Annotated in this window: 97 protein-coding genes, 1 other RNA gene and 1 pseudogene (2 of these 99 running past the window's edge); 49 read left to right on the top strand and 50 right to left on the bottom strand. The window is 67.7% G+C overall.

The genetic code is table 11. The features are described from left to right. Both RD110_RS15385 and RD110_RS15380 read left to right on the top strand, forming a co-directional pair. Nucleotides 1-919 carry the 3' portion of a Bug family tripartite tricarboxylate transporter substrate binding protein gene (locus RD110_RS15385; RefSeq protein ID WP_076205082.1) on the top strand. Its footprint begins 74 nt before the window's first position, so only the last 919 of its 993 coding nucleotides appear in the window; its start codon lies off the left edge, out of view; it ends in the stop codon at nucleotides 917-919. A 34-nt stretch (nucleotides 920-953) separates the two neighbouring features. Then, nucleotides 954-2087, top strand: coding sequence for a CaiB/BaiF CoA transferase family protein (locus RD110_RS15380; protein ID WP_076200285.1), 1134 nt, complete (start codon nucleotides 954-956; stop codon nucleotides 2085-2087). A 15-nt stretch (nucleotides 2088-2102) separates the two neighbouring features. Here RD110_RS15380 and RD110_RS15375 read toward each other — a convergent pair whose 3' ends face one another. Further along, the gene (locus RD110_RS15375; RefSeq protein WP_076200284.1) at nucleotides 2103-2891 is read right to left on the bottom strand and encodes a PEP-CTERM/exosortase system-associated acyltransferase; all 789 of its coding nucleotides are present in this window, start codon (nucleotides 2889-2891) and stop codon (nucleotides 2103-2105) included. Between the two features lie 228 nt (nucleotides 2892-3119). Next, nucleotides 3120-4625 (bottom strand): Ppx/GppA phosphatase family protein, encoded by a 1506-nt coding sequence (locus RD110_RS15370; protein WP_076205080.1) that lies wholly within the window; start codon nucleotides 4623-4625, stop codon nucleotides 3120-3122. A 386-nt stretch (nucleotides 4626-5011) separates the two neighbouring features. Between RD110_RS15370 and pstS the strand changes: the two genes are divergently transcribed. The 7 genes from pstS to phoR all read left to right on the top strand — a co-directional run bounded on the left by pstS (nucleotide 5012) and on the right by phoR (nucleotide 11775). Continuing rightward, on the top strand, nucleotides 5012-6046 hold the full coding sequence (gene pstS / locus RD110_RS15365) for a phosphate ABC transporter substrate-binding protein PstS (protein WP_076200283.1): 1035 nt from the start codon (nucleotides 5012-5014) through the stop codon (nucleotides 6044-6046). Nucleotides 6047-6115: 69 nt separating this feature from the next. Beyond that, entirely contained in the window at nucleotides 6116-7126 is a 1011-nt protein-coding gene (pstC, locus tag RD110_RS15360; protein WP_076200282.1) for a phosphate ABC transporter permease PstC, read from the top strand. A gap of 61 nt (nucleotides 7127-7187) precedes the next feature. Next, the gene (gene pstA / locus RD110_RS15355; RefSeq protein WP_076200281.1) at nucleotides 7188-8072 is read left to right on the top strand and encodes a phosphate ABC transporter permease PstA; all 885 of its coding nucleotides are present in this window, start codon (nucleotides 7188-7190) and stop codon (nucleotides 8070-8072) included. A gap of 14 nt (nucleotides 8073-8086) precedes the next feature. Next, a complete protein-coding gene (gene pstB / locus RD110_RS15350; protein ID WP_076200280.1) occupies nucleotides 8087-8896 on the top strand; it encodes a phosphate ABC transporter ATP-binding protein PstB in 810 nt (269 codons plus the stop codon). A gap of 14 nt (nucleotides 8897-8910) precedes the next feature. Beyond that, the gene (phoU, locus tag RD110_RS15345; protein WP_076200279.1) at nucleotides 8911-9612 is read left to right on the top strand and encodes a phosphate signaling complex protein PhoU; all 702 of its coding nucleotides are present in this window, start codon (nucleotides 8911-8913) and stop codon (nucleotides 9610-9612) included. Then, nucleotides 9609-10355, top strand: a complete 747-nt coding sequence (gene phoB, locus RD110_RS15340; protein ID WP_076200278.1) for a phosphate regulon transcriptional regulator PhoB — start codon at nucleotides 9609-9611, stop codon at nucleotides 10353-10355. Before phoU ends, phoB begins: the two co-directional genes overlap by 4 nt. Nucleotides 10356-10422: 67 nt before the next feature. Beyond that, nucleotides 10423-11775, top strand: a complete 1353-nt coding sequence (gene phoR, locus RD110_RS15335) for a phosphate regulon sensor histidine kinase PhoR (protein WP_076200277.1) — start codon at nucleotides 10423-10425, stop codon at nucleotides 11773-11775. Nucleotides 11776-11777: 2 nt separating this feature from the next. On the opposite strand, the gene RD110_RS15330 is transcribed toward phoR, so the two are convergent. From RD110_RS15330 to trxA, 5 genes are all read right to left on the bottom strand, one after another. After that, nucleotides 11778-13148 carry an MATE family efflux transporter gene (locus RD110_RS15330; protein WP_076200276.1) on the bottom strand — a complete coding sequence of 457 codons (1371 nt, stop codon included), beginning with the start codon at nucleotides 13146-13148 and terminating at the stop codon, nucleotides 11778-11780. Continuing rightward, nucleotides 13145-14890, bottom strand: coding sequence for a hypothetical protein (locus tag RD110_RS28010; RefSeq protein WP_076200275.1), 1746 nt, complete (start codon nucleotides 14888-14890; stop codon nucleotides 13145-13147). Before RD110_RS28010 ends, RD110_RS15330 begins: the two co-directional genes overlap by 4 nt. Before the next feature lie 104 nt (nucleotides 14891-14994). Further along, nucleotides 14995-15270 carry a type B 50S ribosomal protein L31 gene (locus tag RD110_RS15320; RefSeq protein WP_076200274.1) on the bottom strand — a complete coding sequence of 92 codons (276 nt, stop codon included), beginning with the start codon at nucleotides 15268-15270 and terminating at the stop codon, nucleotides 14995-14997. A 92-nt stretch (nucleotides 15271-15362) separates the two neighbouring features. Continuing rightward, nucleotides 15363-16625 carry a transcription termination factor Rho gene (gene rho, locus RD110_RS15315; protein WP_076200273.1) on the bottom strand — a complete coding sequence of 421 codons (1263 nt, stop codon included), beginning with the start codon at nucleotides 16623-16625 and terminating at the stop codon, nucleotides 15363-15365. Nucleotides 16626-16823: 198 nt separating this feature from the next. After that, entirely contained in the window at nucleotides 16824-17156 is a 333-nt protein-coding gene (gene trxA / locus RD110_RS15310) for a thioredoxin TrxA (RefSeq protein WP_076200272.1), read from the bottom strand. Nucleotides 17157-17313: 157 nt separating this feature from the next. Between trxA and RD110_RS15305 the strand changes: the two genes are divergently transcribed. Genes RD110_RS15305 through RD110_RS15295 form a run of 3 tightly spaced genes read left to right on the top strand, consistent with a single transcriptional unit; the run spans nucleotide 17314 to nucleotide 23854 of the window. After that, the gene (locus RD110_RS15305) at nucleotides 17314-19896 is read left to right on the top strand and encodes a PD-(D/E)XK nuclease family protein (RefSeq protein ID WP_076200271.1); all 2583 of its coding nucleotides are present in this window, start codon (nucleotides 17314-17316) and stop codon (nucleotides 19894-19896) included. Between the two features lie 23 nt (nucleotides 19897-19919). Continuing rightward, complete coding sequence (locus RD110_RS15300; protein ID WP_076200270.1) at nucleotides 19920-20552, top strand: HAD family hydrolase; 633 nt, start codon at nucleotides 19920-19922, stop codon at nucleotides 20550-20552. 11 nt (nucleotides 20553-20563) lie between these two features. Then, a complete protein-coding gene (locus tag RD110_RS15295) occupies nucleotides 20564-23854 on the top strand; it encodes a UvrD-helicase domain-containing protein (RefSeq protein WP_076200269.1) in 3291 nt (1096 codons plus the stop codon). 24 nt (nucleotides 23855-23878) lie between these two features. Here RD110_RS15295 and RD110_RS15290 read toward each other — a convergent pair whose 3' ends face one another. Beyond that, nucleotides 23879-24124: a hypothetical protein gene (locus RD110_RS15290; RefSeq protein ID WP_076200268.1), complete on the bottom strand. Its 246-nt coding sequence runs from the start codon at nucleotides 24122-24124 to the stop codon at nucleotides 23879-23881. Nucleotides 24125-24345: 221 nt separating this feature from the next. Here RD110_RS15290 and RD110_RS15285 point away from each other — a divergent pair, with 221 nt between their 5' ends. From RD110_RS15285 to RD110_RS15275, 3 genes are all read left to right on the top strand, one after another. Beyond that, a complete protein-coding gene (locus tag RD110_RS15285; RefSeq protein ID WP_076200267.1) occupies nucleotides 24346-25632 on the top strand; it encodes a TIGR03862 family flavoprotein in 1287 nt (428 codons plus the stop codon). Between the two features lie 119 nt (nucleotides 25633-25751). Then, complete coding sequence (locus tag RD110_RS15280; protein ID WP_076200266.1) at nucleotides 25752-29543, top strand: hypothetical protein; 3792 nt, start codon at nucleotides 25752-25754, stop codon at nucleotides 29541-29543. Between the two features lie 98 nt (nucleotides 29544-29641). Then, on the top strand, nucleotides 29642-30085 hold the full coding sequence (locus tag RD110_RS15275) for a surface-adhesin E family protein (RefSeq protein ID WP_076200265.1): 444 nt from the start codon (nucleotides 29642-29644) through the stop codon (nucleotides 30083-30085). Nucleotides 30086-30115: 30 nt separating this feature from the next. On the opposite strand, the gene RD110_RS15270 is transcribed toward RD110_RS15275, so the two are convergent. From RD110_RS15270 to ffs, 6 genes are all read right to left on the bottom strand, one after another. After that, nucleotides 30116-31114, bottom strand: coding sequence for an SGNH/GDSL hydrolase family protein (locus RD110_RS15270; protein ID WP_083686293.1), 999 nt, complete (start codon nucleotides 31112-31114; stop codon nucleotides 30116-30118). 190 nt (nucleotides 31115-31304) lie between these two features. Continuing rightward, a complete protein-coding gene (locus RD110_RS15265) occupies nucleotides 31305-33620 on the bottom strand; it encodes an ATP-binding protein (protein ID WP_083686292.1) in 2316 nt (771 codons plus the stop codon). After that, nucleotides 33617-33928, bottom strand: coding sequence for a circadian clock KaiB family protein (locus tag RD110_RS15260; protein WP_076200262.1), 312 nt, complete (start codon nucleotides 33926-33928; stop codon nucleotides 33617-33619). The genes RD110_RS15265 and RD110_RS15260 overlap by 4 nt, the downstream gene beginning before the upstream one ends. Before the next feature lie 4 nt (nucleotides 33929-33932). After that, on the bottom strand, nucleotides 33933-34223 hold the full coding sequence (locus tag RD110_RS15255) for a circadian clock KaiB family protein (protein ID WP_076200261.1): 291 nt from the start codon (nucleotides 34221-34223) through the stop codon (nucleotides 33933-33935). Nucleotides 34224-34226: 3 nt separating this feature from the next. Further along, nucleotides 34227-35960: a circadian clock protein KaiC gene (gene kaiC / locus RD110_RS15250; protein ID WP_076200260.1), complete on the bottom strand. Its 1734-nt coding sequence runs from the start codon at nucleotides 35958-35960 to the stop codon at nucleotides 34227-34229. Nucleotides 35961-36457: 497 nt separating this feature from the next. Continuing rightward, nucleotides 36458-36554, bottom strand: an RNA gene (ffs, locus tag RD110_RS15245) — signal recognition particle sRNA small type. Nucleotides 36555-36661: 107 nt separating this feature from the next. Between ffs and dnaX the strand changes: the two genes are divergently transcribed. From dnaX to RD110_RS15210, 7 genes are all read left to right on the top strand, one after another. After that, nucleotides 36662-38566, top strand: a complete 1905-nt coding sequence (gene dnaX / locus RD110_RS15240; RefSeq protein WP_076200259.1) for a DNA polymerase III subunit gamma/tau — start codon at nucleotides 36662-36664, stop codon at nucleotides 38564-38566. A gap of 28 nt (nucleotides 38567-38594) precedes the next feature. Further along, nucleotides 38595-38927, top strand: a complete 333-nt coding sequence (locus tag RD110_RS15235) for a YbaB/EbfC family nucleoid-associated protein (RefSeq protein ID WP_076200258.1) — start codon at nucleotides 38595-38597, stop codon at nucleotides 38925-38927. A gap of 39 nt (nucleotides 38928-38966) precedes the next feature. Next, the gene (gene recR, locus RD110_RS15230; protein ID WP_076200257.1) at nucleotides 38967-39557 is read left to right on the top strand and encodes a recombination mediator RecR; all 591 of its coding nucleotides are present in this window, start codon (nucleotides 38967-38969) and stop codon (nucleotides 39555-39557) included. A gap of 118 nt (nucleotides 39558-39675) precedes the next feature. Further along, nucleotides 39676-40722: an ABC transporter substrate-binding protein gene (locus RD110_RS15225; protein ID WP_076200256.1), complete on the top strand. Its 1047-nt coding sequence runs from the start codon at nucleotides 39676-39678 to the stop codon at nucleotides 40720-40722. 38 nt (nucleotides 40723-40760) lie between these two features. After that, nucleotides 40761-41579, top strand: a complete 819-nt coding sequence (locus RD110_RS15220; RefSeq protein ID WP_076200255.1) for an ABC transporter ATP-binding protein — start codon at nucleotides 40761-40763, stop codon at nucleotides 41577-41579. Between the two features lie 2 nt (nucleotides 41580-41581). Beyond that, entirely contained in the window at nucleotides 41582-42412 is an 831-nt protein-coding gene (locus RD110_RS15215; RefSeq protein WP_076200254.1) for an ABC transporter permease, read from the top strand. Next, nucleotides 42409-43590: a low temperature requirement protein A gene (locus RD110_RS15210; RefSeq protein ID WP_076200253.1), complete on the top strand. Its 1182-nt coding sequence runs from the start codon at nucleotides 42409-42411 to the stop codon at nucleotides 43588-43590. Before RD110_RS15215 ends, RD110_RS15210 begins: the two co-directional genes overlap by 4 nt. A gap of 9 nt (nucleotides 43591-43599) precedes the next feature. On the opposite strand, the gene RD110_RS15205 is transcribed toward RD110_RS15210, so the two are convergent. Beyond that, entirely contained in the window at nucleotides 43600-45135 is a 1536-nt protein-coding gene (locus tag RD110_RS15205) for a transglycosylase SLT domain-containing protein (RefSeq protein WP_083686291.1), read from the bottom strand. Continuing rightward, nucleotides 45132-45908, bottom strand: coding sequence for a hydroxyacylglutathione hydrolase (gloB, locus tag RD110_RS15200; RefSeq protein WP_076200252.1), 777 nt, complete (start codon nucleotides 45906-45908; stop codon nucleotides 45132-45134). The genes RD110_RS15205 and gloB overlap by 4 nt, the downstream gene beginning before the upstream one ends. Between gloB and RD110_RS15195 the strand changes: the two genes are divergently transcribed. The 5 genes from RD110_RS15195 (at nucleotide 45907) to RD110_RS15175 (ending at nucleotide 50847) form a co-directional block, all read left to right on the top strand. After that, nucleotides 45907-46692, top strand: a complete 786-nt coding sequence (locus tag RD110_RS15195; protein ID WP_204249975.1) for a class I SAM-dependent methyltransferase — start codon at nucleotides 45907-45909, stop codon at nucleotides 46690-46692. The genes gloB and RD110_RS15195 overlap by 2 nt on opposite strands. A gap of 96 nt (nucleotides 46693-46788) precedes the next feature. Then, a complete protein-coding gene (gene rnhA / locus RD110_RS15190) occupies nucleotides 46789-47238 on the top strand; it encodes a ribonuclease HI (RefSeq protein WP_076200250.1) in 450 nt (149 codons plus the stop codon). Nucleotides 47239-47240: 2 nt separating this feature from the next. Further along, nucleotides 47241-48716: an exodeoxyribonuclease I gene (gene sbcB, locus RD110_RS15185; RefSeq protein WP_076200249.1), complete on the top strand. Its 1476-nt coding sequence runs from the start codon at nucleotides 47241-47243 to the stop codon at nucleotides 48714-48716. Between the two features lie 144 nt (nucleotides 48717-48860). Then, complete coding sequence (locus tag RD110_RS15180; RefSeq protein WP_239467046.1) at nucleotides 48861-50093, top strand: extracellular catalytic domain type 1 short-chain-length polyhydroxyalkanoate depolymerase; 1233 nt, start codon at nucleotides 48861-48863, stop codon at nucleotides 50091-50093. 109 nt (nucleotides 50094-50202) lie between these two features. Further along, entirely contained in the window at nucleotides 50203-50847 is a 645-nt protein-coding gene (locus tag RD110_RS15175; RefSeq protein WP_157900197.1) for a hypothetical protein, read from the top strand. A 2-nt stretch (nucleotides 50848-50849) separates the two neighbouring features. Here RD110_RS15175 and RD110_RS15170 read toward each other — a convergent pair whose 3' ends face one another. The 10 genes from RD110_RS15170 to RD110_RS28005 all read right to left on the bottom strand — a co-directional run bounded on the left by RD110_RS15170 (nucleotide 50850) and on the right by RD110_RS28005 (nucleotide 60960). Continuing rightward, nucleotides 50850-51914, bottom strand: a complete 1065-nt coding sequence (locus tag RD110_RS15170) for an NAD(P)/FAD-dependent oxidoreductase (RefSeq protein ID WP_076200247.1) — start codon at nucleotides 51912-51914, stop codon at nucleotides 50850-50852. 2 nt (nucleotides 51915-51916) lie between these two features. Further along, nucleotides 51917-52246: a ferredoxin FdxA gene (fdxA, locus tag RD110_RS15165; protein WP_076200246.1), complete on the bottom strand. Its 330-nt coding sequence runs from the start codon at nucleotides 52244-52246 to the stop codon at nucleotides 51917-51919. Between the two features lie 70 nt (nucleotides 52247-52316). After that, complete coding sequence (locus tag RD110_RS15160) at nucleotides 52317-53633, bottom strand: sulfate adenylyltransferase subunit 1 (RefSeq protein ID WP_076200245.1); 1317 nt, start codon at nucleotides 53631-53633, stop codon at nucleotides 52317-52319. A gap of 126 nt (nucleotides 53634-53759) precedes the next feature. Further along, on the bottom strand, nucleotides 53760-54704 hold the full coding sequence (cysD, locus tag RD110_RS15155) for a sulfate adenylyltransferase subunit CysD (protein ID WP_076200244.1): 945 nt from the start codon (nucleotides 54702-54704) through the stop codon (nucleotides 53760-53762). A 24-nt stretch (nucleotides 54705-54728) separates the two neighbouring features. Then, on the bottom strand, nucleotides 54729-55352 hold the full coding sequence (locus tag RD110_RS15150) for a phosphoadenosine phosphosulfate reductase domain-containing protein (protein ID WP_076200243.1): 624 nt from the start codon (nucleotides 55350-55352) through the stop codon (nucleotides 54729-54731). Nucleotides 55353-55370: 18 nt separating this feature from the next. Next, a complete protein-coding gene (locus tag RD110_RS15145; protein ID WP_076200242.1) occupies nucleotides 55371-55814 on the bottom strand; it encodes a DUF934 domain-containing protein in 444 nt (147 codons plus the stop codon). A gap of 10 nt (nucleotides 55815-55824) precedes the next feature. Next, nucleotides 55825-57621, bottom strand: a complete 1797-nt coding sequence (locus tag RD110_RS15140; protein WP_076200241.1) for a nitrite/sulfite reductase — start codon at nucleotides 57619-57621, stop codon at nucleotides 55825-55827. 64 nt (nucleotides 57622-57685) lie between these two features. Then, entirely contained in the window at nucleotides 57686-58471 is a 786-nt protein-coding gene (locus RD110_RS15135) for a sulfite exporter TauE/SafE family protein (protein ID WP_076200240.1), read from the bottom strand. An 88-nt stretch (nucleotides 58472-58559) separates the two neighbouring features. After that, complete coding sequence (locus RD110_RS15130; RefSeq protein WP_076200239.1) at nucleotides 58560-59609, bottom strand: Ldh family oxidoreductase; 1050 nt, start codon at nucleotides 59607-59609, stop codon at nucleotides 58560-58562. 46 nt (nucleotides 59610-59655) lie between these two features. Next, nucleotides 59656-60960 carry an HD-GYP domain-containing protein gene (locus tag RD110_RS28005; protein WP_076200238.1) on the bottom strand — a complete coding sequence of 435 codons (1305 nt, stop codon included), beginning with the start codon at nucleotides 60958-60960 and terminating at the stop codon, nucleotides 59656-59658. Nucleotides 60961-61065: 105 nt separating this feature from the next. Between RD110_RS28005 and RD110_RS28000 the strand changes: the two genes are divergently transcribed. Then, nucleotides 61066-62154 carry an oxidoreductase gene (locus RD110_RS28000; protein ID WP_076200237.1) on the top strand — a complete coding sequence of 363 codons (1089 nt, stop codon included), beginning with the start codon at nucleotides 61066-61068 and terminating at the stop codon, nucleotides 62152-62154. Between the two features lie 75 nt (nucleotides 62155-62229). After that, on the top strand, nucleotides 62230-64587 hold the full coding sequence (locus tag RD110_RS15115; RefSeq protein ID WP_076200236.1) for a YgiQ family radical SAM protein: 2358 nt from the start codon (nucleotides 62230-62232) through the stop codon (nucleotides 64585-64587). Nucleotides 64588-64593: 6 nt separating this feature from the next. Here RD110_RS15115 and RD110_RS15110 read toward each other — a convergent pair whose 3' ends face one another. Then, a complete protein-coding gene (locus RD110_RS15110; RefSeq protein ID WP_076200235.1) occupies nucleotides 64594-67068 on the bottom strand; it encodes an EAL domain-containing protein in 2475 nt (824 codons plus the stop codon). Nucleotides 67069-67251: 183 nt separating this feature from the next. After that, nucleotides 67252-68733, bottom strand: coding sequence for a sigma-54 interaction domain-containing protein (locus RD110_RS15105; RefSeq protein ID WP_076200234.1), 1482 nt, complete (start codon nucleotides 68731-68733; stop codon nucleotides 67252-67254). 327 nt (nucleotides 68734-69060) lie between these two features. On the opposite strand from RD110_RS15105, the gene RD110_RS15100 reads away from it, so the two are divergent. The 7 genes from RD110_RS15100 (at nucleotide 69061) to RD110_RS15070 (ending at nucleotide 75714) form a co-directional block, all read left to right on the top strand. Continuing rightward, entirely contained in the window at nucleotides 69061-70446 is a 1386-nt protein-coding gene (locus RD110_RS15100; protein ID WP_204249974.1) for a GntP family permease, read from the top strand. A 19-nt stretch (nucleotides 70447-70465) separates the two neighbouring features. Beyond that, entirely contained in the window at nucleotides 70466-72478 is a 2013-nt protein-coding gene (locus RD110_RS15095; protein ID WP_076200233.1) for an acyl CoA:acetate/3-ketoacid CoA transferase, read from the top strand. 152 nt (nucleotides 72479-72630) lie between these two features. After that, complete coding sequence (gene modB, locus RD110_RS15090) at nucleotides 72631-73314, top strand: molybdate ABC transporter permease subunit (RefSeq protein ID WP_076200232.1); 684 nt, start codon at nucleotides 72631-72633, stop codon at nucleotides 73312-73314. Nucleotides 73315-73328: 14 nt separating this feature from the next. Then, the gene (gene modA / locus RD110_RS15085) at nucleotides 73329-74078 is read left to right on the top strand and encodes a molybdate ABC transporter substrate-binding protein (RefSeq protein ID WP_076200231.1); all 750 of its coding nucleotides are present in this window, start codon (nucleotides 73329-73331) and stop codon (nucleotides 74076-74078) included. After that, entirely contained in the window at nucleotides 74075-74866 is a 792-nt protein-coding gene (locus RD110_RS15080) for an ABC transporter ATP-binding protein (RefSeq protein ID WP_076200230.1), read from the top strand. The genes modA and RD110_RS15080 overlap by 4 nt, the downstream gene beginning before the upstream one ends. Continuing rightward, on the top strand, nucleotides 74863-75210 hold the full coding sequence (locus RD110_RS15075; RefSeq protein ID WP_076200229.1) for a winged helix-turn-helix domain-containing protein: 348 nt from the start codon (nucleotides 74863-74865) through the stop codon (nucleotides 75208-75210). Before RD110_RS15080 ends, RD110_RS15075 begins: the two co-directional genes overlap by 4 nt. Nucleotides 75211-75240: 30 nt before the next feature. Continuing rightward, on the top strand, nucleotides 75241-75714 hold the full coding sequence (locus RD110_RS15070) for an SRPBCC domain-containing protein (RefSeq protein WP_076205073.1): 474 nt from the start codon (nucleotides 75241-75243) through the stop codon (nucleotides 75712-75714). On the opposite strand, the gene pobA is transcribed toward RD110_RS15070, so the two are convergent. Continuing rightward, on the bottom strand, nucleotides 75690-76865 hold the full coding sequence (pobA, locus tag RD110_RS15065) for a 4-hydroxybenzoate 3-monooxygenase (protein WP_076200228.1): 1176 nt from the start codon (nucleotides 76863-76865) through the stop codon (nucleotides 75690-75692). The genes RD110_RS15070 and pobA overlap by 25 nt on opposite strands. Before the next feature lie 153 nt (nucleotides 76866-77018). Between pobA and RD110_RS15060 the strand changes: the two genes are divergently transcribed. Together RD110_RS15060 and RD110_RS15055 are read left to right on the top strand one after the other, a co-directional pair. Then, complete coding sequence (locus RD110_RS15060; protein WP_076200227.1) at nucleotides 77019-77831, top strand: IclR family transcriptional regulator domain-containing protein; 813 nt, start codon at nucleotides 77019-77021, stop codon at nucleotides 77829-77831. A 42-nt stretch (nucleotides 77832-77873) separates the two neighbouring features. After that, nucleotides 77874-79172, top strand: a complete 1299-nt coding sequence (locus tag RD110_RS15055; RefSeq protein ID WP_076200226.1) for a leucine-rich repeat-containing protein kinase family protein — start codon at nucleotides 77874-77876, stop codon at nucleotides 79170-79172. A 24-nt stretch (nucleotides 79173-79196) separates the two neighbouring features. Here RD110_RS15055 and RD110_RS15050 read toward each other — a convergent pair whose 3' ends face one another. From RD110_RS15050 to RD110_RS15020, 7 genes are all read right to left on the bottom strand, one after another. After that, nucleotides 79197-80003, bottom strand: coding sequence for a hypothetical protein (locus RD110_RS15050; protein ID WP_076200225.1), 807 nt, complete (start codon nucleotides 80001-80003; stop codon nucleotides 79197-79199). A gap of 150 nt (nucleotides 80004-80153) precedes the next feature. After that, nucleotides 80154-83288 (bottom strand): error-prone DNA polymerase, encoded by a 3135-nt coding sequence (locus tag RD110_RS15045; RefSeq protein ID WP_157900387.1) that lies wholly within the window; start codon nucleotides 83286-83288, stop codon nucleotides 80154-80156. Next, nucleotides 83281-84678, bottom strand: coding sequence for a Y-family DNA polymerase (locus RD110_RS15040; RefSeq protein WP_239467045.1), 1398 nt, complete (start codon nucleotides 84676-84678; stop codon nucleotides 83281-83283). The genes RD110_RS15045 and RD110_RS15040 overlap by 8 nt, the downstream gene beginning before the upstream one ends. After that, nucleotides 84626-85495, bottom strand: a complete 870-nt coding sequence (imuA, locus tag RD110_RS15035; protein WP_076200222.1) for a translesion DNA synthesis-associated protein ImuA — start codon at nucleotides 85493-85495, stop codon at nucleotides 84626-84628. Before imuA ends, RD110_RS15040 begins: the two co-directional genes overlap by 53 nt. A gap of 142 nt (nucleotides 85496-85637) precedes the next feature. Further along, entirely contained in the window at nucleotides 85638-86192 is a 555-nt protein-coding gene (locus tag RD110_RS15030) for a hypothetical protein (RefSeq protein WP_157900196.1), read from the bottom strand. 16 nt (nucleotides 86193-86208) lie between these two features. Then, nucleotides 86209-86460 carry a GlsB/YeaQ/YmgE family stress response membrane protein gene (locus tag RD110_RS15025; protein WP_076200221.1) on the bottom strand — a complete coding sequence of 84 codons (252 nt, stop codon included), beginning with the start codon at nucleotides 86458-86460 and terminating at the stop codon, nucleotides 86209-86211. Nucleotides 86461-86549: 89 nt separating this feature from the next. Then, nucleotides 86550-88568, bottom strand: coding sequence for an ABC-F family ATP-binding cassette domain-containing protein (locus RD110_RS15020; protein ID WP_076200220.1), 2019 nt, complete (start codon nucleotides 88566-88568; stop codon nucleotides 86550-86552). A 197-nt stretch (nucleotides 88569-88765) separates the two neighbouring features. Here RD110_RS15020 and gnd point away from each other — a divergent pair, with 197 nt between their 5' ends. Continuing rightward, nucleotides 88766-90190, top strand: a complete 1425-nt coding sequence (gene gnd / locus RD110_RS15015; protein WP_076205070.1) for a decarboxylating NADP(+)-dependent phosphogluconate dehydrogenase — start codon at nucleotides 88766-88768, stop codon at nucleotides 90188-90190. Nucleotides 90191-90291: 101 nt separating this feature from the next. Here gnd and prmB read toward each other — a convergent pair whose 3' ends face one another. From prmB to RD110_RS14985, 6 genes are read right to left on the bottom strand one after another with little or no spacing between them, the layout of a single operon-like run. Further along, nucleotides 90292-91161, bottom strand: a complete 870-nt coding sequence (gene prmB / locus RD110_RS15010) for a 50S ribosomal protein L3 N(5)-glutamine methyltransferase (RefSeq protein ID WP_076200219.1) — start codon at nucleotides 91159-91161, stop codon at nucleotides 90292-90294. Beyond that, nucleotides 91158-92363, bottom strand: coding sequence for a succinyl-diaminopimelate desuccinylase (gene dapE, locus RD110_RS15005; protein WP_076200218.1), 1206 nt, complete (start codon nucleotides 92361-92363; stop codon nucleotides 91158-91160). The genes prmB and dapE overlap by 4 nt, the downstream gene beginning before the upstream one ends. An 8-nt stretch (nucleotides 92364-92371) precedes the next feature. Further along, on the bottom strand, nucleotides 92372-93514 hold the full coding sequence (locus RD110_RS15000) for a PilT/PilU family type 4a pilus ATPase (protein ID WP_076200217.1): 1143 nt from the start codon (nucleotides 93512-93514) through the stop codon (nucleotides 92372-92374). Nucleotides 93515-93574: 60 nt separating this feature from the next. Next, entirely contained in the window at nucleotides 93575-94408 is an 834-nt protein-coding gene (gene dapD / locus RD110_RS14995; protein WP_076200216.1) for a 2,3,4,5-tetrahydropyridine-2,6-dicarboxylate N-succinyltransferase, read from the bottom strand. A 40-nt stretch (nucleotides 94409-94448) separates the two neighbouring features. Next, nucleotides 94449-95723, bottom strand: a complete 1275-nt coding sequence (dapC, locus tag RD110_RS14990) for a succinyldiaminopimelate transaminase (RefSeq protein WP_076200215.1) — start codon at nucleotides 95721-95723, stop codon at nucleotides 94449-94451. 33 nt (nucleotides 95724-95756) lie between these two features. Further along, nucleotides 95757-96650, bottom strand: coding sequence for a LysR family transcriptional regulator (locus tag RD110_RS14985; RefSeq protein ID WP_076200214.1), 894 nt, complete (start codon nucleotides 96648-96650; stop codon nucleotides 95757-95759). A gap of 106 nt (nucleotides 96651-96756) precedes the next feature. On the opposite strand from RD110_RS14985, the gene RD110_RS14980 reads away from it, so the two are divergent. From RD110_RS14980 to RD110_RS14950, 7 genes and pseudogenes are all read left to right on the top strand, one after another. Beyond that, nucleotides 96757-97923: a mandelate racemase/muconate lactonizing enzyme family protein gene (locus RD110_RS14980; protein WP_076200213.1), complete on the top strand. Its 1167-nt coding sequence runs from the start codon at nucleotides 96757-96759 to the stop codon at nucleotides 97921-97923. A gap of 70 nt (nucleotides 97924-97993) precedes the next feature. Beyond that, on the top strand, nucleotides 97994-98968 hold the full coding sequence (locus RD110_RS14975) for a tripartite tricarboxylate transporter substrate-binding protein (RefSeq protein ID WP_076200212.1): 975 nt from the start codon (nucleotides 97994-97996) through the stop codon (nucleotides 98966-98968). 116 nt (nucleotides 98969-99084) lie between these two features. Further along, nucleotides 99085-100131, top strand: coding sequence for an alpha/beta fold hydrolase (locus tag RD110_RS14970; RefSeq protein WP_239467044.1), 1047 nt, complete (start codon nucleotides 99085-99087; stop codon nucleotides 100129-100131). A gap of 55 nt (nucleotides 100132-100186) precedes the next feature. After that, nucleotides 100187-101017 (top strand): helix-turn-helix transcriptional regulator, encoded by an 831-nt coding sequence (locus tag RD110_RS14965; RefSeq protein ID WP_076200210.1) that lies wholly within the window; start codon nucleotides 100187-100189, stop codon nucleotides 101015-101017. Between the two features lie 54 nt (nucleotides 101018-101071). Beyond that, nucleotides 101072-102062 (top strand): annotated as a pseudogene (locus RD110_RS14960) (DMT family transporter); the annotation flags it as partial. A 47-nt stretch (nucleotides 102063-102109) separates the two neighbouring features. After that, a complete protein-coding gene (locus tag RD110_RS14955; protein ID WP_076200208.1) occupies nucleotides 102110-102676 on the top strand; it encodes a hypothetical protein in 567 nt (188 codons plus the stop codon). Beyond that, entirely contained in the window at nucleotides 102673-103152 is a 480-nt protein-coding gene (locus RD110_RS14950) for a VOC family protein (RefSeq protein WP_076200207.1), read from the top strand. Before RD110_RS14955 ends, RD110_RS14950 begins: the two co-directional genes overlap by 4 nt. A 32-nt stretch (nucleotides 103153-103184) precedes the next feature. Here the strand turns inward: RD110_RS14950 and RD110_RS14945 are convergent, their stop codons facing one another. From RD110_RS14945 to adh, 3 genes are all read right to left on the bottom strand, one after another. Beyond that, nucleotides 103185-103565, bottom strand: a complete 381-nt coding sequence (locus RD110_RS14945; RefSeq protein ID WP_076200206.1) for a DUF779 domain-containing protein — start codon at nucleotides 103563-103565, stop codon at nucleotides 103185-103187. Nucleotides 103566-103567: 2 nt separating this feature from the next. Next, complete coding sequence (gene adhP / locus RD110_RS14940) at nucleotides 103568-104602, bottom strand: alcohol dehydrogenase AdhP (protein ID WP_076200205.1); 1035 nt, start codon at nucleotides 104600-104602, stop codon at nucleotides 103568-103570. A gap of 94 nt (nucleotides 104603-104696) precedes the next feature. Continuing rightward, nucleotides 104697-106217: an aldehyde dehydrogenase gene (gene adh / locus RD110_RS14935; protein WP_076200204.1), complete on the bottom strand. Its 1521-nt coding sequence runs from the start codon at nucleotides 106215-106217 to the stop codon at nucleotides 104697-104699. A 218-nt stretch (nucleotides 106218-106435) separates the two neighbouring features. Between adh and RD110_RS14930 the strand changes: the two genes are divergently transcribed. Beyond that, entirely contained in the window at nucleotides 106436-108388 is a 1953-nt protein-coding gene (locus RD110_RS14930; RefSeq protein WP_076205068.1) for a sigma-54-dependent Fis family transcriptional regulator, read from the top strand. A 15-nt stretch (nucleotides 108389-108403) separates the two neighbouring features. Here RD110_RS14930 and RD110_RS14925 read toward each other — a convergent pair whose 3' ends face one another. Then, nucleotides 108404-109027: a YitT family protein gene (locus RD110_RS14925; RefSeq protein WP_076200203.1), complete on the bottom strand. Its 624-nt coding sequence runs from the start codon at nucleotides 109025-109027 to the stop codon at nucleotides 108404-108406. Nucleotides 109028-109179: 152 nt separating this feature from the next. Between RD110_RS14925 and RD110_RS14920 the strand changes: the two genes are divergently transcribed. After that, complete coding sequence (locus tag RD110_RS14920) at nucleotides 109180-110361, top strand: mechanosensitive ion channel family protein (RefSeq protein ID WP_076200202.1); 1182 nt, start codon at nucleotides 109180-109182, stop codon at nucleotides 110359-110361. A gap of 74 nt (nucleotides 110362-110435) precedes the next feature. Here the strand turns inward: RD110_RS14920 and RD110_RS14915 are convergent, their stop codons facing one another. After that, entirely contained in the window at nucleotides 110436-110738 is a 303-nt protein-coding gene (locus RD110_RS14915) for a putative quinol monooxygenase (RefSeq protein WP_076200201.1), read from the bottom strand. Nucleotides 110739-110973: 235 nt separating this feature from the next. Here RD110_RS14915 and RD110_RS14910 point away from each other — a divergent pair, with 235 nt between their 5' ends. After that, nucleotides 110974-111555, top strand: coding sequence for a DNA-3-methyladenine glycosylase I (locus RD110_RS14910; protein ID WP_076200200.1), 582 nt, complete (start codon nucleotides 110974-110976; stop codon nucleotides 111553-111555). Nucleotides 111556-111602: 47 nt separating this feature from the next. Here the strand turns inward: RD110_RS14910 and RD110_RS14905 are convergent, their stop codons facing one another. The 3 genes from RD110_RS14905 to RD110_RS14895 form a co-directional block, all read right to left on the bottom strand. Further along, nucleotides 111603-112082 (bottom strand): carboxymuconolactone decarboxylase family protein, encoded by a 480-nt coding sequence (locus RD110_RS14905; protein ID WP_076200199.1) that lies wholly within the window; start codon nucleotides 112080-112082, stop codon nucleotides 111603-111605. Nucleotides 112083-112181: 99 nt separating this feature from the next. Further along, nucleotides 112182-113063 (bottom strand): RNA polymerase sigma-70 factor, encoded by an 882-nt coding sequence (locus RD110_RS14900; RefSeq protein WP_076205065.1) that lies wholly within the window; start codon nucleotides 113061-113063, stop codon nucleotides 112182-112184. Nucleotides 113064-113115: 52 nt separating this feature from the next. Next, nucleotides 113116-113280, bottom strand: partial view of a LysR family transcriptional regulator gene (locus RD110_RS14895; RefSeq protein WP_076200198.1) — the 3' end only. Its footprint extends 744 nt past the window's final position; the window shows 165 of its 909 coding nt (coding positions 745-909); its start codon lies beyond the right edge, outside the window — the gene reads right to left on this strand; the stop codon is at nucleotides 113116-113118.

Here is a 113280-nt window from a genome sequence, read left to right as displayed (position 1 = left end):
GGCGGAGAACACCGGCGCCTTCCCGTCGAAGACGCTGACCCTGGTGGTGCCGTTCGCCTCGGGCGGGCCGACCGACGCGATGGCCCGTACGTTGGCCAATGCGATCCGGCCCTTGCTCGGCCAGACGATGATCGTCGACAACAAGCCCGGTGCCGGCGGCAACATCGGCGCCGAGTGGGTGGCACGTGCGCCGACCGACGGTCTCACGCTGCTGTTCGGCACCTCCGGGCCCCTGGCGATCAACGTGAGTCTGTACAGGAAGATCGGCTACGACCCGATCAAGAGTTTCGCGCCCATCATCCAGATCGGCCACCTGCCCAATGTGCTGGTGGTGCATCCCAGCGTGCCGGCGGCCAACGTCAAGGAGCTGATCGCCTACGCCCGCGCCAACCCGGGCAAGCTGAGCTATGCCTCGTCGGGCAATGGCGCTTCCTCGCACCTGGCGGGCGTGCTGTTCAACATGCGTTCGGGCACCGACATCCAGCACATTCCGTACAAGGGCACCGGCCCGGCCCTGAACGACCTGCTCGGCGGCCAGGTGACGATGTCGTTCACCGATGTGTTGACCGCCTTGCCGCACATCAAGGCCGGCAAGCTCAAGGTGCTGGGCGTCACCACGGCCAGCCACTCGCGTGCGCTGCCCGAGGTGCCCACGCTGGAAGAGCAGGGTGTGAAGGACTTCGACGTGAGCGTGTTCTTCGGCATCGTGGCGCCGGCCGGCACGCCGCCGGAAGTGGTCGCCAAGTTGAACACCGCCTTCGCCACCGTGCTGCAGCAGCCCGAGGTGAAACAGGTGCTGGCGGCACAGGGCCTGGAGCCGGCGCCATCGACCACGCCCGCCCAACTGGCGGGCTTCATGAAGTCGGAGCTGGCCAAGTGGCACGACGTGGTGAAAGCCTCCGGCGCCACCGTCGACTGACCTCCATCGTCCATCCAACCTGGAAAGCCCTCGCATGCCAGAACCCACCTCGCCCGGCGCACTTGCCGGCATCCGCGTGATCGATTTGTCCCGTGTGCTCGGCGGGCCTTACTGCGGCCAGATCCTGGGCGACCACGGCGCCGACGTGCTCAAGGTCGAGCCGCCGCAGGGCGACGACACGCGCGCCTGGGGACCGCCGTTCCAGGACGGTGTGGCGTCCTACTACCTCGGGCTCAATCGCAACAAGCTCGGCACGCAGCTCGACCTGACGACCGCGTCCGGCCGCGAGGTCCTGCTCGGGCTGCTGGAAGGCGCCGACGTGCTTGTGGAGAATTTCAAGACCGGCACCATGGAGAAATGGGGCCTCGGCCATGAGGTGCTGGCCGAGCGCTTCCCCCGGCTGGTGCATTGCCGGGTGAGCGGCTTCGGCGCCGATGGCCCCCTGGGCGGACTGGCCGGCTACGACGCGGCGGTGCAGGCGCTCTCCGGCATCATGAGCGTGAACGGGGAAGCCGGCGGCCAGCCGCTGCGGGTCGGCCTGCCGGTGGTGGACCTGGTCACCGGCCTGAACGCCGCGCTCGGCGTGCTGATGGCCCTGCAGGAGCGCGGGCGCAGCGGCCGGGGCCAGTTCGTGGAGGCCAGCCTGTTCGATTGCGCCTTGTCGTTGCTACATCCGCACGCGGCCAACTGGTTCCTCGATGGCCGATCGCCCGGCCTGACCGGCAATGCGCATCCCAACATCTATCCGTACGACGCGTTTCCAACGGCTGGCGTGCCGGTGTTCCTGGCCGTGGGCAACGACCGGCAATTCCGCCTGTTGTGCCAGCATCTGGCCACCAGCTGGGCGCAGGATGCGCGTTATGCGACAGCGGGGGCGCGTTCGGTGAACCGGGCGGCGTTGCGGGAGGCCATCGAACCGGTTCTGTCCACGCAGGACGGCGCGGCGCTGGCCGAGGCCCTGATGGCCATCGGCGTGCCCTGCGCACCCATTCTCACCGTGGATGCTGCGCTGCAGCACCCGCATACCGCGCACCGGGAGATGGTGGTGCGCATCGGCAACTACACCGGGGTGGGCTCACCGATCAAGCTCAGCCGCACGCCGGCGTCCTACCGGCACGCGCCGCCGACGCGCCTGGGCAAACCGCCGGACGAGTCAACCGCGGGCTGAACGCCGCAGGGAAGTTCAGGCCAGGGGCGCCGCTGCGGACTGCGGGGCCTGCTGCTCGGCGTGGGCGGAATACACCCCGTCGATCTGTTCGTTGATGGTGTTCCACAGCGGCTTGACCAGGGCGCGCAGGCTGTCGTACATGCCTTCGACCCGCAGCATCGACGGGATGCGCTGGCCCCGGTGTTCCACCGGCCCGCCGATGGGCACGATGTGCACGCCGAGTTTGCCGAAATGCTCCGCCAGGCGCGGCTCGGTCAGGGTGAACAGGTATTCGACGCCCTGGCGCCGCGCCAGGGCCACCGCGCCGATGTACAGGCTCACCGGGATGAACGGAAAGCGCGGCTGCTGCTCGTTGCCGAAGTCGTTGTCGGAGATGACGGCGGCGCTGTGCTGTTCGCCCTTGCGTCGGCGGAACTCGGACAACACTGCCAGCCTGGACACCTCGGCGATCCGGTGGCGCGGCAGCTTGGCCGGATCGATGATGCTGCGGTCCAGCGTGTTGCGGCAGGTGAGCTCGAACGGCAGCGGCGCATCAGGATCGGCGTTGTCGGTCAACACCACGCGCGCACAACCCACCAGGCGGCTGGGCTCTTGCGCGGTGCGCACCAGGCAATGCACCGAGCGCGCATCGTATTGGTCGGTTTCCCGCTGGTTGTCGCGCACCGGCTCGAAGCCGAGTTCACGCGCATACACGTCGTGTCGGATGAAAAAGACATCGTCGATGCGTTCCGGCTCGAGCGCTGGGGCGATGGAGAAATAGGTCTTGTAACCGTCGCCGAGGTGGGCTCTTGTGGGTTCTGTCATGGGAAACCTCTTGGAATGCTGGTCTGCAAGAACTTTGCGCCTTGTTTCAATCTTCGACCATTATTCACGAAACTTCAATGCTTGCGCGCCGCAAGGTGGTCTGAATGCAAGGCAGTTCCAGGCTTGAACCCTTGGTCGTGCCGGCTTGGCCCGTTTTCGAACGAAAGAGGTGACAGGAGGTCTGCATCCGCGCAATTCGCGCGCAGATTGCTCGGCGCTTCGTAGAAGTCAGCAGCCGTTGAGTACCAGGGACCAAGGCGTCTTCTGCCAGGCCAGCACTTCTTCGCGCAGCAGATGGGCCGACTGGGGATAGGCATCGGCCCATCCGTTGCGGCACTGCAGCAGGAAGTTGGCGGGATGGGCCGCGCTGCGGGTCAGCTGCACGCCCTGCACGTCGGGGTCGCGGCGCGCATGGCACAGGATCACCGCCAGCCGCAGCGCCAGCAGCTGCTGGATGAAATCCGCGTCGCCGAGATCGACCTCGAGCTTCCTGAGCTTGCCGCGGTGGCCCAGCACGAGCTGGCTCAGCCGGTGCAGCTCCGACAGGGCGAAGCCCGGTGCGTCCGCATGGTCGATGATGTAGGCGCCGTGCTTGTGGTAATCGCTGTGCGAGATGTGACAGCCGATCTCATGCAGCTGGGCCGCCCAGTGCAGCTTGCGCTGTGCGCGGGCGATCTCCTCGGGTGGTACGCCGGCGAATTTCTGCATCTGCGCGAACAGCCGGCTGGCCAGGTCGCCGACGCGGCGCACCTGTTCGGCGTCGGCGCCGAAGTTGATGGCCAGCCGTTCGACCGAGGCGCTGCGAAGATCGGTGCGGTCCTGCTGGCGGTCCACGAGGTCGTACAGCACGCCGTGCCGCAGGGCGCCGTTGGCGGCATGCATGCGGTCGATGCCGAGCAGGTCGAACACCGCGCGCAGCACGCTGATGCCGCCGCCGATCACCAGCTTGCGGTCGTCCTTCATGCCTTCGAAACGCAGCCGGTCCACGGTCTGGGCCTTGAGCAGCTGTTCGGAGAGCCAGTCGAGCCCGCGCCGGTCGATCAGTCCCGGTGTCCAGCCGGCCGCGCCCAGGATGTCGGCGACCGCGCCGACCGTGCCGGACGCGCCGTAGGCCACGTCCCAGGTTTCACGGCGGTAGGCGTTCACGGCTTCGTCGAGCACGGCCTTGGCGGCGATCTCCGCGATGCGGAAGGCGTCCTGCGTGAATTGGCCGTTGGGGAAATACTTCATCGACCAGGCCACGCTGCCGACCCGGAAGGATTCCATGGTGCGGGCCTCGAAGCCTTCGCCCAGGATCATCTCGGTGGAACGCCCGCCGATGTCGAGCACCAGCCGGCGTTCGTCGGACTGCGGCAGCAGCCGGGCCACGCCCTGGTAGATCAGCCGGGCTTCCTCGCGCCCGGGGATCACGTCGATCGGGAAACCCAGCACGGTGTTGGCCCTGCTCAGGAACTCGTCGCGGTTGCGCGCTTCGCGCAGGGTCTGCGTCGCCACGGCGCGCACCTGACGGCGCTCGAAGCCGGCCAGCCGCTCGCCGAAACGCGCCAGGCAGTCCCAGCCGCGCTGCATGGCTTCCGGCGTGAGGTTGCGCGCTTCGTCGAGGCCATTGCCCTGGCGAACGGTCTCCTTGAGGTATTCGGTGCGCTGGATGTGACCGTGGTCGAGGCGGCCGATCTCCAGCCGAAAACTGTTGGAGCCCAGGTCGAGGGCGGCGAGGAGGGTACCGTTTTGCATCGTATGGCTGAATTTCGTGCGCAGCATAGCACCCGGCTCAGGGCGCACTGGCGCGGGCGGCCTGCCCGAGTGTTGGACAACGTAACACGCCAACAATGGCGGGTGCTATGGAATTTATAGCTGGGAACGCGCCTGTTGAAAGCGCTGGAGGGCTGTTCGACCACAAGGCCTGTCCAGTTGGCCAGTCTAGGCCGGTTTTGTGACTGTGGCATGACGGCCACTTGACGATCCGGCGAAGCGCCGGGGCGGTGTCCGGGCGCCGGGGACACGTGTTTTGTCACGGTGTTGTCACACAAGCTTCTTAAATTCTCCTCATTGCAGCGGTGGGTGCTGCGCCGAAAACTCCGTCCAACAGTCACTTTTCAACTCACTTCAAGGGTTTCCTGATGAAAACAAGTTTCAAATTCGCCATGACCGGCCTGGCCGCGCTGTCCTTCGCAGGCGTCGCCTTTGCCCAGGACGTGACCGGCGCCGGCGCCAGCTTCCCCGCGCCGCTGTATTCCAAGTGGGCTTCGGACTACAACAAGGCGACCGGCACCAAGATCAACTACCAATCCGTCGGCTCCGGTGCCGGCCTGAAGCAGATCGAGGCCAAGACCGTGGACTTCGGCGCCTCCGATGCGCCGCTGACCGACGACGAGCTCAAGGCCAAGGGCCTGATGCAGTTCCCCACCGTGATCGGCGGCGTGGTGCCCGTGGTCAACATCCAGGGCATCAAGCCCGGTGAACTCAAGCTCAGCGGCCCGGTCCTCGGCGACATCTACCTGGGCAAGATCACCAAGTGGAACGACCCGGCGATCAAAGCGCTGAACGGCTCCCTGGCGCTGCCCGACGCGGCCATCGCCCCCGTGCGCCGCGCCGATGGCTCCGGCACCAGCTTCGCCTTCACGAACTACCTGAGCCAGGTCAACCCCGAGTGGAAGAGCAAGGTCGGCGAAGGCACGGCCGTGAACTGGCCCACCGGCGCCGGTGGCAAGGGCAATGAAGGCGTGGCCGCTTTCGTGGGCCGCCTGCCGAACTCCATCGGCTATGTCGAATACGCCTACGTCAAGCAGAACAAGATGACGTATGCCCAGCTGCTGAACGCGTCCGGCGCCTTCGTGTCGCCCGACGACACTGCCTTCAAGGCGGCCGCAGCCGGCGCCGACTGGGCCAAGAGCTTCTACCAGATCCTGAACAACAAGCCTGGCAAGGACGCCTGGCCCATCACCACGGCCACCTTCATCCTGATGCACAAGGTGCAGGACAAACCCGAAAAGGCCGCGGCTTCCCTGAAGTTCTTCGAATGGGCCTACAAGGAAGGTGACAAGACGGCCGACGACCTCGACTACGTGCCGATGCCGGCCGCCGTCAAGACCATCGTCGAGAAGGCCTGGGGCGACATCAAGGACGCCTCCGGCAAGGCCGTGGCCTTCAAGTAAGCCGTCCAGCCACGCCATCACCGAAGAGCCGCACAAGTGTCTTCTACACTACCGGTCAACGGAGCTCCCATGGGAATGCCCGGCACATCCGCAGGGCAGGGGAGCGATCGCTCTATGACCAAACCACCTTCGCAGACGCCGGTGCGCATCGGGCCCATGGCCGACCGGCTGTTTGGCCTGGCCGCGAAAGGGGCGGCGCTGCTGACCCTGGCGCTGCTCGTCGGCATCCTGCTGTCCCTCATCGTCGGCGCCTGGCCGGCCATCGCCAAGTACGGCCTGAGCTTCCTGACCAGCACCACCTGGGACCCGGTCAAGGAAGAGTACGGCGGCCTGGTCATGATCTACGGCACGCTGACCACCTCGATCATCGCCCTGGTGATCGCCGTGCCGGTGAGCTTCGGCATTGCGCTGTTCCTCACCGAGCTCTCGCCGGCCTGGCTCAAGCGCCCGCTGGGCACCGCCATCGAACTGCTGGCGGCGGTGCCGTCCATCGTCTACGGCATGTGGGGCCTGCTGGTGTTCGGCCCGATCCTGTCGACCTACGTGCAGCAGCCGCTGCAAAGCCTGTTCAGCGGCGTGCCCTTTCTCGGTGCGCTGGTGTCCGGCCCGCCGGTGGGCATCGGCATCCTGTCGGCCGGCATCATCCTGGCGATCATGATCATTCCGTTCATCGCTTCGGTGATGCGCGACGTGTTCGAGGTCACGCCGCCGCTGCTCAAGGAGTCGGCCTACGGCCTGGGCTCCACCACCTGGGAAGTCATGTCGCGTGTGGTGCTGCCCTACACCAAGGCCGGCGTCATCGGCGGCATCATGCTCGGCCTGGGCCGTGCGCTGGGCGAGACCATGGCCGTCACCTTCGTGATCGGCAACATGAACCAGCTCGATTCGCTGAGCCTGTTCCAGGCCGCCAACAGCATCACCTCGGCCCTGGCCAACGAATTCGCCGAAGCCGGCGCGGGGCTGCACCAGGCGGCGCTGATGTACCTGGGCCTGGTGCTGTTCTTCATCACCTTCGTGGTGCTGTCGCTGTCCAAGCTGCTGCTGATCCGCCTGAAGAAAAATGAGGGGTCCAAGTCATGAGCGTCGCGATGAACCGCTTCGAGCTAGCTCGCACCGCAGTGCGCAGCACGGAGGTTTCCGAATGACCACGAGCGAGATGTTGCTGCAGAACGCAGCGCTCGAGCAGACGCGCAACGCCAAGTACGCGTCGCGCAAGCGCGTGAACCAGGTCGCGCTCGTGCTGTCGCTGGCGGCCATGGCCTTCGGCGTGTTCTGGCTGATCTGGATCCTGTGGGAGACGATCCGCCTCGGCGTGGGCGGCCTGGCGCTGTCCACCTTCACCGAGATGACACCGCCGCCGAACGAGGACGGCGGCATCGCCAACGCCCTGTACGGCTCCTTCCTGATGGTGCTGCTGGCGACCTTCGTCGGCACGCCGATCGGCATCATGGCCGGCATCTACCTGGCCGAGTACGACACCAAGGGCTGGCTGGCCTCGGTGACGCGTTTCGTCAACGACATCCTGCTGTCGGCACCGAGCATCGTCATCGGCCTGTTCGTCTACGCCGTGGTGGTTTCGCGCTTCAAGAGCTTTTCGGGCCTGGCCGGTGCGCTGGCACTGGCGTTGATCGTGATTCCGGTGGTGATCCGCACCACCGAGAACATGCTGCAACTGGTGCCCGCCGGCCTGCGCGAAGCCGCCTATGCGCTCGGCACCCCGAAGTGGAAGGTGATCATGCGCATCACGCTCAAGGCCGCCCGCTCCGGGGTGGTGACCGGCGTCCTGCTGGCCGTGGCGCGCATCGCCGGCGAGACCGCACCGCTGCTGTTCACCGCACTCAACAACCAGTTCTGGACCTCGAGCCTGACCGAGCCGATGGCCAGCCTGCCGGTGACGATCTTCAAGTTCGCCATGAGCCCGTATGAGAACTGGCAGAAGCTGGCCTGGGCCGGCGTGTTCCTGATCACCGTGGCTGTCCTTGGGCTCAACATCCTCGCCCGGGTTTTGACCCGCGAAAAACACTAAATCGAGAATTGCACATGGAAGCCACACTGTCACGTACCGCGCCCACCTCGGCGCGCTCCATCGCCCAGGAAACGCCCAAGATCTCGGTGAAAGACCTGAACTTCTACTACGGCAAGTTCCATGCCCTCAAGGGCATCAATCTGGAAATCCCCGAGAAAAAGGTCACCGCGTTCATCGGCCCTTCGGGCTGCGGCAAGTCCACGCTGCTGCGCACCTTCAACCGCATGTTCGAGCTGTATCCCGAACAGCGCGCCGAAGGGCAGATCATGCTCGACGGCGAGAACCTGCTCACCAGCAAGAAGGACGTGGCGCTGATCCGCGCCAAGGTCGGCATGGTGTTCCAGAAACCCACGCCGTTCCCGATGTCGATCTACGACAACATCACCTTCGGCGTGAAGCTGTTCGAGAATCTGAACGCCACCGACATGGAAGAACGCGTAGAGTGGGCCTTGCGCAAGGCGGCATTGTGGAACGAGGTCAAGGACAAGCTGAACCAGAGCGGCTCGGGCCTGTCCGGCGGCCAGCAGCAACGCCTGTGCATCGCGCGTGGCATCGCCATCAAGCCCGAGGTGCTGCTGCTCGACGAGCCTTGCTCGGCGCTGGATCCGATCTCCACTTCGAAGATCGAGGAGTTGATCACCGAGCTCAAGACGGACTACACGGTGGTGATCGTGACCCACAACATGCAGCAGGCCGCGCGCTGCAGCGACTACACCGCCTACATGTACCTGGGCGACCTGATGGAGTTCGGCGCGACGGAAGAGCTGTTCTTCAAGCCCAAGCGCAAGGAAACGGAAGACTACATCACCGGCCGGTTCGGTTGATTCAAGGAGACACCATGGCAGACAAACATCTCTCCACCCAGTTCGACAGCGAACTCAACGCCGTCTCCACCCGCGTGATGGAGCTCGGCGGCCTCGTCGAGTCGCAGATTCGCCAGGCGATCTATGCGCTGTCGCAGTTCAGCATCGAGGTCGCGCAGCAGGTGGTCGAAGTCGAGACCCGCGTGAACGCGATGGAGATCGACATCGACCGCGAGCTCTCCAGCATCATCGCGCGACGCCAGCCGACCGCGCGCGACCTGCGCCTGTTGATCGCCATCTCCAAGACCACCGCCAACCTGGAGCGCGTGGGCGACGAGGCCAACAAGATCGCACGCATGGCCATCTCCATCATCAACAGCGGCTCGGCGCGCTCGCTGCCCACGCTGGACCTGCGCGTGGCGGCGGACCTGGCTTCCGGCCTGCTGCGCAAGGCGCTCGACGCCTTTGCCCGGCTGGACACGGCCGCGGCCGTCAACATCCTCAAGGAAGACGACCTGATCGACCAGGAATTCGACGGCTTCGTGCGCAAGCTCATCACCTACATGATGGAAGACCCGCGCACCATCTCCAGCAGCCTCGATCTGCTGTTCATCGCCAAGGCCATCGAGCGCATCGGCGACCATGCGAAGAACGTGGCCGAATGCATCATCTACATCGTCAAGGGTGCGGACGTGCGCCACACAACGATGGCCGAAGTGGAGTCCGCGGTCCAATGAAGATGCCCCGAGTCCTGATCGTCGAGGACGAGCCGGCCATTGCCGAGCTCATCGCGGTCAACCTGCGCCACAGCGGCTTCCAGCCCACCTGGGCGATGGACAGCGTGACGGCGCAATGCGAACTCGACGCCGTGCTGCCCGACGTCATCCTGCTCGACTGGATGCTGCCCGGCGAAAGCGGCCTGTCCCTGGCGCGCAAGTGGCGGGCGGACGCGCGCACCAAGGCCGTGCCGATCATCATGCTGACCGCGCGCGGCGACGAACACGACCGCGTGGCCGGGCTGGATGCCGGCGCCGACGACTACATCACCAAGCCTTTTTCCACCAAGGAGATGCTGGCCCGCATCCGGGCGGTGCTGCGCCGGCGCGCGCCCGAGCAGGCCGGCGGCACGGTGGCCATCGGTGCACTGGTGCTCGATGCGTCCACCTACCGCGTGACCTTCCAGGAACAATTGCTGAAGATGGGCCCCACCGAGTTCAAGCTGCTGCACTACCTGATGCAGCACGCCGAGCGCGTGCACAGCCGTTCGCAGCTGCTCGACCGCGTCTGGGGCGACCACGTGTTCATCGAGGAACGCACGGTGGACGTGCACGTGAAGCGGCTGCGCGAGGCGCTGGGCGCGGGCGGCACCATGATCGAGACCGTGCGCGGCGCAGGCTATCGCATCACGGCGCAGCCGCAGGTTGCGGCGCCAGCGGCGGCCGCACCGGCATCGTTGTCGCCATCCTCGGCCGCGGCCTGACTGGTAAGCTGGGTTTCCATTTCCATGCCGTTGGCTTGCGCCAGCGGCTGTTTTGCCATTGCCGCCCATGTGGTTCCGCATCTTCTTTTTCCTGAGTTTCCAGCTGGCCGGTGCCGCGCTGGGCTGGCATCTCGCGGCCGAGCGCGGCGCGCTGGCCTGTTTGTTGGTCGCAGGTCTGCTGTGGCTGGGCATCGACCTGTTGCGCGGCGCGCGGGTGATCCGCTGGCTGCGCAAGGGCAGCAGCGCCGAAGCGCCGCAGATGCGCGGCCTCTGGGGCGAAGCCTGCGACCGCATGCGCCGGCTGCTGCGCCAGTCGGAGCAGAAGACGCGCGACAGCGAACACCGGCTGCAGGAGTTTCTGGCCGGCATCCAGGCTTCTCCGAACGGCGTGGTGCTGCTCGACCGCGAAGGCCGCATCGAATGGTGCAACCAGATGGCGGCCGAGCATTTCGGCTTCGATCCGCAGCGTGACGTCCAGCAACTGATCGGCAACCTGGTGCGCGAGCCCGCCTTCGCCGCCGGCTTCGCCCAGCCGGATGGCCTGCGCGGCATCCAGATGCCCGGCCGCAACAGCACCCTGTCGCGGCCGGTGCGGCTGGCCGTGCACCTGTACCCGTATGGCGAAGGCCGGCGTTTGCTGCTGTCGAGCGACGTGACGGCGCTGGAGCAGGCCGAAGCCATGCGCCGCGATTTCGTGGCCAACGTATCGCACGAGATCCGCACGCCGCTGACGGTGCTGTCGGGCTTCGTCGAAACCCTGCAGACCCTGCCGCTGGACGAGCCGGAGCGCGCCCGCTACCTCGACCACATGGCCCAGCAGGCCGAACGCATGCAGTCGCTGGTGCAGGACCTGCTGACACTGTCGCGCATCGAAGGCAGCCCGCTGCCGGGCGCGAGCGTTTGGATTCCGCTGAAGAAGCTCGTGGGCGAGTGTGCGCACGAGGCCGAGGCCCTGTCGGCGTTGCTCACCGCGGGCCATGCGCGGCCGCACCGGCTGCATTTCGGCCCGATGCCCGAAGCCGAGATCGCCGGCATCTCCAGCGAGTTGCTGAGCGCGATGTCGAACCTGGTCAGCAATGCGATCCGCTACACCCCGGCCGGCGGCCAGATCGACGTGAGCTGGCAGACCCTGGCCGACGGCCGCGCCGAATTCTCCGTCAAGGACACCGGTCCAGGCATCGCGGCCGAACACATTCCGCGCTTGACCGAGCGCTTCTACCGCGTGGACACCAGCCGCTCGCGCGAGACCGGCGGCACGGGGCTGGGCCTGGCCATCGTCAAACACGTGGCGCAGCGCCACGGCGCCGAATTGCGCATCGAAAGCAAACCCGGACAGGGCTCGCGTTTCGCGATCGTCTTCCCCGCCAGCCGGTTGCGCGACGGCACGGCCGCCGCCAGCGGCGCGCGCCACGCGGCCTGATTTCAGGGTCGGCGCGGTGTGCGGCTGCGCCGCATCGTCTGCCAGAGGATGGCCACGAACACCAGCGCGGTGACCGCCAGGGCGGCCGCGCTGGAGGCCCAGAATGCCGTCGGGTGGCGCAGCGCCGGCCAGGGACCCAGGCCGTCATACGCCAGATGCACGCCGCCCGAAAGGCCGAGGCCCCACAGCAGGGCGCCGTAGACCAGCAGCGGCAGTACGGTCACGCGGTAGGAACGCAGCACCGCCACGCACACCGCCTGCACGGCGTCGGCCAGGTGGTAGAGCGCCACCCAGGCCAGCAGGCCGGTGGCCATGGCGATGACGGCGGGACTGCTCGCGTAGGCCGCGGCGAGCCAGCCGCGCCCGAACCACAACAGCGCCGCGAGCAGCACCGCCGTGGCCAGCGCCATGCCGAAGCCTGCGCGGATCGCCGCGCGCGCCCGCCGTGCATCACCCGCGCCCAGCCAATAGCTGGCCCGGGCGCTGGTGGCGATGCCGAAGGACAGCGGCGACATGTACAGCACCGCCGCGAGGTTGGCTGCGATCTGGTGCGCCGCGGAGGCCACGCTGCCCAGCCGGGCGATGAACAGTGCCATCAGCGTGAACGACGTGACTTCGACCATGATCGCCAGCCCGCCCGGCAGGCCGAGCCGCAGGAAGGCCGCGATCTGCCGCGCGTCGGGCCGTTCCATGCGGCGCCACAGCCCATAGGGTTCGTAGAAGGGCCGCGTCCGCAGGGTCCCGAGCGCCACGGCGAGCATGGCGTAGTTGACCACCAGCGTGGCCCAGGCGCAGCCCACGGCACCCTGCGCCTCCAGCCCGAGGCCGCCGAAGGTGAACCATACCGACAGCGGGATCTTGAGCGCGAGCGAGCCCATCTGCACCCAGGTCACGAGCAACGGCTTGCCCAGGCTCTGGTTGAGCGTGCTGTAGACGCGGAACAGCAGGGCCGGCGGCAGGGCCATGGCCAGCACCGCGAGGTAACGCGTGACCTCGGCCTGCAGCGCCGGCGGCACCTCGGCCCAGCGCAGCAGCGGCGCGGGCAGCAGCAGTGCGGTGATGCCGAGCAGCATCAGCAGGCCGCAGAGGTACATCGACTGGCGCACGGAACGGCCCACGTCGCGCGGCCGGCCGGCGCCGAACAGCTCGGCCCAGATCGGCAGCAGGGCCTGCAGCACGCCCATCAGGGCCACGAAGATGCTGACGAACACCGCGGAGCCGACCGACAGCGCGGCCAGCGCATCTTCGGCGTAGCGGCCGGCGACCACCGTATCGGTCACGCCGAAGGCCATGACGGCGAGCTGGCCGACCAGCACCGTGCCGGCGTGGCGGGCGATGTAGCCGCGTTCGGACGGCTGGCTGGCGCCGGTCAAGGCTGGATGCGCCTGTAGAGCAGCACGTCGTCGTTGGTTTCGGCGCGGCGGCGCAGGCTCAGGCGCAGCGACCAGGCGTTCATGTCCACATCCTGCGGCAGCGTGTGCTGGTCGTCGGCGTCGACGATGAGCCACGGGCAGCTGGCCTCGCGCCTGGCCCATTGCAGCTGCATGTTGCCGTGGTACTTGAAGGCCGCGATCTGGCCGCGGTTGAGCCCGTAGACTTCGACACAGCCCGGCGAGCCCGGCTGACGGTCGGCTTCCATGGCGCTCTGCACGCTGCGCACCAGCGGCACGTAGCTACGGCCCCATTCGAGCAGCGGCAGCCACAGCGTCATCATCAGGAGCCAGCACAGCGCCACGCCGCCGGCCGGCAGCACCAGGCTTTTCCAGATCGCCGCGCGATGCCGGCCCGCGCGCCATTTGACGAGCCAGGCCCAGGTCAGCGTGGCCACCAGTGCCAGCGCCAGAGCGATCCACGAGAACACCGGCTCGTAGCCGGGTGCGAGCCGGGCCACGTTGGCGGCGGGCTGGCGCGGCACACCGGTTTGCGTGGCGATCCAGATGACCCAGATGCCGATCGCGCAGGCGGTGAAGAACAGCAGCGTGAACCAGTCGATGAGCGCGGCCACGGTGCGGCTCAGCGTGGGCAACGCGAACGCCGCGAGCGTGGCCAGCGCGGGCAGCGCCAGCAGCAGCGAACGGTCGGCCGAGTGGGTGGTGAGCGTGGTGCCGAGCGCCACGGCGACGAACCACAGGGCCAAGGCCAGATGCCGTCCGAAGTTGCCGCTGGTCAACTGGCGGCGCCAGCGCCACAGCGTCCACAGGGCCAGGGGCCAGACCGGCCAGGTGAACCACAGCAGGAGCCGCGTCAGGCTGCGCCAGTCGTGCCAGGTGGCTTGCGGCAGTTCGATGCGCCAGCGCCACAGGTCCAGGTGCTCGGCCAGGCCGGCCGCGAGCAGGGTGCAGGCCAGCACGAAGCCGGTCCAGGCCAGGCTGCGCGCGGGCGTGTGCTGCGCGGTTTCGCCGCCGGTCAGGCCGTGTTCCTCGTGGCGGTCGAGGAAACATACGAGCGCGCCGCCCAGGCCGAGCAGCACGGCCATCGTGGGTGCGCCCGACAGCGCGAGGGCGGGCAGGCCGATCGCCAGGCCGAGCGCCGGTCCGCGCGTGCGGTAGGGCATTGCAGCCAGCGCGTAGAAACTCACCGCGGTGAAACAAAGTTGTGCCAGCGCCGGCGTCGTTTCATGCGACAGCTGGGCCATGCCCAGGCAGGCCATCAACGCCAGCAGGCCGCCGTCGGCCATGGCGCGGGCGTAGTCGGCAGGCTGGGCCTCGCCGCCGAAGGCGAAGGCCACGGGCTGCGCGCGCGGGCTGCGGGCCAGGAAATACACCGCGTACCAGGTGGCCACCAAGGTCAACGCCAGCAGCAGGCTGAAGACGAAGCGCACGGCGAAATCCGGGGCCACGAACCCGGGCGTGATCTTCATGACCACCGCGCCGATCCAATAGGGCAGCAGGGCGTCGATGTCCGGCGCCAGGTTCAGCAGGCGAGGATGCAGCCAGCCGGCCGTGCCCGCCGCCAGCTCGGCCATGTAGCCGAAGGCCGTCATGTCGGCTGTCTTCCACGGCGCGCGGCCGATGAAGCCCGGCAGCACATAGGCCGCACAGAAAAGCCAGAGCGCCAGCCGCGGCAGGCGGCGCACGCCGGCCTGCGTGACGATGGCAGGGGTGGGTTTATTCACGGGTCAGGGGCAACGGGGGTTCGATGATAGATGCACACGAGGTCGCGGAAAGCAAAAAAGGCAGCACGGTAACCCGAGCTGCCTTTCGTGGCGAAGCGGAAGACTTATTCTGCGGCTTTGGGGGCTGCAGCGGTGGTCTTGCCGAAACGGTTGCGGAAACGCTCGACGCGGCCACCCATGTTGTCCACGGATTTTTGCGTGCCCGTGTAGAACGGATGCGATTCGCTGGAGGTGTCAAGCTTGTACAGCGGCAGCTCGCGGCCGTCTTCCATCTTGATGGTTTCCTTGGCGTTGACGCACGAACGCGTCACGAACTTGAAGTTGTTGGACAAGTCCATGAAGCAAACTTCGCGGTAGTTCGGGTGAATGCCTTCTTTCATGATTCTTCCTTGAGTTTCAGCTGCGGTAGCCGGGCCAGCCAATCTGACCTACTTTCCGCAAAAAGCCTTTGATTATATACCGATGGGCTGGATCAACCGCCCCGGCGCATCATGTCGAAGAATTCCACGTTGTTCTTCGTGGCCTTCATGTTCTTGAGCATCAGCTCCATCGACTCGATTTCGTCCATGTTGTACATGAACTGGCGCAGGATGCGGCTCTTCTGCAGGATCTCGGGGGCCAGCAGCAGTTCCTCGCGGCGGGTGCCGCTGCGGTTGAGCTGCAGCGACGGGAAGACGCGTTTTTCGTACAGGCGGCGATCCAGGTGGATTTCGCAGTTGCCCGTGCCCTTGAATTCTTCGAAGATCACTTCGTCCATGCGGCTGCCGGTGTCGATCAGCGCGGTGGCGATGATGGTCAGCGAGCCGCCTTCCTCCACGTTGCGCGCGGCGCCGAGGAAGCGCTTGGGCCGTTGCAGCGCGTTGGAGTCGACACCACCGGTCAGCACCTTGCCGGAGGACGGCACGACGTTGTTGTAGGCGCGGGCCAGGCGCGTGATCGAGTCCAGCAGGATAACCACGTCCTTCTTCAGTTCGACCAGGCGCTTGGCGCGCTCGATCACCATTTCGGCCACGTGCACGTGGCGCGCGGCGGGCTCGTCGAAGGTGGAGGCGATGACTTCGCCCTTCACCGAGCGCTGCATTTCCGTCACTTCCTCGGGCCGCTCGTCGACCAGCAGCACCATCATGTAGCTGTCGGGGTAGTTGGCGGCGATGGCGTGGGCGATGTGCTGCATCATGACCGTCTTGCCGCTCTTGGGCGGGGCGACGAGCAGGGCGCGCTGGCCCTTGCCGATCGGCGCCACGATGTCGATGATGCGGCCGGTGATGTTCTCGTCGCCCTTGATGTCGCGCTCGAGCTTCATCTGTTCCTTGGGGAACAGCGGCGTCAAGTTCTCGAACATCACCTTGTGCTTGTTTTCCTCGGGGCCGCCGCCGTTCACGCGGTCGAGCTTGTTCAGCGCGAAATAACGCTCGCCGTCCTTGGGCGTGCGCACTTCGCCTTCGATCATGTCGCCGGTGTGCAGGTTGAAGCGGCGCACCTGGCTCGGGCTGATGTAGATGTCGTCGGTGCTGGCGGTGTAGCTGGTGTCGGGGCTGCGCAGGAAGCCGAACCCGTCGGGCAGGATTTCCAGCACGCCGTCGGCAATGATCTGCTCGCCGGTGCGCGCGCGCTTCTTGATGATGGCGAACATCAGCTCCTGCTTGCGCATGCGGCCGGTGTTCTCGATTTCAAGTTCTTCGGCTTGCTTCAAGACTTCAGACACGTGCAGTGCCTTGAGTTCGTTTAAGTGCATGGATTGACTCCGGCTTGGAGTTCTTTGAGGGGAAGGGGGAGGTGGCTTCGAGGGGGCTTGAGGGGCCCCGCTCGTCGGTATCAACCGGGTTATCGAACCAGGTCGCCCTGACTGGCAACCTGGTGAACTGAGCGAATTATGACAGGAAAAAAGTGAGCGCCGAAGCCGCGCTGCTGGCGGCTTCGGTAAGGGGATGCATCAGGCCAGTTGCTGGTCGATGAAAGCGGTGAGTTGCGCCTTGCTCATGGCGCCGACCTTGGTGGCGGCGAGTTCGCCGTCCTTGAAGATCATCAGCGTCGGAATGCCGCGGATGCCGAACTTGGCGGGGATGTCGCGGTTCTCGTCCACGTTCATCTTGGTGATCTGCAGCTTGCCTTCGTAACCGGTGGCGACTTCGTCGAGAATTGGCGCGATCATCTTGCAAGGACCGCACCATTCGGCCCAGTAGTCCACCAGGACGGGGGTGCTGGACTTCAGGACGTCCGCGTCGAAGGTTGCATCGGAAATATGTTTGATGAGTTCGTTGGCCATGGGGATTCCTTGATGAGTGCCGGTACGACTAAAGTTGCGGCATTGTGACAGAAAGCAAGACCGGCCGTCGCCACGCATTACCCTATCGCCGGCATAGTGAAAAGCCATCGCCGCCGGGCCATCGCACCGCTTCGTCCACCCTTCATTTCAAGCCCTGATGCCCCTCTCAGCCTCCCATCCCGTCGACCGGCTCTGGCGCGAACCCGCCACCGGCTGGCTGGCGCGCATCGCCGCAGAGATCGACGCGCGCGGCGCGCATGCCGCCCGCAGCGTGGTCCTGCTGCCGTATGCGCAGCTCATGCCGCTGGCGCAAAGGCTGTGGGCCGAAGTCCATCCCGACGGTTTCGCTCCGCGCTTCGAGACGACGCAGAACTGGGCGCGCGGCCTGGGCGGCACGGCGCTCGGCGCCATCGACCTGCGCGGCGACGCCGCGCTCGACGGCCTGCAAGCCCCGGCGCTGCTCGATGCCGCGGGCCTGGGCGCGCAGCGCGACGCGCTCGCCGGCCGCCTGGTCGAAGCCGCGCACCAGCTCGCGCCGCTGGCCGCGGCCGTCGCGCCCGCGGACCGCGCGGCCTGGGCGGTCTCGGCGCGTGCGGCACTGGCCACCGGCATGGATTCGCCGGTGCTGGCCTGGGAGGCCGCGGTGGCCCGCATCGCCCTCGAATGGGCCGCCATCTCCGCCTACACCACCGACGTGTTGTGGTCGCCTGGCCTGGCCGCTTCACTCGAATGCGTGGTCGTGCTGCAGGGCTTTCAAGCCGACGGACTGGTCACGGCACTGGCGGCATCGTGGGGCGACAAGGCGGCCGTGCTGCCTTGGCAGCCCGAACTCGAAACAGCCGATGACTTGCCGCCCGCGATCCATGCCGCCATCCACGCGGCCCTGGACGCCGAGGACGAAGCCCAGCGCGCCGCGGCCTGCGTGCTGCGCCATGTCGAGGCCGGCCGCATCCCCGTGGGCCTGGCCGCCATTGACCGGCTGCTCACGCGCCGTGTGCGCGCCATGCTGGCCGCGCACCACGTGGCCATCCGCGACGAGACCGGCTGGAAGCTTTCCACCACGCGCGCGGCCGGCCATTTGATGTCGGCCCTGCGCGCGAGCCGTTGGGACGCCAGCAGCGACGCCGTGCTCAATTGGCTGAAGAACGCGCCTGCCTTCGCCCCGAGCGTGGTGCGCGTGCTGGAGAAGAAATTGCGCCAGGCCGCGGCCACCGACTGGAGCGGCTGGAGCGCCTCGGCCGTCTTCGATCGCGAGGCTCTGGCCGAGCGCGTTGCGGAATGTGTGAATCTGGCCAACACGCTGCGCGCCGGCCTGCAGCGCGCACGGCCGCTCGCCGCCTGGCTGGCGGCATTGCGCGACGTGCTGCAACAGAGCGGCCAGTGGACGCTGCTCGAAGCCGATGCCGCGGGCGAAAAACTGCTGGCGGCGCTGCGCCTGGTGCCTGGCGCCGAACACGAACTCGCCGGCCTGCCACAGGCCGCACGGCGGCTGTTGGCTTTCGAGTTCGGCGCCTGGGTCGACACCGCGCTCGAGTCGGCGAGTTTCGTGCCCGACTATCCGCTGCACGAACAGGTAGTGATCACGCCGCTGAGCCAGTTGCTTGCGCGGCCGTTCGCGGCCCTGGTCCTGCCCGGCTGCGACGAGATCCGCCTGGCCGCTTCACCCGAACCGCCCGGCGCGTGGACCGCCGCGCAACGCGCCGCGCTCGGCCTGCCTTCGCGCGACGCCATCGCCGCGAGCCAGCTCGCCGCCTGGCAGGACGCGCTGCGCATGCCCATGGTCGATGTGCTGTGGCGGCAGAGCGATGCGAGTGGCGAGACCCTGTTGCCGAGCCCGCTGGTGCAGGCGATCCAGCCCGGTGCGAATGCGGTCGCGGCCGTCGATCCACGGATGGCCCGAACCGTCGTGGCCACGCCGACGCTGCGCCCGCTGCCCGTGGGCCAGGCCTTGCCGGTCACGCACCTGTCGGCGAGTGCCTATGAAGACCTGCGGCGTTGCCCCTACCGGTTCTTCGCGCTGCGCCAGCTCGGGCTGAAGGAGCCCGAGGAGCTGGAAGGCGAGGTCGACAAGCGCGACTTCGGCAACTGGCTGCACGCCGTGCTCAAGACCTTCCATGAAGGCCTGAAGCAGGCGCCCGAGCCCGAACATGCGGCGCGCCTGGCCTTGATCGACGCGGCGGCCGCGGCCACCACGCGCGACATGCGTCTGTCCGAAGAAGAGTTCCTGCCGTTCGCCGCCGCCTGGCCGCGCGTGCGCGACGGCTACCTGGCCTGGCTGCTGCAGCACGAGGCGGCCGGCGGCCGTTTCGAGGAGGCCGAAAGCCAACGCGAGTTGCCACTCGGTGCGCTCACACTGATCGGCACCATCGACCGCGTGGACCAGTTGCCGGCCGGAGAAGACGGCGAAGCCGCGGTGATGGTCATCGACTACAAGACCGAGAACCAGACCCGCACGCAAAGCCGCATCAAGCAGCCGCTCGAAGACACGCAGCTCGCGTTCTACGCCGCCTTGCTGCCACACGACACGCTGCGCGCCGCCTACCTCAACGTGGGCGAAAAGGACGGCAGCAAGAGCTTCGAGCAGACCGCGGTGGTGGCCGCGCGCGACGCGCTGGTGCACGGCATCATCACCGACATGGAACGCATCGCCGAAGGCGCGGTGCTGGCCGCGCTGGGCGAGGGTGCGGCCTGCGAGTTCTGCGCGGCGCGAGGCCTTTGCCGTAAAGACTTCTGGTCTTGAAACTCACTCAAAGAAGAATCTCGATGAAACCCTCCACCGTCGTCTTCGATCTCGGCGCCGTGCTGTTGCACTGGCACCCCATCGAACTCGTGCAACGCGTGTTGCCCGCCCATGCCCACAACGAAACCGAGGCCCGGCGCATCTGCGCGGCGCTGTTCGGGGGCTTCGTGCCGGGATCGGCCTGGGCCGAATTCGACCGTGGCGCGGTCGAGCCTGAAGCCCTGGCGGCGCTGCTGTCGCCCGGCACCGGCATTCCCGTGCCGCAACTGCTCGACTTCATCCTCGCCGTGCCCGACCACCTGCACACCAAGCCCGACACGGCGGCCCTGCTGCCGCGGCTCCAGGACCAAGGGCATCGGCTGGTCTACCTGTCGAACATGCCGCAGTACTTCGCCGATCGCCTTTTCGCCGAACGTACCTTCTTCCACCATTTCGAAGACGGCATCTTCTCGGGCCGCGTGGGCCTGATCAAACCCGAGCACGGCATCTTCGAACTGGCCGAGCGCCAGTTCGGTCTCGAGCCGGCACGCACCATGTTCATCGACGACAGCGCGCACAACGTCGCCACGGCGCACGCGCGCGGCTGGGGAGCGATCCAGTTCCACGACGCCGCGCAATGCGAGGCCGACCTCCAGGCCCATTCCTGGCTGACCTGACCACGCCACCCATGTCCTCACCCGCCTACGAACACAACGGCCGGCCGGTCCGCCGGGAAGCCTTCTATGCCATCGCCTGCGACCCGCGGCGCAGCGTAGCGGTGGAAGCCTGCGCCGGCGCGGGCAAGACCTGGATGCTGGTCTCGCGCATCCTGCGCGCGCTGGTCGAGCCGCGCGAGGGCCGGGACGCCGCGGCGGCGCCACACGAGATCCTGGCCATCACCTTCACCAAGAAGGCGGCCGGCGAAATGCGCCAGCGGCTCAACGAGTGGCTGGTCGAATTCGCCGCGGCCGAGCCTGCCCACTTGGTGGCCGAACTCGTCGCGCGCGGCGTCTCGCCCGAGGCCGCGCCGGCCCGTGCGGCCGCGCTCCAGGGCCTGCATGCCGCGCTGCTCGCGCATGGCCGGCCGGTGCAGATCCGCACTTTCCACAGCTGGTTCGCCGCGCTGCTGCGCACCGCACCGCTGGCCGTGCTCGACGAACTCGGCCTGCCCGCCAACTACGAACTGCTGGAGGACGACAGCGAGGCCGTGCGCCTGGTCTGGCGGCGTTTTTACACGGCGCTCGTCGCCAAGCCGGATGCGCGGGCCGATTTCGACGCGCTGGTGGCCGAACACGGGCGTTTCCAGGCGCAGAAGGCGCTGGCGTCGGCGCTGCAGAAACGCGTGGAGTTCGCGCTCGCCGACGCGCAGGGCGTGGTCGATGCCTCGGTGCTGCCGTTCGATGTGCAGTTCCCCGAATTCGCGGGGCTCGAAGCGCCCGAACACGCCTGCTGGCGTGGCGCCGGGCGTGTTTTGCTGCTGGAAGCCGCATCCTGCCTGGGCAAGGCCAGTGCGAAGACTTTTGCCGCCAAGGGCGACGAACTGGTGATGGCCCTCACGGCGGGCGACATCGGCGGCGTGATGGCGGCCTTGCTCACCGCCACCGGCGGCGCACGCAAGTTCGGCGACAAGATCGTCGGCATCGAGAACATCCGCGCCGCGCAGGAACTGGTGCTGCGGGTCGCCGAGGCGCAGCTGCAGCAGGCGGCGTGGACGCACCAGCAGCGTATGGCCCGGCTCACGCGCCTGTTGGTGGCGGAATTCGCCGCGCTCAAGCGGGCCCAGGGCTGGATCGACATGAACGACGTGGAGCGCGCGGCCTCGCGCATGTTGTCCGACGAGGTGCTCAGCGGCTGGGTGCAGGAGCGGCTGGATGCGCGGGTGCAGCACCTGCTGATCGACGAGTTCCAGGACACCAGTCCGCTGCAATGGCAGTCGCTGCATGCCTGGCTCAGCGGCTATGTGGGCGCTGGCAGTGCGGCACCCAGCGTGTTCATCGTCGGCGACCCCAAGCAGAGCATCTACCGCTTCCGCCGCGCCGAGCCGCAGGTGTTCCGTGCGGCCCAGGCCTTCGTGCGCGAGGGGCTCGATGGCGACCTGCTGAGCTGCGACCACACGCGCCGCAACGCGCCGGCCGTGATCGACGCCGTGAACGCCGCCATGGGCGAAGCGCAGGCCGCCGGTGCCTACGACGGTTTTCGCCACCACACCACGGAATCCACCATGCAAGGCGCGGTGCTGCAGCTGCCGGCGATCGAGCGCGAGGCCGCTGCGACAGCCGCCTTGCCCGAAGACGCCGAGGGCGGATGGCGCGACAGCCTGACCACGCCGCGCGAGGAGCCCGAGGAAACGCTGCGCAGCCTCGAATGCCGGCAGGCCGCCGCCTGGCTCGCGCAGCAGATCGCCCACGGCGACAGTGATGGTGGCCTGCAGCCCAAGGACGTGATGGTGCTGGCGCGCAAACGCGACCGCCTGGCCGTGATGCAGGACGTACTGCGCAGCCTGTCGATTCCCACGCAGCAGCCCGAGAAGGCCGACCTGGCCGAAGCGCCCGAGGTACAGGACGTGGTGGCGCTGCTCGATGCCCTGGTCTCGCCCGCGCATGACCTGTCGCTGGCACGCGCGCTCAAGTCGCCGCTGTTCGGCGTGCCCGACGACGCCTTGGTCGAGCTGGCCCTGCTGCAGCGCGCGGCCCGGCACCTGAGCTGGTTCGATTTGCTGCAAATTCAGGAGCAGCTACCGCAGTCCCTGATTGCGCCAGGGCCTGTTTTGATGCGATGGAAGCGCTGGATCGACAGCCTGCCGCCGCACGACGCGCTCGACGCCATCTACGCCGATGGCGACGTGCTGGCCCGGTTCGCCGCGGCCGCCCCGCCCGCGTTGCGCGGGATGGTGCTGGCCAACCTGCGCGCCTTGCTGGGCACGGCGCTGCAGCTCGACGGCGCGCGTTATGCCACGCCGTATGGGCTGGTGCGCGCGCTCAAGGCCGGCGGCGTCAAGGCGCCGGTGAGCGCCGATGTCAATGCCGTGCGGCTGCTCACCGTGCACGGTGCCAAGGGCCTGGAAGCCAGGCTGGTGTTGCTGCTCGACACCGACGCCGCCGCGAGCAAGGCCGAGACCATGGGCGTGCTCGTCGAATGGCCGGGCGAGGCGGCGGCGCCCGAACGCCTGGTGTTCCTGGCCAGCGAAACCCGGCCGCCGGCCTGCACCGTGGCGGCCGTGCGCACCGAGCAGGCCGCGCGCCAGCGCGAGGAACTCAACGCCATGTATGTGGCCATGACGCGTGCACGCCAGATGCTCGCGATCTCCTCGGTGCAGCCGCGCCATGCGGTGGAGGGCAGCTGGTGGCAGCGCCTGGCGCCGCTGTCCGACGCGGTGCCCGTCTCTGAAGAGGCCATCGAGGTCGATGCCGTGGCGGAGCCTGCGTCTGACTTCGTGCTGCAGGTCCTGCCCGCCTTGTCACAGCAGCTGCAGCAGCCACCACTGACGGTGGCCTCGATCCCCGCCAAGGCCGAAAGCAGCCCTGGAGACGCCGCCAGTTCGGCCATTGGCCAGGCCATGCACCGGCTGCTCGAATGGGCGCGGCCCGGCGTGCCAGAGGTATCGCCCCACCACCTGAGCGCCGTGATGCGCGAGTTCGCCATCGACGCCCGGCAGGCCGAGCAGGCAGCGGCCATGGTCGCCGCCATCCGCGCGGGCGAAGGCGCCTGGGCCTGGGACGCGGCACTCATTGCCTGGCAGGGCAACGAAGTCGCGCTCAACCACCAGGGCCAGAGCCTGCGCCTGGATCGCCTGGTGCAGCGGCGTGACAGCGGCGAATGGTGGGTGCTCGACTACAAGTCCGCGCTGCAGCCGCAACGTCAGGTCGAACTGGTGGAGCAACTGCGCCGGTACAGGACGGCCGTGCTCGCGCTGACGGACGGCGCGCCGGTGCGGGCGGCGTTTTTGGCGGTGAATGGGGCGGTGGTGGAGGTGGTGTAGGGCGAATCCGATCGTTCCTTGCCGTCATGGGAAGGAGAAGGGCAAGTCCAAATGAAACACCCTGACCAGCACGAAGGTGAAGAGCGCCAGGCCCAGGAGCGCCAGCACGAAGGCTGCGACCGCCTTGGCTGTCGCGCGCAGCACCGCCGCGCGCTTCGCCTTCCCGTTCTCCTTCTTTCCTTGCTCGTAATGCCACTTGACCGCGAAGAACATGCCCGTGCCGAGCACGAGCAGCTTGAAGATCACGAAGACGATGGGGAACCAATCCATGATTTGAGTATTTCCAGGGGGAGATGAGAGAACCTCTGCGACGGCCATGCCGAGATGGTGGTGCTTGCACGTTCCAACGCATGTTAGTCAAAAGCAACTTCGATCCATCGGGACAAAACGTCCAGGGTCAAAGCCAGACAAGATGGAGGTAGGTATGCAGGCCGAAATCCGAGCCGCGCCAGGCGTGGTGAAATCGGCGCCCATCCATAGAGAAAGACGGCATGACGAATCGAACTGAGCCCACGGGCAAAACCGCGCTGGTCATCGGCGGCGGACCGGCGGGCTTGATGGCGGCCGAGACCTTGTCGGCCGCCGGCGTGCAGGTGCAGCTCTTCGACGCGATGCCTTCGGTGGGCCGCAAGTTCCTGCTGGCCGGCAAGGGCGGGCTGAACCTGACCCATTCCGAACCGGCGGACGTGTTCGCCACACGTTTCGGCGCGCGCCAGCAGCAGGTCGCGCCGTGGCTCGCCGCACTCGATGGTGCCGGGCTGCGCGAATGGGCGAAGGCCCTGGGCGTCGACACTTTCGTTGGCAGTTCGGGCCGGGTGTTTCCCACCGACATGAAGTCCGCACCGCTGCTGCGCGCCTGGCTGCACCGCTTGCGCGAAGCCGGCGTGGTGTTCCACATGCGGCACAAATGGACCGGCTGGGATGGCGATGCGCTCGTCTTCGACAGCCCCAAGGGCCCCTTGCGTGCGCAGGCCGACGCCGTGGTGCTGGCGCTCGGCGGCGCGAGTTGGGCGCGGCTCGGCTCGGACGGCGCCTGGGTGCCGCTGCTGGCCGCGCGCGGTGTCGATGTGGCACCGCTGCAGCCGGCCAATTGCGGCTTCGACGTCGGCGACCCCGAGGGCGCCGGTACGCGGCCCGCGCGCGGCTGGAGCGAACACTTTGCCAGCCGCTTCGCCGGCCAGCCGTTCAAGACGGTGGCCATCTCGGTCACCGGCATCCACGGCGAGCCCTTCCATCGCCAGGGTGAATTCGTGGCCACGGCCGGCGGCCTCGAGGGCAGCCTGGTCTATGCCGCCTCCGCGCTGCTGCGCGATGCCATCGCGGCCAACGGCCGAGCCACGCTGTGGCTGGACCTGCTGCCCGACAGAAGCGCCGAACGCGTGCTCGCCGACGTGCGTCATCCGCGCGGCTCGCGCTCGCTGTCGAGCCACCTGAAGAGCCGGCTCGGGCTGGACGGCATCAAGCTCGGCGTGCTGCACGAACGCCTGGGCAAGGAAGCGATGAACGATCCCGCCACGCTCGCCGCGGCCATCAAGGCGCTGCCGATCCACCTGGTGGCCACGCGACCGATCGACGAGGCCATCAGCACGGCGGGTGGCGTGCGTTTCGACGCCATGTCCGCCCAGGGCATGCTGCAAAACCTGCCGGGCGTGTTCTGTGCAGGCGAGATGGTGGATTGGGAAGCCCCGACCGGCGGCTACCTGCTCACGGCCAGCATGGCTAGCGGGCGTGTGGCGGGGCAGGGCGTGCTGGCCTATCTGGGGCTGCCGCAGCCGTAGCCGGCCCGCTGCGGGCGGGCTGGTCGGGCCTCGTCCGCAGCAAACGGTTTGCCGATGGCGGCCGGGCGGTGTAAAAGCGCAGGCATGGCGCCTCCCGGTGCCCATGGAGTTCAACCGCCATGCCGTTCGAGTCGACCACTCCCGCGCCAGCGCCACCTCGGCCCCCGCCGCCCGGCGACGCGATCGCCGAGCAATTCGCCCTGGCCGACAGCCTTGCGGCGCTGGCCGCGTCGGAGCAGGCCGCCGTCCATGCGCGCCGGGTGGCGGTGCTCAAGGGTGATGCCGATACGGCCGAGCTGAATCTGCCGCGCGTCGGGCTGGCGCTGTCGGGCGGCGGGGTGCGCAGCGCCACCTTCGCACTTGGCCTGCTGCGCGGCCTGGCGCAGGACCGCGCCCCGGCCGAGCCGGATTCTTCTGCGTCCACAGCCGATGACACGGACGGCGATGCGCGCACGGCCGCACCCGCCCGGCCGAGGTTGGCCGCCGAAGGCTTGCTCGGCCGCCTCGACTACCTCTCCACCGTTTCCGGCGGCGGCTACACCGGCGGCATGTTCGGCCGGCTGGTCGCGGCCTATGGCCTGGCCGAGGCGCAGAAGATGCTCTCCGACAGTGGCGCCTCGGTGCTGGAGTGGCTGCGCCGCAACGGCCGCTACCTCACGCCCGCGGGCTCGCGCGACACGGGCATCGCCGTCGTCACCTACCTGCGCGCCTGGCTGGCGATCCACACCGAGTTCATGTTCGCCTGTTGCCTGGTCGGCCTGGTGGTGGTGGCGCCGCATCTGCTGCAGCACAGCCAGCAATGGGTGGACCCGGCGGGCTGGGAGCGCTGGTACAGCCCCTGGTGGCCGCTGGCCGTCGGCCTGTGGGCCATCGCCTCGCCGGGGCTGATCGCCGGCTACTGGGCCGCGCGCGACGCGCCTGAGCGCGAGAGCGATGGCCACGGCGGTGGCCGCAGCGACGCCGTGCCCAACAGCGTGCGCCAGCGCCCCGGCGCACGCGATGGCGTCTTCATGCTGACCGCGGCGGCGTCGGCCTGGGTGCTGTGGCGGCTGCTGCAACCCGGCGGCACGGTGGACCCGCTGCGCTACGGCCTGAACTGGCCCACGGCGGGCCTGCTGGCCCTGGTGTCGCTGGCATCGGGCCAGGCCATCGTGCTGGGCTGGTTGTGGTTCACCCGTGAGACCTATGCGCTGAGCGTGGCGCGGCTACGCAACTGGCTCACACGGGCGCTGCGGGTGGTCCTGCTGGCTTCGCTGGCCCTGGCGGCGATGGGCGCGCTCGACCGCCTGAGCTGGTGGGTGCTGGAGGAGTTCCTCATCGGCAACCAGTGGCTGTGGGGCGGCGTGGGCGTGGGCAGCGTGGTGCTGGTGGTGCTGCGCGCGCTGATCCAGCCGCTGCAGCAGATTGCCGCCGAGACCAGCAAGCAGGCGCAGAACTGGTTGCCGCGCCTGCTCAGCGTGGGCAGCCTGGTGGGCGTGGCGGCGCTGGTCACGGCCTGGCTCACGGTGCTGCAGTGGTTCGTCTTCGCGCCCGAGACCTTCAGTGGCCTGCGCGACGTGCCGGCCGTGCTGCGCGCCGGCCTGCTGCTGCTCGGCTGGCTGGTGTGGATGCTGCTGACGGCGGGCAATGCGCAGATGGCCAACACCTCGTCGCTGCACAGCTTCTACCGCGGCCGGCTCACGCGGGCCTACCTGGCGGTGGGCAACCTGCGGCGCAGCATCGACAAGGACCATCCGCACCATGCCGATGTGACCACGGTGGTGGAGGGCGACGACACCCGGCTGGCCAACTACCGGCCCGAAGCCACGGGCGGGCCGATCCACTTGGTCAATACCTGCCTGAACCAGACGCGCGACGACCAGAGCGGCCTGTACAACGCCGACCGCAAGGGCACGGCGCTCACCGCCACCTGGCGTGGCTTCGAGATCGGCCCGGAGCAGTTCCTCGGCATGCGGCCGAGCTTCGACGCCGGCACGCTGGGGCGCTGGGTGGCGGTGTCGGGCGCAGCGGCTTCGCCCGGCGCGGGCGCCTACACCTCGCGCGGATTGGCCCTGCTGGTGTATTTCCTGGGCGTGCGGCTCGGCCACTGGATGCGGGCGCCGCGCGAACGCGTCACGCTGCGCTGGCTCAGCCGCCTGGCGTGGGACTGGTGGCCCAAGCCGCTGATGTTGACCAGCGAGGCCTCGGCCACGTTCTTCGGCGTGGAGCGGCCGTGGTGGTACCTGTCGGACGGCGGGCATTTCGAGAACACCGGGGTCTATGCGCTGCTCAAGCGCGAGCTCGATTTCATCATCCTGTCGGACGCGAGCTGCGACGCCGACTACGAGTTCGGCGACCTGGAAAACCTGGTGCGCAAGGCGCGCATCGACTTCGGGGCCGAGATCGATTTCTACAGCCAGGACGAGGCCTCGCGCCTGTTCAGCATGGACCCGGCGATGATCACCGTGCTCTCGCCCGAGGACATGGCCAACAACCATTCCTGCCGCGGCGTGCTGCTGGCGCGCATCCGCTACCGCGAGCGGCCCGGGCCGGACGGTGCGGCCTTTCGCCCGGAAGGCACGCTGCTGGTGGTCAAGCCCAACCTGCACGACGCGCTCGATGTGGACCTGCTGGCCTACGCCCAGAAGCACGAGAGCTTTCCGCACGAATCCACCGGCGACCAGTCGTTCGACGAAGCCCAGTGGGAGAGCTACCACCGACTGGGCGAGGACTTCGGCCGTGCGCTCAGCGACGACTGGCTGGCGCAACTGCCGGGCTGGCACAGCCCGGCGAAACACAACATCCGCATTTCCGCGCGGCTGAGCGGCAGCAAGGGCGAAGCAGCGCCGCGCGCCGAGCCGCTGTGGCGCCGCGGCGCGCGCGCCACGGCCATCGGTACCACGCTGGGCGTGGGGTTCTCGGGCACGCTGCTGCTGTCGATGTGGCAGGTGCAGGACCAGTTGCAGCGCAACCGCAGCGACGAGCAGACCGAGACGCGACAGCTCTTCACCGACGTCTCCAAGGGCCTGCAGGGTGTGGACGGCGCCTGCCCGCAGATCCCCGAGCACGTGGTGACCCAGGCCTCGCTGCTGTTCGAACTGCGCGGCAGCGCGGCGATGCGGCCGCTGGAACAGGCGGGTCTGGACCGTCTGGCCGGCCGCATTGCGGAGGAATGCCGCAAGGACGTGACCTCTGCGCCGGGTTGCCTGAGCGCCTACCAGCGCATGCAGAGCGACCTGTGTACCCTGGTGCGCAAGGCGCCGACCGAAGACACGGCGCTGAACTATTGGCACCCGGGCACGTCGCCGGAGGAACAGGCCCGGGCCGCGGGCCGGGTCTGGCGGGCCGTGGCGGGCTATTTCCCCAGCTTCCCCGGCCTGGGCCGCCTGCCGGTGGAGGTGGCCACCGCACCGCCGCCCGCTGCGCCGCCGGTGCAGATGCAGGTGCCGCAGACTGAGGCCGTGCCTCAGGCGGCGGCCGCCGCCGACGCCGCCGCCGAAGCCGCCCTGAACATCATGCCGCTCAGGGCCTGCGCACGGCCGGGCGGCGGCAGCAGCACGCTGTACCTGCAAATCTACGACGAGGCCTCGCGCCCGGCGGCCACGGCCTTGCGCGAAGCGCTGCAGGCCCAGCCCGGCAACCTGGTGCAGGTAGCGCCCATCGAAAACGTGGTGCGCAGCGCCGAGCTCAAGCAGCAACGCCGCGCCGTGCCCTGGCCCAAGCCGACTTTCGTGCTGCACGACCCGGCCAGTGACCGGTGCGCCGTCGCGCTGTCGCGTTTCATCGGGCCGCCCTGGAGCGCGGCCCAGGCCGGCGACACCGAGCCGGTGTGGATCCGTGGCCTGCCGCGGAGGCTGCAGGCCACGCCGGGGGTGATCGAACTCTGGCTGCCGCCGGTGGACCCGGCGAACTGCACGGTCTGCGACCGTTGACTTGTCCTGGAATGTTGAACCGGATGCAACCAAACCGGAGCCGGCCGGCCCTACACTAGGGGCCTGAGCATCATCTTCATGAGGGGGCCGCACCGACCATGTTCAACCCGCGTCACATCCGGTTCGCAGTGGGCGTCCTGCTTGCGGGCCAAGGCACGGCTTTCGCGGATTCCTGGTTTTCCATCACCGGTGATCCGCTGGATCCGGCGGTCGAAACAGTGCAGGTCGCGCCCGACACGGTGGTGGTGTTCGGCGACATGCGCGTCATGAAGATTCGCACCAACCGCGCGGCGGTGCGCAAGGGGTTCGACGGCCTGCCATTTCGCTCCTACGAGTCGAGCGTGCAGATCGACTGCACGACCCGCGAAGCGAACTTCCGCCGGCTGGAACTGTTCGACGATGCGCTGTGGCGCGGCGCGGGCCGGGTGCTCGACTTTGCCAACGCCGCAATGCCGAGGATGTTGTTCCAGGACATGCGTCCGAATCCGGTGGAGCGCATCGTCCAGGCGGCCTGCGATGTGGGCAAGGTACAGAATCGGTAACAGGGCCTCGGTCAGGCCCTGGGGTTTTCCTCAGCGCCGCTTCATCAGCGACAGGAACATCGCCGTGCCGATGGCGCCGTGCACCTGCGTCGTCGGATGCATCGCGTCCCAGAACAGGAAGGGCGGCAGGTAGCCGTTCTGGGTCACGTCCACGCAGGTCGCGGGGTTGCGGAACAGGCAGTCGACGGCGCCGGTGCCGGGTGACAGGTATTCCACTGCGGGCACGTCGGCCGACACGAGGCCGCTGGCCAGCAGCGCCTCACCCAGTGCGTAGACGTCCACGCGGGTGATGTTGGCCTTGGGCAACTGGTAGGACAGTCCGCGCAGCGAGACCTCGAGCAGCGCGTTGTGCTGCTTGGTCAGCTTGGTGAACAGGGCGCCTTTGCCCTGCGCCACGGCAAAAGGCGTGATGCCCATGTCGGGCAGGTTGGGCACCAGGAAGTCGCGTGCGCCTTGCGCGTAGAGCGCACGGATGGCCGTGGTCACGTTGCCCACCACCACGTCCGGGCTGTAGGTGATGTTCTGCAGGTAGTCGTTGGAGCCGCTCCACACCGTGAAGAGGGTATTGGGATGAGGCTTTTTGCCCGCCATGGCCTGGCTGTAGAGGTTGACCTGCCCCAGCAGACCGGGCACGGTGAAGCCCATGGGCGTCTGGGTGGAGACGCCCGACGAGGAGCCGCCGAAGGCAAAACTCACGCTGGTCTTGTTGCTCAGGTTCTGGTCGGCCAGAAACGGGAGCAATTCGGCATTGTTCTTTCGGGCCAGCAGCCGCCACAGGTATTCGACGGCCACCGGACCGTTCGTGAAGCGGCCTTTCCAGTAGGTGGCATACGGTGTAACGGACGGTGGAATGGCCGGTACCGTGGTCGGCGTGGTGGCGATGAAGTCGTTGCCCGTGTCGGACAGGCTGTCGCCGAAGGCATACATGGCGGAATAGTTCGGCAGCAGGCCCGCCCATGCGGCCGGCAAGCCGAGCAGAACCACTGGCAGGCAGAGCCCGCGCAACACAGACCGGATTGGAATAGCCATGGAATTTCCCTGTTTGGTAGAAGTGGATGCATCGCGTTCGCCAGTCGCCTCGCACGCGAGGGCTGGCGCGAAATCATCTTACGTAACAAACGTGCGAGAGAGTTACTTCTGTACAACGATTTGCAGGACTTGACAGGGTTGCGGCTACGAAACGAGGTGAGCCGCGCCGAGTGTGCGGTTCTCGGAAGCCTCAAGCGGAAGGCGGATCGGCCGCCTCGCTCATTTCCCGGACCTTGGCGGCCAGCGTGAAGATGTCGAAGGGCTTGGTCAGCACCTGCATGCCGTGGTCCAGCAGGCCATTGCCCACGGCCGCATTCTCGGCGTAGCCGGTGATGAACAGCACCTTGAGCCCGGCGCGCGTGACGCGGGCCGCATCGGCCACCTGGCGGCCGTTGAGCCCGCCGGGCAGTCCCACATCGGTGATCAGCATGTCGATGCGGCCGGGTGCCTGCAGGATGCGCAAACCCGATGGGCCGTCATCCGCGGTGAGCACCTCGTAGCCCGCTTCTCCGAGCACCTCGGCCATCAGCGTGCGGATCGTCGCTTCGTCCTCGATCACCAGCACGCGTCTGCCCGCGCCGCTATGAATCACCCCGGCATCGGGCGCCGGCTCGACCTCGTCGCTGGCGCCGACGTGGCGCGGCAGGTAGAGGCACATCGTCGTGCCCTTGCCGAGCTCCGAATACACGCGCACCTGGCCACCGGACTGGCGCACGAAGCCATAGACCATGGACAGGCCCAGGCCCGTGCCCTGGCCCATCGGCTTGGTGGTGAAGAATGGATCGAAGATGCGCTGGATCACTTCCGGCGGCATGCCGGAGCCGGTGTCGGTGACGCTCAGTGACACGTACTGGCCCGGGGCGAGGTCGCGCCCGGCCGCGGTGCGGTCGTCGAACCACTTGTTGGCGGTCTCGATCGTCAGCCGCCCGCCGTGCGGCGCCATCGCGTCGCGCGCGTTGATGCACAGGTTCAGCAGCGAATTCTCGAGCTGCGAGGGGTCGATCCGCGTCGCCCAGAGCCCGCCGGCGCCCACCACCTCGAGCACCACGTCGGGCCCGGTGGAGCGGCGGATCAGCTCCTCCATGCCGGCCACCAGCCGGTTCACGTCGATCGGCTTCGGATCGAGCGTCTGCCGCCGCGCGAAGGCGAGCAGCCGCTGGGTCAGCGCCGCTGCGCGCTTGATGGCGTCGGTGCTCATGCGCACGTAACGCTCGGTTTCGTCCAGCCGGCCCTGCTGGAGCCGCTTCTGCAGCACCTGCAGGCTGGCGCTCATGCCGCCGAGCAGGTTGTTGAAGTCGTGCGCGATGCCGCCGGTGAGCTGGCCGACGGCCTCCATCTTCTGCGCCTGGCGCAGCGCCTCCTGGGCATCGAGCAACTCGCGCGTGCGCGCCGATACGGCCGCTTCCAGGCCTTCGTTGGCGTCGCGCAGCCGGGCTTCGCTGTCGCGCAACGCCGCGGCGGTACGCACGCGTTCCGCGGCGGTGCGCGTGCGTTCGGCCACTTCCTGGATGAACTGCAGATCGTCGTCGGGCCAGGCGCGGACCTCGGTGTCGTTGACGAACAGGAAGGCGACGAGCACGCCATGTTCGAATACCGGCACGTTGACGAGCGAACGCACGGCCCTGGCTTGCATGGCGGCGCGTGCCGGCAGGGTGCGCGCATCGGTATGGACGTCGGGAATGCGGACGATCTCGTTGCGCTTGAGGTCGTCGATGAACGAGCCGTAGTCGCGCAGGCGCAGCATGCCGGCGACGGAGGGCACACCCGGCGCGGTCCAGTCGCGCTCGACCCACAGGGTTTCGGTGGACAGATCGACCAGGCCGAAGCCGACGCGGCTCGCGCCCAGTGTCTGGCCGAGAATCGCCGCGGCCTTGAAGCCGACTTCGGCGACATCGTCGAGGTCGCGCAGCGATTCGCTGAGCCGGGCCAGCGCATCGCGCCGGGCCATGGCGCGACGGCGCTGGCTCACGTCGCGCACCACCGCCAGCGAGCCGAAGCGTTCGCCCTGCGCGTCCACCAGCGTCGACAGGCTGATCTCCACGAAGAGCGATTCGCCGCTGATGAGCCGGTGGTGTGCCGCAATGCTGGTGCGCTGCGCCGGACGGCCTTCGGCATCCTTCGGGGGCGCCGGCTCTTCGTCGCCCTCGATGGTTTCGGTGAAAAGGCTGGCCTTGCTGCGGCCGAGCGCATCGGCCGCGGCCAGCCCGTATTTTTGCTCGGCCGCGGGATTGATGAAGATGAGGTGGCCGGCAGTGTCGAAGGCGAAAACCGCGTCCTGCATCTGCCCGAGCACGTCCTGGCGAAGGCGGTTGCTGGCCGCGCCTGCGCTCTCGAGCAGGAAGATGTCGTTGTTGACCACCAGGGCGTCGACATCGCCGCCGTAGATTGCCTGCAGCGTGTCCTCCATCTCGCGCAATCGCATCCGGAGCTCTTCGTTCTCCGCGGCAAGCGCGCCGTCCTGCGTTGCAGGTAGCGTGCCGTCACGCGAGGGCGCTGGCGCGTTCATGGTTCGCCCGACACAGGTTGCAGGCCCAGCGAGACACGCAACCGTTCGGTGTCCGACATGTCGCCCACGAAGCGTCGTTGCGGCAGCGGAGACAGGCGCACCAGCGTCGGCGAGGCGATGATCTGATCGAGCTTGGCCTGGGTCACGTTGGCGGCGATGTCGAGCACTGCGAGGCGGTGCAGGCCGGGCAGGTGCCGCTCGAGGAAGCTACGGGAGTTGACGATGGCGCGCGAGGAGAGGGGGGAAGCCGCGCTCACATACAGCCGGTAGAGCTGGGTGCGGTTGCGGCTGCTGGTTTCATGAACCATGGCGTCAGCCCAGCGGGCGCACGTCCAGGCCCACCAGCACCCGTTCCTGGTTGGACAGGTCGCCGATGATCTTGCGCATGGGTTCCGGAAACTTCCGCACCAGGGTCGGCACCGCGAGGATCTGGTCGCCGGCCGCGAGCTGGGGATTGACCAGCAGATCGATGACCTCGATGCTGTAGCGTCCGGCCAGATGGTCTTCGCACAGCCTTTTCAGATTCTCCAGCGCGGCCGCGGAGCGCGCCGTTTTGCCGGCGATGTAGAGGCGCAACTGCCACTCGGGCTTCTTGCTGGCCATGGCTTAGCCCCTCGACCTGGGATTGGATGTGGCGCTGCGGGCCGCGGACATGCTGCGGGCCCGCGTCTGCGCGCCTTCGGCTTCCATCTGTTCTCGGGCGATGGCGAATTCGACTTCCCCGGCGCGCTCCTCGGCCTCGAGCGTCAGCGCCGCGATCTGCGCGTCGAGCGCCTTGCGCCGGTTCGCCAGGTCGCGCAGGCGCCTGGCGTGGTCGCGCCCGCGCAACTCGGTGCTGGCCTGCAGCTGGGCCTCGTGCGACTGGCGCGCCGTGCCGGTCAGCACCTGGTCGCCGAACATGTAGACATCGATCAGGTCCACGCCGCGGTCGGAGAACACGAACTCGCGGACCTGGTTGGAGTGCGCCATGCCGCGCGATTTGAGCACCTGCAGGGTGCGCGTGCGCTCGCCGTTGAAGGCCACGTTGTTCAGCCAGAGCCAGCTGTCCATGAGCGAGGAGACGCCGACCTCGGAGCTGGCTGCGGCGGCGCTGTCGCTGGTGAGGCTGGTGAACAGCGCGGTCGTGCCCTTGGTCTTGAGGAAGTCGATCAGGCGCATCAGCGTGAGCTTCAGGCCCGCATCCTCGGTGTGTTCGGTGAGGTTGCTGATCGGGTCGACGGCCACCACACTCGGCGCGAATTCGCTCACCAGGTTGTACATGTGCACCAGGTGCTGTTCCAGCCCGTGCAGCGTCGGCCGCGTGGATTCGATCTTCAGCAGGCCTTTCCTGACCCAGCGCTCCAACCGGATGCCGATCGACTGCATGTTGCGCAGCAACTGGCTCTCGGACTCCTCGTAGGCGAACAGGATGGCCCGTTCGCCCCGGGCGCAGGCCGCGTCGACGAAGGAAGCGGCGATGCTGCTCTTGCCGGTGCCGGGCGAGCCGGAGACCAGCACGCTGCTGCCCTGGAACACACCCAGGCCACCGAGCATCTCATCCAGCCCCTGGATGCCGGTGGCCACGCGCTGCCTGGACGCCGCATGGTTGAGCGCCAGCGAGGTGATCGGCAGCACCGAGATGCCGCGCGCGCCGATCAGGAACGGATATTCGTTGGTGCCGTGGGCCGAGCCGCGGTACTTGACCACGCGCAGCCGGCGCGTGGACACCTGGTTCACGATGCGGTGGTCGAGCAGGATCACGCAATCGGCCACGTATTCCTCCAGGCCATAACGCGTGAACGAGCTTTCCCCGCGTTCGCCGGTGATGACGGCGGTGACGCCCCTGTCCTTGAGCCAGCGAAACAGCCGCCGCAGCTCGGCGCGGAGGATGGCGTGGTTCGTCACGCCGGCGAACAGCGCCTCGATGGTGTCGAGCGCCACCCGCTTGGCCTTGATGCTGTCGATGGCATAACCCAGCCGGATGAACAGGCCCTCGAGGTCGTATTCGCCGGTTTCCTCGATTTCGCTGCGTTCGACGCGAACGAAATCGAGTGCGATCTTCTTCTGGCGCTGCAGCTTTTCCAGATCGAAGCCGAGGGAAAGCATGTTTTCGGCCAACTCGGCTGCGGTCTCCTCGAACATCATGAAGACGCCGGGCTCGCCGAAATCCTGCGCGCCGCGCACCAGGAACTCCGCCGCCAGCATGGTCTTTCCGCAACCCGCCGCGCCGCAGACCAGGGTCGGCCGGCCGGCAGGAAGACCGCCATCGGTGATTTCATCCAGGCCGAGGATGCCGGTCGGGGACTTGCGGAGCTGGGCGCCCGACGTCGAGGGAGAAGCTTTGCGCTGTCTGAGAGCCATGGGCGAGAGCCGCCCGCAGCAGGGGCTACGAACGGGGGCTGAAAATGATCCAGTCGATTCTAGGGAGGCAACTTCTGCCGGGCTGTAGGTGAAGGCCGTGTATTCGTGGGTGCGCTGCACCTCGTACCGGGATCCCGGAAAAGCCGAAAAATCGCCATTTCCGTGATGGACTGCCTCGAACCTCTAGCGGATTGCATGCCGATGTCACAGGCCCGTCACGGCAGAGCGAAGCACCGTCTACCATGCGCGCCGGTAGGGCCGGACCAACTCGGCAGGCCCCCGGCATGAGGTTCCCCTGTGCATCCCGTCTGGTTGATTATTCTGGCGCCGCTGGCCTTGATCGCGTTCCCATTGAACGTGGGCATTCCCGTGGCCGTTCTGGCCATCTTGCTGCTCTTGTTCAAGGCGGGGGACGAATAGGCCGAGGCTGCTGCGCGTCACATCCGGCGCGGACCTGACTTCGCCTTTGTGGAGGCCACAAAGGGAAATGGAATGAGGTTGACGAGCCTTGACCCCGGCACTGGCTCCACAGTTAGGGCTGCTTGGTTCCCCACCTGACCCGGTTGGCCGCTTCACCATGCGGGAAGGCCCGTCAGGACATATTGTAGGCGACGATGGCATGTCCTTGCGCGCCGTGGGCCTGTCCGGACCACTTCTTCTGTAACGGCGTTTGACGTGCAGCGCCACCTTAGAATCCGGGCATGTCCTATCTCGTGCTCGCCCGCAAGTACCGTCCCCGCAATTTCACCGAGATGGTGGGGCAGGAGCACGTGGTGCAGGCGCTCGGCAATGCGCTGACGACGCAGCGGCTGCACCATGCCTATCTGTTCACCGGCACGCGTGGCGTGGGCAAGACCACGGTGTCGCGCATCCTGGCCAAGTCGCTCAACTGCCAGGGTGTGGATGGCACGGGCGGCATCACCGCCAGCCCCTGCGGTGTGTGTCAGGCCTGCACGGACATCGACAGCGGCCGCTTCGTCGACTACACCGAGCTCGACGCGGCCTCGAACCGCGGCGTGGACGAGGTGCAGGCGTTGCTCGAGCAGGCCGTCTACAAGCCGGTGCAGGGCCGCTTCAAGGTCTTCATGATCGACGAAGTGCACATGCTCACCAACACCGCGTTCAACGCGATGCTCAAGACGCTGGAGGAGCCGCCCGAGTACCTGAAGTTCGTGCTGGCCACGACCGATCCGCAGAAGGTGCCGGTGACCGTGCTCTCGCGTTGCCTGCAGTTCAACCTGCGGCCGATGGCGCCCGAGACGGTGCTCTCACACCTCACCCAGGTGCTGCAGACCGAGCAGGTGCCGGCCGAGCCGCTGGCCTTGCGGCTGCTCGCGCGGGCCGCGCGCGGCTCCATGCGCGACGCGCTGTCGCTCACCGACCAGGCCATCGCCTTTGGCAGCGGCCAGCTCACCGAGGCCACGGTGCGCCAGATGCTGGGCAGCGTGGACCGCAGCTATGTGTTCCGGCTCATCGAGGCGCTGGCCAACGGCGACGGCAGAAGCGTCGTCGAAACCACCGAAGCATTGCGCCTGAACGGCCTGAGTGCCGCCTCCACGCTGGAGGAGATGAGCGCGGTACTGCAACGCATGGCCGTGATCCAGGCCGTGCCCGGCTGGAGCGATGGCGCGCAGGATGCCGCCGACCCCGAAGCCGGCGACACGGCCCGGCTGGCCCAGGCCATGCCCGCCGACGAAACCCAGTTGCTGTACAGCCTGTGCCTGCATGGCCGTGCCGAACTGGGCTTGGCGCCCGACGAATACGCGGCGTTGACCATGGTGCTGTTGCGCCTGCTGGCCTTCAAGCCGGGCAGCGTGGTACGCGCCTCGGCGGAAAAAAAAACTCTGAATGATGGAGGGCGGCCGCCTGCGGCCCATCCATCGACCACCCCCCCAGTGCCGCCCCCGGCATCGGTGCCGGCACCGCGGCCTGCGCCCGTTGCCGCCACGGCCCCGGTCTCGATTGAACCGGCGGTACCCGCCGCGGCCCCAGCGCACACACCGCCATGGGAAGATGCACCTGCACCTGCACCTGCACCTGCACCTGCACCTGCACCTGCACCTGCACCGGTGGCAGCCGTCAATGACGTGGTCGGCATTCCTGTGCGCGTCCAGGCCGAACCCGGCGAGCGCCTGCAGCCAAGACCCGTGCAGCCCGGTGCCGTCCCCGCACCGGGTCGCCCCACGGCGAGCAGCTTCGTGCCGACAGAGGAGGGCGATCTCTGGCATGCGACGGTGCAGCAGCTGGTTGCCGCCGAGGCGATCACCGCGCTGGCGCGTGAGCTCGCGCTGCAGTCGCAACTGGTGGCCAGGGATGGTGCACACTGGATGCTGCGCGTGGAACGCGAATCGCTGAACCAGCCGGCCAGCCGCGAACGCCTGCGCGCCGCCCTGGGTGCGATGCCTGGTGTGGACGGTGCGGAGGGCGCGGCCACGCTGAGCGTCGAGGTGGGTGTGGTCAGCGACAGTCCCGCGCGTCGCAATGCCGCCGCAGCGGCCGAGAAACAACGGGTGGCCGAGGAGATCCTGCTCGAGGACCCCTTCGTCCAGTCGATGATGCGGGACTTTGGCGCGAAAATCGTGCCCGGCAGCATCAAGCCCCTTTAACTTTTTCATCTCTTCTCTAGGAAAACTCATGTTCAACAAAGGACAACTCGCCGGCCTGATGAAACAAGCCCAGGCGATGCAGGACAACCTCAAGAAGGCCCAGGACGAACTGGCCTTCGTCGAAGTCACCGGCGAATCCGGCGCGGGCCTGGTCAAGGTGCTGATGACCTGCAAGCACGACGTCAAGCGCATCACCATCGACCCGAGCCTGCTCGGCGAAGACAAGGACATGCTCGAAGACCTGGTGGCCGCCGCCTTCAACGCCGCCGTACGCAAGGCCGAGGAAACCAGCCAGGAAAAGCTGGGCAAATTGACGGCGGGCATGCCGGGACTGCCAGGCGGTATGAAATTCCCGTTCTGATGCGGCGCGAGGGCGGCCCCGCCGGTGATTGGCCGATCGATGTCTGATTCCAGTTCGCTCAACGCCCTGATCCAGGGCTTGCGGCGTTTGCCCGGGGTGGGGGTGAAGTCGGCCTCGCGCATGGCCTTTCACCTGTTGCAGCACGACCGCGAGGGCGCGCAGATCCTGGCGCAGGCCCTGGCGCAGGCCGCCAGCCATGTGCGGCATTGCGAGCGCTGCCATACCTTCACCGAAAACGCGGTGTGCGACACCTGCCTGGATGCGACGCGCGATGCGGGCAAGCTGTGCGTGGTGGAGACGCCGGCCGATCAGTCCGCGCTGGAGCGCACCGGCGCCTACAAGGGTTTCTATTTCGTGCTGATGGGCAGGCTGAGTCCGCTCGATGGCATCGGTCCCAAGGACATCGGGCTGCAGAAACTGTTCGACCGGGCCGGCGACGGCGCGGTGCAGGAGGTGATCCTGGCCACCAACTTCACCGCCGAAGGCGAGGCCACGGCCCATGTCATCGGCGAGACGCTGAAGGCCCGTGGCCTGCGCGTGACGCGGCTCGCACGCGGTGTACCGGTGGGCAGCGAACTCGAATACGTGGACCTGGGCACCATCGCGCACGCTTTGGTCGACAGGCGCTGAGGCCCGGCCTCGGCGGAGCTACGGTCGAGTTACGTGGAAACCCCCATGGGGATGTCCTGATGGCGCTTTGGGGTGGAGTTGTTAAGCTTTTCGACACCAAGGCCCGAAACAACGATCCATGCACCCATTCCCCATCCAACGCCGCCGCTTCGCGATTGGCGCGGCCGTGGCCGCGGCCGCCGTGGCCTGTCCGGCGCTGCGCGCGCAGGGCAAGCTCGAAAAATCCAGCATTTCCATGGCGGTGGGCGGCAAGGCCGCGTTCTACTACCTGCCGCTGACCATCTCCGAGCAACTGGGCTACTTCAAGGCCGAAGGCCTGGAAGTCGAGATCAGCGACTTCGCCGGTGGCGCGCGCGCGCTGCAGGCGGTACTCGGCGGCTCGGCCGACGTGTGCTCGGGCGCGTTCGAACACACCATCAACCTGCAGAGCAAGGGCCAGTTCTTCCAATCCTTCGTGCTGCAGGGCCGCGCACCGCAGATCGCGATCGGCATCTCCAACAAGACCCTGCCCGACTTCAAGTCGCTGGCCGACCTCAAGGGCCGCAGGATCGGCGTGTCCGCGCCGGGCTCTTCGACCAACATGGTGGCCAACCTGGTGTTGTCGCGCGCGGGGATCCAGCCCGGCGACGTGAGCTTCATCGGCGTGGGCACCTCGGCCGGTGCGCTGACCGCCTTGCGTTCAGGCCAGATCGATGCGATGAGCAACACCGACCCGGTCATGACCATGCTGGAGCAAAAGGGCGACGTGCGCATCATCGCCGACACCCGCACGCTCAAGGGCACGCAGGACGTGTTCGGCGGCGCGATGCCGGCGGCCTGCCTGTACGCGCCCTTGGAATTCATCCGCAAGAACCCCAACACCACGCAGGCGCTGGCCAACGCCATCGTGCACGGACTCAAGTGGCTGCAGACCGCCGGCCCGGGCGACATCATCAAGACCGTGCCCGAGAGCTATCTGCTTGGCGACCGCGCCCTGTATCTCGCATCGTTCAGCAAGATCCGCGAAGCCATCTCGCCCAATGGCCTGGTGCCCGAGGAGGGCCCGAAGACCGCACTCAAGGCGCTGTCCAGTTTCGATGCCACGGTGAAGGCCGACAGGATCGATCTCGCCAAGCTCTACACCAACGAATTCGCCCTGCGCGCAGGCGAGAAGTTCAAGGCCTGAGCCGGTGTGAGAGAACCGACCGCGCACGCCGATTCCGCATGACCGACCCGGCGCTCGAATTCCTGCATGTGTCGTGTGCCTTCAGGTCTCGCAAGGACACCGGCCCGGCCGCGTACGAGGCGGTGGCGGACACCACCCTGCGCGTGGGGGCGGGCGAGTTCGTCTCGTTGGTCGGACCCACGGGCTGCGGCAAGTCCACGCTGCTGAATGTGGCCGCCGGGCTGTTGGGGCCGACGGCCGGCGAAATCCGCGTGTTCGGCCATCCACTGGCCGGCATCAACCGGCGCGCGGGCTACATGTTCCAGGCCGAGGCGCTGATGCCGTGGCGCAGCGCGCTGGGCAACGTGATGGCCGGCCTGGAGTACCGCGGTGTGTCCGCCGACCAAGCGCGCCAGCAGGCGCTGGACTGGCTGGGACGCGTCGGCCTCGAAGCCTTCGCCGACCATTATCCGCACCAGTTGTCCGGCGGCATGCGCAAGCGCGCGGCACTGGCCCAGGTGCTGGCGCTCGACCCCGACATCATCCTGATGGACGAACCCTTCAGCGCGCTCGACATCCAGACCCGCCAGCTCATGGAAAACGAGTTGCTGGACCTCTGGGCCGCACGAAAGAAGGCAGTCTTGTTCATCACCCACGACCTTGACGAAGCCATTGCCCTGAGCGACCGGGTGGTGGTGCTGTCGGCCGGGCCCGGCACGCATCCGATCGGCGAATTCCGCGTTGACCTGCCGCGCCCGCGCGACGTGGCCGAGGTGCGCATGCATCCGCGGTTCGTCGAACTGCACGCTCAGATCTGGGCGGTGTTGCGCGACGAGGTGCTCAAAGGCTATGCGCAGCAACTGCGCAGAGTGGCCTGACGATGAGAGAGCACAAGTTGCGCGGTTTGCGTGCGTGGCAGACAGGCTTGCTGGTGTTGCTGCTGGCCGTGTGGCAACTGGCCTCGCGCGACCAGCGGCTTGCGTTTTTCCTGGGCGAACCGGTGCAGGTCGCGGGCCGGGTGTGGTCCTGGTTCATGCCCTTCGCTCTCGGCCCGGGGAGCGTCTTTCCCGAGGGCCTGCCGGGGCGGGCCGACATCTACCGCCACCTGGGCACGACGCTGCTCGAGACGGGGCTGGCCTTCGCTATCGGCACGCTGTCGGGCCTGGTCGGCGGCCTGTGGCTGGCGCTGGCGCCGCTGGCGAGTGCGCTGCTCGACCCGTACATCAAGGCCGCCAATGCCATGCCTCGGGTGATCCTGGCGCCGATCTTCGCGCTGTGGTTCGGCCTGGGCATCTGGAGCAAGGTGGCGCTGGCGGTCACGCTGGTGTTTTTCGTCGTGTTCTTCAACGTCTACCAGGGCGTGAAGGAGGTCAGTCCCGTCGTGCTGGCCAACGCGCGCATGCTCGGCGCCAACCGCAAGCAACTGCTGCGCACGGTCTATCTGCCGAGTGCCACGAGCTGGGTGTTCTCCAGCCTGCATACTTCGGTCGGCCTGGCCTTCGTCGGTGCGGTGGTGGGTGAATACCTGGGTTCGGCGCGCGGCGTGGGCTACCTCATCCTGCAGGCCGAAGGTACATTCGACGTGAACACCGTGTTCGCGGGGATCGTGGTCCTCACCGTGTTCGCATTGCTGCTCGATGGCGCGGTAGGCCGCGTCGAGCGCAGGCTCATGAAGTGGCAGCCTCGCGGCTTGGACATGGAGAAACTTTGAATACGGTCGCTCATCCCTTTCTGCGCCCGCGCGGCAGTGCCGCCCGGGTCCTGAACGAAGAACTGTTCTTCGACCTGGTCTACGTCTTCGCGGTCACCCAGCTCTCGCATTACCTGCTGGACCATCTCACGCCGCTGGGCGCCGTGCAGACCCTGCTGATGTGGTTCGCCGTCTGGCTGGGCTGGCAATACACGGCCTGGGTCACCAACTGGTTCAACCCCGGGGCCTTGCCTATCCGCTGTGTGCTGTTCGCCATCATGCTGGTGGCGCTGGTGATGGCGGCAGCATTGCCGCAGGCCTTCGGTGAACGCGGCCTGGTGTTTGCTGGCTGTTATGCGGCGATCCAGGTCGGACGCACGCTGTGGGTGCTGCTGGCGCTGGGGCGTGGTCATGCGCTGCAGGCCAACTTCCGTCGCATCCTGGCCTGGCTGCTGGTCTCGGCGGCGCTGTGGATCGCCGGCGGCCTGGCTGGCGACATGCAGCAGCGTCTGCTGTTGTGGATGGCAGCGGTGTTGTGCGAATACGTGGCGCCGATGTTCGGCTTTGCGTTTCCGGGCCTGGGGCGTTCGGCCACCAGCGAATGGACCATCGACGGCGGGCATCTTGCCGAGCGCTGCCAGCTGTTCGTCATCGTGGCACTGGGCGAATCGATCCTGGCCAGCGGTGTGGCCCTGGCGCAAGAGGCGCAGTGGCATGCAGGCGACCTGATGAATTTCCTCGTCGCCTTCGCAGGCAGCCTGGCCATGTGGTGGATGTATTTCGACACGAGCAGCCAGCAGGCTGCGCACAAGATCGAGCATTCCGATGACCCCGGCCGCATCGGCGCCTACTTCCACTACACCCACGTGATCCTGGTGGCGGGCGTCATCGTCTGCGCCGTGGCCGACGAACTGGTGATCGGCCATGGGCCCCACCACGTGGAGGCCAAGTACCTGGCGGTGCTGCTCGGCGGCCCGGCCATCTACCTGCTGGGTAATGCCCTGTTCAAGCGCGTGGTGTTCGGGCGGGTGCCACTGTCGCACCTGGCCGGGCTTGCCGCCTTGGTGCTGTTGGTGGGGATCGCCGCGCACGCCACGGTGGCGGTCATCGGCGCGGCCACCACGGCGGTGCTGGCCGCAGTGGCGGGCTGGGAAGCCGTGGCGCGGCGGCGCCCCGGCATGGCGACCCGCACGCACTGAAACCGACGCCTACTTCTTGCGCGCCTTGCGCACCACGGTGTTCGACGGTTTGCGGGAAATCTTCTGAATGTGGGCCGGCGTGGTGCGGCCGGTGGTCGTGGTCGCCGTGTTGGTCGTACGCTGGGCCGCGCTGCGCACCGTCACCGGCAGGTACACCGTGACGGCCTGGCCGGCCTTGAAGGCGGCACCGGGCTTGACGTTGTTCCAGTCGGCCACGCTGGCCACGCTGAGCTTGTAGCGCGCCGCGATGCTGGCCACGGTCTCCTTGCGGCCGGCCTTGACCACGGCCTTGCGGTTCACGATCTCCGGCGACAGGCTCAGTTGCGCATGGTCGGCGACCTGGCCGGTCACGTCGTCCATCTTCGCCGAACGCGGCACCACCAGCGCCGAGCCGGCCTTGACCAGCATGCGCGGCGGAATGTTGTTGATGTTGCGCAGGTCGGCCTCGCTCATGCCCACCTGCTGGGCGATGGCGCTGACGCTCATCGTGGTCGGCGCGGTCCAGGCCGTCCAGCTGGCGTACTGGCCCTGGCTATAGGCTTCCAGGTTGCGGCGGAACACGTTGGCGTTGTCCCAGGGCAGCAGGATCTGCGGCGTGCCCGCGGCCAGGATCACCAGGCGATGGGCCGACGGGTTCAGCGCCTTGAAGTCTTCCAGGCTCACGTCGGCCAGCTTGGCGGCGAGCGCCACGTCGATGTCGCGCGAGATGTCCACCGACTGGAAGTAGGGATGGTTTTCGATCAGCGGCAGATCGGCGTTGAACAGTTCGGGATGGGCCACGATGTTCTTCACCGCCTGCAGCTTGGGCACGTACATGCGGGTTTCGGCCGGCATGTTGAGGTCGGCATAGCCGGTGGGCAGGCCCAGCTTCTGGTTGCGCGCAATGGCGCGGCCCACGCTGCCTTCGCCCCAGTTGTAGGCGGCCAGCGCGAGTTGCCAGTCGCCGAACATGTCGTGCAGCTTCTGCAGGTAGTCGAGCGCGGCGCGGGTCGAGGCCAGCACGTCGCGCCGGTCGTCGCGGAACACGTTCTGTCGCAGCTCGAAATAGTTGCCCGTCGCCGGCATGAACTGCCACATGCCGGCGGCCTTGGCGCTCGAGACGGCCTGGGGATTGAAGGCGCTCTCGATGTAGGGCAGCAGCGCGAGTTCGGTCGGCATGTCGCGGCGCTCGAGTTCCTCGACGATGTGGAACAGGTATTTCTTGGAGCGTTCCGTCATGCGCAGGATGTAGTCGGGCCGGGTGGCGTACCACTGTTCGCGGTCGACCACCAGGTCGCTCTCGAGGTCGGGCATGGCGAAGCCGCGGCGGATGCGCTCCCACAGGTCGGCCGGCGGCGAGAGCTGAGCCACGCCGCGCGAACTGGCCTCGGCCGCCGTGATCGGGCGCAGCCGGCCCATCGGGTATTCGGCGGTGTGGGCCTGGCCGGCCGAGGAGGTGGAGGAGGTGGAAAGGGGATCGGCCGTCTTGTCGGTCTTGTTGGCCATGTTGGCGCAGCCGGTGAGCCAAAGCAGGGCGGCCAGGCCGATGAACTGGTGAAGTTTCATGTGAATTGATTTTTCCATGTCCGCAGTGCGCCGAGCACGCCTGCTTCGTCATGGCTGGTGTTGTGGTGGTCGAACGCCCTCGCGGCCTGTTGAACGGCGGCTTCGCGGGTGCGCAGGAAAGGATTGATCTGTCGCTCCAGCCCGATGCTCGATGGCAGGGTGGGCTGGTGGCCGGCCCGCAACGCCTCGCAGCGGGCTGTGTAGTGGAGCAGTTCGGCGTTGCCGGGTTCCACTGCCCGCGCAAATTTGAGATTGCTCAGGGTGTATTCGTGGGCGCAGCATACGCGAGTGGCCGCAGGCAGGGCCGCCAGGGCACTCAACGAGGCCAGCATTTGCATGGGTGTGCCCTCGAACAGCCGGCCGCAGCCGCCGGAGAACAAGGTGTCGCCACAGAACACGGCCGGCGCGCCGCCAAGGTCGGCGCAGTAGAAGGCGATATGGCCGGCGGTATGGCCGGGCACGTCGATGACCTGGAAGTCCAGTCCCAGTGCGCTGCAGTGGTCGCCGCCCTGCAGCCGCACCAGCGGCTGCGGAATCTGCTCGCGCGCCGGGCCGTACACTTGGGCGCCGGTGGCGTCGCGCAGCGCATCCACGCCGCCCGTGTGATCGGCATGGTGGTGCGTGACTAGAATCGTGTCGAGCTGCAGGCCCCATCGTTGCAGCGCATCGAACACCGGCTGCGCGTCACCCGGGTCCACCACCAGGGCACGGCGACCGTCGTGTACCAGCCAGATGTAGTTATCCGCGAAGGCGGGCAGCGGAAGTAAGTTCATGAGCGGTCAAATTATAGGTTTGCAGGAGTGGTTTGAAACACCCCCTGGCCGCTACCTGCTGGGCTGGGAGCAGGCGCGCTTCGACGAAGCGGTGGCCGACATCTTCGGCTACCACGCGCTGCAACTCGGTCTGCCCGCGCTCGCCGGCCTGCAGAATAACCGCATGCCGCACCGCTGGCTGGCCAGCGATGCATCTTTACCCGGCCCCGCCGCGGCGCGCACCGCCCTGGTGACGGACTTCGCAGCCCTGCCTTTCGCCGAGGGCAGCCTCGACCTGGTGCTGCTGCCGCATGCACTGGAGCTCAGCCCCGACCCGCATGCCACGCTGCGCGAGGTCGAGCGCGTGCTCGTGCCCGAGGGCCGGGTGGTGGTCTGCGGCTTCAACCCGGCGAGCCTGTGGGGCATGCGCCAACGCCGCGCACGGCTGTATCGCCGGCTGGGCTTCGGCGAGCTGTATCTGCCCGACGCAGGCGAATTCATCGGCTTCTGGCGTCTGCGCGACTGGCTGAAGCTGCTCAGCTTCGAGGTTGAATCGGTGCGTTTCGGTTGCTACCGCCCTTCGGTGGCCAGCGAGGCCTGGCTCAATCGTTTCGAATGGATGGACCGCGCGGGCGAACGCTGGTGGTCGATCTTCGGCGGCGTTTATTTCATGGTGGCGGTGAAGCGGGTGCGTGGCATGCGCCTGCTCGGCGCCAATTGGAAGCCAGTCAAGGCCCGGGCCAGCGCGCCGGTGCCGGTGGCCAACCGCCAGCATCGCGCCGGTCACGGCCATGATGCGGGCTGACCATCCGGTCCTAGTGGCCGATATGGCCGATATGGCCGATATGGCCGGTATGGCCCGTGTGGCCTTGGTTTTTTTCAACAGGAAGCAGGAGTTCGTTTGACGCAAGTAGAGATTTACACCGACGGTGCGTGCAAGGGCAACCCGGGACCGGGCGGCTGGGGCGTGTGGCTGAAGTCGGGCGCGTTCGAAAAGGAGTTGTTCGGTGGCGAACTTGGCACCACCAACAACCGCATGGAGATGATGGCCGTGATCCAGGGCCTGGCGGCGCTGAAGCAGCCGTGCCAGGTCACGCTCTACCTCGACAGCCAGTACGTGCTCAAGGGCATCACGGAATGGCTGCCGGGCTGGAAGGCGCGGGGCTGGCGCACCGCGTCGAAGGAGCCCGTGAAGAACGTGGAGCTGTGGCAGCGGCTCGATGCGCTGGTCAGCGGCGGCGGCCACAAGATCGACTGGCGCTGGGTGCGTGGCCACAACGGCAACCCCGGCAACGAGCGCGCGGACATGCTGGCCAATCGCGGCGTGGACATGGCCCTGGGCCGGAGTTGAACATGGACGACACCGGTGACGCGCCGACCGCGCCCGCGCAGACCTTTCTCTGGCACGACTACGAGACCTTCGGCACCAAGGTCCGGCGTGACCGGCCCGCGCAGTTCGCAGCCATCCGTACCGATGCCGATCTCAACGAGGTCGGCGAGCCGATCATGCTGTATTGCCGGCCCGCGCCCGATTACCTGCCCGACCCGGCGTCGTGTCTGCTCACCGGCATCACGCCGCAGACCTGCCTGGAAAAAGGCATTCCCGAGCACGAGTTCGCCGCGCGCATCAACCAGGCGCTGGGCGCGCCCGGCACCATCGGCGTGGGTTACAACACCATCCGCTTCGACGACGAGATCACCCGCTTCATGTTGTGGCGCAACCTCATCGACCCGTATGCGCGCGAATGGCAGAACCACTGCGGCCGCTGGGACCTGCTCGACGTGGTGCGTACCGCCCATGCCCTGCGGCCCCAGGGCATCCAATGGCCGAAGAACGCCGAAGGCGTCACGAGTTTCCGGCTCGAACACCTGAGCGCGGCGAACGGCCTTTCGCACGAGGCGGCACACGACGCCTTGTCCGACGTGCGCGCCACAATCGCGCTGGCCCGCCTGATCCGCGACAAGCAGCCGCGGCTGTTCGAATTCTGTTTCGGCCTGCACAGGAAGGAGCGCGTGGCCGCCGAACTCGGCCTGCCGACCACGCTGCAGAACGCACGGCCTTTCCTGCACGTCTCGGGCATGTTCGGCGTCGAACGCGGCTGCCTGGCGCTGATGTGGCCGCTGGCCATGCATCCGACCAACCGCAACGAGCTCATCGCGTGGGATCTGGCCTTCGACCCGGGTGAATTGGGCCGCTTGCGTGCCGAGGACATCCGGCTGCGGCTGTTCAGCAAGGCCGAGGACCTGCCCGAAGGCGTGACGCGCCTGCCGGTGAAGACCGTGCACCTGAACAAGTCGCCGATGGTGGTGGGCAACCTGAAGACGCTGTCGGCCGAAATGGCGGCGCGCTGGGGGATCGACGTCGCCAGGCAACTGCGGCATGGCGAGATCGCTGCGGCGCTGCCCGACATGAGTGCCATCTGGCCCGAGGTGTTCCAGAGGCCGGCCGAGGCGCACCGCGCGGACATCGACGAAGACCTGTATGGCGGTTTCCCCACGCCCGACGACCGGCGGCGGCTCGACCGCCTGCGCAGCCTGTCGCCCGAACAGTTGGCCGCCGCGCGCAGCAGTTTCGACGACACGCGGCTCGAGGAGTTGGTTTTCCGCTACCGGGCGCGCAATTTCCCCGCGAGCCTGTCGGAGCAGGAGCGGGGGCGGTGGCTTGAGCACTGTGCCATTCGGCTTTTCGACGGAGCCGACGGCGCGCGCACCCTCGAGGCTTTCTTCGCGCAGATCGATGCGCTTTCGGAGGAGGCCGACGAACGTGGTGAAGAAGTGCTGGGCGCGTTGTACGACTACGCGGATGCGATCGCGCCCGAGCGGGATTGACCCATTTCGTATACGTGTGAACGAAGGTAACTCCGTGATTGCGGACTTTTATCGCACGCCCATTCTTAATTAAGACCTTGGACGGCACGAGTTATCGGTTAGCCCGACAATTGCTGCACTGCAGCAAATCGGGTTAATTAATTAATGCGCAAAAATCTAGGCAGCTTGTGGCTGAAAAGTTTCAAGCGCATCAGCAAGGTCCAGCAGCGGCAAGGCACGGCGCTGCTGCGCAGCCTGCTCGGCGCGCCCGCACCGGCCAAGCGCAAAAGCGAAGGCACGGTGAAAAAGGTGCTCAAATCGATCGGCCTGCTGCAGGCGCCGACGGCGTCACGCGCCGCCGTGCGCAGCACCCCTGCGTCCAAGCGCCGCGCCGTCACGGGCGAAAAGGCCGCGAAGGCGATCAAGAGCCCGGCTGCCCGCGGCGCGGTCAAGCCCGCGGCCGGCCACGGCCAATGGCTGCGCTCCTACCATCTCGAGCCGTCTGGCGGCCTGGCAACGCCGCCGCGACGCATGGACTACTGGATGTTCGTGCCCACGCGCGCGCTGGCGGACCGGCACAAGCCGATGCCGCTGGTGGTGATGCTGCACGGCTGCACCCAGACGGCAGCGGAGTTCGCCCAGGGCACCCGCATGAACGCGCTGGCGCAGCGCAAGGGCTTTGCCGTGTTGTACCCGCAGCAACTGGCCTCGGTGGACAACAACCGCTGCTGGCACTGGCATCTGCGCGCGACTCAGCAGGGCGGCGGCGAGGTGCGCTGGGTGGTGGGCGCGATCCACAAGGTGATGCGTACGCTGCCCATCGACGCCAGCCGCGTCTACATCGCCGGGCTGTCGGCGGGCGCCGCGCTGGCGCAGATCGTGGCCTTGCGCCATCCGCAGCTGATTGCGGCCGTGGGCCTGCACTCGGCGCCGGTCTTCGGTACGGTGGATTCGCGCATGGGTGCGTTTTCAGCGATGCAGCACGGCTCGAGCCACAGCCTGGCGCACGCCGTGCACGACATGGCGCTGTCCCCCGAATTCCCCCGCATGCCCGCAATCCTGCTGCAGGGCGATGCCGACAAGGTGGTGCGTTCGGTCAACCTGATGCAGCTCGCGCAGCAGTTTCGGCTGGTGAATCACATCGACGATGCAGCGCAAGAGCCGGTGCCGCACGAATTCGCAGAGCGCCTGACGGGCCGCAGTCCCCGCCATGCGTACCAGGTCCTCGACTACAGCCTGGGCCGTTCCACCCTGGTCCGCGTGTGCCGCATCAAGGGACTCGACCACGCCTGGAGCGGCGGCGATGCACAGTTCCGTTTCAATGCCGCGCCAGGGCCGGATGCGAGTCTCATGATGTGGAACTTCTTTCAGATGCACCGCCGGGTCGATAGCAAGTAGCGTTCCACGCGGACAATGTCGGTCGAATCCGACAAGGCTTCGGGTTGAAACAGAGCTTGTGCTGAATGGCCGTCCCTCCATAATGGGCTCCGTCCAAGGAGGGGTCGCGATGCACAGCATGGATGGTCCGGCACAAGGTCTCGAATCGGCTCTCAGGCCTTCCGGCGGCCGGCGGCTGCATGTCTGGCCGGTGGCGGTCTGCGCCGCCATGTGCGGGGCTTCGGCGCTTGCCGACGGCGATGGTGGCGGCAGCGCGACCGTGACCGCTGCCAGCGGCCTGCCCCCGCCCGCTTTCGAAATCGCCTCCAGCACGGCGACGGGCAGTGCGAATCTCGGCAATTCCAACACCACGCGTCTCGAGATCAATACCTGGAGCCGCCCGGCCGCGCAGCCGGCGCTGGGCCTGGCTGTCGGTGTCGATACACCCCCCGCCAATTGGACCGGCAACCGCGCCCAGTCATCGATCGACGTCGGCGTGCGTTGGCGCTCGGCACCGGTGAACCAGCGGCGCATCGACGTCGTGGCCTTTCGCCGCATCAGCCAACCGAACCAGCCGCAGGACGCCTACACCCTGATCCAGAACGCGGATCAGCCGATCTATTCGGCCCGGGTCGAAATGCAGTTCAAGAGTGCGAAGTTCGGCGGTCTCACGCCCGAATTCGGCGCGATCGGGATGCAGCTGGATGGCGGCGGCAAGGTGGTGCTGCGCAGCAAACGCGGCGGGCCGATGGTGTACTACCGCTCCAGCTTCTGAAGCTACGCCTTGCCCGGCGTGGCCACGCCCAGCAACTGGTGCAGCCGGGGCGAGGTGGTGGTGTATTGCAGCAGCGTGCGCCGCTCCGGGAACACGATGGCCACGGCGCCGAAGGCCGCCAGCACACATTCATGGAAACCGCAGACGATGAGCTTCTTCTTGCCGGGATAGGTGTTGATGTCGCCCACGGCGAAGATGCCCGGCTCGCTGGTGGCGAAACGCTCGGTGTCCACCTCGAGTTGCTTGCGCGCCATGGCCAGGCCCCAGTCGGCCACCGGCCCGAGCCGGGGCGACAAGCCCTGGAACACCAGCAGGCGGTCGGCCGGCAGAACGTGCAATTGCGCGTCCACGTCGGAGACGTGCACGGCCGAGAGGCGGCTTTCGCCGGCTTCCACACGCGTGTCGAACCCGATGATCTGCCCGACGCGGAAAGCCATCTGGCCGGCCTCGCACAGCGCCTGCATCTCGGCCAGGGCCGCGGCACCGGCCTGCAACACGTCGCGGCGGTGCAGCAGCGTGACGCTGCCCAGGCCACGCGAGGCGAGGTCGAGGGCGCACTGCAGCGCGGCTTCGTCACCGCCCACGACCACCACGTCCCGGCCCGTCAGGTCTTCCGCCGGTGACCCATGGTAGAAAAGGTCGCGGCCTTCGAGGGTCGCGATGCCGTCGACCCTGAGCCGCCGCGGCTGGAAGGCGCCGACGCCGGCCGCGATGAACACCGTCTTGCTGAGAAACGTCTTGCCGCGCGAGGTGCCGAGCAGGAAACGGCCGTCGGCCTGGCGCGCCAGGCTCGCGACTTCTTCACCCAGATGGAACACCGGCTCGAACGGCGCGGCCTGCCGCATCAGGGACGCGACCAGTTCGCGCCCGGTCGTGGCCGGCACGGCAGGAATGTCGTAGATGGGTTTGTCGGGGTACAGCTCGATACATTGGCCGCCCGCATAGGGCAGCGCATCGATCACGTGGGCCTTGATCTCCAGCAGGCCGAGCTGGAAGACCTGGAACAGGCCGACCGGGCCGGCGCCGATGACGACGGCATCGGTTTCGATCGGAGCCGGCGCGCTCATTTTCAGCGGATCAGCGCGGCGAGCTTGCCCGTCTTGTCCTTGAAGTCATCCGCGTCCGGCAGGGCCGGCTTGCGCTTGGTGATGCTCTTCCAGCCATCGGCGCGCGCGAGTTCGGCGTTGAGCTGGATGAAGGCGAGTTGGTCCGGCGGCAGGTCTTCCTCGGCGAAGATGGCATTCGCCGGGCATTCGGGGATGCAGACCGCGCAGTCGATGCATTCGTCCGGGTCGATCACCAGCATGTTCGGGCCTTCGCGGAAGCAGTCCACGGGGCAGACATCCACACAGTCGGTGTATTTGCACTGGATGCAGGATTCGGAGACGACGTGGGTCATGGTATTTGCAAAGGTAAGAACAGGGGAAACCCGTGATTTTAAAGCCTGTCGCCGAGGATGCGGCCGGCGCTCAACGCACCAGCACCGCGCCCGCGGTCTTGTTGCTCGCCGTATCGACGAGCACGAGCGCGCCAAGCGAGCGCGATTGCAGGTAGGGCAGGGTGGCGATCGGTTCCTGCAGCGCGAGCTCGACGTGGCCGATGGCGTTCGGCGGCAGCTCGGTGGCGTCTTCCTCGGCCAGGGTGTTGATGTTGAGCCGGTGCACGATGCGTTTCACCTTGGCCTTGACCCAGCGGTGGCCGTGCAGCGCCCAGTAGACGCGGCCGGCGACCAGCGGCTCGTCGTCGAGCCAGGCGACCGTGGCAGAGAGTTCGCGCTGCGCCTCGAAATTCCCGCTCGCCAGCAGCCAGTCGCCGCGCGACACATCGACCTCGCGGTCGAGCACGATGCCGGCGCTGTGACTGGCCGACACGTTGCCCGGGCGCCGCGCGTGGTCCAGCACCTGGGCCACTGTGGCCGTCTGGCCGCTCGGCAGAATGCGGATTTCCTGGCCTGGCTGCACGGCGCCTGTGGCGACGCGGCCCCAGAACACGCGGCGGCCCTGCGAGGTGTCCGCGCTCGACGAAAACTTCTCCACCCACTGCACCGGGAAGGCGAACGGCTGGTCCACTTCGGCCGGGGTGCCGGGCAATTGTTCGAGGATCTGCAGCAGCGTCGGGCCGCTGTAGCCGCACCAGTCGGGCAGGTCCGCATGGCCGGCCTCGACCACGTTCCAGCCCTTCAGCGCCGAGACCGGCACGATGGCTTCGACGGGGATGCCGGCGGCCGTGGCGAACTTTCTCAGCGCGCCCGAGATGTTGGCAAAGGCCAGCGTGGAATCTTCCACCGCGTCGAGCTTGTTCACCGCGAAGACGATGCTCGGCACGCGCAGCAGGTTGCACAGCAGCGAATGGCGGCGCGTCTGCGGCAGCAGTTCGAGCGCGGCGTTCTTCCAGTCGAGCTTGGTCGCATCGACCAGCACCACGGCGGCGTCGGCGCTGCTTGCGGCGGTGACCATGTTGCGCGTGTACTGCTCATGGCCCGGCGCATCGCCGATGATGAACTTGCGATCTTCGGTGTTGAAGTAGCGGTAGGCGACGTCGATGGTGATGCCTTGCTCGCGCTCGGCGGAGAGGCCGTCGGTCAGCAGCGCCAGATCGGTTTCGCCCTGGCGTTGTACGCCGGCCAGATGGTCCTGCAGCACGGCCTTGGTGTCCACCAGCAGGCGGCCAATCAGCGTGCTCTTGCCGTCGTCCACCGATCCGCAGGTGATGAATTTCAAGGCAGAAAGTGCCGTAGCGCCCGTGATATCTGCGGGAGTAGCTATGGAAATGGTAGCGTTTGTCATATTCTCAATCGTCAAAGGACAAGCGTGTCTGATTCCAGGGACACCGCGGAACCGGCTTTGCCGGGCCGCTGGTGTCGCCCCATGCAAGGGGGTGGGCGCGACACGCAGTGCGCAACCTGGGGGTGTTCAAAAATATCCGTCTTTTTTACGTTTTTCCATGGACGCCTCTGAGGTCTTGTCGTCCATGCGCGTCGCACCGCGTTCGCTCACGTCGGCGGCGAGCGTCTCGATCACCACGTCGCCGGGCGTCGCGGCAAAGCTTTCCACCGGACAGGTGCAGGTGATGTCGCCCACGGTGCGGAAGCGCACGTCGCGTTGCTCCGCGGTTTCGCCGGCCTTGAGCGGCGTGAGTTCGGTCACCGGCACGAGCAGGCCCTTGCGTTCCACCACTTCGCGCTTGTGGGTGTAGTACAGCGAGGGCAGGGCGATGTTCTCGCGCTCGATGTATTGCCACACGTCGAGTTCGGTCCAGTTGCTGATCGGGAACACGCGGAAGTGTTCGCCGGGCTGCAGCCGGGTGTTGAACAGCGTCCACAGTTCGGGCCGCTGGGCCTTGGGCTGCCATTGGCCGAAGCTGTCGCGGTGGCTGAAGATGCGCTCCTTGGCGCGGGCCTTTTCCTCGTCGCGGCGCGCGCCGCCGATGAGCGCGTCGAAGCGGAATTCCTCGATGGCTTCGAGCAGCGTCACCGACTGGTGCACGTTGCGCGATTCGCCCGGATGCGCCAGGCGCACCGTGCCGCGCTTCATCGAATCCTCGACGTTGCGCACGATGAGTTCGGCGCCGAGCTCCTTGGCGCGGAAGTCGCGGAAGTCGGTCACCTCATGGAAGTTGTGGCCGGTGTCGATCATCAGCAGCGGATAGGGGATGCGGCCGACGCCGAAGGCCTTCTCGGCGCACTTGAGCAGCACCAGCGAATCCTTGCCGCCGGAGAACAGCAGCGTGGGCCGTTCGAACACGGCGGCCACCTCGCGCAGGATGAAGATGGTTTCCTCCTCGAGCGCGTCGAGGTGGGCGTTGCTCAGGTGGTGTTCGGCGGATTGCAGCACGGCGTGGTCGGTCAGGGCGTTCATGGGTGGGGTCAAGGTCAGTGGACCTCAGTGGGCAAGATGCAGGCCGCACTCGCGGTTGTCTTCGCCCTTGGTGGGGTCCACGTAGTCGAAGTTGTTGGGCAGGCCGTGGGTTTCGCAGTATTCGTGCAGTTCCTTGGACGACCAGTGCAGCAGCGGCGCGACCTTGATCAACCCGTCGGGGTTGATGCTCACCGGGTCCATCTGGGCGCGCACGGCGGTGTCGGTGGCGCGCAGTGCGGTGAACCAGACCTTGGGTGCCATCTCGCGCAGTGCGCGCGCAAAAGGCTCCAGCTTCACTTCTTCGGTGAAGGCGGCATGGCGCGGATCGTCCAGCGCCGGCGTCGGGCCGTCCACGGCCTCGCGGTGCGCACGCGAGCGGCGCGGCAAGTACACCTTGAGGTTCAGCTTGAGCCGTTCGGTCACTTCATCCACGAAGCGGTAGGTGGCCTCGGTGTTGTAGCCGTTGTCCATCCAGACCACCGGCACGTCGGGCTTCACTTGCGTGACCAGGTGCAGGATGACCGCCTCGAACGGGCGGAAGTTGGTGGTGACGATGGCAGGCTGGCGCAAACCCAGCGCCCAGTCCACCAGTGCGGGGGCGTTGCGGCCGAGTTCGGCGTTGATGCGGGCGAGGTCGAAGGATGACATGGTTCTCTCTCGGGATGTTCAGGCCGAATGCTGGCGTTCGAGCTCGCCGGCGTAGGCGGCCGCGTCCGGGCCGAGCGTGCTGGCGGGTTCGGCGAAATGCGGCACCACATGCACGGCGTCGCCCTGGTAGAAGCCCTTGTAGCGGTCGAACTGGCGCTGCGCGGCGCTCGCGTCCACGCCTTCGCGCAGCACGGCCACGTCGAAGCCGCTGCGCTGCATCTGCACCAGCTGGTCGATCAGCACGTCGCCGGTGGCGCGGATCTCGCCCTGGAAACCCAGGCGGCGGCGCAGCAGGAAAGCCTGGCTGAAGGCGCGGCCGTCGGTGAACTTGGGGAAGTTCAGGTCGATGCGCGACACGCCTTCCAGCGGCACCGTGCGGGGATCCACGTCGTTGGCCAGGGAAATGGCATCTTTTTGGCCTTCCGCAGGGGCGGTATGGGCGGCGAATGCTATCAATTTCATATCGTTTTCCTCAGGCGGCCGTGGCGGCTTGCGGCGCGGCGCGGCCGGTGCTGGTGCGGGCGGCGTTCGCGGCCTGCTTGAAGGGGTCGTGGCCGACGCGGCGCAACGTGTCGATGAAGGTCTCGGCCTTGTCACCGGCGCTCTGGCGCACGCTGCGGTAGGTGTCGAGCACGGCTTCGATGACTTCGGGCACTTCGGCCGCCGCGAACGACGGGCCGACCACCTTGCCGGCACCGGCGGCGCCGCTGAGGTCGGAGCCATCCGAGCCGCCGAGCGTCACCTGGTACCACTCCTGGCCGTCCTTGTCGACGCCGAGGATGCCGATGTGGGCGCTATGGTGGTGGCCGCAGGAATTGATGCAGCCGCTCATGTGCACGTCGATCTCGCCGAGGTCGTGCAATTCGTCCAGGTCCTGGTAACGCTGGCTGATGGCCTCCGAGATGGGCAGCGAACGCGCATTGGCCAGCGCGCAGAAATCGCCGCCGGGGCAGACGATCATGTCGGTCAGCAGGCGCACGTTGGCCTTGGCCAGGCCGGCCGCGTGGGCTTCGGCGTACAGCGCGGGCAATTCGTCGGCGCGCACCCAGGGCAGCACCAGGTTCTGGTCGTGCGTGACGCGGGCCTCGCCGGCGCTGTAGCGGTCGGCCAGATCGGCGGCGATGTCGAGCTGTTCGCCGGTCGCGTCGCCGGGCGAATAACCCAGCCGCTTGAACGACAGCGTGACGCAGCGCAGCGCCGGGTTCTTGTGCGGCGCCACGTTGCGGGCGAGCCAGCGCGGGTAGTTGGTGTCAGCCGGGTCGATGGTCGGGATCGGCATGGCCGACAGGGGCAGGGTACCGACGCGGCTGGCCGGCACCACGAAGCTGGCCGAGACGCGGTCGAGTTCCTGCTGGCTGATGGTGTGCGGCGCGCCGTCGTGCGTCAGGATCTGCTGGTATTCGGCTTCCACCTCGTCGATGTAGCGCTGGCCCTCGGCCTTCACCAGGATCTTGATGCGGGCCTTGTAGATGTTGTCTCGGCGGCCCCAACGGTTGTACACGCGGACCACGGCTTCCAGGTAGTTGAGGATCTGGTTCCAGGGCAGGAACTCGCGGATCACCGTGCCGACCACCGGCGTGCGGCCCATGCCGCCGCCCACCATGACGCGAAAGCCGATCTCGCCGGCTTCATTTTTGAGCACATGCAGGCCGACGTCGTGCCAGGCCGTGGCGGCGCGGTCGTCGGTGGCGCCGGTGATGGCAATCTTGAACTTGCGCGGCAGGAACGCGAATTCGGGGTGCAGCGTGCTCCATTGCCGGATGATCTCGGCCAGCGGCCGCGGATCGGCCACTTCGTCGATGGCCACGCCAGCGCGTTCGTCGCTGGTGGTGTTGCGGATGCAGTTGCCGCTGGTCTGGATGCCGTGCATGTTGACGCTGGCCAAGAGGTCCATCACGTCGGCGCTCTTGTCCAGTGGAATCCAGTTGAACTGCACGTTCTGGCGCGTGGTGAAGTGGGCGCAGCGGCTGGGCAGGCTCTTCAGGTCGGAGAGGCCGGGGTTGGCCTTGGACAGGTCGTTGTCTTCCTTGTGGTCGTAGTCGCGCGCGATGGTGGCCAGGACACGCAGTTGCGCGCTGTTCAGTTCGCCATACGGCACGGCGATGCGCAGCATCGGGGCGAAGCGTTGCACGTACCAGCCGTTTTGCAGGCGCAGGGGGCGGAATTCCTCCTCGGCCAGCTTGCCGGCCTGCCAGCGCTCCAGCTGGTCGCGGAACTGGCTGGCGCGCGAACGCACGAACTGCTTGTCGAACTCGGTGTATTGGTACATCTTGTGGTCAGGTTTTCATCGATGGGATGCGGTGCGCGCCTGGCTGGCGCCGCCGCCCCGATTTTTACAAAGCAATCAATTTCGTGCCGGCATAGGCCAGCAGCAGGGACAGGATCGAGCGGATCAGGCGCTCCGGCGTCTTGCGCATGAGTTGGGAGCCGATCCAGATGCCGGGCAGCGAGCCCAGCAACAGCTTGGCCAGCAACGCCCATTCGACCGAGCCGATCGACGCATGGCCCAGGCCGGCGACCAGGGTCAGCGGCACGGCATGGGCAATGTCGGCGGCCACGATGCGCGGCAGCGGAAGCGCCGGATACAGCAGCATCAGCACCAGCACGCCAATCGCGCCCGCACCGACGGAAGTGAGTGTAACCAGCGCACCGATGACCGCGCCGAACAACACCGGCAAGGCCTTGTGGCGGGGCTTCGCGTCGGCCGCGCGGTTCAGGGTCTGGCGCGGGCCCGCCTTGCCGAGCACGGCCTTGTACAAGGTGGCGACGGCGGTCAGCAGCAGGGCCACGCCCAGCGTGGTGGTCATCGCCATCTGCACGGCTGGGTCGGCCGGGCCGACGCGGTTGAGGATGTACAGGGTGATCAGCGAAGCCGGAATGCTGCCGCAGGCCATCAGCAGCATGACGGGCCAGTCGATGACGCGGGCGCGGGCGAGCGCCACCGAGCCGCCCATCTTGGTGAAGGCGGCGAACAGCAGGTCGGTGCCGATGGCCAGGTGCGGCTTCACGCCGAAGAAGAAGATCAGCAACGGGGTCATCAGCGAACCACCGCCGACGCCCGTGAGGCCGACCACGAAGCCCACAAAAAAGCCGGCCAGAACAAACGCGATATCGTGCATGGCCGCGACTATAAAAGCCGCGCTTATAAAACCAAACTACTTATTCGTTACACCAATATGCGCATATGCATATTTGGAATTTGTTGGTTCACGCCTTTTCCAGCGGTGGCGCCACGCCGTATTTCTCGGCCCAGGGCGCGAGCGACGGCATGATCGACGGATACAGGTCCACGCCTCCACGCAGCTGCGTGTCTGACAGCTTCAGGCCACCTTCACCGGGCGTGCGCACCGGTTTCTCGGGGTTGGCGGGCCTGGATGCGCGGCAGCGGTCGGTCACGGTGTCCATCTGGCGCGTGAAGGCATCCAGGCCGGCGAAGGCGCGCGGATCGATGATCTGCAGGAACACCGTGGCGCCCCAGCCTTCCTTGGCATCGGCACGTCCATGGCCGGCCAGGCCGCCGGTCAGAGCCTCGACCAGCAGGGTCAGGCCGTAGCCCTTGTGGCCGGAATCCATGCCGCCCAGCGGCAGGATCGTGCCCTTGGGTTCCTGGAACAACACGGCCGGGTCGGTGCTGGGCTGGCCATGGCCGTCCATCACCCAAGCCGCAGGCAGTTGCCGGCCTTCCTTGTGCAGCCGGTTGGTCAGGCCGTTGGTGGTGGCCGATGTCGATACGTCCATCAGCACCGGCAGCGTGGAGGTGGGAATGCCTGCCGAGATCGGGTTCGGCGTGAACACCGCGTCGAGGCCGCCGAACGGCGCCACGCTTTCGCCGTTCGGGTCGGAGCAGGTCAGCACCATCAGCAGACCCTGGTCGGTGGCGCGCTTCAGGAAGGCCGCCAGGCAGGCGATATGGTGGCTGCGCCGGATCACCACGGTGCAGGTGCCCAGCCGCGCGGCGCGCTCGGAGGCCAGGGCCATGGCCTTCAGCACCAGCCAGGGGCCGGGCAGGCGGCGGCCATCCCAGGTGATGGCGGCGTCATGGTCGGCGAGCACGGTCGGCTCGCCGTCCTTGGTCATCGCGCCGGACTGCAATTCGGCCAGATAAGGCGCGAGCAGCCCCAGGCCATGCGTGTTGTGGCCGAGCAGATCGCCTTCGAGCAGGATTTCGGCCACGGCGCCCGCCTTGTCGGCATCGAGGCCGGCGCCGGCTAACAAGGCATTGGCATAGCGCAGCAGTTCTTGGGATGGATAGGGCATGGTTGTCTCTTCGTTGTGAAATGGATGGGCCGTGCCGCCGGCCGGTTCAGGCCTCGAGCAGGCCGGCGCAGGCTTCTTCGACGGCCTTGATCCAGGCCTGCAGCGCCGCAGGGTAACCTTCTTCGGGCCCGAGCGCCCAGCGCCGCAGTGCCTGGCGCTCCATGGCGCGCACCTGCCAGGCGAGTTCGCGGCAGATGAGCGAGAGTTCCATCGCCAGCAGGCCGCCGCTCAGACTATCTTCGTCCAGGCTGGCGAGTTGCTCTGCCGAGGCGCCGGCTTCCATCAGGGTGCGGCGGATGTCGGCGCAGCGTTCGCCGATGAAGGCCAGACTGGCACGGCGCGCGGGCGAAAGGGTTGGCGCCTGCGCCAGCGCACTCGGCCAGACGGCGAGGGCCTGTTCGATCGTGCCCAGCCGCGCCACGGGCTCGGCCACCAGCATCATGCCTGCAGGATCGGCTTGTGCCTCCTCCTCCGCGGTGTGCTGCAGCAGTGGCAGGAGGCGGTTGACCAGGCTGGCGTCGTAGCGTTGGCGGCTGGTGCGCAGCAGCACCGAAAGCCGCAGTTCGGCGTGCCGGCGGGTGGGCTTGGCCAACGCGGCGACCACCTGGGCCAGCGAGAGGATCCGTCCCCAGGGACTGATGGCGGCGCCGGCCAGTCCGCTCGGGTAGCCGGAACCATCCAGCACTTCATGGTGCTCGCGCACCGCGCGGATCAGCTCCTTCGGATACTCGTGATGACGCTCCAGAAGCAGGGCCGAAACCAGCGGATGGGAATAGAGCTGGCGGCGCTGCTGACGGCTGATGCTCTGCTTCGGATCAAGCAGCACCCGGTCGATGTGCAGCATGCCCAGGTCGTGCAGCAGCCCCGCAGCGGCCAGCATCGACAGGTCGTAACGCGCCGCCATGTCGCGCTGGCCGAGCCAGGCGGCCGTCAGCGCGGTGGCCACGAAATAACGGAACTGCTCGGGATGCACGTCGCGTGCGACGGTGAGCTGGAAGGCCACGGGCGCAGGCAACGGCACGGTTTCGATGAGATCGAGCAGCAAGGTGCGGTCCGCCGGTCTGGCGGCCATGCGCGCAAACAGGGGCTGCTCGGCGATCAGCGCCTCGGCGGTGGCGCGCAAGGCCTTGCCGTTGACCGCGGATTCGACCTGCATCGACTGCTCCAGCGGCGTGTTGGTCTTGTGCTGCATCAGCCGCTCGTAGAGCTTGGCGGTGACCGGGACGCCCTGGTCGATGATCTTCACGCCCTGCGCGCTGTAGATCGCGGTGGCGGTGATGAGTTGGTTCTTTTCGCCGAGTTGAGCGACCGCGCTGGAGAAGTGCCGGGGGTCCGTGGCTGTTTCTGGCATGACCCTGTTTGTAACACAAGGAAAGCATGGTCGAGCGGCTGCGGCGTGCCTTATCGATGCTTCACCGGTACCTTCCAACTCGCCCTTTTGCGGGATGATGGCGGCATGTCCCATTCCTCCCCATCGCCGCTCCGCGTGGCCCTCGTCGGTTACGGCAATGCCGGCCGCATCTTCCATGCGCCCCTGGTCTCCGGCGTGCCCGGCCTGGTGCTGGCCTGCATCGTCAGCAGCAAACCCGAGGCCGTGGCCGCTGACTGGCCCGGCGTGCGCACCGTGGCCACGCCGCAGCAGGCTTTTGCCGATGCCGACATCGACCTGGTCGTCATCGCCACCGGCAACGGCAGCCACCATCCGCTGGCCAAGGCCGCGCTGCTGGCCGGCAAGCATGTGGTGGTCGACAAGCCTTTCACCGTGTCGCTGGCCGAGGCCGAGGACCTGCTGGCGGTGGCGCGCGCGCAGCAGCGCGTGGTGACGGTGTTCCAGAACCGGCGCTGGGACGCCGATTTCCTCGCGTTGCGCCAGGTGCTGGCCAGCGGCCAGCTCGGACGCGTCGTGTTTTTCGAGTCGCATTTCGACCGCTACCGGCCCGAGGTGCCCAACCGCTGGCGCGACGACGACCTGCCGGGCTCGGGCCTGTGGTTCGACCTGGGTGCGCACTTGGTCGACCAGGCATTGCAGCTGTTCGGTTGCCCCGACGATCTGCAACTCGACCTGGCCCGGCAGCGCGACGGCGCGCGCACCAACGACTACTTCCATGCCCAGCTGCGCTACGGCAGCCGCGACCCGGCGTTGCGCGTCGTGCTGCACGCCAGCGCACTGGTGCCCGCGCTCGGTCCGCGCTTCGTGGTGCACGGCACGCTGGGCTCCTTCGTCAAATATGGGCTGGATCCGCAGGAGGATGCACTCAAGGCCGGCGGGCGGCCGCACTGGGGCGCGCTCGAGGGCTGGGGCCGCGATCTGCAGGTCGGGCAGGTCGTGCGGCATGTGGATGGGCAGGCCCGGGCCGAGGCCGCGCCCGACGTGGCAGGCAACTACCTGGCTTTCTACGCCCAGCTGTTGGCGCATCTGCGCGGGCAGGGCCCGGTGCCGGTCAGCGCCGCCGAGGCGCACCGGGTGATGGCCTTGCTGAGCCGGGGCGAGCTCAGTGCGCGCCAGGGGCGTCGGATTGACACGACGGATCTGAGCCCGGGCTAAGGTCATCCAAGGGTAATAGGGGCGCAAGAAGGGGCAAACCTTTAGAATCGAGGGTTACCCCCAGCCAAAGACCCGATGAACGCCCCCGTTGACGTTTCCTTTTTCGCGCGCGCCGCCAAGCCGCTGACCAGCTACCGCAAGTACTGGGCGGCCCGTTTCGGCACGGCCAAATTCCTGCCCACCTCGCGCGAGGAAATGGCGGCGCTGGGCTGGGACAGCTGCGACATCGTCATCGTCACCGGCGACGCCTATGTGGACCACCCGAGCTTCGGCATGGCCGTGATCGGCCGCATGCTGGAGGCGCAGGGCTTTCGCGTCGGCATCATCGCCCAGCCCGACTGGCAGAGTGCCGAGCCCTTCAAGGCGCTGGGCAAGCCGAACCTGTTCTTCGGCGTGACCGCCGGCAACATGGATTCGATGATCAACCGCTACACGGCCGACCGCAAGATCCGCAGCGACGACGCGTACACGCCGGGCGACGTGGGCGGCGCGCGGCCCGACCGCGCGGCCATCGTCTATTCGCAGCGCTGCAAGGAGGCCTGGAACGACGTGCCCATCGTGCTCGGCGGCATCGAGGGCAGCCTGCGCCGCATCGCGCATTACGACTACTGGAGCGACAAGGTGCGCCGCTCCATCGTCGTGGACGCCAAGTGCGACCTGCTGCTGTACGGCAATGCCGAACGCGCCATCGTCGAGATCGCGCACCGCCTGGCCGCCCGCGAGCCGGTGCACGAGGTCACCGACGTGCGCGGCACGGCCTTCGTGCGGCGCAGCACGCCCGAGGGCTGGTTCGAGATCGACTCGACCACCGTCGACGAGCCGGGCCGCGTGGAAGCCCATGTGAACCCATACCTCATGGTGTCCGACCAGGCCAAGGCCAACGGCGCCACTTGTGCGCGCGAGGACGAGGCGGAGCAGGTGGCCAAGGCGGCCGAGTCCGGCGCCGTGGCCAACCCGTCCATCCAGCCGCTGACCTTCATGCCCAATCCGGCGCTGCGCGCCAAGCTCAAGGTGCCGCCGCGCGACCGCTCCGTGATCCGACTGCCGGCCTACGAGCAGGTGCGCGCCGATCCGGTGCTCTACGCCCATGCGAACCGCGTGCTGCACCTGGAGACCAATCCCGGCAACGCGCGCGCGCTCGTCCAGGCCCATGGCGAAGGCAACACGGCGCGTGACGTCTGGATCAATCCGCCGCCGATCCCGCTGACCACGGCCGAGATGGACCACGTGTTCGATCTGCCCTATGCGCGCAGCCCGCATCCGCGTTACGCGGACGAGCACGGCGGCCACGACGGCGCCACCAAGATCCCGGCCTGGGAGATGATCCGCTTCAGCGTGAACATCATGCGCGGCTGCTTCGGCGGCTGCACCTTCTGCTCGATCACCGAGCACGAAGGCCGCATCATCCAGAGCCGCTCCGAGGAATCGATCATCAAGGAGGTCGAGGCCATCCGCGACAGCGTCGCCGGCTTCACCGGCACGATTTCCGACCTCGGCGGCCCGACGGCCAACATGTACCGCCTGGGCTGCAAGTCGCCCGAGATCGAGGCGGCGTGCCGCAAGCCGAGCTGCGTGTATCCGGGCATCTGCCAGAACCTGGGCACCAACCACGATCCGCTGATCAAGATCTATCGCCGGGCGCGTGCGCTGCGTGGCATCAAGAAGATCCTGATCGGCTCCGGCCTGCGCTACGACCTGGCGGTGCAGAGCCCTGAGTACGTGAAGGAACTGGTGCAGCACCATGTGGGCGGCTACCTGAAGATTGCCCCGGAGCACACCGAGCAGGGCCCGCTCACCAAGATGATGAAGCCCGGCATCGGCAGCTACGACAAGTTCAAGCAGATGTTCGAGAAGTTCAGCGCCGAGGCGGGCAAGAAGCAGTACCTGATCCCTTACTTCATCGCCGCGCACCCGGGCACGAGCGACGAGGACATGATGAACCTGGCCATCTGGCTCAAGAAGAACGGCTTCCGCGCCGACCAGGTGCAGACCTTCTACCCGAGCCCGATGGCCACGGCCACGACGATGTACCACACCAACCGCAATCCGCTGCGCAAGATCACGCGCACCAGCGAGACGGTGGACATCGTGCGCGGCGACCGGCGCCGGCGCCTGCACAAGGCCTTCCTGCGCTATCACGACGCCAACAACTGGCCGCTGCTGCGCGAGGCGCTCAAGGCCATGGGCCGCGCCGACCTGATCGGCAATGGCAAGCACCACCTGATCCCGACCTATCAGCCGATCACCGACGGCAGCTACACCAGCGCCAGGCGCAAGAACTCAAGCGCCGCACCCGGCAAGGTGGCCGACAAGGTGAAGGCCACGTCGCCGAACTCGCCGGTGAAGGGCCGGCTGCTCACGCAGCACACCGGGCTGCCGCCGCGCGCCGGCGTCACCGCGGCCAAGCCGCGCAAGCCGATCCGCAAGGCCTGATCCGGCTCAGCCGGCGGGCGTTGCCGCCTGCTTCAGGCTGTCCAGGTAAGGCAGTTCGAACGGCCGCGGCCGGGCCAGCGCATAGCCCTGCGCATAGTCCACACCCATGGCCCGCAGCGCGTCGACGATGGCCATGGTCTCGGCGAATTCCGCGATGGTGATCTTGCCCATCACGTGGCCGATGTGGTTGATCATCTCCACCATGGCCCGGTTGGCCGGGTCGGCCAGCATCTCGCGCACGAAGCCGCCGTCGATCTTCAGATAGTCGACCGGCAGGTGCTTCAGATAGGTGAAGGAAGACATGCCCGAGCCGAAATCGTCCAGCGAGAAGCGGCAGCCCAGTTGCTTCAGCGCCTTGATCAACCGGATCGCGCTCGGCAGATGGGCGATGGCGCTGGTCTCGGTGATCTCGAAGCACACGGTCTGTGGCGCGATGCCGTGTTCCACGAAATAGCCACGGATGTCCTCGAGCAGCCGTTCGTCGCCCAGGCTGGTGCCCGAAAGGTTGATGGCGCAGGTGGCGATCGGCGGCATGTCCGGGTGTTCGCGCTGGCGGGCCAGCGTGGCGAAGGCATGCTGCACCACCCAGCGGTCGATGCTCGGCATCAGGCCGTAACGCTCGGCCGCCGGGATGAACAGCCCGGGCGCGACCATGGCGCCGTGTTCGTCGCGCAGGCGCAGCAGCACTTCGACATGCACGCCGGCCGGCCCGCCGGGCTGCAATGGCGCGATCTCCTGCGCGTAGAGGCAGAACCGGTCTTCCTCGAGCGCCAGGCGCAGCCGCTGCAACCAGTCCATCTCGCGGGCCTGGCGCGACAGCGCGGCATCCTCGGGTTGGTAGACATAGACCTTGTTGCGCCCGGTCTCCTTGGCGCGGTAGCAGGCCATGTCGGCCACGCGCAGGACTTCCTGCAGCGTGTCCAGGCCCGGCGACAAGGGCACCAGGCCGATGCTCAGGCCGGTGCGCAGGATGCGACTGCCCCAGGCCATCTGCAATTCCTCGGCGGCCTGGCGCAGGTTTTCCGCCACGCGGGCCGCGGGGGCGGGCGGGCAGTCGGCGAGCAGGATGCCGAATTCGTCCCCGCCCAGGCGCGCCAGCGTGTCGCCTTCCCGCAGCCCGCCCTGGAGCATGCGGCACACCCGGCGCAACATTTCGTCGCCGGCTTGGTGGCCGCAGGTGTCGTTGACGATCTTGAACTGGTCCAGGTCCACATACAGCAGCGCGCCTTCGCGCTGCACCGGTCGCGGCGTGGCCAGCACCAGTTCGAGCCGGCGTTCGAACTCGCGCCGGTTCACCAGGCCGGTAAGCGCGTCGTGGCTGGCCTGCCACGACAGCTGCGCCACGTAGTGCTGTTCGCGCGTCACGTCGTGCAGCACCAGCACCGCGCCGGTGAGCCGGCCCTGGTCGTGGATCGCCGAGCCGACGAGCTTCACCGGCACCACGGTCTGGTCGGGCCGGACCAGGCGCTGCAGCTGTTCCTCGCGCAGCAGCGGCCCGCCCTCGAGCAGGCGCCGCACCAGGTTCGCATCGGCCTTCGGGGCACCGCCAGGGGCGGACTCGTCCACGCCATCGGGCGCATGGAGCGTGTCGAGCACCAGCATGTCCTGCAGCGGTCGCCCGCGGCTCAGCGCTGCGGACTGCGCCAGCAGCGCCTCGGCGGCGGGGTTCATGTAGATCACGCGGCCCTGTTCGTCGGTCGTGACCACGCCGTCGGCGATCGCCGTGAGGGTGGTGTGGGCCCGTTCGCGTTCGGCGCCGAGCGCGTTCTCCGCCCGCCGGCGCTGCGCCAGCAGCTTGCGGGTGTGCAGCAGCGACAGCAGGATCAGCAGCGCCGCCGCGCCCAGGTTCAGCGCCAGCAGCAGCCGCACGATGAGGCGCGAACTTTCGCCCAGGGCCTGGCTGAAGGCGGTGGCCACCGGGGTCACGCCGACGTTGATGTCGCGGATCTGACGGCGCCATTGCTGCACCGTGTCCGCGTCCACCGGGCCGGCGCTGCTGCGCACCTGGATCTCGTAGGAAAGCTCCTCCAGCTGGCGCATGTAGTCGTCGCCGATGGCCCACCATTTCACCGGCTCCTGCACCATGCGGAACGAACGGAAATTGCTGAAGAGCCAGATCAGGCTGTCGATGTCGTTCGGATGGTTGTGGCCCTGGCGGAAGCCGCTGCGTGCGGCGGCGACGTCCCGCGGCGACTGGTCCAGCGCCAGCCGGCTGAGGTGATCGCCCATGGGCACGTCGAGCGCCTCGCGGAACAGGCCGTGCTTGTCGGGGTCGCCGGTGGCGGCGTAGAGGTCGAGGTAGTAGATCGCGTCCTTCTGACCCTTGCTCCATTCGCTTTCTCCGGCCACGAAGGCACGCACGGCCGACAGCGTGTGGATGCTGCCGACGGCCAGCAGCGCCTGCAGCACGACCATGACGATGAACGGCCAGGTCAGCCGCAGCGTGGGCGGCAGCTGCAGGCGGCGCGGCGGGGCGTTCATGTTCCGGCCTCGCGCAGGCCGTCTCCGGCACGGCGGTGCCTGGCTGGGTCCGAGCGGGCTCTTTCACAGGGCATGCGCCGAACTATAGGCTCTTCGACACATTTTGTGACACTCCGCCGGCGGATTGTTTCTTTTTCTCGCGACGGACGCCGGCCCCGGGGGGCGTGGAAGCCTGGGCGCGGATCAGCCCCGCGCCGCGCCCAGCTTCTGGTAGAGCGCGGCCCTGGAGATGCCGAGCGCGGCCGCCGCGGCGGCTTTGTTGCCCTTGGTCCGCTGCAAGGCCTCGGCGATGGCGCGGCGTTCGGCCGCCTCGACCACGCGGCTCAGCGGCTCGATCTGCGCCGTGGCCGGCGCCGGTGTCGCCGGCGCGATGGCACCGGCATCGGACGTCGGGCTGGGCAGGACGCTGGCCAGGTGGGCGGCATCCAGCCGCTGGGTTTCATGCATCAAAAGCGCGCGCTCGACCACGTTGCGCAGTTCCCGCACGTTGCCGGGCCAGTCATGGCGCGCCAGCACGGCGAAGGCTTCAGGGGCGATTTCCAGCGGCTGGCCGATGCGCAGGGAGATGTCTTCGAGCAGGCGCTCGACCAGCAGCGGCAGGTCCTGCAGTCGCTCGCGCAGCGGCGGCAGCGACATCGACAACACGTTGAGCCGGTAGAACAGGTCGCTGCGAAAGCGCCCGTCGGCCACGCGCGCGGCCAGGTCCAGGCTGGTCGCGGCGATCACGCGCACGTCGACCCGCACCAGCCGATTCGCACCCAGCGGCTCGATCTCTTGCTCCTGCAGCACGCGCAGCAGCTTGGCCTGCAGCGCAGGCGGCATGTCGCCGATCTCGTCGAGGAACAGCGTGCCGCCATCGGCCAGCTTGAACTTGCCGTCGCGTCCGCGCCGGTCGGCGCCGGTATAGGCGCCGGGCGCGGCCCCGAACAGCTCGGCTTCGAGCAGCGACTCGGGAATGGCAGCGGCGTTCACGCTCACGAAGGGCAGATGCGCCCGGCCCGACACGTTGTGGATCGCGTGCGCCAGCAATTCCTTGCCGGTACCGGTCTCGCCCGTCAGCAGCACCGTGGTATCGAGTTGCGCCGCGCGGCGCGCCTGGCGCTTGGTCTCCACGGCCGCCGGCGAAATGCCGAGGAAGGAGGCCAGGCTGTATTTGGCCCGTCGGCTGTCGGCCAACTCTTTTTCGGCGGCCTTCAGGCGGTGCTGCAGCTGGGCCATCTTGTGCATCACCGGTTTCAGGCCTTCGAGGTGGTTGTACAGCACGAAGCCCACGGCGCCGATCAACTGGCCGGCGTCGTCGCGGATCGGCATGCGCGTGACCACCAGGTGCTCGTCTCCGAAGGGCATGATGTCCAGCACGATGGGCCGGCCGGTGCGCGCCACTTCGCGCATCTGGCTGTTGGGGATGATGTTCTCCACCGGCTGGCCGATGGCCGCCGCCGCGCTGGGCTGGCCGAGCTTGCGCGCGTATTTCTCGTTGATCCAGACGACTTCGGCGTCGAGGTTGACGGCCAGCGCGCCTTCGCACAGGCTCTCGAGGCGCTCGAACATCGACTTCATGGCCATGGCGCGCACGGCGTCCGCGTCGTGGGCGAGGGCGCCAGGCCAGCGGCCGACTTCGCCATCGAGATGGCCTGCGGCCTGGGGCTTGGTGGGATGACCCATGGATTGTCTCTTGTCTGTTCTGGGCAGCTGCCGGTGGCGCCGCACTGTTGGCATGCTGCACCGGCGGGGCCGTCGTGCAGGGCGCCAGTCTAAAGGCCTGGACGCGGCGGTGTCCGGCCGGCATGTCTTGCAGGCGTAACAAACTGTCCACGCTGCTTGACACTTCGGCGGGGCGCCCAGCGTGGGCTAGCGCAGGCCGGGGAACCTGCGCAGGGCGTGTTTCTCCTCGGACACCGGGCATGGCGATGGCTTCGGCCAGGGCGCGGCGGCGCGGCTGGCACGCGTCGTGCCTATGCCATGCGGTACAACAACATCGGAGACGACTGCATGCTGGGTATTTTCGGGATTTTTGCGTCCTTGGCGCTGCTGATTTTCTTGGCCCACCGCGGCTGGAACGTGATCTTCGTGGCGCCGCTGTGCGCCGCCGTGGCCATCGCCTGCAACTACGGCGACCTGCCCTTGATGGCCAGCTACACGCAGATCTTCATGCCCGCGCTGGGCAGCTATTTCGCCACCTATTTCCCGCTGTTTTTGCTGGGCGCGGTGTTCGGCAAGCTGATGGACGAGTCGGGTGCGGCGCGCGCCATCGCCCAGCGCATCGTGGCCTGGGTGGGCGGCGAGCGCGCCATCCTGGCGGTGGTGCTGGCCTGTGCGCTGCTGACCTACGGCGGGGTGTCGCTGTTCGTGGTGGCGTTCTCGGTGTACCCGATCGCGGCCTCGCTGTTCCGGGCGGCGGCCATCCCCAAGCGGCTGATTCCGGCGGCCATCGGCCTGGGCAGCTTCACCTTCACCATGGTGGCGGTGCCGGGCACACCGGCGATCCAGAATGCCATCCCCACTCCGTTCTTCAAGACCACGGTGTACGCGGCGCCGGGACTGTCCTCCATCGCGGCCGTGTTCATGTTTGCGGCGGGCATGCTGTGGCTGTCGCGGCGCAGCGCCGCGGCCCGCAGGAACGGCGAGGGCTACGGCGAGCACAAGGAAGAGCTGGCCGCGGTGGACAACGCCAACCTGCCCTCGTTCTTCATGGCGCTGCTGCCGATCCTGGTGGTGATCGGCATGAACTTCGTGCTGTCGCAGTACGTGATTCCGGCCTTCGACCACAGCTACCTCGACACCGACAAGTTCAAGCACATCGACCTGAAGAAGGTGCTGGCCATCTGGGCCATCATCGGGGCCATGGCTGCGGCCATCCTGGTGGTGGCGCTGACCAACCTGGGCCGCATCAAGGACCTGCGCGATGCCATCGGCAAGGGCACGCTGGGCTCGCTGCTGCCCATGGCCAACACCGCCTCCGAAGTAGGCTACGGCGCGGTGATCGCCGCACTGGCCGCGTTTGCCGTGGTGCGCGAGGGGCTGAAGTCGGTGGCTTCCGATCCCGTCGTTTCGTTGTGGCTGGTGGTCACGGTGCTGGCGGGCATGACCGGCTCGGCCTCGGGCGGCATGAGCCTGGCCCTGGGCGCGATGGGCGACTACTACGCCCAGGCCGCGCAGGCCGCGCACATCAACCCCGAAATCATGCACCGCATCGCCTCCATGGGCTCGGCGGCCATGGACATCCTGCCGCATAACGGCGCGGTGATCACCTTGCTGGCGATCTGCGGGCTGAACCACAAGCAGTCGTATTTCGACCTGTTCGTGGTGGGCAGCCTCACGGCGTTCACCGCCAGCTTGCTGGTGCTCGGCCTTTACCTCACAGTGGGTGTGTTCTAGACACCACCGGAGGCCCGCCATGCACACCCCGCTTTCGCAACCCACGCGCCTTGGCACCGGGCGCAGCAAGATCGTCTCGGCCCAGGAGGCGGTGCGACTGATCCACGACGGCGACACCGTGGCCACTGGCGGCTTCGTCGGCATCGGTTTTGCCGAAGAGATCGCCATCGCCCTGGAGGCGCTGCACCTGGCCCATGTGGCCGCACCCGGCCAGGCGCCCCGCGCACCGCGCGACCTCACCCTGGTGTACGCCGCGGGCCAGGGCGACGGGCAAAACAAGGGCCTGAACCGCCTGGGCCATGCGGGCCTGCTGAAGCGGGTGATCGGCGGGCACTGGGGCCTGGTGCCCAAGCTGCAGCAGCTGGCCATGGACGGCCAGATCGAGGCCTACAACCTGCCGCAGGGCGTGATCAGCCACCTGTACCGCGACATCGCCGCGCACCGGCCCGGCCACCTGTCGCGGGTGGGCCTGGGCACCTTCGTGGACCCGCGCTTCGGCGGCGGCAAGCTCAACAGCCGCACCGTGGACGAACTGGTGGAGCTGACCACCCTGGGCGGCGAGGAAGCCCTGTTCTACAAGGCCTTTCCGATCCACGTGGCCATCCTGCGCGGCACCACCGCCGACACGGCGGGCAACATCACCATGGAGAAGGAGGCGCTGACGCTGGACGGCCTCTCGATGGCCATGGCGGCGCGCAACGCGGGCGGCATCGTGATCGTGCAGGTGGAGCGCATTGCCGAGGCGCATTCGCTGAACCCGCGCGAGGTCAAGATCCCCGGCGTGCTGGTCGACTGCGTGGTGCTGGCCCGGCCCGAGAACCACTGGCAGACCTATGCCGAGCCCTACAGCGCGGCCTTCAGCGGCAGCCTGCGCGTACCGGCGGGCCAGGCCGAAGTGCTGGCCCTGGGCGCACGCAAGATCATCGCCCGCCGCGCCGCGCTGGAACTGCGCGCCAACAGCGTGGTGAACCTGGGCATCGGCATGCCCGAGGGCATTGCCAGCGTGGCCGCCGAGGAAAAGATCACCGACCTGATCACCCTGACCGCCGAGCCCGGCGTGGTCGGCGGGGTACCGGCGGGCGGCCTGAACTTCGGTGCCGCCATCAACACCGATGCCGTCATCGACCAGGGCTACCAGTTCGACTTCTACGACGGCGGCGGGTTGGACATCGCCTTCCTCGGGCTGGCCCAGGCCGACCGCGAAGGCAACCTCAACGTCAGCCAGTTCGGCCCCAAGCTGGCGGGCGCGGGCGGCTTCATCAACATCAGCCAGAACGCCAAGAAAGTGGTGTTCGTGGGCACCTTCACCGCCGGTCGGCTGCAGCTGCAGGTGCACGACGGCTTGTTGCGCATCGTGCAGGACGGCACGGCCCGCAAGTTCGTCGAGGCGGTCGACCACCGCACCTTCAGCGGCGCCCACGCGGCCGCGCGCGGCCAGCCGGTGCTGTTCGTCACCGAGCGCTGCGTGTTCGGCCTCACGCCGCGCGGCCTGGCGCTGCTGGAGATCGCACCGGGCGTGCAGCTGGGCCGGGACATCCTCGCGCAGATGGATTTCACGCCCATCATGGAACAGCCGCCCCGGCTGATGGACGCCCGCATCTTCGCCGACGCACCCATGGGCCTGCGCGACACGCTGCTGGCCGTGCCGCTGGCGCAACGCTTTACGCTGGACGCGGCGCAGCGGCGCCTGTTCATCAATTTCGAAGGATTGGAGGTGCGCAGCCTGGACGACGTGGCGGCCATCGGCGCCGAGGTGGAAGCGCGCGTGCAGGCGCTGGGGCAGCGCGTGTTCGCCATCGTCAACTACGACAACTTCCAGATCCGGCCCGAGGTCATCGACGCCTACTCCCGCATGGTGGAGGGCCTGCAGGCGCGCTGCTACAGCGGCGTGTCGCGCTACACCACCAACGGATTCCTGCGCATGCTGCTCGGCCATGCGCTGGCCGAGCGCCAGCTCGCGCCGGCGCTCTTCGAAAGCCGGGCGCAGGCGCAGAGCCATGCGGCATCGATGGCCGGGGTGCAGCAGGGCTGAGGCATCGGCATCCGCGCTGCAGGCCGCGCCGCCCGCCATCCCTGCGTGCATTCGCCATGCCTGCGAAGATATAGCGCGGACCATCGAGCGGGCTGCGCCGCGCTTGTGATCGGCAACGGACCACCCTTGTGCAACAATGTCGTCATATCCCCATGGACACGACGCATCGCCTCATCGCCGCCACCGACTGGTTTCCGCTGGTCCTCTCGCTCAAGGTCTCGGCCGTGGCCACGCTGCTGGCCCTGGTGCTGGGCGTGGCGCTGGGCTGGGTGTTCGCGCGGGTGAGGTTTCCCGGCCGCGGCATCGTCGAGGCGATCTTCATGCTGCCGCTGGTGCTGCCGCCCACGGTGCTCGGCTACGGCATCCTGGTGGCGGCGGGGCGGCGCAGCCCGCTCGGCGCCTGGCTGCGCGAGCACTTCGACTACACCATCATCTTCAGCTGGCACGGCGCCGTGGTGGCGTCGGCCATCGTCGCCTTGCCGCTGGTGCTGAAGTCTTCCAGCGCGGCCTTCGCCGGGGTGGACCGCAACCTCGAAGCCGCGGCCAGCACGCTGCGCCAGTCGCGGCTTTCGGTGTTCCTGCGCGTGACGCTGCCGCTGGCCTGGCCCGGCATCCTGGCCGGCACGCTGCTGGCTTTCGCGCGCGCCATGGGTGAATTCGGCGCCTCGTTGATGGTGGCCGGCTCGATTCCGAAGCAGACGCAGACCCTGTCGATGGCCATCTACGACGCCGTGCAGGCCGGCAAGGACGACACGGCGCTGCTGCTTGTCGCCGTCACCTGCGTGCTGTCGATCGCGGTGCTGGTGTTGTCCAACCGTTTCTTTTCACTGCGCTGATTGCAGGAGTCCTCATGCGTCGTTTCCGCCTTCTTTCGCTGGTTGCCGCCATGGTGCTGCCGTTCGCCGCCAGCGCCGAGCAGATCACCGTCTCGGCCGCCGCCAGCCTCACCGATGCGTTCAGGGAAATTGCGCCGAAGTTCGAGGCCGCCAGGCCCGGCCACACCGTGCGCTTCAACTTCGCGGCTTCGGGCGCGCTGCTGCAGCAGATCCAGCAGGGCGCGCCGGTGGACGTGTTCGCCAGCGCCGACCAGGAGACGATGCACCGCGGCGTCGACCAGAAACTCGTCGCTGCCGAGACGCGCCGGAATTTCGCCACCAACAGCGTGGTGCTGATCGAGCCCGCGAAGGACGGCCCCGGCCTCAAGGCGCTGCAGGACCTGGCCGGCGCCGGCGTGCGCCGGATCGCCATCGGCAAGACCGCGACCGTGCCCGTTGGCCGCTACACCAAGGAAGTGCTCGACAGTGCCAGGCTATGGGCGGTGCTGGAGCCCAAGTTCGTGCAGGCCGACAGCGTGCGCCAGGTGCTCGATTACGTGGGCCGCGGCGAGGCCGAGGCCGGCTTCGTCTACCGTACCGACGCCGCCATCATGGGCGACAAGGTCCGGGTGGTGCTGACGGCCACCGGCCACACGCCGGTGAGCTACCCGGTCGCCGTGGTGGCCGACAGCCGGCAGAAGGCGCTGGCGCAGGACTTCATCGCTTTCCTGGCGACGGCCGACGCCCAGGCCATCCTGGCGCGTTACGGCTTCGGCAAGCCGTGATCGATGTCGACATCGCGCTCTCGGTAGCGGATCGCAGCCGCCGCTTCGACCTGGCCGTGCGCTTTGCCACCGATGCGCCGTTCGCCGCACTGTACGGCCCGTCGGGTTCGGGCAAGACGCTGACGCTGCAGGCCATCGCCGGCCTGCTCAGGCCGAGCCGCGGCCACATCCGGATCGACGGCCGCACCCTGTTCGACGCCCAGGCCGGCGTCGACCTCGCGCCAGCCGTACGCCGCACCGGCTACCTGTTCCAGAACTACGCGCTGTTCCCGCACCTCAGTGTGCGGCAGAACGTGGCCTTCGGCCTCACGTCCTGGCACCGCGGCCGGCTTTCGGCACAGGAGCGCGAACGCGTGCAGCATCTGCTCGAGAGTTTCGACCTGGCCACGACAGCGGAGAGCCGGCCCGCCACGCTGTCGGGCGGCCAGCAGCAGCGCGTGGCTCTGGCCCGGGCGCTGGCCTGCGAGCCGCAGGTGCTGCTGCTCGACGAACCCTTCGCCTCGCTCAACCCCATGCTGCGCCAGAACCTGCGCGAGGAACTGGCCGAGGTGCGCCGCCGCTGGGGCATCCCGGCGCTGATGATCACGCACGACGTCGAGGACGTGCTGGCCCTGGCCGACGTGGCCTTCATCTACGAACGCGGCCAGATCGTGCAGCAGATCGGCATGCACGACGCTTCGAGCCGCGACATGGCGCGCATCGTGCTCGACGGCCCCTTGGCGTCGGACACCTCGCCACTGAAGCAGAAACTGCGCAAAATGCTGCAGGCCTCCTGGTCGACGCCATGAAATCCAAAGTCCAGTTCCGCCTGCGCATCTACCGCGACGACAGCATCGCCATCGGTCCGGGCAAGATCGCGCTGCTCGAAGCCATCGCCGAAACCGGCTCGATCTCGGCCGCGGCGCGGCAGTTCAACATGTCGTACCGGCGCGCCTGGCTGCTGGTGGACGAGATGAACAAGGCGCTGGCCAAGCCGGCGGTGATGACAGCGGCGGGGGGGGCATCGGGCGGCGGGACGGTGCTCACGCCAGTGGGAGAGGCGCTGATCCAGCATTACCGGGCGGTGGAGAGTGTTTCGCGCACGGCCGCGGCGAGTGACATCGCGGCGTTGACGCGGCTGTTGGCGCAGTGAGGGATGTTCAACCTGGCCGAAAGCATTCGCATGGAACCTAGCGCCAATCGCTCCGACATCAGAAGCCTCGGCATTCCCGCCACGGCGGCCCAGGTCTTCGCCGCCATGGCCGACCCGGCCCGCATCGCGCGCTGGTGGGGGCCTGACGGCTTCCGCAACACCATCCACGAATTCGACTTCCGCCCTGGCGGCGCCTGGCGGCTCACCATGCACGGCCCCGACGGCAAGGACTATGCCAACGAAAGCCGCTTCACGCGCATCGTGCCTGACGCGTTGTTCGAGATCGAACACCTCACCGGTCACCACTTCTTCCTGACCATCGAACTGCGGCCGGTCGATCGAGGCACGCAGGTCCACTGGCAACAAACCTTCGACACGGTCGAGCACTACCAGGGCATTGCCGAATTCGTGGCCGCTGCCAATGCGCAGAACCTGCAGCGCCTGGCGGCGGAAGTCCTGCGCCCGGGCGAAGCCAGCCTTCAGACCAGCGGCAAGCCCACGTAGTTCTCCGCCAGCGCCGTCGAGGCTGCCTTCGACTGCACCAGGTAATCCAGTTCCGCCTCCTGGATCTTCTGCCCGAATTCGCCAGTCTCCGGGAAGCGGTGCATCAGCGAGGTGAACCACCACGAGAAACGTTCGGCCTTCCACACGCGGCGCAGGCAGCGGTCGGAATAGGTGTCGATGCCGACGGGCGACTTCTCGCCGTAGTACTCGGCGAACGCGGTCGAGAGATAACCCACATCGCTCGCGGCCAGGTTCAGGCCCTTGGCGCCGGTGGGTGGCACGATGTGCGCCGCGTCCCCGGCCAGGAACAGGCGGCCGAAACGCATCGGCTCGGCGACGAAGCTGCGCAGCGGCGCGATGCTCTTCTCGAGCGACGGGCCGGTGACCAGCCGCTCGGCGGCCTCGGGGTCGAGGCGGTTGCGCAGTTCGGCCCAGAACGCGGCATCGCTCCAGTTCTCGACCTTTTCCTCCATCGGCACCTGCACGTAGTAGCGGCTGCGCTTGGCGCTGCGCATGCTGCACAGGGCGAAACCGCGGCCGGTGTTGGCGTAGATGAGTTCGTGCGACACCGGCGGCACGTCGGCCAGCACGCCGAGCCAGCCGAAGGGGTAGACCTTCTCGTAGGTGCGCAGCGCGCTTTCGGGCACGCTGGCGCGGCTCACGCCGTGGTAGCCGTCGCAACCGGCGATGAAGTCGCAGGCGATCTCGTGCGTCTGGCCGTCCTTGGTATAGCGTACCTTGGGTTGGGCGCCGTCGAAGTCGTGCAGCGTCACGTCGCCGGCCTGGTAGATGGTGGTCAGGCCGGCGGCGCTGCGGGCTTCCATGAGGTCGCGCGTGACCTCGGTCTGGCCGTAGACCATGACGTGCTTGCCGCCGGTCAGGCCTTCGAGGTCGATGCGGTGGCGCGCGCCCTTGAACAGCAGTTCGATGCCGCCGTGCGGCAGGCCTTCGGCGTGCATGCGCTGGCCCACGCCGGCCTTGTCGAGCAGGTCGATGCTCACCTGTTCCAGCACGCCGGCGCGGATGCGGCCGAGCACGTAGTCGGGGCTCTGGCGTTCGACGATGACGGCGTCGATGCCGGCCTTGTAAAGCAACTGGCCGAGCAGCAGGCCCGAAGGGCCGGCGCCGATGATGGCAACCTGGGTGCGCATGGAATGTCTCCTGGATGTGAAATGACCGGGCCGCGCTGGCGGCAACACGCCGAAGCTTAGAAGGCGAGGGCGCCGCCGGCCAGGGCCGGCGCGCGGCTTTGTGCGATGATCGAAGCCGCTGCGCGATCACCGCGCAAACAAAGAGGCTTCCTGATGGACATCAACAAGGCCGATCTCATCGAGGGCATGGCCAAGGGCATGGCGGTGCTGGAGAGTTTCGACACCGAGCGCCAGCGGCTCAACGCCACGCTGGCCGCGCAGCGCGCCGGGCTCACGCGGGCGGCCGCGCGCCGGCATCTGCTCACGCTGGCGCACCTGGGCTACCTGGAGACCGACGGCAGCTATTTCTGGCTGGCGCCCAAGGTGCTGCGCTTTTCGGGCAGCTACCTGGCCTCGGCCCGGCTGCCGCGCGTGATCCAGCCCACGCTGAACCGGCTGGCGGCGCAGACGCGGGAATCGTTCTCGGCGGTGGTGCTCGATGCCGACGAGGTGGTGATCGTGGCCCGCAGTGGCAACGAGCGCGGCAACGACCGCCCAGGCAGCGCCAGCGGCGGCACATCGAACGTGGCCGGCCGTTTCCTGGCCTACGGCCTGCACCTGGGCGCACGGCTGCCGGCCTTCGCCACCTCGACCGGGCGCGTGTTGCTGGCGGCGAAGTCGCGCAGCGAGTTCGCCGCCTGGATGAAGGGGCGCAGCCTGCCGCGCTTGACCGCGCGCACGCTCACCGAACCCAAGACCCTGCGCGCCATCGTGGCCCAGGTGCGCACCGACGATTTCTGCGTGGCCAGCGAGGAACACGAACTCGGCGTGCACGCGCTGGCCGTGCCGCTGCGCAACCTGCAGGGCCGCACCGTGGCTGCGCTCAACGTGGTGACGTCGCCGCAGCGGCTGGAGCAGGCGGAAATGCGGCGCGAGCTGTTGCCCCTGTTGCTCGACGCTGCGCGCGAGCTGCGTCCTGTGTTGTAAGCGGCGCGTGAGCCGCATCCTCTGTTGTCATCCCGTCCTCCCATGCACACCCTCTCCCAACTCCGCAGCGGCGCGCTGGCCGGCCTGAAGCGGCTCGACCTGTCCTGCGGCCTGACGGAATTCCCGCGCGAGATCTTCGACCTGGCCGACAGCCTGGAAGTGCTCAACCTGTCGGGCAACCGGCTCGACACCTTGCCCGACGATCTGCCGCGGCTGCACCGGCTGCGCGTGCTGTTCTGCTCCGACAACCCTTTTGCCGAACTGCCGGCGGTGCTGGGCCGATGCCCCCAACTCGAGATGGTCGGCTTCAAGGCGAACCGCATCCGCCATGTGCCGGGCGCCGCCTTGCCGCCCCGGCTGCGCTGGCTGATCCTCACCGACAACCAGGTCGAGACCTTGCCCGCCGAGATCGGCCGCTGCACCGCGCTGCAGAAGCTGATGCTGGCCGGCAACCGGCTGCAGCAGCTGCCGGCCGAACTCGCCGGATGCCGAGGGCTCGAACTGCTGCGCATCTCCGCCAACCGGTTCGAAGCGTTGCCGGCATGGTTGCCGGCCATGCCGCGGCTGGCCTGGCTCGCCTGCGCCGGCAATCCCATGGAGCGCGCGGTGGACGCTGCCGCGCCGCAGGACGTGGACTGGCGAGAGCTCGTGGTCGAGCAACTGCTCGGCGAAGGCGCCTCCGGCCTGATCTACCGCGCGGTGTGGCGGCGGCCCGGGGCCACGCCGGTGCCGGTCGCCGTGAAGCTGTTCAAGGGCGAAGTCACGAGCGACGGCTGGCCGCAGAGCGAAATGGCCGCCAGCCTGGCCGCGGGTGCGCATCCGAACCTGATCCCCGTCGCCGGCCGTCTTGTCGGCCACCCCGAGGGCGGCGCCGGCCTGGTCATGCATTACCTGCCGTCCTCCTTCCGGACCCTGGCCGGCCCGCCGAGCCTGGCCTCGTGCACGCGCGACGTTTACGCGGCGGGCACGCGCTACACCGCGGCGGTGGCGCAACGCATCGCCCAGGGCACGGCTTCGGCGCTGGCGCACCTGCATGCGCGGGGCCTGCTGCACGGCGACTTCTACGCCCACAACCTGCAGTGCGATGCCGCCGGCCAGGCCGTGCTCGGCGACATGGGCGCGGCCTCCTTCCTGCCCGCCGATGCGGCCCTGGCCGGCGCGCTGCAACGGCTGGAGGCGCGCGCCTTCGGCTGCCTGCTCGAAGAGTTGCTGCAGCACACCGACGACACGCTGGAGGAAGCCACGCGCCAGGGCTGGACCCGGCTGCGCGACGATTGCCTGCAGGCCGCGGTGGCGGCGCGGCCGTCGTTCGCGCAGATCGTCGCACGGCTCGCGCATTGAGCCTCGCGCATTGACCGCGGCGGCTCAGAGATTGCGCATCGCGTCGCGCGCCAGCTGATCCAGCAGGCTCGCCCGTTTGCTGCGCCATTCGGCATCGGGCACAAAGCGTGGCAGCGCCTCGGCGGTGCTGGTGGCGTGCTCGGGTTCGCGGCGCGGGCAGAGCCAGCCCATGGCCGGGCGTTCGCCGCGCATGTCCTCGATGGCGATGGCCTCCAGCACCAGGCCCGAACGCTGTGCGGGCGTGAGGCTGGCCGCCTTCAGCTCCAGTTGCCGCGCATCCTCCTGGCTGGTGTACCAGCGCTGCAGGTGGTTGAGCTTGGACGGGTCGGTGCAACGCACACCGTCCAGCGTCAGCGCCAGCTTGGCGTGCAACTGGAACAGGATGGCTTCCTCCTCGAAGTCGCCCTGGGTGTCGCGCATCTTGATCAACTGGGCGGCGTAAGCGAAGGAGTAGCGCGCGTCGGCGTTTTCGGCCAGCACGCGCCAGCGCAGCCAGCGCGCATTGGTGTTGCGCTGCGCCTCGGGGGCATGGGCGATCCGCTCCAGCGGTGTCTTGCCGATCTGTGGATCGGTGTCGGCATCCAGCGACCGCCATTGTTCGGCCGTGGCGGGATCGGGCGGGTTGGCGTGCAAAAGGCGACTGACGTTGGCGGCGTCGCGCCAACGCGGCACGGCCACCTCGGCCTTGATGCGCTGGATGTCCTCGAAGCTGGGTGGCTGTGCGGTGGCGGCAGGCGCCCACAGCGCCAGCACAGCGCAGGCCAGCGCGCAGAGCCGGCATCTGCGCAGGGCGAGGATGGCAAGCGGGTGTGGGCTGGCGCGGTGCGGCATGAGGAAGTCGGCTGGCCGATTGGGGCGTTTCGGCTCAATGGATGAGTTGCAAAATCATAGAGCCAAAATGGCCTTTGCGCAGGTCAAATCAGCGCAGCCCGATATCTTTTTGATAGCAATTCCATGTGGCGCGCACGTTGGCGCGGCGGCTCAACGGAAGTTGCGGCTCGCCACCGGCAGCGTGCCCAGCTTCCTCGACACGTCGATCAGCCGCCGCGCCAGCAGGTGCCGCACCTCGCCCTGGCGCTGCCACACGCCGTCCACGGCCATCAGGCGCGCGCCGAGCAGGGCCTGGCGCTGGGCATCGCGCACGTCTTTCCAGACGATCACGTTGACGCAGCCGGTTTCGTCCTCGAGCGTGACGAACACCGTGCCCTTGGCCGTGGCCGGCTGCTGGCGCGTGGTGACCAGGCCGCAGGCGCGCACCAGGCGGCCGTTGGGCAGGTTCGCAAGCCGCGCCGAAGACAGCGCGCGGTGCCGGTCGAGCCAGGGCCGCAGCAGGGCCACCGGGTGGCGGCGCAGCGTCAGGCCCAGGGTGTCGTAGTCGTGCAGGATTTCCTCGCCTTCCTCGGCTTCGGGCAGCGCGAGGAAGTCCTCGAACACCGGCGCCTCGGCCAGCAGCGGCGGCGTGGCGTGCAGGGCGCTCGCATCCCACACCTGCTGGCGGCGGTGGCCGCTGAGGCTCATGAGCGCATCGGCCGCGGCCAGCGCGTTCATGTCGGTGCTGTCCAGGTGCGCGCGGCGGGCCAGGTCTTCGGCATCGGTAAAAAGGGCCGTGTTTCGGGCTTCGACCAGGCGCGCGGCGCTGGCCTGGGGGAGGCCGCTGACGAGTTGCAGGCCCAGGCGCACGGCGGGCACATCGTGTTCGGTGTCCGACAGCGGCTCCAGCGTGGATTCCCAGTCGCTGGCCATCACGTCGACGGCGCGCACCTGCACCTGGTGGCGCCTGGCGTCCTGCACCAGTTGCGAGGGGCTGTAGAAGCCCATGGGTTGCGAATTCAGCAGCGCCGCCAGGAAGAAGGCAGGGTGGTGGCATTTGAGCCAGGAACTGGCGTAGACCAGCAGCGCGAAACTCGCGGCATGGCTTTCGGGGAAGCCGTATTCGCCGAAGCCTTCGATCATCTTGAAGATGGACTCGGCGAATTCGCGTTCGTAGCCATGGGCTTCCATGCCGTCGACGATGCGCTGGTAGAACTTGTCGATGCCGCCCTTGCGCCGCCAGGCGGCCATGGAGCGGCGCAGGTCGTCGGCATCCCCGCCGCTGAAGCCGGCGGCGATCATCGCGATCTGCATCACCTGTTCCTGGAAGATCGGCACGCCCAGGGTGCGCCCGAGCGCGGCGCGCAATTCCTCCTTGGCATAGGTTTCTGGCTCCAGGCCCTGGCGCCGGCGCAGGTAGGGATGGACCATGCCGCCCTGGATCGGCCCGGGCCGCACGATAGCCACTTCCACCACCAGGTCGTAGAACTTCTCGGGCCTGAGGCGCGGCAGCATGCTCTGCTGCGCCCGCGACTCGATCTGGAACACGCCGACGGTGTCGGCGCGGCAGATCATGGCGTAGGTGGGCTTGTCGTCCTGCGGAATGTCCTGCAGGCAGAAGTCGACGCCTTCCCAGGCGCTCTTGAGCTTGAGCGTGCGCTGCAGCGCAGTCAGCATGCCCAGCGCCAGCACGTCGACCTTGAGCAGGCCGATCGCGTCGATGTCGTCCTTGTCCCATTCGATGGTGGTGCGGTTTTCCATCGCGGCCTGCACCACCGGTACGGTGCTGGTGATGGCTTCGCCAGACAGCACGAAGCCGCCGCTGTGCTGCGACAGGTGGCGCGGAAAGCCGATGAGCTGGCGCGTCAGGTCGAGCCACGACTGCACGCGCCGCGAAGCCGGGTCGAGCCCGAGTTCGCGCAGCCGCTCGCCCATCACCTCCGGGCCGTCCCACCACTGCTGGTGCTTGGCCAGCCGGTCGATGTCTTCGGCCGGCATGCCCAGGGCCTTGCCCACGTCGCGCAAGGCGCTGCGCGGCCGGTAGCAGGCCACGGCGGCCACCAGGGCGGCGCGGTGGCGGCCGTATTTTTCATACAGGTACTGGATCACTTCCTCGCGCCGCTGGTGTTCGAAGTCCACGTCGATGTCCGGTGGCTCGTTGCGTTCCTTGCTGATGAAACGTTCGAACAGGGTGGAGGTCTGCGCGGGATTCACCTCGGTGATGCCCAGGCAATAACACACGGCCGAATTGGCGGCCGAACCGCGGCCCTGGCACAGGATGTCTTTCTCGCGCGCGAAACGCACGATGTCGTAGACGGTGAGGAAGTATTTTTCGTAGTGCAGCTCGCCGATCAGCGCGAGTTCCCGCTCGACCTGCAACTGCACCTCGGCCGGCATGCCGCCGGGAAAGCGCCGCCCCGAGCCTTCGTAGGTGCAGCGGCGCAGGTAGCTGGCGGAGGTTTCTCCATCGGGCACCACCTCGTGCGGGTATTCGTACCGGAGTTCGTCGAGGCTGAAGCGGCACAGCGCGGCCACGCGCAGCGTCTCGGCCAGGCAGTCGGCCGGGTACAGCGTGGCGAGTTGCGCGCGCGGGCGCAGATGGGCCTCGGCATTGGGGGCGAACGCAAAGCCGCATTCGGCCAGCGGCCGGCCCAGCCGCACGGCGGTGAGCACGTCGTGCAGCCGCTTGCGCTTGCGCACATGCATCTGCACCTGGCCGGTGGCCACCAGCGGCACGGCGGCGAGGCGGCCGGCCTCGCGCAACTGGTGTTCCCACAGCGCATCGTCCATGCGCTGCAGTTGCGTGAGGGCCAGCCAGCGGTGTTCGAAATGTTCGCGCAGCCACAGCGCGGCGCCGACGATGGCTTCGCGCGTGGCCGTGTGCGCCAGGTCGCGCCGCGGCGAGAGCAGGGCCACGCAGTCGCCGAGCCGGTGCGGCCAATCGTCCTGGTGCAGTGTGTAGGCGCCGCGCTGCTGGCCGGCGCGTGCCGCGGTGATGAGTTCGCACAACTGGCCGTAGCCCGTGCGGTTGCAGGCCAGCAGCACCAGCGTGAACCAGCCGGCCGGGCCGCGGGTGTGGACCCTGAATTCGGCGCCGATCAGCAGCTTGAGTTGCTGTTTCTTGGCCTCGACGTGGGCCCGCACCACGCCGGCCACCGAGCATTCGTCGGTGATCGCCAGCGCGCTGTAACCCAGGGCCTTGGCCCGGTCGACGAGTTCCTCGCCATGCGATGCGCCGCGGTGAAAGCTGAAGTTGGTGACGCATTGCAGCTCGGCGTAGGCGGGTGAAGATGACGGCTCAACCATAGACACCATGCAGGAACCAGCCCTGCCGCGCATGTTCGGAAGACTTGCGCTCGCGGTAGATCCACACCAGGCCCGCATGCTCGCTCCGGGCCAGGAAGTAGTCGCGCGCGGTGGCGTCAGCGGCTTGGCTGTCGCCGCCGTCCCACCAACCGGCTTCGATGCGTTCCGGGCCGGCGAGCAGGGTCAGCGGGCCCTGCAGCAGTGGAGCCTCGTCCAGCAGTGCCAGGGCCATTGGCTGGCGCAGCAGCCACGGCGGCTGCTGCGCCAGCGCGGCGGGAAAGGCGGGTGCGGTGTTCCTGGCGGGCGCGCTGGTTGCGGCCTGGTGCCAGGCCTGGCTGCGCTGTGGCCGATGGTCGGCCAGAGCTTCGGGGCGCAGCACTTTCGCCGGGCCGAGCCGCGCCGACAGCCGCTCGATGAACTGCTGCAGGGTTTCGCCCTGCGCCTGGTCTTCGGGCAGCAGGCTGGGCGTGGCGTCGGGCCGGGCCTCCACGCCGATCGCCTCGAGCGTGATGGCCACCACCGGCGCAGCCAGCGGCGTGCGGTCCAGGTGTTCGGCCAGCAGGCGTGCCAGGTGCGTGGTGTCGCGCGTGGCCTCGGCCGTGCGCACGGTGAGCGAGCCGCTCGGCGCTTCGCTGCGGCGCTGCAGGTCATGCTCCCAATGCAGCACCACGCCGGTGGCGCCGCATTGCCGCGCCAGCAGCCAGGCCTTGAGCTGGCGCAGCAGCCGGTGCGCGCCGAACATGAGGCCGGCCGCGACTTCGATGCGGCCCAGGAATTCGAGCCGCAGGCGGAACTGCTCGGGCAGCACGGTCCAGTCGAAGCTTTCGGGCGCCAGGCCATAGGCCTGGTCGAGCGCGCGCAGCAGCCCGGCGCCGAAACGCCGCGAGATGCCGCCGCGCGGCAGCGCGCGCAACGGGCCGAGCGTGGCGCAGCCCAGGCGCACCAGCGTGGGCGCGAATGGCCGGGCCGCGGCCAGCGCGAAGACGGGCAGCGCATCGAGCGTGGCGCGCAGTTGGTGGGCGGGGCAGTCGACGAGCGGAAGCTGGCGCAGGCCCGGCGGCGCTTCCGGCCCATCCCCGGCATCGGGCACTGCCGGCAGCGGCATGCCGTGCAGCAGCCCGAGCGCGGCCAGCGCCGTGGGCGCCGCCGCCATGGCCTGCACTTCCTGGTCGGCCGCCTGTTCGCGCAGGCGTTCCAGCAGCGCACGCCGGCCGTCGAAGAGCCGCTCGCTGGCCGACACCTCGAGCAGCACGCAGCCTTCCTGCACACACACGCGCGGGCTGAACTGCAGCGCCCACCAGCTCAGGGCCTGCAGGCTCGCCTCGGCGGCGGCCGGTTCAGGCGGAGGCGGCGACGGGGCGAATGCGATCCACCACATGGGATGCGGCATGGGGCAAAGGGGCCGGAGGGGACAAAGGTGACGGAGGTGACGGAGGTGACGGAGCAGGCGTGGGCAGCGGCACGACGTTGTCGATGCGGCCAGCCCGCTCGTCGGCCGTCGTGGACGGCACCGCAGGCCGGGCCTGGCTCGCCGCCCACAAGGCCAGCACGGGCGGTAGGGCGGTCTGCAGGCGCAGCGGCGCGGCCTGCTGCGGCCCGCGGCGCTTGAAGATCTCGATCTCCAGGCCGGGCAGGGCGCCCTGACCCGCCTGCGCCGGCCGGCCATCGAGCCGCAGGCTCAGGCGCAACGGCGCGGGCGACGCATCCTGCTGCGCCGACAGCGGGCGGAATACGAAGGCCAGCGGCGCGCGCGGCTGGTGCGCGGCCTGGCCGGTGAACTGCAGCCGGCGCAACTGCTCGGCGCGCGCCTGCGGCAGCCACACCAGCAGCGCCGCCAGGTCGCGGCAGCGCAGGGCTTGCTCGGCCGCCCACAGCCGTTCGGCCGGGCGCTCGGCCTCGACCACCAGCATGCGCGCCAGCGGAATGCCGTGGCCGGCCAGGGCGGCCATGTTGGGCCAGTGCGGGCAGCCGATCAGCACCACCGCGCCATGCGCCGCCGCGGCCCGCACGGCCGGCAGCAGCAGCCGCCATTCGTGCAGGCCGGCCTGGGCCTGCAGCACTTCGCTGAGCTGGCCCGCGGGCCAGCCGCCGCCGGGCAGCTCGGCGTCGAGACCCGGGTGGCCCGATGGCGTGGTGACGTTCGCCGGCCTGCCCATTTCGCTGGCGCGCCAGAGGCTGTCGAGGATGGGAATGGCGGAGGCGGACATCGGGAGGCGATTCAATACTGTGGTTATTCACAGTATAGAGTCAGAAGCTCCGAACCGCCAGTTCAGCCGAAGGCGGTTTCGGCCGATGCAGGCACGGCCAGGCCGGCCCATGGCGGCCAGCAGGGTCCAGACGGGAACGGCGTCAGGGCGCCGAGGAAGGGCGGCCGAAACCGAAGCGGCGCTTGGCCACGGTGGTCACGGCGCCAACAGGCGCGGGCAGCAGCAATTGCGCCGACTTGGCGACCCGCACGCAGTCGCGCAGGTGTTCCTCGCCGAGGTAACGGATCGCGGTGTAGCCCATGAAGGCCGACACGGCCTGGCCGGCCAGGGGCACGTACTTGGCCGCCTGCTGCGTGGTCAGGCGCATGCCGACCGTCTTGGCGGCCCTGAGCACCAGGTCCTTGGTGATGAATTTGCCGATCAGCACCGAGCCGACCAGGGCCACGGCCTTCTGCACCTGGTCGCGTTTGTGCGGGTCGAGCTGGTCGAGCTGGGCCGGCGTGAGGCCGAACACCGCATTGACTTCGGGAATGAGCTTGGAGAGCAGGGCGGCATCCACCGCCCAGTCCAGGCCAGGGACGGGCACCACGCTGGCGGCGGCCGCCACCAGGGCCCGGCGGTGCAGCAGCTTGCGCGCGCGGCGCACGGCGTCCGTCAAAGCGGCATCGCCGGCGGCGAGTTGAAGTGCGGATTCCATGCCCGTCACCTGATGCTCAGGTCTTGCTTTTGACCAGGCTGTAGATGAACAGCAGGATGATGGCGCCGACCACCGAGGCGATCCAGCCGGCGGCTTGGCCGGCGCCGTACCAGCCCATTTTCTGGCCGACGAAGTTGGCCAGGAAGGCGCCGGCGATGCCGAGGATGGAGGTCATGATCAAGCCGAGCTTGTCGTCGCCGGGCTTGAGTGCACGGGCGATGAGGCCGACCACGAAGCCGATGATGATGGTGCCGATCAGAGAAAACATGCGAACTCCTGTATACAAATGAATAGGGTGTCAACCGGCATCAAATGTAGCCGCTTCAAATGTAGCGGACGTGTAGGACCGTAACCGAATCAAACCTCGGCCGTGCGCGCAGCCTCGATCTGCTCCGAAAGCGACAGCCATTTCTCTTCGAGGACGGCGAGTTCGTCGCCGACGATCTTGAGGCGTTTGCCGGCGCTGGCGATCTCGGCCGGCGGCAGCGGCTGGCTCATCTGCGCTTCGATCTGGCCTTTTTCCGATTGCAGTTTGGCCATGGCCTGGTCGACCTTGTCGAGTTCCTTTTGCAGCGGCTTGGCCTGGTTGGCCTGCTGCTGGCGGCGTGCCGAGTCCGCGCGGCGCTGCTCGGCCGGGTTGGCGGCCTTGGGCGCCGGTGCGGCGACGGGAGCGGCCACGACGACCGCGGGCGCCGGCGCCGCGGCGTTGGAGACCGCGTTCTTGGCTTCCTCGCGCAGGCGCTTGGATTCGTCGAGCAGGTAACGCTGGTAGTCGTCGAGGTCGCCATCGAAGGGCTCGACGCCGCCGCGCGACACCATCCAGAATTCGTCGCACACCGAACGCAGCAACGCGCGGTCGTGGCTGACCAGCATCACCGTGCCTTCGAATTCGTTGAGCGCCATGGCCAGTGCCTCGCGGGTGGCCAGGTCCAGGTGGTTGGTCGGCTCGTCGAGCAGCAGCAGGTTGGGGCGCTGCCAGACGATCATGCACAGCACCAGCCGGGCCTTTTCGCCGCCGCTCATGCTGCCCACGGCCTGCTTGACCATGTCGCCGCTGAAGTTGAAGGTGCCGAGGAAGCTGCGCAGGTCCTGCTCGCGCGTGCCCTGGCCGGCGAGCTTGCCGGCGGCCGTGGTGTCCTTCACCAGGCGGATCATGTGTTCGAGCGGGGTGTCGGCCGGGCTCAGCACGTCGAGTTCCTGCTGCGCGAAGTAGCCGATGTTCAGGCCCTTGCCCTCCAGGATTTCGCCCTGGATCGGCGCCAGCGCGCGCGCCACGGTCTTCACCAGTGTCGACTTGCCCTGGCCGTTGGCGCCGAGGATGCCGATGCGCTGGCCGGCCAGCACCGACTTGTTGACCTTCTGCACGATGACGGTCGGGCCCGTGCCGGCCGGCGCGTCGTCGGCCGGCGGGTAGCCGAAGGTCGCGTCGGACATCGACAGCATCGGGTTGGGCAGGTTGGCCGGCTCCTTGAATTCGAAGGTGAATTCGGCCTCGGCCAGCAGCGGGGCAATCTTTTCCATGCGGTCCAGGGCCTTGACGCGGCTTTGCGCCTGGCGCGCCTTGCTGGCCTGGGCCTTGAAGCGGCTGATGAACTTCTGCAGGTGGGCGATCTTCTCTTGCTGTTTGCTGAACGAGGCCTGCTGCTGCTCCATCTTCTCGGCGCGCATGTCCTCGAACTTGGTGTAGTTGCCGCCGTAGCGGTTGAGCTTGGCCGATTCGATGTGCACCGTGACGTCGGTGATGGCGTCGAGGAATTCGCGGTCATGGCTGATGACCAACAGCGTGCCGGTGTAGCGCTTGAGCCAGGCTTCGAGCCACACCAGGGCGTCCAGGTCCAAGTGGTTGGTCGGCTCGTCGAGCAGCATCAGGTCGGACGGGCACATCAGCGCGCGGGCGAGCTGCAGCCGCATGCGCCAGCCGCCGGAGAAGCTGTTCACCGGGTTCTCGAGCTCGGTGGTCTTGAAGCCCAGGCCGAGGATCAGCGCCTGCGCGCGCGCCTGGGCGTCGCCGGAGCCCGCGTCGTACAGGGCCATGTAGGCGTTGGCCATGCGTTCGCCGTCGTCGGTGGCCTCGGCCGCGGCCACTTCCTGCTGGGCGGCCAAAAGCGTCACGTCGCCTTCGATCACGAAGTCGGTGGCGCTCTGCTCGGTCTCCGGCATGTCCTGGGCCACCTGGGCCAGGCGCCATTGCGCGGGCACCTGGAAGTCGCCGCCGTCCTCGTGCAGCGTGCCGTTGAGCAGCGCGAACAGCGTGGACTTGCCCGCGCCGTTGCGCCCGACGAGGCCGACCTTTTCACCGGGGTTGATGGTGACGCTGGCGCTGTCGAGCAATACTTTGGCGCTGCGGCGCAGGACGACGTTCTTGAGGGTGATCATGGCAATGGGGGCCGAGAAGGCGGCCGGAAGGATAAGAGATGGCCCAGCTGCCGCAAGGGGCTGCAACGTGGCCCCTAGAATGAAACCACCGACCGATGCCCTCGATTTTACAGGCGCGACGCACTTGGGCTTTCGCCCTCGGGGAAAATGCGGTTGACAACCCGCCAGTGTTTCAAATGTTTCACCAGAAAGAGACCATGAGCAGCAAGAAAAGCGATTTCGGATTGATTGGCCTGGCCGTCATGGGCCAGAACCTGGTGCTGAACGTGGAAAGCCGCGGCTTCCAGGTCAGCGTGTACAACCGCACGACCGACAAGACCGACGAATTCGTCGCTGCCAATCCGGGCAAGAAGCTGGTGGGCTGCGACACGCTCGAGGCCTTCGTGCAGAGCCTGGCGCTGCCGCGCAAGATCCAGATCATGGTCAAGGCCGGCGCGCCGGTGGACCAGGTGATCGAGCAACTGATTCCGCTGCTCGACAAGGACGACATCATCATCGACGGCGGCAACAGCCTCTACACCGACACCGAGCGCCGCGACGCGTACCTCAGCAGCAAGGGCCTGCGCTTCATCGGCGCCGGCGTGTCCGGCGGCGAGGAGGGCGCGCGCAAGGGCCCGGCCATCATGCCCGGCGGCCCGGCCTCCACCTGGGAGGTGATGAAGCCGATCTTCGAGAGCATCGCCGCCAAGGTCGACGGCCAGCCCTGCGTGATCCACATCGGCCCCGGCGGCGCCGGCCACTACGTGAAGATGATCCACAACGGCATCGAATACGGTGACATGCAGCTCATCTGCGAGGCCTACAGCCTGTTCAAGGCGGCCGGCTTCACCACCGACGAGATGGCCGCCATCTTCAACGAGTGGAACGAGGGCGACCTGCAGAGCTACCTGATACAGATCACCGGCAAGGCGCTGGAGCAGAAGGACCCGGAGACCGGCCAGCCGCTGGTGGAGCTGATCCTCGACAAGGCCGGCCAGAAGGGCACGGGCCAGTGGACGCTGATCAATGCCGCGGAAAACGCCGTCGTCATCAGCACCATCAACGCCGCCGTGGAAGCGCGCGTGCTGTCCTCGCAGAAGAAGCAGCGCGTGGTGGCGAGCCAACAGTTGCAAGGTCCGAAGCCGGATCTCAGCGCGGCCAAGAAGGACCTGGTGGCCAAGGTGCACGACGCGCTGTACGCCTCCAAGGTCATCAGCTACACCCAGGGCTTCGACCTGATCAAGACCATGGGCGAGAAGAAGCAGTGGGGCCTGGACTTCGGCGGCATCGCCTCGATCTGGCGCGGCGGCTGCATCATCCGCGCGCGCTTCCTGAACCGCATCACCGACGCCTACCGCACCGATCCGGCGCTGGTGAACCTGATGCTGGCGCCGTTCTTCAAGGATCTGCTGAACCAGACGCAGCAGAACTGGCGCGAAGTGGTGGCGCTGGCGGTCAGCAACGGCATCCCGGTGCCGGCCTTCAGCGCTTCACTGGCCTATTACGACAGCTACCGCTCGGAGCGGCTGTCGGCGAATTTGCTGCAGGCGCAGCGCGACTTCTTCGGGGCGCATACGTATGAGCGGATCGACAAGCCGGAGGGGCAGTTCTTTCATACGGAGTGGCCGGAAGTGATTGGTTAGCGTCACCGCTGCCCGGCTCACGGAAATCCGTTCGGGCTGAGCCTGTCGAAGCCCCTTCTGCGCATGGGGCAGCACTTCGACAAGCTCAGTGCGAACGGGAACTAGGAAAGCGCGGCCAGCGCGTCCCGTGTGACCAACAGCACCTGGTCTTCCCCCGCACTGGTCTCCAGCCAGAACACTTCCAGCGTAGGGAACGCCGCCTCGAAATGCTCACGTTCGTTGCCGATCTCGAGCACCAGCACGGCTTCGGGAGACATCTTGGCCGCAGCATCGCGCAGCAGCGTGCGGATGAAGTCCATGCCGTCCGTGCCGCCGGCCAGCGCCAGGGCCGGCTCGGCCTGGTATTCGGCGGGCAGCGTGGCCATGCTGCCGCTGTTCACATACGGCGGGTTGCACAGGATCAGGTCGAACGGGCCTTCCACTTTGCTCAGGCCGTCGCATTCGACCAGGGTGATGCGCTCGGCCAGGCCGTGTTTGTCGACGTTGATGCGCGCCACGGCCAAGGCGTCGGGGCTCAGGTCGGCGCCGACCACCGTGACCTCCGGGAACACCATGGCCGCGAGCACGGCGAGGCTGCCGTTGCCGGTGCACAGGTCCAGTACTTTGCTCGTGTCTTCACGCAGCCAATAGTCGAAGCCGCCGTCCATCAGCAATTCGGCGATGAAGGAGCGCGGCACGATGGCGCGTTCGTCCACGTAGAAGGGCACGCCCTGCAGCCAGGCTTCGCGCGTGAGGTAGGCCGCGGGTTTGCGCGTGCTGATGCGGGATTCAAAAAGTGTAGCAACCTGCGCTTGTTCTTCCTGCGTCACAAGCCGATTTGATACTTCATCCAGGGCGTCGAGCGGAAGGCCGAGCCGCCACAACACCAGCCAGGCGGCCTCGTCGAAGGCGTTGGCCGTGCCGTGGCCGTAGGAGACGCCGGCGGCCTCCAGCCTGGAGGCGCCCTGTTCGATGAGTTCGAGGACGGTCATGCCGGATCTGCCTGCAATTGCTGGTCCAGCAGCACCAGCACGCGGCGGTAGATGTTCTTCAGCGGTTCGATGTCGGCGAGCGCCACGTGTTCGTCGATCTTGTGGATGCTCGCGTTCGGCGGGCCGAGCTCGATCACCTGCGGGCAGATGCGCGCGATGAAGCGCCCGTCGCTCGTGCCGCCGGTGGTGGAGAGCTCGGTGGCGAGGCCGGTTTCCTGGCGGATGGCTTCGCTCACCGCATCAACGAGTGTGCCCGGCGTGGTCAAAAACGGCTGGCCGCCGACGGTCCACTTCAGCTCATAGTCGAGCCCGTGCCGGTCCAGCACCTCCTGCACCCTTTGCTGCAGGCCTTCGGCGGTGGATTCGGTGCAGAAGCGGAAGTTGAAGTCCACCACCGCCGCGCCCGGGATCACGTTGGTGGCGCCGGTGCCCGAATGGATGTTGCTGATCTGCCAGCTCGTCGGCTGGAAGAAGGCATTGCCCTTGTCCCATTCCACCGTGGCCAGTTCGGCGAGCGCCGGCAGCGCCAGGTGGATCGGGTTCTTCGCGAGTTGCGGATAGGCGATGTGGCCTTGCACGCCCTTCACGGTGAGCTTGCCGCCCATAGTGCCGCGCCGGCCGTTCTTGATCATGTCGCCGGTGCGCTCCACCGAGGTGGGCTCGCCGACGATGCAGTAGTCGATCTGCTCGCCGTGGCGCTCCAGCCATTCGCACATGATCACGGTACCGTCGGTGGCCGGGCCTTCCTCGTCGCTGGTGAGCAGCAGCGCGATCGACAGGTAGGAATCGGGATGTGCCGCCACGAATTCCTCCACCGCCACCACGAAGGCGGCGATGGAGGTCTTCATGTCGCTGGCGCCGCGGCCGAACAGCTTGCCGTCGCGATGCGTGGGGGTGAACGGGTCGCTGGTCCACTGCTCGAGCGGGCCGGTGGGCACCACGTCGGTGTGGCCGGCGAAGACGATGAGCTTGGTCGCCACCGGTGTGGCGGTCGAGGCCTGGGCCGCATCCGTCGGGCCGAAGCCCTTGCGCACGGCCCACAGGTTGGTCACGCGGAAGTCGTCCGGGCCGCTTTCCACCGTCTCGAACACGAAGCCCAGCGGCTTCAGGCGTTCGGCGATGATTTTCTGGCAGTGCGCGTCTTCCGGGGTGACGGAGTGGCGCGAGATCAGTTGTTCGGTGAGTTGCAGTGTGCGGCTCATCGGTATTCCTAATGTTTGACGTCCAGCACGATTTCCGTAAAGGACGCTTCGTTTTCGGTCTCGGCGGGTGCCGGTGGCGGGGCGGCGCGCTCGAAATCGTTCTGCAGCCGCCACATTAGGTTGGTGGCCGAATCGGCGTTGGCCAGGCCTTCCTTGCGGTCGATGATGCCTTCCTTGATCAGGCGCGCGATGTCGCCTTCGAAGGTCTGCGAACCGTCGGCGATGGATTTTTCCATGGCCTCCTTGACCGCGCCGAAGTCGCCTTTTTCGATGAGGTCGGTCACCAGGATGGTGTTGAGCAGGATTTCCACCGCCGGCACGCGTTCGCCTGCGGGCGTGCGCAGCAGGCGCTGCGAGACGATGGCTTTCAGGCTGGACGCCAGGTCGCCGAGCATGGTGGCCCGCGTTTCCACGGGGTAGAAGTTCAGGATGCGGTTCAGCGCCTGGTAGCTGTTGTTCGCATGCAGCGTGGCCAGGCACAGGTGGCCGGTCTGCGCATACTGTATCGCCGCCGTCATGGTTTCGCGGTCGCGGATCTCGCCGATCAGGATCACGTCGGGCGCCTGGCGCAGCGCGTTCTTCAGCGCGACCTGCAGGGAGTCGGTGTCGGTGCCGACCTCGCGCTGGTTGACCACCGATTTCTTGTTGCGGAACAGGTATTCAACCGGCTCCTCGATGGTCAGGATGTGGCCGCTGGCATTGGCGTTGCGGTGGTCGATCATGGCCGCGAGCGTGGTCGTCTTGCCGGCGCCGGTAGCCCCCACCACCAGCACCAGCCCGCGCTTTTGCATGATCAGTTCGCCGAGCACCGGCGGCACCTTCAAGCCGGCCAGCGACGGGATTTCGCTGGTGATGTAGCGGATCACCACCGCATACGTGCCGCGCTGGCGCATGGCGCTCACGCGGAAGCGGCCCACGCCGACCATGGAGATCGCCATGTTCAGCTCGCCGGTCTGCTCCAGCTCCTCGATGCGGCCGGCGGGCACGACTTCGGCCAGCAGGTTGCGCGGGGCATCCCACTGCAGCAGCTGGCTGTTGATCGGCACGGCCTGGCCGCCGATCTTGATCAGGGCCGGTGCGTTGGCCGAGAGGAAGAGGTCGGAGGCGCGCTTCTCCTGCATCAACCGCAATATCCGCTCCATCGTGCTCATGGTGTTTCCTGAAAGTGAATTTCTCGACCGTAGAACACAATGTAACGAAAGATCGCGCGATCAGTCGCGCAGCAGGTCGTTCAGGCTGGTCTTGGCGCGGGTCTGGGCGTCGACGGTCTTGACGATGACGGCCGCATAGGTGCTGTAGGGCGTGCCGTCGGCCGTCTTCTTGTGCAGGGCACCGCTGATCACCACGCTGCCGGCGGGCACGCGGCCGTAGATGATCTCGCCGGTGTCCCGCTTGAAGATCGGCGTGCTCTGGCCGATGTAGACGCCCATGCCCAGCACAGAGTTCTCCTCGACGATCACGCCTTCGACGACTTCGGAGCGTGCGCCGATGAAGCAGTTGTCTTCGATGATGGTCGGGTTGGCCTGCAGCGGCTCGAGCACGCCGCCCAGGCCCACGCCGCCGGAGAGGTGCACGTTCTTGCCGACCTGTGCGCACGAGCCCACGGTGGCCCAGGTGTCGACCATGGTGCCTTCATCGACATAGGCGCCGATGTTCACGTAGCTCGGCATCAGGATCGCACCCTTGGCGATGAAGCTGCCGCGGCGCGCCACGGCCGGCGGCACCACGCGCACGCCGGTGGCCTTCATTTCCTCGGCGCTCAGGTGCGCGAACTTGGTCGGCACCTTGTCGTAGAAGCCGAGCTGGCCGGCCTGGATCAGCTCGTTGTCCTTCAGGCGGAACGACAGCAGCACGGCCTTCTTGATCCACTGGTGCACGGTCCACTGGCCCACGGCTTCGCGCGTGGCCACGCGCAGCGTGCCGTTGTTCAGTTCGTGGATCACGTGTTCGACGGCTTCGCTGACTTCTTTCGGTGCCGAAGAAGGCGAGAGGCTGGCGCGGTTTTCCCAGGCGGCGTCGATGGTGTTTTGCAGTTGCTGTGTCATGTCTGAAGGTCTCTGTGGAACGGGAAAATGAAAAAGCGAATCAGGCTCGCGCCTTGACGAACTGGACGATGCGTTTTGCGGCTTCCGCGCATTCGGCGGTTTCGGCCACCAAGGCCATGCGGATGCGTTGGCGGCCAGGGTTCAGCGTGGTGGGATGGCCATCGGCGTCGGCCGGCCCAGCGGTTTCGCGGGCCAGGTAACTGCCCGGCAGCACCGTCACATTGTAGGCAGCCAGCAGGTCGCGTGCGAAGGCCGCGTCGCTGTCCAGGCCATCCACGATGGCCGGGCCGGGCACCTCGGCCCAGAGGTAGAAACCGGCGTCGGGCAGGGCCACGTCCATCACCTCGGCCAGCAGCGGCGTGACTTCGGCGAACTTGGCGCGGTACTGCGCGCGGTTGTCGACCACGTGGCTTTCCTCGTTCCAGGCGGCGATGCTCGCGGCCTGCACCACCGGGCTCATGGCGCTGCCGTGGTAGGTGCGGTAGAGCAGGAACTGCTTCATCAGCGCCGCGTCGCCGGCCACGAAGCCGCTGCGCAGGCCGGGCACGTTGCTGCGTTTGGACAGGCTGGTGAAGGCCACGATGTTCCTGAAATCCTTGCGGCCGAGTTTGAAGGCCGCCTCCAGGCCGCCCAGCGGCGGCTCGTCACGGAAGTAGATCTCGCTGTAGCACTCGTCTGAGGCGATCACGAAACCGTGCCGGTCGCTCAGTGCGAACAGCTTTTCCCACTCGGCCAGCGGCATCACGGCGCCCGTTGGGTTGCCGGGCGAGCAGACGAACAGCAGCTGCGTCCTGGCCCAGACCTCGGCCGGCACGCTGTCCCAATCGACCGCGAAGTTGCGCGCGGGGTCGCTGGGCGCATACCACGGCGTGGCGCCGGCCAGCAGCGTCGCGCCTTCGTAGATCTGGTAGAACGGATTCGGGCAGACCACGGTGGCATCGGTCCGGCTCGGGTCGATCACGGTCTGCGCGAAGGCGAACAAGGCTTCGCGCGAGCCGTTCACCGGCAGCACCTGGGTGGCCGGGTCGAGCTTCAGGTGGTAGCGCCGCTGCAGCCAGTCGGTGAACGATTGGCGCAGCGCCGGGTCACCGGCCGTGGCCGGATAGGCCGCGAGCCCCGACGATGCACCGCTGGAGGCGATCGGGCTGGTGATGGCCGCCGCCATGGCCTGCTGCAGAAAAGGCGGCGTGGCGTGCTTGGGTTCGCCGATGCCCAGGCTGATCGGCCGGTAGGCCGGGTTGGGTGTGACGCTGGCGAACAGCTGTTTCAGCCGCTCGAAGGGGTAGGGCTGGAGTTTAGCGAGCAGGGGATTCATGGGGCTGGATTATCCCGGACAAAACCGATCGGTTCAGCCGCCCGCCGCCGTCCACAGCGCCTCGGCCGCGCGGCCGAGGTGGGCGCGGTCGCGGTACAGCCGCACCTCAAGCGGGATCGACCATTCGGCCGCGGCCGCCTCGACCAGCCTGCCGCTGGCGAGATCGTCGGCGATCAGCGTGCGCGGCAGCCAGGCCAGCCCACGGCCATCCAGCACCATGGTGCGCAGCACCGACGCCAGGTGCGCCGTGAACAGCGTCTGCCCGGCGAGCCGTTCGAGCGCGACGCCATGCACCTCGCGCAGGATGGCGCCCAGGCCGGATTCGGCGCTGTAGCTGAGCCAGGCAGGAGCAGGCTCCTGCAGGCCCAGGCGATGCCGCGCCAGGCCAACGCCGCCCGGCGCGGACACCGGGATCAGCAGGTCTGCGCCGACCTGCACCGACGGATAACCGGCGGCCTGCAGCGGACTCGCGATGCGCGCGTGGGCATGGCTCAGCACGAACTGCACCTTGCTCTGCAGCAGCAGGGCCTCGCAGCGCTGCATCACGTCGGAGACGAGCTGCACCGGTCCCACGGACGTGCGCGACTCCAGGCCGCGCAGCCATCCCGGCAGGAAAGTGAACGACAGCGCATGGGTGGCGGCGAAGCGCAGCGTGGCCGAACTGGCCTCGGCCACGGCGCGCGCCTCGCCGGGCACCCGCGCCACCTGGGCCAGCAGGTCCTGCGCCACGCTCTTGAACCACTCACCCGTCTCGGTCAGCCGCGCGGGCTGGGTGCTGCGGTCGAACAGTTCGGTGCCCAGCCATTCCTCCAACGCCCGCACGCGGCGGCTGAAGGCGGGCTGGGTCATGTGGCGTTCGTCGGCCGCGCGGGAGAAGTTGCCCGTGGCGGCCAGGGCCAGGAAATCGTCGAGCCAGGAGAGGTTCATCACCGGTGCTTTGAAGGCATTGAAGCAGAGAAAAAGAGCATTGGCCGGATGGGGCCGCACTTGGGATGATAGGCGCACCAACCCATCGGTCCACTACGGAGCATCCATGAAAATCGTCGACATTCGGGAGATCACCCTCCCCATCAGTTCCCCCATCCGCAACGCCTACATCGACTTCAGCAAGATGACGCTGAGCCTGGTGGCCGTGATCACCGACGTGGTCCGCGACGGCAAACCCGTGGTCGGCTACGGTTTCAACTCCAACGGCCGCTACGGCCAGGGCAAGCTCATGCGCGAACGTTTCATCCCGCGTGTGCTCGAAGCCGATCCGGAGTCGCTTGTCGACGACAGCGGAAAGAACATCGATCCGCACAAGGTCTGGAACGCCATGTTCACCAACGAGAAGCCCGGCGGCCACGGCGAACGCTCGGTGGCCATCGGCACCATGGACATGGCGGTCTGGGACGCGGTCGCCAAGATCGAAGGCAAGCCGCTGTTCCAGCTGCTGGCCGACCGCTACGGCAACGGCCAGGCGAATCGAAAGGTCTTCGTCTACGCCGCCGGCGGTTATTACTATCCCGGCCAGGACCACGGCAAGCTCAAGGACGAGATGCGAAGCTACATCGACCGCGGCTACACCGTGGTCAAGAAGAAGATCGGCGGCGCCTCGCTGGATGAAGACCTGCGCCGCATCGACTCCATTCTCAGCGTGCTGCAGGACGGCCAGAAGCTGGCGGTGGATGCCAACGGCCGCTTCGACCTGGACACGGCGATTGCCTATGCCAAGGCGCTGTCGCAGTACGACCTGTTCTGGTACGAAGAAGCCGGTGATCCGCTCGACTACGAACTCCAGGCGACGCTGCGCAACTACTACAAGAACCCAATGGCCACCGGCGAGAACCTGTTTTCCATGCAGGACGCGCGCAACCTGATCCGCTACGGCGGCATGCGCGCCGACCGCGACTGGCTGCAGTTCGACTGCGCGCTGAGCTACGGTCTGGTGGAATATTTGCGCACCCTGGATATGCTGAAGGAACACGGCTGGTCGGCCAGCCGCTGCATCCCGCACGGCGGCCACCAGATGTCGCTGAACATCGCCGCCGGGCTGGGCCTGGGCGGCAACGAGAGCTACCCGGACCTGTTCCAGCCCTTCGGCGGCTTTCCCGACGGCGTGAAGGTGATCGACGGCCACGTCACCATGCCCGATCTGCCGGGTATCGGCTTCGAAGGCAAGGCCGATCTGTTCGCGCACATGAAGGCGCTGTCGGAATAAGCGGCGACCTTTCACCCAAGCCCTTCCTCCGAGGGGCGAGGGGGCAAGAAACCATACAGGAGACAAAACCATGCGCTTTCTCAGATACGGCTCCGCATTGCTGCTGGCCGCACTGGCCGCCGCGGCCCGGGCCGAATTCCCCGACAAGCCCGTCACCCTCCTCGTGCCGTTTGCGGCCGGCGGGCCCAGCGACAAGATCGCGCGCGACCTGGCCGAAGCCCTGCGCAAACCGCTGGGCCAGACCGTGATCGTCGACAACACGGCCGGCGCGGGCGGCACCATCGGCGCGGCACGTGTGGCGCGGGCCGTACCCGATGGCTACACCTTGCTGGTGCACCACATCGGCCTGGCGACTGCGCCGGCGCTGTACAAGAAACTGAGCTACAGGACGCTGGAGGATTTCGAGTACCTGGGCCTGGTCAACGAAGCGCCGTCCACGCTGATCGGCAAGCCCACGCTGACCGCGAACAACTTTGCCGAATTGCGCCAATGGATCGCCGACAACCACGGCAAGGTCAACCTGGCCAATGCCGGCGTCGGCTCGGCCTCGCACCTGTGCGGCCTGATGCTGCAGAGCGCGCTCAAGTCGAACATGACGCCGGTGCCTTACAAGGGCACGGCGCCGGCCATGACCGACCTGATCGGCGGCCAGGTCGACCTGATGTGTGAACAGGCCACCAATGCCACGCCGCAGATCGAAGCCAGGAAGGTCAAGGTGTTCGGCGTGAGCAGTCCGCAGCGCATGACATTGCCTTTGCTGGCCGCGGTGCCGACGCTCTCCGAAGCGGGTCTTACCGGCTTCAATGTCACGGTCTGGCATGGCCTGTATGCGCCCAAGGGCACGCCGCCAGCGGTGCTGGCGCGGCTGAACGCCGCTTTGCGCGTGGCGCTAAAGGACCCGGAGCTCATCAAGCGCGAAGAGGCGCTGGGCCTGACCGTGGTGGCAGACGAGCGGCTCGCCCCCGCCGAACACAGGAAGTTCGTCGAGGCCGAGATGGCGCGCTGGTCGAAGATCATCAAGGATTCCGGGGAGACCGCCGAGTAGAAGCCAAGTAGTGGCGGAGTCAAGCAGACCCTGTCCGCAGGTGGCATGATGCCGGCGGACAGGATTCTCAACAACAATGGAGACAAGACATGCGAATGCTTCGAAAATTGGTTTCGATGTGTGCTGCCACGGTGTTGGCCACCCTTGGCTTTTCGGCCCTGGCCGCCGACTATCCCGCACCCCAGCAGGGCGACTGGGTGGTGCGCGACTTCCGTTTTCACACAGGCGAGACCCTGCCCGAGCTCAAGCTGCACTACACCACCGTCGGCGCTCCCTCGGGCGAGCCGGTGCTGATCCTGCACGGCACGGCCGGCTCGGGCACCGGCATGTTGTCACCGGCCTTCGCAGGTGAGCTGTTCGGCCCGGGCCAGCCACTGGACGCGAGCAAGTACTTCATCATCCTGCCCGATGCGCTGGGCGCGGGCGAATCGAGCAAGCCGTCGGACGGCCTGCGCGCGGCCTTTCCCAAATACAACTACGACGACATGGTGCAGGCGCAATACCGCCTGGTGCGCGAACACCTCGGCGTGCGGCATCTGCGGCTGGTGCTCGGCAATTCCATGGGTGGCATGCAGACCTGGCTGTGGGCGCAGAAATACCCCGACTTCATGGACATCGCCGTGCCCATGGCCTCGGTGCCGACCGCCATGTCGGGCCGCAATTGGATGATGCGCCGCCTCATCGTCGACGGCATCAAGAACGACCCTGCCTGGATGAACGGCAACTACACCACCCAGCCGCCGAGCCTGCAGTTCGTCTCGGTGTTTTTCGGCATCGCCACCAGCGGCGGTACGCTGGCCACGCAGAAGGCCGCGCCCACCAACGCCGCGGCCAATGCGCTGCTCGACCAGCGGCTGAAGGCGCCGTTCAAGGGTGACGCCAACGACCATCTCTACCAATGGGATTCCTCGCGCGACTACGACGCTTCGGCGAATCTGGAGCAGATCAAGGCCACGGTGCTGGCCATCAATGCCGCCGACGACGAACGCAATCCACCCGAACTCGGCCTGCTCGAACGCAGCTTGAAGCGCGTGCCCAACGGCCGCATGCTGCTGATCCCGGCGAGCGAGCAGACCTCGGGCCACGGCACCACCGGCAATGCGCGTTTCTGGAAGCGCGAACTGGCCGCCGTGCTGGCCATGCCGCAGATGGCGGCAAAGTAGTTCGGCAAAGTAGGGCGGGCCAGCTTCTTGCTTTGGACCGGTTGAAAGGACGCCCTTGGCCCGAACCGATCCCCGCAACACTTCGCGCTACTGGCAGGTGCCCGGCCAGCCAGGCATGGACATGCTGCACGCCGATTTCACCGCGCACGACTATGCGCCGCATGTGCACGACTCACTGGTCGTCGCGGCCACGGAAGTGGGCGGCTCGGAGTTCAAGAGCCGCGGCCGTACCGGCATCGCCCATCCGCAGGCGCTGCTCGTGTTCAATCCGTCCGAGCCGCATTCCGGACGCATGGCCGGCAGCGCGCGCTGGCGCTACCGGTCGTTCTACCTCGCGGACGCGGGCGCCAGGGACCTGCTGGCGGCGCTGGGCATCGACCGGCCCGTCTATTTCACCACCAACGCCATCCACGACCCGACACTCGTGGCGCGTTTCCTCGCGCTGCATCGGGCGCTCGACGGTGCGCGGCAAGATCCGCTGCTGCAGCGAGAAGCCCTGGTGCAGAGCTTCGGTGCGCTGTGCCTGCGGCACGGGCAGGCGGCGCAGCGCATGCCCAGGACGCCGAAGGATGCGCGTACGCTGGCCCGCGTGCTGACGCTGATGCGCGAGGGCCATGCCGAACCGCTGACGCTTGAGCAGATGGGCGCGGTGGCCGGTCTCACACCGTTCCAGCTTATCGGCGCCTTCAAGCGGCTGATGGGGCTGACGCCGCATGCCTATCTCACCCAGTTGCGCTTGCGCGCAGCCCTGGCGAAGCTGCGGGCCGGCCAGTCCGTCGCCGAGGCCGCGCTCGCCGCTGGTTTCTATGACCAGAGCGCGCTGAACAAGCATTTCAAGCGCTGCTTCGGCATGACGCCGCTGCAGTACGTGCGCGCGCAATCCTGACCAATACGCGCCGGTCAAGCCCTGCCAAGCTGCGGCCCAACAGCAGGGGCAGCCATGACGCGACACATTCGACAAGACCACTCCCATTCCTTCGCACCCGGCGCTCCGGCGATGAGGCGCGCGCTGACCGCCCTGTGGGCGCGCCCCGTGTGGCTGTTGTGGCTGCCACCGGCCTTCTGGGCGGGCAACCTGGTGCTCGGGCGCGCGCTCGGCCCGGTGTTTCCGCCGGTGTCGCTGGCCGTCGGCCGCTGGCTGGTGGCACTGGCCTTGCTGGCGCCTTTCATTGCGCGCCAGGCCTGGCACGAGCGGGGGCAGCTGGCGCGGCACTGGAAGCTGATCGCGGCCTGCGGCGCCTTCGGCATCGCGGGCTACAACGCCCTCGGCTACCTCGCCCTGCGGACGGTGCCGGCCGCCAGCGTGGCCTTCCTGAATTCGACCCTGCCGCTGATGGTGCCGCTGGCGGCGGTGGCGCTCGGCGTGGAGCGCATCGGCGCGCGGGTGCTGGCCGGCATCGCCATCTCCTTCGTCGGGGTGGCCTGGATCGTGGCGCGCGGCGACCTGGCCAGCCTGGCCGCGCTGCGGCTCGATGGCGGCGAGTGGCTGGTGCTGGTGGCCGTGGCCAACTACGCCGTGTATTCCGTGCTGCTGCGGCGCCGGCCGCCAGCCGTCAGCCCGCTGGTGTTCCTGGCGGCGACGATGGCGGCGGGGTTGGTGGTGCTGATGCCGTTCTGGATGGTGGAACTGGCGCACGGCGCACGCATCGCGACCGATGCCGGGTCGGTCGCGGCGGTGTTCTACATCGGCATCTTCGCCTCGCTGCTGGCCTTCATCGTGTGGGGCCGTTGCGTGGCCGCGCTCGGCGCCACGGTGACCGGCGTGTCGTTCCACCTTGTGGCGCTGTTCACGGCGCTGCTGGCCTTCCTGGTGCTCGGCGAACCGGTGCGGGTTTTCCATCTGGCCGGCATCGGCTTCATCCTGCTAGGCTTCTTCGTGACCACCCGCCGGCCGGTGCGGCCTCCGCGCCTCTGAGCAGCGGCGGGGCTTGGTCCCGGCGCGGGATCGCCGCCGGGACGCCTGTTCCAGGAGGTTTCCATGCTGCCCACCCGCATCACCTTGGCGCTGGTCGTTGCGTTTTCAACCATGCTGGCCGCACGGGCCGATGTGTCGTCCGTGCCACCCGTGCCATCTTCCCCGCTCGACAGCTTTCCAGCGCGCATCGACTACGTGTCGAACAACGCACCCTTCGTTGTTTTCGACATCGCCCCGCGCACGCTGCATGCGCCTTCCGCCGTCAAGTCGTTCAAGGAACTCACGCTGAGCTTCGTGGCCACCGATGCGCTGCACCGTGTCGACGTCCACCCCTACGTGATCTCGAAGCAGGGCGCGGTGCAGGAAGTGGCGAACCGCATCGCCTGCGGCAGCACCATCGCGGGCCACCACGACTGCGCCATCCCGGCGCGCGAGGCCTTGCTGCTGCTCAAGGGCGGGGACGGGCAGTTCGGCCTGCGCATCGAGGCCGAGGGCATCGAGGGTGAGCGCAGCACGGTGCGCATCACGCTGCCGGTGCAGGCCGGCATTTCGAAGCCGGCACCGGCCAGGGTGGCGTCGCCGCTGCCGCTGACGCTGCTGTCCCACATCACGCCAGGAGCATCAAGATGACCAGCAAGAACACCATCTGCCTGTGGTACGAGCGCGATGCCGTCGAGGCCGCGAACTTCTATGCCGCCACTTTCCCCGACAGCGCGGTCGGCGCCGTCATGCATGCGCCGGGCGACTATCCCGACGGCCAGCAGGGCGATGTGCTCACGGTCGAGTTCACCGTCGCCGGCATCCCCTGCGTCGGGCTCAACGGCGGACCGCATTTCAAGCACAACGAATCCTTCTCCTTCCAGATCGCCACCGAAGACCAGGCCGAGACCGACCGGCTGTGGCATGCGATCGTGGGCAACGGCGGCCAGGAAAGCGATTGCGGCTGGTGCAAGGACCGCTGGGGCCTGTCGTGGCAGATCACGCCGCGCGCCTTGCTGGCGGCGGTCCAGGACCCCGACCGCGCGGCGGCAAAACGCGCCTTCGACGCGATGATGACGATGAAGAAGATCGATATCGCCGCGATCGAGGCCGCCCGGCGGGGCTGAAATCCCTGCGGAACCAGCTGCTGTCGCAACGTTTACACCGCCGCCAGCGCCGCCGCCTCCTCGTCGGTGAACAGCCGCGATCGCGTGAGGAAGCGCAGGCCGTGCGGCCCTTCGAGCGAGAACATGCCGCCGCGACCGGGCACGACGTCGATGATGAGCTGCGTGTGCTGCCAATATTCGAACTGCGGCCCGCTGATGTAGAACGGCATGCCGCCGATCTCGCCCAGCAGCCGGTCGTAGTCGCCCACGATGAATTCCCCAGCCGGGTAGCACATCGGCGCGCTGCCGTCGCAGCAACCGCCCGACTGGTGGAACATCAGCCGGCCATGCCCGGCCTGCAGCTTGTCGATCAGCGCCAGTGCCGCCGGCGTGGCCAGCACGCGCGCGGGGATGCCTGCCTGCGTGGCGCCCATCTTCAGCCCGCCGACATGTCGATCACGATGCGGCCCTGGATCTGGCCCTTGTGCATGCGCGCGAACACTTCGTTGATGTTCTCCAGGCGTTCGGTGGCGACCGTGGCGCGCACCTGGCCGCGCGCCGCGAAGTCCAGCGACTCCTGCAGGTCCAGCCGCGAGCCCACGATGGAGCCACGCACCGTCACGCCGCGCAGCACCATGTCGAAGATCGGCAGCGGGAAGTTGCCCGGCGGCAAGCCGTTGAGCGTGACCGTGCCGCCGCGCCGCACCATGCCCAACGCCTGTTCGAAGGCCTTGGGCGAGACGGCCGTGACCAGCGCGCCGTGCGCGCCGCCAATCTGCTTCTGCAGGTAGGCGGCGGGGTCGGTCGTCCGGGCGTTCACCGTGACGGTGGCACCCAGTTCCCGGGCCAGCGCGAGCTTGTCGTCTTCCACGTCCACCGCGGCCACGTTCAGGCCCATGGCACGGGCGTACTGCACGGCCATGTGGCCCAGGCCGCCGATGCCCGAGATCACCACCCAGTCGCCTGGGCGCGTGTCGGTCATCTTCAGGCCCTTGTAGACCGTGACGCCGGCGCACAGCACCGGGGCGATCTCGACGAAACCGATGTCCTTCGGCAGGTGGCCCACGTAATCGGGGTCGGCCAGCGCATAGTCGGCGAAGCCGCCGTTGACCGAATAGCCGGTGTTGCTCTGCGATTCGCACAGCGTCTCCCAGCCGCCCAGGCAGTGGGTGCAGTGTCCGCAGGCCGAATGCAGCCAGGGCACACCCACGCGGTCGCCTTCCTTTACGTGTTTGACGTTGCGGCCCACCGCGGCGACGAAGCCCACGCCTTCATGGCCGGGAATGAACGGCGGGCTCGGCTTGACCGGCCAGTCGCCCTCGGCGGCGTGCAGGTCGGTATGGCACACGCCGGAGGCCTCGATCTTCACGAGGATCTGGTCGTCCGAGGCTTGGGGCACCGGCACTTCCTCGATGCGCAGCGGCTGGCCGAACGCGCGGACGACGGCGGCCTTCATGGTTCTTGGAATCATGGAATGGGGTCCTTTGGATGGCGAGTGGGCAGGGCCGGCCGAGCTTAGGTCGGCCCTCGAGTCGGGCGCTTGCGTCAGGTCAAACCCTGCGCGATCAGAAGAAACCGAGCTTGTTCTCGCTGTAGCTGACCAGCAGGTTCTTGGTCTGCTGGTAGTGGTCGAGCATCATCTTGTGGTTCTCGCGGCCGATGCCCGACTGCTTGTAGCCGCCGAAGGCCGCATGCGCCGGGTACTGGTGGTAGCAGTTGGTCCACACGCGTCCGGCCTGGATGCCGCGGCCCATGCGGAAGGCGGTGTTCATGTTGCGGCTCCACACGCCCGCGCCCAGGCCGTAGAGCGTGTCGTTGGCGATGGCCAGGGCCTCTTCCTCGTCCTTGAAGGTGGTGACCGAGACCACGGGGCCGAAGATCTCTTCCTGGAACACGCGCATCTTGTTGTGGCCCTTGAACACCGTGGGCTGGATGTAGTAACCCTCGGCCAGGTCGCCTTCGAGCCGGCTGCGTTCGCCGCCGATCAGCACCTGCGCGCCTTCCTGGCGGCCGATGTCCATGTACGACAGGATCTTCTCGAGCTGTTCGCTCGAAGCCTGCGCGCCGATCATGGTCGCCATGTCGAGCGGGCTGCCTTGCTTGATGGCGGCCACGCGCTTCAGGGCACGTTCCATGAAGCGGTCGTAGATCGATTCCTGGATCAGCGCGCGCGAGGGGCAGGTGCAGACCTCGCCCTGGTTGAGCGCGAACATGGCGAAGCCTTCGAGCGCCTTGTCGAAGAAGGCGTCGTCCTGGTCGAGCACGTCGGCGAAGAAGATGTTGGGCGACTTGCCGCCGAGCTCCAGCGTCACCGGGATCAGGTTCTGGCTCGCGTACTGCGAGATCAGCCGGCCGGTGGTGGTCTCGCCGGTGAAGGCGATCTTGGCGATGCGGTTGCTCGAGGCCAGCGGCTTGCCGGCTTCCACGCCGAAACCGTTGACCACGTTGAGCACGCCCGGCGGCAGCAGGTCGCCGATGACTTCCATCAGCACCAGGATCGACACCGGCGTCTGCTCGGCGGGCTTGAGCACCACGCAGTTGCCCGCGGCCAGCGCCGGCGCGAGCTTCCACACCGCCATCAGCAAGGGGAAGTTCCAGGGGATGATCTGCCCGACCACGCCCAGCGGCTCGTGGAAGTGGTAGGCATAGGTCTCGTGGTCGATCTCGCTGATGCCACCTTCCTGCGCGCGGATGCAGGACGCGAAGTAGCGGAAATGGTCGATCGCGAGCGGCAGGTCGGCCAGCGTCGTCTCGCGGATCGGCTTGCCGTTGTCCCAGGTCTCGGCGGCGGCCAGCATCGGCAAGTTGTCCTGCATGCGGTCGGCGATCTTGTTCAGGATGTTGGCGCGGTCCGTGGTCGAGGTCTTGCCCCAGGCCGTCTTGGCCTTGTGCGCCGCGTCGAGCGCGCGGTCGATGTCGGCGGCCGTCGAGCGCGGGATCTCGCAAAAGGGCTTGCCGGTGATGGGCGTCACGTTCTCGAAATACTGGCCGTCCACCGGCGCGACCCATTCGCCGCCGATGTAGTTGCCGTAACGCTTCTTGAAGTGCACTGCCGTGCCGAATTTGCCGGGTTCCAACATGTCCATGGGTTTGTCTCCATCAGGAATCGACGCTGCGACATGCAGCGCTTCGCAACAGGTATTGCAACGAACGTACCGCCGCCACTCGGTAGATTCCCTCATGCCATTTCCCGGGGAAGAAGGCAAAAAACGCCCCGCCGTGTCGCGTTCTGCGACAGCTTCGTGCGAATATGGCGTCGCGCATTCGCAAACCGCGAAGCACGCCACCCGACACGGGAGACAAAATGACCGAAGCCTCGTTTCCAGCGCCGGCTGCATCCGACGGCGCCACCTCGGTGGCGCAGGCCCGGGTGTTGTTCTTCGAGCAGGGCGCAGACCCTGCCGGCTGGCTCGCCCCGCACATTTCGCGCTCTTGGCGACGCAGCCGGCCGATGGACGGTGGCGGCGCCTTCGACGCGGCACCGATGCCGCTGGTCCGCCTGCAGGAACGGCGCGAACAGGCCATGCGCCTGCTCGACTGCGCCATGCCCGAACTCGACAGCCTGGCCGAACACGCCGTGGGCAACGGCTGTGTGGTGATCCTGTCGGATGCCGACGGGCTGATCCTCAACGAGATCGGCAGCCCGGAGTTCCTGCCCAAGGCCGAACGGTTCGCGCTCATGCCCGGCGTGGACTGGTCGGAGCACAGCCGCGGCACCAACGCCATCGGCACGGCGCTGGCCGAGCGCGAGGCGCTGATGGTGCTTGGTGGCGAACATTACCTGGCGCAGAACGGCGCGCTCGGCTGCGCCGCCGCACCCATCCTCACCGGCCGTGGCGAGGTGGCGGGGGTGCTCGACATCTCCGGTGAAACCATGCGTGTGAACCAGCATGCGCTGGGCCTGGTGCGCATGGCGGCGCAGCAGGTGGCGCACCGGCTGATGCTGGCCGGCGCGCAGGGCCATCTGCTGCGCTTCCATCGCCGCCCGGCCTTGCTCGGCACGGCACGCGAAGGCCTGGTGGTGGTGGAGGACGGCCGCATCGTCGCCGCCAACCAAGCCGCGCTGGCCATGCTCGGCAACACCTGGGAAGGCCTGCTCGACCGCCACGTCGAGCCGCTGCTCGGCCGCGGCTGGAGCCGGCTCGAACACCATCGCGGCCTGATCACCTTGCCCGACGGCCAGCAAATCGCGGCGACCGTGGAACGCGCCCCGCAGCCGGGCCGCTCGGGCCTAGCCGGCACGGCTCGACCCGTGGCGCCGGTGCGTGAGGTCGATGTCGCGGCCGACGCCGATACCGACGACGTGCTGGCGCCCCTGCTGCGGCAGGCGGTGCGGGTGCTCGACGACGGCCTGCCGGTGCTGCTCAGCGGCGAAACCGGCAGCGGCAAGGACGTGTTCGCGCGCCGCCTGCATGCCGCGGGCCGGCGCAGCAAGGGGCCGTTCGTGGCCATCAACTGCGCGGCGCTGCCCGAACAACTGATCGAGGCCGAGCTGTTCGGCTACGCCGAGGGGGCGTTCACCGGCGCGCGCAAACGCGGCACGCCCGGCCGCATCCGTGAAGCGCATGGCGGCATCCTGTTCCTCGACGAGATCGGCGACATGCCGTTGCTGCTGCAAAGCCGGCTGCTGCGTGTGCTGGAAGAGCGCAGCGTGTCGGCGCTGGGTGGTGGGCCTGCCGTGGCGGTGGATTTCGACCTGGTGTGCGCCTCGCACCGCGACCTAGCGGCCATGGTGGTGGCCGGCACCTTCCGCAACGACCTGTTGTACCGGGTGGACGGCTACCGCGTGGCCTTGCCCGCGCTGCGTGAGCGGGCCGACCGGCGCGCGCTGATCACGCAGTTGTTCGGTGAACTCGGCGGGCGCGCCAAGCGGCTGGTGCTGACGCCGGCCGCGCTCGACCGGCTCTGCGCCCACGCCTGGCCCGGCAATGTGCGCGAACTGTGCAGTGTGCTGCGCACCCTGACGGCGCTGGCCGAGGCCGGCGACCGCATCGGCGTGGAGCAGTTGCCGGGGCGCATCGGCGCGGGGGGCCTGCCCAGGCCGCCAGGCGCTTCGGCGTCTGCTTCAACACCTGTTTCGACGCCGGTGTCGGACCTGGCGGCTCAGCCACTGGCACCGCTGGCCGACATGGCGCGCGATGCCTTCGACCGCACGCTCGCGCAATGCGGCGGCCAGGTGGCCGAGGCGGCGGCGCTGCTGGGCGTGCACCGCAGCACGGTGTACCGGCATCTGGCCGCGCGGCGCGGCGGCGGCTGAACGCTGGAGACGCCACTACATCACCGCATAGCGCCCGGGCTTGTGGTTGATCCACAGGAACAGGCTCATCAGCACCGCGGCCAGCACCGACCAGGCCACGCGCGCCGGCGGCACCACCAGCAGGGCCAGCAGCACCACGCTGCAGTCGATGGCCATCTGCATCTTGCCGGCGCGCCAGCCGTGGTGCTGCTGCATGTAGAGCGTGACGATGGTGGCGCCACCGAGGCTGGCCTTGTGCCGCGCCAGGAACAGGCAGCCCGAGCCGAGCAGCAGGCCGCCGAGTACCGCCGCATACAGCGGATGCAGGCTGGCGATGTCGAACAGCAGCGGCGTCCACTCGGTGAGCAGCGACAGCAGCGCAATCGCCAGGAAGGTCTTGATGGTGAACTCGCGGCCCATGTGTTTCCACGAGAACCAGTAGAACGGCAGGTTGAGCAGGAAGAACAGCTTGCCGAAGCTGATGCCGGTGGCGTAATGCAGCAGGAACGCGATGCCGGCCGTGCCACCGGTCAACAGCCCGGCCTGCGCCAGCAGCACGAGCGCCAAGGACACGAACAGCGTGCCGGTGAAGATGGCCTGCGCGTCGTCCACCAGGTTGTGGCGCTGCAGGGTGGTGCCCGAGGGCAGGGTGGAGGACATCGGTGGAATGCGGGCCGCATGGGCTCGAAGCAGTGGACGAGAGTGTCGAAGCAAGGCCTGTGCCTGCGGCGGTGAACTGTCGTCCTGCGCCTACAGGACGCGGTTCTCTGAGCCGATACCGTGGTAACGCGGCAGCAATTAGAAACGGTGGGATGTCATTCTCCAACATCCAGGCTTGGTTCGGCCGCAACAGCTTTGCCGGCAATTCCCTCAACGACCTGCTGATCGCCCTCGCCAGTGCCCTGGTTGCCTACCTCCTCATGACGACGGCGCTCGGTTTCGCGCGGCGCCGGGTGCATCGCGGCGACGGCCGGAACGGCACGGCCTCCGCCGTGCTCGACCAGGGCGTGCGGCCGGTGCTGGCCCAAATGCTCGATCGCACCAACCACGGGCTGCTGCTGGCCGGCGCCGTACTGCTCGGTCTGCACCTGCTGAATCTGCCGCTGCGCTGGGAATCGCGCATCTCACAGCTGTGGTTCGTCACCGTGGCCCTGCAGGTGGCGCTCTGGGGCACCAAGCTCATCGAGGTGCTGCTGCAGCGGTATCTCCAGCGCCACGCGGGCGGCTCACCGAGTGCGCCAGCCGCTGTCGCGCCGCAGGCCACGGTGTCGGCCACGCTGATCGGCTGGGCGCTGCAGACGGCGCTGTGGACCATTGTCGCGCTGGCCGTGCTGTCCAACCTGGGTTTCAACATCACGGCGTTCATCGCCAGCCTGGGCATCGGCGGCATCGCGGTGGCCCTGGCCGCGCAGAATATCCTCGGCGACCTGTTCGCCTCGGTGGCGATCGCGCTCGACAAACCCTTCGAGGTGGGCGACGCGATCTCGGCCGGCGCGGTGGCGGGCACGGTCGAACACGTGGGCCTGAAGACCACGCGGCTGCGCAGCGCGGGCGGCGAGCAGGTGGTGGTGTCGAATTCCGAACTGCTGAAGAACTCGATGAAGAACTTCAAGCGCATGCAAACGCGGCGCATCGAATTCACCTTCGGCATCACCTACGGCGCGACGCCCGACCAGGCCGCGGCCGTGCCGGGCATCGTGCGCCGCGTGATCGAGGCCCAGCCCGAGGTGAAGTTCGACCGCGCGCACTTCACGCGATTCGGTGAAAGCTCGCTCGACTACGTGGTGGTCTACATCATGCAGACCGCGGACTACGGCAGGTACATGGACACGCAGCAGACGGTGAACATTGCGCTGATGCGCGAGTTCGCGGCCATCGGGGTGGAGTTCGCGTTCCCGACGCGCACGGTGATGCTGGTGCCGGCGGCGGAGTCGGAGGGGGCGTTGCCGGATGGGCCTGGGGCTGGGCGGCGTGTGTTGGACGTGGCGCACTGAGGGGCTTGCCACGGGGGCGTTCGGCGCAGGGAAGCGAGCGACGCCGAGCCGGCCGGAGCGCCCTGAAGGGGCGTTCAGCCTGGTAGCTTTGCCGCAAGCACGTCGACACTCTCAATAGACGGCGGCGTAGAGAACAACTCACCCGCCTGTGCCATCAAAGCTGCCGCGACCTTGCCGGAGAGATGCGCTTGGCGGCCTGCTTCATCCGGAAAGGCATCGAAGATCCCGAAAGTTGTCGGTCCAAGGCGAACGCCAAACCAAGCGGTAGTGGCGGGCTCTTCCATGACGATAGGAAGACCACCCACGAGGAAACTTTCAACCTCTTTCTCTTTCCCGGGCTTCGCTTCTAGGCGAACGAACAACGCGACTGTGACCATGACATGCTCCTTACGTTCAACGACATGTGACCATTCCTGGTCGCGTCGGGCACCGCAGTGTGCGCCATTTGAATGCCAATGTCGCGAACTATCTTGCATTCATCAACGTCTGTGCTCGTTCCTCATGTACTTGATAACGCCTCAGGGGACAAACGCCGCAACGTTGGAACGGCTCTCTCGAGATGTCGGATCCAGCGTGATGGTCGACAGGACTCGGCTAAGCGAAAATCCGCGCATGACCACAAGCCAAGTCCTCCCGAAGACTCTACCCGCCACCCGCTGCACCTGGGCCAACAACGACCCGCTGATGCAGGCCTACCATGACGAAGAATGGGGCCGGCCGTTGCACGATTCTCGGGCCCTGTGGGAGCAACTGATGCTCGAAGGTTTCCAGGCCGGTTTGGCCTGGATCACCGTACTGCGCAAGCGCGAGGCCTTTCGTGCGGCGTTCGCCAATTTCGATCCGGCCCAGGTCGCGGCATTCGATGAAGTGGACGTGCTGAGGCTGCTCGACAACCCCGGCATCATCCGCTCGCGCGCCAAGATCGAGGCGACGATCCAGGGCGCGCGCATCTACCTCGACATGGCTGCGCGCGGCGAGGACTTCGCGGCTTTCTGCTGGGCTTTCACCGGCGGCCAGGTGATCCGGGGCGACGGCCGGACATTGCCCGCCTCCACGCCGCTCTCGGCCGAGATCTCGAAGGAACTCAAGCGCCGCGGCTTCAAGTTTGTCGGGCCGACCATCGTCTACGCCTGGATGCAGGCGGTGGGCATGGTGGATGACCATGCCTTGGCCTGTGCCATGCGCGGCCACTGAAGTTCAGGCCTTGCCCAGCCGATGGCGTTGCCTTGTCGCTGCACGCCTCAGGCCAGGCCGGCCTTGTCCAGCCCATAGGCCTTGTCCGAACTGCAGGGCACGGTGCGGAAGGCCACGTTGATGCGGTTCCAGGCGTTGATGGCCATCACCACGTAACTCAGGTCGGAGATTTCCTTCTCTGAAAGTTGGCCGCGCACACGTTCATAGACGTCGTCGGGCACGCCGTGTTCGGGCAGGTGCGTCAGCACTTCCGTCCAGGCCAGCGCGGCGCGTTCGCGGGGTTCGAACAGGGGCGATTCGCGCCAGATCGCGACGTGATGCAGGCGCAGCTCGCGCTCGCCATGGATCTTCGCCAGCTTCACATGCATGTCGAGGCAGAAACCGCAGCCGTTCATCTGCGAGGCACGAATCTCCACCAAATCGCGGATGTGCTCCTCGATGGCGCAGCCGTTCAGGTGGTTGCTGAAGTCGAGGAATTTCTTGAAGAGTTCGGGAGACTGCTGGATGTAATTGACACGTTGGCTCATGGTTGCTTCCTTTGGTTGATGCATACCCATAAGACGTGCCAGGCGGGGGCGTTGTGACACGCCATGGAAAAATATTTCGAGTGCCCGCTGAAGAGCGCGTCAGCCGCCGTGCAGCGCGGCCTCCAGGCGCACCAGCTTGTCGGGGTTGCGCTGCACGAGGATGCGCAGGATGCGTGCGCCGTCGGTTTCATACGATTGCGCGGATTCGAGCGCGCCGTCGATGAAGCGCAGCAGCGCCCACTGGCCGTTGATGAGGGCCGGCGCGATGCGCTGCCTGTCGCCGAAGCGCCGGTGCGCGGCGTAGAAGAGTTGCGCGATGCGCCTGCCGCCGACCATGGGCTTGGGGAAACTGGTGACCTTGCCACCACCATCGCCGATCAGTGCCGCGTCTTCGGCCAGCATGCCGTTGAGCGCCGCGAAGTCGCCGCGCGACAGGGCTTCGGCGAAGCCGCGCATCAGCTGCCGTTGTGTGTCGCTCGGCACGGCGGGGCTCGGGTGCGGCGCGCGCAACTGCGTTTTCGCGCGGTGCACGATCTGGCGGCACGCGGCTTCGGTTTTGCCGAGTGTGAGCGCGACTTCGCTGTAGTCCGCATCGAAGACCTCGCGCAGCAGGAACGCCGCGCGGGCTTCGGGCGCGAGGCGCTCCAGCATCACCAGGAAGGCCACCGACACGTCGTCGGCCAGTTCCTTCGTCTGCTCGGGCGTGGCCGGTGACGGCGTGAGCACCGGCTCCGGCAGCCAGATGCCCGCGTAGTGCTCGCGCTGCACCTTGGCGGCGCGCAACCGGTCGATGGCAACGCGCGTGGTGATGGTGACCAGCCAGGCTTCGGCATTGGCGATCGTGGCCTGCGGCGCCTCGTGCCAGCGCAGCCACACGTCCTGCACCACATCCTCCGCCTCGGCCAGCGAGCCGAGCATGCGGTAGGCGATGGCCTGCAGGCGCGGGCGGTGTCGGTTGAAGATGGGGGTGGCGTCGGTCATGGGCTCTTGATGCGCGAACATGCGCTGGCGTGGGATTCTCTCTGCCGTTGGTTCAGTCCGCCAGTCCCACCACGAAATCCAGCAATGCCCGGGTCTTGGCCGGCACATGATGGCGCGAGGGGTGGAAGGCGTACAGCGGAAAACGTTCGTCGGTCCAATCCGGGAACAACTGCACCAGTTGCTTCTGCGCGATCAACGGCTCGCCGGCCAGCGCCAG

The sequence above is a fragment of the Rhodoferax koreense genome, from assembly GCF_001955695.1.
Classification (GTDB): Bacteria; Pseudomonadota; Gammaproteobacteria; order Burkholderiales; family Burkholderiaceae_C; genus Rhodoferax_B; species Rhodoferax_B koreensis.
The sequence above is the reverse complement of the archived record's forward strand: the minus strand, read 5'-3'. Positions and strand labels throughout refer to the sequence as shown.

Bases quoted from the DNA above. Each gene is read 5' to 3' on its own strand.
- RD110_RS15380 (WP_076200285.1), top strand. From the start codon at position 954: ATGCCAGAACCCACCTCGCCCGGCGCACTTGCCGGCATCCGCGTGATC.
- RD110_RS15375 (WP_076200284.1), bottom strand. From the start codon at position 2,891: ATGACAGAACCCACAAGAGCCCACCTCGGCGACGGTTACAAGACCTAT.
- RD110_RS15370 (WP_076205080.1), bottom strand. From the start codon at position 4,625: ATGCAAAACGGTACCCTCCTCGCCGCCCTCGACCTGGGCTCCAACAGT.
- pstS (WP_076200283.1), top strand. From the start codon at position 5,012: ATGAAAACAAGTTTCAAATTCGCCATGACCGGCCTGGCCGCGCTGTCC.
- pstC (WP_076200282.1), top strand. From the start codon at position 6,116: ATGGGAATGCCCGGCACATCCGCAGGGCAGGGGAGCGATCGCTCTATG.
- pstA (WP_076200281.1), top strand. From the start codon at position 7,188: ATGACCACGAGCGAGATGTTGCTGCAGAACGCAGCGCTCGAGCAGACG.
- pstB (WP_076200280.1), top strand. From the start codon at position 8,087: ATGGAAGCCACACTGTCACGTACCGCGCCCACCTCGGCGCGCTCCATC.
- phoU (WP_076200279.1), top strand. From the start codon at position 8,911: ATGGCAGACAAACATCTCTCCACCCAGTTCGACAGCGAACTCAACGCC.
- phoB (WP_076200278.1), top strand. From the start codon at position 9,609: ATGAAGATGCCCCGAGTCCTGATCGTCGAGGACGAGCCGGCCATTGCC.
- phoR (WP_076200277.1), top strand. From the start codon at position 10,423: ATGTGGTTCCGCATCTTCTTTTTCCTGAGTTTCCAGCTGGCCGGTGCC.
- RD110_RS15320 (WP_076200274.1), bottom strand. From the start codon at position 15,270: ATGAAAGAAGGCATTCACCCGAACTACCGCGAAGTTTGCTTCATGGAC.
- rho (WP_076200273.1), bottom strand. From the start codon at position 16,625: ATGCACTTAAACGAACTCAAGGCACTGCACGTGTCTGAAGTCTTGAAG.
- trxA (WP_076200272.1), bottom strand. From the start codon at position 17,156: ATGGCCAACGAACTCATCAAACATATTTCCGATGCAACCTTCGACGCG.
- RD110_RS15305 (WP_076200271.1), top strand. From the start codon at position 17,314: ATGCCCCTCTCAGCCTCCCATCCCGTCGACCGGCTCTGGCGCGAACCC.
- RD110_RS15300 (WP_076200270.1), top strand. From the start codon at position 19,920: ATGAAACCCTCCACCGTCGTCTTCGATCTCGGCGCCGTGCTGTTGCAC.
- RD110_RS15295 (WP_076200269.1), top strand. From the start codon at position 20,564: ATGTCCTCACCCGCCTACGAACACAACGGCCGGCCGGTCCGCCGGGAA.
- RD110_RS15290 (WP_076200268.1), bottom strand. From the start codon at position 24,124: ATGGATTGGTTCCCCATCGTCTTCGTGATCTTCAAGCTGCTCGTGCTC.
- RD110_RS15285 (WP_076200267.1), top strand. From the start codon at position 24,346: ATGACGAATCGAACTGAGCCCACGGGCAAAACCGCGCTGGTCATCGGC.
- RD110_RS15280 (WP_076200266.1), top strand. From the start codon at position 25,752: ATGCCGTTCGAGTCGACCACTCCCGCGCCAGCGCCACCTCGGCCCCCG.
- RD110_RS15275 (WP_076200265.1), top strand. From the start codon at position 29,642: ATGTTCAACCCGCGTCACATCCGGTTCGCAGTGGGCGTCCTGCTTGCG.
- RD110_RS15270 (WP_083686293.1), bottom strand. From the start codon at position 31,114: ATGGCTATTCCAATCCGGTCTGTGTTGCGCGGGCTCTGCCTGCCAGTG.
- RD110_RS15265 (WP_083686292.1), bottom strand. From the start codon at position 33,620: ATGAACGCGCCAGCGCCCTCGCGTGACGGCACGCTACCTGCAACGCAG.
- RD110_RS15260 (WP_076200262.1), bottom strand. From the start codon at position 33,928: ATGGTTCATGAAACCAGCAGCCGCAACCGCACCCAGCTCTACCGGCTG.
- RD110_RS15255 (WP_076200261.1), bottom strand. From the start codon at position 34,223: ATGGCCAGCAAGAAGCCCGAGTGGCAGTTGCGCCTCTACATCGCCGGC.
- kaiC (WP_076200260.1), bottom strand. From the start codon at position 35,960: ATGGCTCTCAGACAGCGCAAAGCTTCTCCCTCGACGTCGGGCGCCCAG.
- dnaX (WP_076200259.1), top strand. From the start codon at position 36,662: ATGTCCTATCTCGTGCTCGCCCGCAAGTACCGTCCCCGCAATTTCACC.
- RD110_RS15235 (WP_076200258.1), top strand. From the start codon at position 38,595: ATGTTCAACAAAGGACAACTCGCCGGCCTGATGAAACAAGCCCAGGCG.
- recR (WP_076200257.1), top strand. From the start codon at position 38,967: ATGTCTGATTCCAGTTCGCTCAACGCCCTGATCCAGGGCTTGCGGCGT.
- RD110_RS15225 (WP_076200256.1), top strand. From the start codon at position 39,676: ATGCACCCATTCCCCATCCAACGCCGCCGCTTCGCGATTGGCGCGGCC.
- RD110_RS15220 (WP_076200255.1), top strand. From the start codon at position 40,761: ATGACCGACCCGGCGCTCGAATTCCTGCATGTGTCGTGTGCCTTCAGG.
- RD110_RS15215 (WP_076200254.1), top strand. From the start codon at position 41,582: ATGAGAGAGCACAAGTTGCGCGGTTTGCGTGCGTGGCAGACAGGCTTG.
- RD110_RS15205 (WP_083686291.1), bottom strand. From the start codon at position 45,135: ATGAAACTTCACCAGTTCATCGGCCTGGCCGCCCTGCTTTGGCTCACC.
- RD110_RS15195 (WP_204249975.1), top strand. From the start codon at position 45,907: ATGAGCGGTCAAATTATAGGTTTGCAGGAGTGGTTTGAAACACCCCCT.
- gloB (WP_076200252.1), bottom strand. From the start codon at position 45,908: ATGAACTTACTTCCGCTGCCCGCCTTCGCGGATAACTACATCTGGCTG.
- sbcB (WP_076200249.1), top strand. From the start codon at position 47,241: ATGGACGACACCGGTGACGCGCCGACCGCGCCCGCGCAGACCTTTCTC.
- RD110_RS15180 (WP_239467046.1), top strand. From the start codon at position 48,861: ATGCGCAAAAATCTAGGCAGCTTGTGGCTGAAAAGTTTCAAGCGCATC.
- RD110_RS15175 (WP_157900197.1), top strand. From the start codon at position 50,203: ATGCACAGCATGGATGGTCCGGCACAAGGTCTCGAATCGGCTCTCAGG.
- RD110_RS15170 (WP_076200247.1), bottom strand. From the start codon at position 51,914: ATGAGCGCGCCGGCTCCGATCGAAACCGATGCCGTCGTCATCGGCGCC.
- fdxA (WP_076200246.1), bottom strand. From the start codon at position 52,246: ATGACCCACGTCGTCTCCGAATCCTGCATCCAGTGCAAATACACCGAC.
- RD110_RS15160 (WP_076200245.1), bottom strand. From the start codon at position 53,633: ATGACAAACGCTACCATTTCCATAGCTACTCCCGCAGATATCACGGGC.
- cysD (WP_076200244.1), bottom strand. From the start codon at position 54,704: ATGAACGCCCTGACCGACCACGCCGTGCTGCAATCCGCCGAACACCAC.
- RD110_RS15150 (WP_076200243.1), bottom strand. From the start codon at position 55,352: ATGTCATCCTTCGACCTCGCCCGCATCAACGCCGAACTCGGCCGCAAC.
- RD110_RS15145 (WP_076200242.1), bottom strand. From the start codon at position 55,814: ATGAAATTGATAGCATTCGCCGCCCATACCGCCCCTGCGGAAGGCCAA.
- RD110_RS15140 (WP_076200241.1), bottom strand. From the start codon at position 57,621: ATGTACCAATACACCGAGTTCGACAAGCAGTTCGTGCGTTCGCGCGCC.
- RD110_RS15135 (WP_076200240.1), bottom strand. From the start codon at position 58,471: ATGCACGATATCGCGTTTGTTCTGGCCGGCTTTTTTGTGGGCTTCGTG.
- RD110_RS15130 (WP_076200239.1), bottom strand. From the start codon at position 59,609: ATGCCCTATCCATCCCAAGAACTGCTGCGCTATGCCAATGCCTTGTTA.
- RD110_RS28005 (WP_076200238.1), bottom strand. From the start codon at position 60,960: ATGCCAGAAACAGCCACGGACCCCCGGCACTTCTCCAGCGCGGTCGCT.
- RD110_RS28000 (WP_076200237.1), top strand. From the start codon at position 61,066: ATGTCCCATTCCTCCCCATCGCCGCTCCGCGTGGCCCTCGTCGGTTAC.
- RD110_RS15115 (WP_076200236.1), top strand. From the start codon at position 62,230: ATGAACGCCCCCGTTGACGTTTCCTTTTTCGCGCGCGCCGCCAAGCCG.
- RD110_RS15110 (WP_076200235.1), bottom strand. From the start codon at position 67,068: ATGAACGCCCCGCCGCGCCGCCTGCAGCTGCCGCCCACGCTGCGGCTG.
- RD110_RS15105 (WP_076200234.1), bottom strand. From the start codon at position 68,733: ATGGGTCATCCCACCAAGCCCCAGGCCGCAGGCCATCTCGATGGCGAA.
- RD110_RS15100 (WP_204249974.1), top strand. From the start codon at position 69,061: ATGCTGGGTATTTTCGGGATTTTTGCGTCCTTGGCGCTGCTGATTTTC.
- RD110_RS15095 (WP_076200233.1), top strand. From the start codon at position 70,466: ATGCACACCCCGCTTTCGCAACCCACGCGCCTTGGCACCGGGCGCAGC.
- modB (WP_076200232.1), top strand. From the start codon at position 72,631: ATGGACACGACGCATCGCCTCATCGCCGCCACCGACTGGTTTCCGCTG.
- modA (WP_076200231.1), top strand. From the start codon at position 73,329: ATGCGTCGTTTCCGCCTTCTTTCGCTGGTTGCCGCCATGGTGCTGCCG.
- RD110_RS15075 (WP_076200229.1), top strand. From the start codon at position 74,863: ATGAAATCCAAAGTCCAGTTCCGCCTGCGCATCTACCGCGACGACAGC.
- RD110_RS15070 (WP_076205073.1), top strand. From the start codon at position 75,241: ATGGAACCTAGCGCCAATCGCTCCGACATCAGAAGCCTCGGCATTCCC.
- pobA (WP_076200228.1), bottom strand. From the start codon at position 76,865: ATGCGCACCCAGGTTGCCATCATCGGCGCCGGCCCTTCGGGCCTGCTG.
- RD110_RS15060 (WP_076200227.1), top strand. From the start codon at position 77,019: ATGGACATCAACAAGGCCGATCTCATCGAGGGCATGGCCAAGGGCATG.
- RD110_RS15055 (WP_076200226.1), top strand. From the start codon at position 77,874: ATGCACACCCTCTCCCAACTCCGCAGCGGCGCGCTGGCCGGCCTGAAG.
- RD110_RS15050 (WP_076200225.1), bottom strand. From the start codon at position 80,003: ATGCCGCACCGCGCCAGCCCACACCCGCTTGCCATCCTCGCCCTGCGC.
- RD110_RS15045 (WP_157900387.1), bottom strand. From the start codon at position 83,288: ATGGTTGAGCCGTCATCTTCACCCGCCTACGCCGAGCTGCAATGCGTC.
- RD110_RS15040 (WP_239467045.1), bottom strand. From the start codon at position 84,678: ATGCCGCATCCCATGTGGTGGATCGCATTCGCCCCGTCGCCGCCTCCG.
- imuA (WP_076200222.1), bottom strand. From the start codon at position 85,495: ATGTCCGCCTCCGCCATTCCCATCCTCGACAGCCTCTGGCGCGCCAGC.
- RD110_RS15030 (WP_157900196.1), bottom strand. From the start codon at position 86,192: ATGGAATCCGCACTTCAACTCGCCGCCGGCGATGCCGCTTTGACGGAC.
- RD110_RS15025 (WP_076200221.1), bottom strand. From the start codon at position 86,460: ATGTTTTCTCTGATCGGCACCATCATCATCGGCTTCGTGGTCGGCCTC.
- RD110_RS15020 (WP_076200220.1), bottom strand. From the start codon at position 88,568: ATGATCACCCTCAAGAACGTCGTCCTGCGCCGCAGCGCCAAAGTATTG.
- gnd (WP_076205070.1), top strand. From the start codon at position 88,766: ATGAGCAGCAAGAAAAGCGATTTCGGATTGATTGGCCTGGCCGTCATG.
- prmB (WP_076200219.1), bottom strand. From the start codon at position 91,161: ATGACCGTCCTCGAACTCATCGAACAGGGCGCCTCCAGGCTGGAGGCC.
- dapE (WP_076200218.1), bottom strand. From the start codon at position 92,363: ATGAGCCGCACACTGCAACTCACCGAACAACTGATCTCGCGCCACTCC.
- RD110_RS15000 (WP_076200217.1), bottom strand. From the start codon at position 93,514: ATGAGCACGATGGAGCGGATATTGCGGTTGATGCAGGAGAAGCGCGCC.
- dapD (WP_076200216.1), bottom strand. From the start codon at position 94,408: ATGACACAGCAACTGCAAAACACCATCGACGCCGCCTGGGAAAACCGC.
- dapC (WP_076200215.1), bottom strand. From the start codon at position 95,723: ATGAATCCCCTGCTCGCTAAACTCCAGCCCTACCCCTTCGAGCGGCTG.
- RD110_RS14985 (WP_076200214.1), bottom strand. From the start codon at position 96,650: ATGAACCTCTCCTGGCTCGACGATTTCCTGGCCCTGGCCGCCACGGGC.
- RD110_RS14980 (WP_076200213.1), top strand. From the start codon at position 96,757: ATGAAAATCGTCGACATTCGGGAGATCACCCTCCCCATCAGTTCCCCC.
- RD110_RS14975 (WP_076200212.1), top strand. From the start codon at position 97,994: ATGCGCTTTCTCAGATACGGCTCCGCATTGCTGCTGGCCGCACTGGCC.
- RD110_RS14970 (WP_239467044.1), top strand. From the start codon at position 99,085: ATGTGTGCTGCCACGGTGTTGGCCACCCTTGGCTTTTCGGCCCTGGCC.
- RD110_RS14955 (WP_076200208.1), top strand. From the start codon at position 102,110: ATGCTGCCCACCCGCATCACCTTGGCGCTGGTCGTTGCGTTTTCAACC.
- RD110_RS14950 (WP_076200207.1), top strand. From the start codon at position 102,673: ATGACCAGCAAGAACACCATCTGCCTGTGGTACGAGCGCGATGCCGTC.
- RD110_RS14945 (WP_076200206.1), bottom strand. From the start codon at position 103,565: ATGGGCGCCACGCAGGCAGGCATCCCCGCGCGCGTGCTGGCCACGCCG.
- adhP (WP_076200205.1), bottom strand. From the start codon at position 104,602: ATGATTCCAAGAACCATGAAGGCCGCCGTCGTCCGCGCGTTCGGCCAG.
- adh (WP_076200204.1), bottom strand. From the start codon at position 106,217: ATGGACATGTTGGAACCCGGCAAATTCGGCACGGCAGTGCACTTCAAG.
- RD110_RS14930 (WP_076205068.1), top strand. From the start codon at position 106,436: ATGACCGAAGCCTCGTTTCCAGCGCCGGCTGCATCCGACGGCGCCACC.
- RD110_RS14925 (WP_076200203.1), bottom strand. From the start codon at position 109,027: ATGTCCTCCACCCTGCCCTCGGGCACCACCCTGCAGCGCCACAACCTG.
- RD110_RS14920 (WP_076200202.1), top strand. From the start codon at position 109,180: ATGTCATTCTCCAACATCCAGGCTTGGTTCGGCCGCAACAGCTTTGCC.
- RD110_RS14915 (WP_076200201.1), bottom strand. From the start codon at position 110,738: ATGGTCACAGTCGCGTTGTTCGTTCGCCTAGAAGCGAAGCCCGGGAAA.
- RD110_RS14910 (WP_076200200.1), top strand. From the start codon at position 110,974: ATGACCACAAGCCAAGTCCTCCCGAAGACTCTACCCGCCACCCGCTGC.
- RD110_RS14905 (WP_076200199.1), bottom strand. From the start codon at position 112,082: ATGAGCCAACGTGTCAATTACATCCAGCAGTCTCCCGAACTCTTCAAG.
- RD110_RS14900 (WP_076205065.1), bottom strand. From the start codon at position 113,063: ATGACCGACGCCACCCCCATCTTCAACCGACACCGCCCGCGCCTGCAG.